The sequence below is a fragment of the Arthrobacter nitrophenolicus genome (assembly GCF_000332815.1).
Classification (GTDB): Bacteria; Actinomycetota; Actinomycetes; order Actinomycetales; family Micrococcaceae; genus Arthrobacter; species Arthrobacter nitrophenolicus.
Genome location: NZ_AOFD01000002.1, coordinates 1 through 115,343, shown reverse-complemented (window position 1 = coordinate 115,343; position 115,343 = coordinate 1). Strand labels below are relative to the sequence as shown.

Annotated in this window: 87 protein-coding genes, 5 tRNA genes, 19 pseudogenes and 1 riboswitch (1 of these 112 running past the window's edge); of the genes and pseudogenes, 67 read left to right on the top strand and 44 right to left on the bottom strand. The window is 66.9% G+C overall.

The window, feature by feature from the left end; genetic code table 11:
- A pseudogene (xylB, locus tag G205_RS01110) lies at positions 1 to 1,280 on the bottom strand (xylulokinase); it reaches 138 nt to the left of the window's first position.
- A gap of 3 nt (positions 1,281 to 1,283) precedes the next feature.
- Positions 1,284 to 2,471: a xylose isomerase gene (gene xylA / locus G205_RS01105; protein WP_009372891.1), complete on the bottom strand. Its 1,188-nt coding sequence runs from the start codon at positions 2,469 to 2,471 to the stop codon at positions 1,284 to 1,286.
- Between the two features lie 182 nt (positions 2,472 to 2,653).
- Between xylA and G205_RS01100 the strand changes: the two genes are divergently transcribed.
- Positions 2,654 to 3,826 carry an ROK family protein gene (locus G205_RS01100; protein WP_009372890.1) on the top strand — a complete coding sequence of 391 codons (1,173 nt, stop codon included), beginning with the start codon at positions 2,654 to 2,656 and terminating at the stop codon, positions 3,824 to 3,826.
- 55 nt (positions 3,827 to 3,881) lie between these two features.
- Here G205_RS01100 and G205_RS01095 read toward each other — a convergent pair.
- A tRNA-Arg gene (locus G205_RS01095) sits at positions 3,882 to 3,954 on the bottom strand.
- Between the two features lie 216 nt (positions 3,955 to 4,170).
- Between G205_RS01095 and G205_RS01090 the strand changes: the two genes are divergently transcribed.
- The 3 genes from G205_RS01090 (at position 4,171) to ettA (ending at position 7,154) form a co-directional block, all read left to right on the top strand.
- Positions 4,171 to 4,731, top strand: a complete 561-nt coding sequence (locus tag G205_RS01090; RefSeq protein ID WP_009372889.1) for a single-stranded DNA-binding protein — start codon at positions 4,171 to 4,173, stop codon at positions 4,729 to 4,731.
- 400 nt (positions 4,732 to 5,131) lie between these two features.
- Entirely contained in the window at positions 5,132 to 5,422 is a 291-nt protein-coding gene (locus tag G205_RS22340) for a DUF6993 domain-containing protein (RefSeq protein ID WP_235046733.1), read from the top strand.
- A gap of 49 nt (positions 5,423 to 5,471) precedes the next feature.
- The gene (gene ettA / locus G205_RS01080) at positions 5,472 to 7,154 is read left to right on the top strand and encodes an energy-dependent translational throttle protein EttA (protein WP_009372887.1); all 1,683 of its coding nucleotides are present in this window, start codon (positions 5,472 to 5,474) and stop codon (positions 7,152 to 7,154) included.
- A gap of 63 nt (positions 7,155 to 7,217) precedes the next feature.
- Here the strand turns inward: ettA and G205_RS01075 are convergent.
- A pseudogene (locus tag G205_RS01075) lies at positions 7,218 to 8,196 on the bottom strand (acyl-CoA thioesterase).
- 63 nt (positions 8,197 to 8,259) lie between these two features.
- Here G205_RS01075 and G205_RS01070 point away from each other — a divergent pair.
- Complete coding sequence (locus G205_RS01070; protein WP_009372884.1) at positions 8,260 to 8,919, top strand: DUF8185 domain-containing protein; 660 nt, start codon at positions 8,260 to 8,262, stop codon at positions 8,917 to 8,919.
- A 16-nt stretch (positions 8,920 to 8,935) separates the two neighbouring features.
- Here the strand turns inward: G205_RS01070 and G205_RS01065 are convergent, their stop codons facing one another.
- Positions 8,936 to 9,388: a globin gene (locus G205_RS01065; protein ID WP_009372883.1), complete on the bottom strand. Its 453-nt coding sequence runs from the start codon at positions 9,386 to 9,388 to the stop codon at positions 8,936 to 8,938.
- Positions 9,372 to 10,076, bottom strand: coding sequence for a mechanosensitive ion channel family protein (locus tag G205_RS01060; protein ID WP_009372882.1), 705 nt, complete (start codon positions 10,074 to 10,076; stop codon positions 9,372 to 9,374). The genes G205_RS01065 and G205_RS01060 overlap by 17 nt, the downstream gene beginning before the upstream one ends.
- Before the next feature lie 65 nt (positions 10,077 to 10,141).
- On the opposite strand from G205_RS01060, the gene G205_RS01055 reads away from it, so the two are divergent.
- Entirely contained in the window at positions 10,142 to 11,128 is a 987-nt protein-coding gene (locus G205_RS01055; RefSeq protein ID WP_009372881.1) for an NAD-dependent epimerase/dehydratase family protein, read from the top strand.
- On the opposite strand, the gene G205_RS01050 is transcribed toward G205_RS01055, so the two are convergent.
- Entirely contained in the window at positions 11,125 to 11,598 is a 474-nt protein-coding gene (locus G205_RS01050) for an OsmC family protein (RefSeq protein ID WP_009372880.1), read from the bottom strand. The genes G205_RS01055 and G205_RS01050 overlap by 4 nt on opposite strands.
- Before the next feature lie 24 nt (positions 11,599 to 11,622).
- A pseudogene (pepN, locus tag G205_RS01045) lies at positions 11,623 to 14,174 on the bottom strand (aminopeptidase N).
- 159 nt (positions 14,175 to 14,333) lie between these two features.
- On the opposite strand from pepN, the pseudogene G205_RS01040 reads away from it, so the two are divergent.
- From G205_RS01040 to G205_RS01030, 3 genes and pseudogenes are all read left to right on the top strand, one after another.
- Positions 14,334 to 15,348: pseudogene (locus G205_RS01040) on the top strand (hypothetical protein).
- 132 nt (positions 15,349 to 15,480) lie between these two features.
- Positions 15,481 to 15,920, top strand: a pseudogene (locus G205_RS01035) (ribose-5-phosphate isomerase).
- Positions 15,920 to 16,873 (top strand): Fpg/Nei family DNA glycosylase, encoded by a 954-nt coding sequence (locus G205_RS01030; protein WP_009372879.1) that lies wholly within the window; start codon positions 15,920 to 15,922, stop codon positions 16,871 to 16,873. Before G205_RS01035 ends, G205_RS01030 begins: the two are co-directional and overlap by 1 nt.
- Before the next feature lie 153 nt (positions 16,874 to 17,026).
- Here G205_RS01030 and G205_RS01025 read toward each other — a convergent pair.
- Positions 17,027 to 17,100: transfer RNA gene (locus G205_RS01025), tRNA-Gly, on the bottom strand.
- 141 nt (positions 17,101 to 17,241) lie between these two features.
- Between G205_RS01025 and G205_RS01020 the strand changes: the two genes are divergently transcribed.
- From G205_RS01020 to G205_RS00995, 6 genes are all read left to right on the top strand, one after another.
- Positions 17,242 to 17,316, top strand: a tRNA-Pro gene (locus G205_RS01020).
- Positions 17,317 to 17,398: 82 nt separating this feature from the next.
- A complete protein-coding gene (gene tig / locus G205_RS01015) occupies positions 17,399 to 18,790 on the top strand; it encodes a trigger factor (RefSeq protein ID WP_009372878.1) in 1,392 nt (463 codons plus the stop codon).
- Between the two features lie 230 nt (positions 18,791 to 19,020).
- On the top strand, positions 19,021 to 19,644 hold the full coding sequence (locus tag G205_RS01010; protein WP_009372877.1) for an ATP-dependent Clp protease proteolytic subunit: 624 nt from the start codon (positions 19,021 to 19,023) through the stop codon (positions 19,642 to 19,644).
- 38 nt (positions 19,645 to 19,682) lie between these two features.
- Positions 19,683 to 20,342: an ATP-dependent Clp protease proteolytic subunit gene (locus G205_RS01005; protein ID WP_009372876.1), complete on the top strand. Its 660-nt coding sequence runs from the start codon at positions 19,683 to 19,685 to the stop codon at positions 20,340 to 20,342.
- Positions 20,343 to 20,519: 177 nt separating this feature from the next.
- The gene (gene clpX, locus G205_RS01000) at positions 20,520 to 21,800 is read left to right on the top strand and encodes an ATP-dependent Clp protease ATP-binding subunit ClpX (protein ID WP_009372875.1); all 1,281 of its coding nucleotides are present in this window, start codon (positions 20,520 to 20,522) and stop codon (positions 21,798 to 21,800) included.
- 74 nt (positions 21,801 to 21,874) lie between these two features.
- The gene (locus G205_RS00995; RefSeq protein ID WP_009372874.1) at positions 21,875 to 22,489 is read left to right on the top strand and encodes a mycothiol-dependent nitroreductase Rv2466c family protein; all 615 of its coding nucleotides are present in this window, start codon (positions 21,875 to 21,877) and stop codon (positions 22,487 to 22,489) included.
- Positions 22,490 to 22,821: 332 nt separating this feature from the next.
- Here G205_RS00995 and valS read toward each other — a convergent pair.
- A pseudogene (gene valS, locus G205_RS00990) lies at positions 22,822 to 25,454 on the bottom strand (valine--tRNA ligase).
- Positions 25,455 to 25,679: 225 nt separating this feature from the next.
- On the opposite strand from valS, the gene G205_RS00985 reads away from it, so the two are divergent.
- The gene (locus G205_RS00985; protein ID WP_035751645.1) at positions 25,680 to 26,438 is read left to right on the top strand and encodes an SDR family oxidoreductase; all 759 of its coding nucleotides are present in this window, start codon (positions 25,680 to 25,682) and stop codon (positions 26,436 to 26,438) included.
- A gap of 21 nt (positions 26,439 to 26,459) precedes the next feature.
- Here G205_RS00985 and G205_RS00980 read toward each other — a convergent pair whose 3' ends face one another.
- Complete coding sequence (locus G205_RS00980; RefSeq protein ID WP_009372872.1) at positions 26,460 to 27,476, bottom strand: endonuclease/exonuclease/phosphatase family protein; 1,017 nt, start codon at positions 27,474 to 27,476, stop codon at positions 26,460 to 26,462.
- A gap of 365 nt (positions 27,477 to 27,841) precedes the next feature.
- Between G205_RS00980 and ileS the strand changes: the two are divergent.
- The 4 genes and pseudogenes from ileS (at position 27,842) to ndk (ending at position 33,478) form a co-directional block, all read left to right on the top strand.
- Positions 27,842 to 31,167 (top strand): annotated as a pseudogene (gene ileS / locus G205_RS23355) (isoleucine--tRNA ligase).
- A 3-nt stretch (positions 31,168 to 31,170) separates the two neighbouring features.
- Positions 31,171 to 32,528, top strand: a pseudogene (locus tag G205_RS00970) (bifunctional folylpolyglutamate synthase/dihydrofolate synthase).
- A gap of 2 nt (positions 32,529 to 32,530) precedes the next feature.
- On the top strand, positions 32,531 to 32,995 hold the full coding sequence (locus G205_RS00965; protein ID WP_009372871.1) for a DUF4233 domain-containing protein: 465 nt from the start codon (positions 32,531 to 32,533) through the stop codon (positions 32,993 to 32,995).
- Positions 32,996 to 33,064: 69 nt separating this feature from the next.
- Positions 33,065 to 33,478, top strand: a complete 414-nt coding sequence (ndk, locus tag G205_RS00960; RefSeq protein WP_009372870.1) for a nucleoside-diphosphate kinase — start codon at positions 33,065 to 33,067, stop codon at positions 33,476 to 33,478.
- A 71-nt stretch (positions 33,479 to 33,549) separates the two neighbouring features.
- Here the strand turns inward: ndk and G205_RS00955 are convergent.
- Positions 33,550 to 34,217: pseudogene (locus G205_RS00955) on the bottom strand (vitamin K epoxide reductase family protein).
- Between the two features lie 436 nt (positions 34,218 to 34,653).
- On the opposite strand from G205_RS00955, the pseudogene G205_RS00950 reads away from it, so the two are divergent.
- From G205_RS00950 to G205_RS00890, 13 genes and pseudogenes are all read left to right on the top strand, one after another.
- Positions 34,654 to 37,987 (top strand): annotated as a pseudogene (locus G205_RS00950) (Rne/Rng family ribonuclease).
- 144 nt (positions 37,988 to 38,131) lie between these two features.
- A riboswitch (TPP riboswitch) is annotated at positions 38,132 to 38,229 on the top strand.
- Between the two features lie 91 nt (positions 38,230 to 38,320).
- Complete coding sequence (thiD, locus tag G205_RS00945) at positions 38,321 to 39,787, top strand: bifunctional hydroxymethylpyrimidine kinase/phosphomethylpyrimidine kinase (RefSeq protein ID WP_009372869.1); 1,467 nt, start codon at positions 38,321 to 38,323, stop codon at positions 39,785 to 39,787.
- Positions 39,788 to 40,049: 262 nt separating this feature from the next.
- Entirely contained in the window at positions 40,050 to 40,358 is a 309-nt protein-coding gene (rplU, locus tag G205_RS00940) for a 50S ribosomal protein L21 (RefSeq protein WP_035751639.1), read from the top strand.
- A gap of 61 nt (positions 40,359 to 40,419) precedes the next feature.
- Positions 40,420 to 40,683 (top strand): 50S ribosomal protein L27, encoded by a 264-nt coding sequence (gene rpmA, locus G205_RS00935; protein ID WP_009372867.1) that lies wholly within the window; start codon positions 40,420 to 40,422, stop codon positions 40,681 to 40,683.
- Between the two features lie 115 nt (positions 40,684 to 40,798).
- Positions 40,799 to 42,384 (top strand): annotated as a pseudogene (gene obgE / locus G205_RS00930) (GTPase ObgE).
- Positions 42,374 to 43,525: a glutamate 5-kinase gene (gene proB, locus G205_RS00925; RefSeq protein WP_009372866.1), complete on the top strand. Its 1,152-nt coding sequence runs from the start codon at positions 42,374 to 42,376 to the stop codon at positions 43,523 to 43,525. The pseudogene obgE and the gene proB overlap by 11 nt, the downstream one beginning before the upstream one ends.
- 26 nt (positions 43,526 to 43,551) lie before the next feature.
- A pseudogene (locus tag G205_RS00920) lies at positions 43,552 to 44,927 on the top strand (glutamate-5-semialdehyde dehydrogenase).
- 80 nt (positions 44,928 to 45,007) lie between these two features.
- Complete coding sequence (locus G205_RS00915) at positions 45,008 to 45,238, top strand: hypothetical protein (protein WP_009372865.1); 231 nt, start codon at positions 45,008 to 45,010, stop codon at positions 45,236 to 45,238.
- Between the two features lie 55 nt (positions 45,239 to 45,293).
- Positions 45,294 to 45,908 (top strand): nicotinate-nucleotide adenylyltransferase, encoded by a 615-nt coding sequence (gene nadD / locus G205_RS00910; protein WP_009356356.1) that lies wholly within the window; start codon positions 45,294 to 45,296, stop codon positions 45,906 to 45,908.
- A gap of 7 nt (positions 45,909 to 45,915) precedes the next feature.
- Positions 45,916 to 47,229 carry a hypothetical protein gene (locus G205_RS00905; RefSeq protein WP_009356355.1) on the top strand — a complete coding sequence of 438 codons (1,314 nt, stop codon included), beginning with the start codon at positions 45,916 to 45,918 and terminating at the stop codon, positions 47,227 to 47,229.
- 38 nt (positions 47,230 to 47,267) lie between these two features.
- Complete coding sequence (gene rsfS, locus G205_RS00900; protein WP_009356354.1) at positions 47,268 to 47,669, top strand: ribosome silencing factor; 402 nt, start codon at positions 47,268 to 47,270, stop codon at positions 47,667 to 47,669.
- A 116-nt stretch (positions 47,670 to 47,785) separates the two neighbouring features.
- A tRNA-Ala gene (locus G205_RS00895) sits at positions 47,786 to 47,858 on the top strand.
- A 208-nt stretch (positions 47,859 to 48,066) separates the two neighbouring features.
- Positions 48,067 to 48,139, top strand: a tRNA-Ala gene (locus G205_RS00890).
- Positions 48,140 to 48,221: 82 nt separating this feature from the next.
- On the opposite strand, the gene G205_RS00885 is transcribed toward G205_RS00890, so the two are convergent.
- Entirely contained in the window at positions 48,222 to 49,544 is a 1,323-nt protein-coding gene (locus tag G205_RS00885; RefSeq protein ID WP_009356353.1) for an SAM-dependent methyltransferase, read from the bottom strand.
- A gap of 116 nt (positions 49,545 to 49,660) precedes the next feature.
- Between G205_RS00885 and G205_RS00880 the strand changes: the two are divergent.
- The 6 genes and pseudogenes from G205_RS00880 to G205_RS00855 all read left to right on the top strand — a co-directional run bounded on the left by G205_RS00880 (position 49,661) and on the right by G205_RS00855 (position 56,583).
- Positions 49,661 to 50,742, top strand: a pseudogene (locus G205_RS00880) (FAD-dependent oxidoreductase).
- 63 nt (positions 50,743 to 50,805) lie between these two features.
- On the top strand, positions 50,806 to 51,972 hold the full coding sequence (locus tag G205_RS00875; RefSeq protein WP_009356352.1) for a class I SAM-dependent methyltransferase: 1,167 nt from the start codon (positions 50,806 to 50,808) through the stop codon (positions 51,970 to 51,972).
- A 185-nt stretch (positions 51,973 to 52,157) separates the two neighbouring features.
- On the top strand, positions 52,158 to 53,360 hold the full coding sequence (locus G205_RS00870; RefSeq protein ID WP_035751671.1) for an ROK family transcriptional regulator: 1,203 nt from the start codon (positions 52,158 to 52,160) through the stop codon (positions 53,358 to 53,360).
- Positions 53,361 to 53,500: 140 nt separating this feature from the next.
- Positions 53,501 to 54,829, top strand: a complete 1,329-nt coding sequence (locus tag G205_RS00865) for an extracellular solute-binding protein (RefSeq protein ID WP_152419487.1) — start codon at positions 53,501 to 53,503, stop codon at positions 54,827 to 54,829.
- A 3-nt stretch (positions 54,830 to 54,832) separates the two neighbouring features.
- Complete coding sequence (locus G205_RS00860; protein WP_009356349.1) at positions 54,833 to 55,714, top strand: carbohydrate ABC transporter permease; 882 nt, start codon at positions 54,833 to 54,835, stop codon at positions 55,712 to 55,714.
- Complete coding sequence (locus G205_RS00855; protein ID WP_009356348.1) at positions 55,711 to 56,583, top strand: carbohydrate ABC transporter permease; 873 nt, start codon at positions 55,711 to 55,713, stop codon at positions 56,581 to 56,583. The genes G205_RS00860 and G205_RS00855 overlap by 4 nt, the downstream gene beginning before the upstream one ends.
- Before the next feature lie 7 nt (positions 56,584 to 56,590).
- Here G205_RS00855 and G205_RS00850 read toward each other — a convergent pair whose 3' ends face one another.
- Entirely contained in the window at positions 56,591 to 56,794 is a 204-nt protein-coding gene (locus G205_RS00850) for a hypothetical protein (RefSeq protein WP_235046732.1), read from the bottom strand.
- A 150-nt stretch (positions 56,795 to 56,944) separates the two neighbouring features.
- On the opposite strand from G205_RS00850, the gene G205_RS00845 reads away from it, so the two are divergent.
- From G205_RS00845 to metE, 8 genes and pseudogenes are all read left to right on the top strand, one after another.
- Complete coding sequence (locus G205_RS00845; RefSeq protein WP_009356346.1) at positions 56,945 to 57,952, top strand: AAA family ATPase; 1,008 nt, start codon at positions 56,945 to 56,947, stop codon at positions 57,950 to 57,952.
- Positions 57,953 to 57,959: 7 nt separating this feature from the next.
- Positions 57,960 to 58,856, top strand: a complete 897-nt coding sequence (locus G205_RS00840) for a DUF58 domain-containing protein (RefSeq protein WP_009356345.1) — start codon at positions 57,960 to 57,962, stop codon at positions 58,854 to 58,856.
- The gene (locus G205_RS00835; protein ID WP_009356344.1) at positions 58,846 to 59,316 is read left to right on the top strand and encodes a hypothetical protein; all 471 of its coding nucleotides are present in this window, start codon (positions 58,846 to 58,848) and stop codon (positions 59,314 to 59,316) included. Before G205_RS00840 ends, G205_RS00835 begins: the two co-directional genes overlap by 11 nt.
- Positions 59,307 to 60,317, top strand: a complete 1,011-nt coding sequence (locus tag G205_RS00830; RefSeq protein ID WP_009356343.1) for a vWA domain-containing protein — start codon at positions 59,307 to 59,309, stop codon at positions 60,315 to 60,317. Before G205_RS00835 ends, G205_RS00830 begins: the two co-directional genes overlap by 10 nt.
- Before the next feature lie 23 nt (positions 60,318 to 60,340).
- Positions 60,341 to 61,312, top strand: a complete 972-nt coding sequence (locus G205_RS00825; protein WP_009356342.1) for a vWA domain-containing protein — start codon at positions 60,341 to 60,343, stop codon at positions 61,310 to 61,312.
- Positions 61,309 to 62,067 carry a hypothetical protein gene (locus tag G205_RS00820; protein ID WP_009356341.1) on the top strand — a complete coding sequence of 253 codons (759 nt, stop codon included), beginning with the start codon at positions 61,309 to 61,311 and terminating at the stop codon, positions 62,065 to 62,067. Before G205_RS00825 ends, G205_RS00820 begins: the two co-directional genes overlap by 4 nt.
- Positions 62,068 to 62,417: 350 nt before the next feature.
- Positions 62,418 to 63,467, top strand: coding sequence for a methylenetetrahydrofolate reductase (locus tag G205_RS00815; RefSeq protein ID WP_009356340.1), 1,050 nt, complete (start codon positions 62,418 to 62,420; stop codon positions 63,465 to 63,467).
- Between the two features lie 45 nt (positions 63,468 to 63,512).
- A pseudogene (metE, locus tag G205_RS00810) lies at positions 63,513 to 65,842 on the top strand (5-methyltetrahydropteroyltriglutamate--homocysteine S-methyltransferase).
- 113 nt (positions 65,843 to 65,955) lie between these two features.
- Here metE and G205_RS00805 read toward each other — a convergent pair.
- Positions 65,956 to 66,462 (bottom strand): DUF2004 domain-containing protein, encoded by a 507-nt coding sequence (locus G205_RS00805; protein ID WP_009356338.1) that lies wholly within the window; start codon positions 66,460 to 66,462, stop codon positions 65,956 to 65,958.
- A 45-nt stretch (positions 66,463 to 66,507) separates the two neighbouring features.
- The gene (locus tag G205_RS00800) at positions 66,508 to 67,425 is read right to left on the bottom strand and encodes a LysR family transcriptional regulator (RefSeq protein WP_035751665.1); all 918 of its coding nucleotides are present in this window, start codon (positions 67,423 to 67,425) and stop codon (positions 66,508 to 66,510) included.
- A 134-nt stretch (positions 67,426 to 67,559) separates the two neighbouring features.
- On the opposite strand from G205_RS00800, the pseudogene G205_RS00795 reads away from it, so the two are divergent.
- The 7 genes and pseudogenes from G205_RS00795 (at position 67,560) to nrdF (ending at position 75,485) form a co-directional block, all read left to right on the top strand.
- A pseudogene (locus G205_RS00795) lies at positions 67,560 to 68,959 on the top strand (NAD(P)/FAD-dependent oxidoreductase).
- Complete coding sequence (locus tag G205_RS00790) at positions 68,956 to 69,687, top strand: DUF1365 domain-containing protein (RefSeq protein WP_035751638.1); 732 nt, start codon at positions 68,956 to 68,958, stop codon at positions 69,685 to 69,687. Before G205_RS00795 ends, G205_RS00790 begins: the two are co-directional and overlap by 4 nt.
- Entirely contained in the window at positions 69,684 to 71,051 is a 1,368-nt protein-coding gene (locus G205_RS00785; protein WP_009356334.1) for a class I SAM-dependent methyltransferase, read from the top strand. Before G205_RS00790 ends, G205_RS00785 begins: the two co-directional genes overlap by 4 nt.
- Before the next feature lie 403 nt (positions 71,052 to 71,454).
- Complete coding sequence (nrdH, locus tag G205_RS00780; protein ID WP_009356333.1) at positions 71,455 to 71,700, top strand: glutaredoxin-like protein NrdH; 246 nt, start codon at positions 71,455 to 71,457, stop codon at positions 71,698 to 71,700.
- Positions 71,701 to 71,809: 109 nt separating this feature from the next.
- Positions 71,810 to 72,280: a class Ib ribonucleoside-diphosphate reductase assembly flavoprotein NrdI gene (gene nrdI / locus G205_RS00775; RefSeq protein WP_009356332.1), complete on the top strand. Its 471-nt coding sequence runs from the start codon at positions 71,810 to 71,812 to the stop codon at positions 72,278 to 72,280.
- A 20-nt stretch (positions 72,281 to 72,300) separates the two neighbouring features.
- Positions 72,301 to 74,421: a class 1b ribonucleoside-diphosphate reductase subunit alpha gene (nrdE, locus tag G205_RS00770; RefSeq protein ID WP_035751636.1), complete on the top strand. Its 2,121-nt coding sequence runs from the start codon at positions 72,301 to 72,303 to the stop codon at positions 74,419 to 74,421.
- Positions 74,422 to 74,511: 90 nt separating this feature from the next.
- Positions 74,512 to 75,485 (top strand): annotated as a pseudogene (gene nrdF, locus G205_RS00765) (class 1b ribonucleoside-diphosphate reductase subunit beta).
- 656 nt (positions 75,486 to 76,141) lie between these two features.
- Here the strand turns inward: nrdF and G205_RS00760 are convergent.
- The 4 genes from G205_RS00760 to G205_RS00745 all read right to left on the bottom strand — a co-directional run bounded on the left by G205_RS00760 (position 76,142) and on the right by G205_RS00745 (position 78,623).
- Entirely contained in the window at positions 76,142 to 76,912 is a 771-nt protein-coding gene (locus G205_RS00760; RefSeq protein ID WP_009356330.1) for an SCO1664 family protein, read from the bottom strand.
- Entirely contained in the window at positions 76,912 to 77,466 is a 555-nt protein-coding gene (locus G205_RS00755; RefSeq protein WP_009356329.1) for a DUF3090 domain-containing protein, read from the bottom strand. Before G205_RS00755 ends, G205_RS00760 begins: the two co-directional genes overlap by 1 nt.
- A 24-nt stretch (positions 77,467 to 77,490) precedes the next feature.
- Entirely contained in the window at positions 77,491 to 78,183 is a 693-nt protein-coding gene (locus G205_RS00750; protein ID WP_009356328.1) for an MSMEG_4193 family putative phosphomutase, read from the bottom strand.
- 77 nt (positions 78,184 to 78,260) lie between these two features.
- Positions 78,261 to 78,623, bottom strand: a complete 363-nt coding sequence (locus tag G205_RS00745) for a UBP-type zinc finger domain-containing protein (protein ID WP_035751635.1) — start codon at positions 78,621 to 78,623, stop codon at positions 78,261 to 78,263.
- Positions 78,624 to 78,776: 153 nt separating this feature from the next.
- On the opposite strand from G205_RS00745, the gene G205_RS00740 reads away from it, so the two are divergent.
- Both G205_RS00740 and G205_RS00735 read left to right on the top strand, forming a co-directional pair.
- On the top strand, positions 78,777 to 80,543 hold the full coding sequence (locus G205_RS00740; protein ID WP_009356326.1) for an NAD(P)/FAD-dependent oxidoreductase: 1,767 nt from the start codon (positions 78,777 to 78,779) through the stop codon (positions 80,541 to 80,543).
- A 114-nt stretch (positions 80,544 to 80,657) separates the two neighbouring features.
- Complete coding sequence (locus tag G205_RS00735; protein ID WP_009356325.1) at positions 80,658 to 81,392, top strand: hypothetical protein; 735 nt, start codon at positions 80,658 to 80,660, stop codon at positions 81,390 to 81,392.
- A 10-nt stretch (positions 81,393 to 81,402) separates the two neighbouring features.
- Here the strand turns inward: G205_RS00735 and G205_RS00730 are convergent, their stop codons facing one another.
- The 11 genes from G205_RS00730 to G205_RS23605 all read right to left on the bottom strand — a co-directional run bounded on the left by G205_RS00730 (position 81,403) and on the right by G205_RS23605 (position 89,362).
- Positions 81,403 to 81,642: a vWA domain-containing protein gene (locus G205_RS00730; protein ID WP_035751634.1), complete on the bottom strand. Its 240-nt coding sequence runs from the start codon at positions 81,640 to 81,642 to the stop codon at positions 81,403 to 81,405.
- Complete coding sequence (locus G205_RS00725; protein ID WP_083874973.1) at positions 81,633 to 83,261, bottom strand: substrate-binding domain-containing protein; 1,629 nt, start codon at positions 83,259 to 83,261, stop codon at positions 81,633 to 81,635. The genes G205_RS00730 and G205_RS00725 overlap by 10 nt, the downstream gene beginning before the upstream one ends.
- A 205-nt stretch (positions 83,262 to 83,466) precedes the next feature.
- Positions 83,467 to 84,987 (bottom strand): glycoside hydrolase family 32 protein, encoded by a 1,521-nt coding sequence (locus G205_RS00720; protein WP_009356324.1) that lies wholly within the window; start codon positions 84,985 to 84,987, stop codon positions 83,467 to 83,469.
- A gap of 11 nt (positions 84,988 to 84,998) precedes the next feature.
- Entirely contained in the window at positions 84,999 to 85,868 is an 870-nt protein-coding gene (locus G205_RS00715; RefSeq protein WP_009356323.1) for a carbohydrate ABC transporter permease, read from the bottom strand.
- 1 nt (position 85,869) lies between these two features.
- A complete protein-coding gene (locus tag G205_RS00710) occupies positions 85,870 to 86,844 on the bottom strand; it encodes a carbohydrate ABC transporter permease (RefSeq protein WP_009356322.1) in 975 nt (324 codons plus the stop codon).
- A 74-nt stretch (positions 86,845 to 86,918) separates the two neighbouring features.
- Entirely contained in the window at positions 86,919 to 87,329 is a 411-nt protein-coding gene (locus G205_RS22325) for an extracellular solute-binding protein (RefSeq protein WP_235046731.1), read from the bottom strand.
- Positions 87,266 to 87,760, bottom strand: a complete 495-nt coding sequence (locus G205_RS22320; protein WP_235046730.1) for a type 2 periplasmic-binding domain-containing protein — start codon at positions 87,758 to 87,760, stop codon at positions 87,266 to 87,268. Before G205_RS22320 ends, G205_RS22325 begins: the two co-directional genes overlap by 64 nt.
- Positions 87,757 to 88,209, bottom strand: coding sequence for an extracellular solute-binding protein (locus G205_RS22315; protein WP_235046729.1), 453 nt, complete (start codon positions 88,207 to 88,209; stop codon positions 87,757 to 87,759). Before G205_RS22315 ends, G205_RS22320 begins: the two co-directional genes overlap by 4 nt.
- 132 nt (positions 88,210 to 88,341) lie before the next feature.
- Positions 88,342 to 88,656 carry a substrate-binding domain-containing protein gene (locus G205_RS23615; protein ID WP_338058355.1) on the bottom strand — a complete coding sequence of 105 codons (315 nt, stop codon included), beginning with the start codon at positions 88,654 to 88,656 and terminating at the stop codon, positions 88,342 to 88,344.
- Positions 88,566 to 89,117, bottom strand: coding sequence for a type 1 periplasmic-binding domain-containing protein (locus G205_RS23610; RefSeq protein ID WP_338058354.1), 552 nt, complete (start codon positions 89,115 to 89,117; stop codon positions 88,566 to 88,568). The genes G205_RS23615 and G205_RS23610 overlap by 91 nt, the downstream gene beginning before the upstream one ends.
- A complete protein-coding gene (locus G205_RS23605) occupies positions 89,114 to 89,362 on the bottom strand; it encodes a LacI family DNA-binding transcriptional regulator (protein WP_338058353.1) in 249 nt (82 codons plus the stop codon). Before G205_RS23605 ends, G205_RS23610 begins: the two co-directional genes overlap by 4 nt.
- Positions 89,363 to 89,471: 109 nt before the next feature.
- Here G205_RS23605 and G205_RS00695 point away from each other — a divergent pair, with 109 nt between their 5' ends.
- On the top strand, positions 89,472 to 90,260 hold the full coding sequence (locus tag G205_RS00695; RefSeq protein WP_152419483.1) for a glycosyltransferase family A protein: 789 nt from the start codon (positions 89,472 to 89,474) through the stop codon (positions 90,258 to 90,260).
- Here G205_RS00695 and G205_RS00690 read toward each other — a convergent pair.
- The 4 genes from G205_RS00690 to G205_RS00675 form a co-directional block, all read right to left on the bottom strand.
- Positions 90,223 to 91,047, bottom strand: a complete 825-nt coding sequence (locus G205_RS00690) for an alpha/beta fold hydrolase (protein ID WP_009356320.1) — start codon at positions 91,045 to 91,047, stop codon at positions 90,223 to 90,225. The two genes, G205_RS00695 and G205_RS00690, sit on opposite strands and share 38 nt — an antisense overlap.
- A gap of 93 nt (positions 91,048 to 91,140) precedes the next feature.
- A complete protein-coding gene (locus G205_RS00685; protein ID WP_009356319.1) occupies positions 91,141 to 92,178 on the bottom strand; it encodes an alpha/beta hydrolase in 1,038 nt (345 codons plus the stop codon).
- A gap of 137 nt (positions 92,179 to 92,315) precedes the next feature.
- Positions 92,316 to 93,215 carry an HNH endonuclease gene (locus G205_RS00680; protein WP_009356318.1) on the bottom strand — a complete coding sequence of 300 codons (900 nt, stop codon included), beginning with the start codon at positions 93,213 to 93,215 and terminating at the stop codon, positions 92,316 to 92,318.
- Between the two features lie 6 nt (positions 93,216 to 93,221).
- Complete coding sequence (locus G205_RS00675) at positions 93,222 to 94,085, bottom strand: universal stress protein (RefSeq protein ID WP_009356317.1); 864 nt, start codon at positions 94,083 to 94,085, stop codon at positions 93,222 to 93,224.
- Between the two features lie 153 nt (positions 94,086 to 94,238).
- Between G205_RS00675 and G205_RS00670 the strand changes: the two are divergent.
- The 3 genes and pseudogenes from G205_RS00670 (at position 94,239) to G205_RS22310 (ending at position 96,505) form a co-directional block, all read left to right on the top strand.
- Positions 94,239 to 95,008 (top strand): annotated as a pseudogene (locus G205_RS00670) (SDR family NAD(P)-dependent oxidoreductase).
- Between the two features lie 70 nt (positions 95,009 to 95,078).
- The gene (locus G205_RS00665; RefSeq protein ID WP_235046728.1) at positions 95,079 to 96,266 is read left to right on the top strand and encodes a DUF5129 domain-containing protein; all 1,188 of its coding nucleotides are present in this window, start codon (positions 95,079 to 95,081) and stop codon (positions 96,264 to 96,266) included.
- A complete protein-coding gene (locus tag G205_RS22310) occupies positions 96,266 to 96,505 on the top strand; it encodes a hypothetical protein (protein WP_235046727.1) in 240 nt (79 codons plus the stop codon). The genes G205_RS00665 and G205_RS22310 overlap by 1 nt, the downstream gene beginning before the upstream one ends.
- A gap of 26 nt (positions 96,506 to 96,531) precedes the next feature.
- On the opposite strand, the gene G205_RS00660 is transcribed toward G205_RS22310, so the two are convergent.
- From G205_RS00660 to G205_RS00645, 4 genes are read right to left on the bottom strand one after another with little or no spacing between them, the layout of a single operon-like run.
- The gene (locus G205_RS00660) at positions 96,532 to 97,698 is read right to left on the bottom strand and encodes an ABC transporter permease (RefSeq protein WP_035751628.1); all 1,167 of its coding nucleotides are present in this window, start codon (positions 97,696 to 97,698) and stop codon (positions 96,532 to 96,534) included.
- A complete protein-coding gene (locus G205_RS00655) occupies positions 97,695 to 98,849 on the bottom strand; it encodes an ABC transporter permease (protein ID WP_009356315.1) in 1,155 nt (384 codons plus the stop codon). The genes G205_RS00660 and G205_RS00655 overlap by 4 nt, the downstream gene beginning before the upstream one ends.
- Before the next feature lie 19 nt (positions 98,850 to 98,868).
- Positions 98,869 to 99,831 (bottom strand): ABC transporter ATP-binding protein, encoded by a 963-nt coding sequence (locus G205_RS00650; RefSeq protein ID WP_009356314.1) that lies wholly within the window; start codon positions 99,829 to 99,831, stop codon positions 98,869 to 98,871.
- A gap of 24 nt (positions 99,832 to 99,855) precedes the next feature.
- A complete protein-coding gene (locus tag G205_RS00645; protein WP_009356313.1) occupies positions 99,856 to 100,125 on the bottom strand; it encodes a YegP family protein in 270 nt (89 codons plus the stop codon).
- Between the two features lie 222 nt (positions 100,126 to 100,347).
- Here G205_RS00645 and G205_RS00640 point away from each other — a divergent pair, with 222 nt between their 5' ends.
- The gene (locus G205_RS00640; protein ID WP_052013975.1) at positions 100,348 to 100,812 is read left to right on the top strand and encodes a DUF1003 domain-containing protein; all 465 of its coding nucleotides are present in this window, start codon (positions 100,348 to 100,350) and stop codon (positions 100,810 to 100,812) included.
- A gap of 33 nt (positions 100,813 to 100,845) precedes the next feature.
- Here the strand turns inward: G205_RS00640 and G205_RS00635 are convergent, their stop codons facing one another.
- From G205_RS00635 to G205_RS00625, 3 genes are all read right to left on the bottom strand, one after another.
- The gene (locus tag G205_RS00635) at positions 100,846 to 101,310 is read right to left on the bottom strand and encodes a GyrI-like domain-containing protein (protein ID WP_009356311.1); all 465 of its coding nucleotides are present in this window, start codon (positions 101,308 to 101,310) and stop codon (positions 100,846 to 100,848) included.
- Positions 101,311 to 101,375: 65 nt separating this feature from the next.
- On the bottom strand, positions 101,376 to 101,795 hold the full coding sequence (locus tag G205_RS00630; protein ID WP_009356310.1) for a DUF5655 domain-containing protein: 420 nt from the start codon (positions 101,793 to 101,795) through the stop codon (positions 101,376 to 101,378).
- Positions 101,770 to 102,063 carry a hypothetical protein gene (locus tag G205_RS00625; RefSeq protein ID WP_009356309.1) on the bottom strand — a complete coding sequence of 98 codons (294 nt, stop codon included), beginning with the start codon at positions 102,061 to 102,063 and terminating at the stop codon, positions 101,770 to 101,772. Before G205_RS00625 ends, G205_RS00630 begins: the two co-directional genes overlap by 26 nt.
- A gap of 318 nt (positions 102,064 to 102,381) precedes the next feature.
- Between G205_RS00625 and G205_RS00620 the strand changes: the two genes are divergently transcribed.
- The 6 genes and pseudogenes from G205_RS00620 to G205_RS00595 all read left to right on the top strand — a co-directional run bounded on the left by G205_RS00620 (position 102,382) and on the right by G205_RS00595 (position 114,162).
- Positions 102,382 to 102,852: a pyridoxamine 5'-phosphate oxidase family protein gene (locus G205_RS00620; RefSeq protein WP_009356308.1), complete on the top strand. Its 471-nt coding sequence runs from the start codon at positions 102,382 to 102,384 to the stop codon at positions 102,850 to 102,852.
- A pseudogene (locus G205_RS00615) lies at positions 102,824 to 104,839 on the top strand (heavy metal translocating P-type ATPase). The gene G205_RS00620 and the pseudogene G205_RS00615 overlap by 29 nt, the downstream one beginning before the upstream one ends.
- Entirely contained in the window at positions 104,836 to 107,409 is a 2,574-nt protein-coding gene (locus G205_RS00610; RefSeq protein ID WP_009356305.1) for a cation-translocating P-type ATPase, read from the top strand. The pseudogene G205_RS00615 and the gene G205_RS00610 overlap by 4 nt, the downstream one beginning before the upstream one ends.
- A gap of 79 nt (positions 107,410 to 107,488) precedes the next feature.
- Positions 107,489 to 109,905: pseudogene (gene ppsA / locus G205_RS00605) on the top strand (phosphoenolpyruvate synthase).
- A 43-nt stretch (positions 109,906 to 109,948) separates the two neighbouring features.
- The gene (locus G205_RS00600) at positions 109,949 to 113,131 is read left to right on the top strand and encodes a beta-phosphoglucomutase family hydrolase (RefSeq protein ID WP_009356304.1); all 3,183 of its coding nucleotides are present in this window, start codon (positions 109,949 to 109,951) and stop codon (positions 113,129 to 113,131) included.
- Entirely contained in the window at positions 113,128 to 114,162 is a 1,035-nt protein-coding gene (locus tag G205_RS00595) for an ATP-dependent 6-phosphofructokinase (RefSeq protein ID WP_009356303.1), read from the top strand. The genes G205_RS00600 and G205_RS00595 overlap by 4 nt, the downstream gene beginning before the upstream one ends.
- A gap of 38 nt (positions 114,163 to 114,200) precedes the next feature.
- Here G205_RS00595 and G205_RS00590 read toward each other — a convergent pair whose 3' ends face one another.
- Together G205_RS00590 and G205_RS00585 are read right to left on the bottom strand one after the other, a co-directional pair.
- Positions 114,201 to 114,443, bottom strand: coding sequence for an acyl carrier protein (locus tag G205_RS00590; RefSeq protein ID WP_009356302.1), 243 nt, complete (start codon positions 114,441 to 114,443; stop codon positions 114,201 to 114,203).
- A partial coding sequence (locus G205_RS00585) for a 2-oxo acid dehydrogenase subunit E2 (protein ID WP_009356301.1) occupies positions 114,440 to 115,343 on the bottom strand: 904 nt, incomplete at its 5' end. The genes G205_RS00590 and G205_RS00585, both read right to left, overlap by 4 nt.

The window sequence follows — 115,343 nt, the reverse complement described above, 5'->3', positions numbered from 1 at the left end:
GTCGGCCACGTATTCGCCCGGCTGCGGCACGGCGACATCAAGTTCCAGCAGCCGCGGTGCCACCTCCTGCACGGCGGCGGACTGGGCGCCGCCGCCCACCAGCAGGATCCGCCGGGCGGCGACCCCCTGGCCCTGCAGCGCGGCAAGCCCGTCGGCCAGTGAGCAGACCACGCCCTCGACGGCCGCACGTGCCATGTTCTCCGGGGTGTAGTTCGCGCGGGTGATGCCGTGCAGCGATCCTGTTGCGTCCGGCAGGTTGGGCGTCCGCTCGCCGTCGAAGTACGGGACCAGGGTCAGGCCCCCCGCTCCGGGCGCCGCCGACAGTGCCAGCCGGTTGAATTCCGGAAGGTCCACTCCCAGCAACGCCGCCGTCGCATCGAAAACGCGCGTGGCGTTCAGGGTGCAGACCAGCGGCAGGTAGTGCCCTGCGGCATCGGCGAAGCGGCCACCAGTCCGGAGGGGTCCGCCGCCGGCGTTTCCGAGACGGCAAAGACCGTGCCGGAGGTGCCCAGCGACATTACGGCGTCACCCAGCCGTGCGCCGGCGCCGAGGGCGGCGGCAGCGTTGTCCCCGGCGCCGGCGGCGACGAGGGCACCCTGCGGAGTCCGGCCTGCCGCTTCGAGCGGGCCGAGCACCCTGGGCAGCACCGGCGTGTGGCCGAGCGAGGCTGCCAGGACCTCCGGCAGGTACCGGCCGTCCGCCGTCGAGTAGTACCCCGTTCCCGACGCGTCGGAACGGTCCGTGGCCAGGGCCTTCAGTCCTTCCCCGCCGCTGCCGGGGCCGTGGCCCATCAGCCGCCAGGAAAGCCAGTCGTGCGGAAGGCAGATGGCAGCCACGCTGGCGGCGTTTTCCGGTTCGTTTTCCGCCAGCCAGTGCAGCTTGGTCAGCGTCAGCGAGGCTACTGGCACTGTGCCGGTCGTTTCTGCCCAGTAGCGGGCGCCTGCGGCAGTGTCGCCGCCGCCCGCCGTCTTGATCAGGTCCGCCGCGGCACCTGCGCTGCGGGTGTCGTTCCAGAGCAGGGCGGGCCGGACTACCTCCCCGCCGCTGTCCAGGCAGACCATGCCGTGCTGCTGGCCTCCCACGGAGACCGCGGCAACGCCGTCGAGCCCGCCGGCCCGGGCGATGGCTTCCTGGAGTGCCGTCCACCAGTGCTCCGGGTGGATTTCCGAACCGTCCGGATGAGCGGCCCGTCCCTGCCGTACCAGCGCTCCGGTGTCCGCGTCGCGGATCACCACCTTGCAGGACTGGGTGGAGCTATCGATGCCTGCTACGAGGGCCATGGCCTAGCGGGAGCCCAGGAGGTGTTCGATGGCGAGCTGGTTCAGCCGGACGAAGGCGAAGGAGCGTTCGGCGGCCTTGTCGGCGTCGAAATCCTCGAACGAGGCTGCGTCCTGGAGCAGGTCCGCGGCGGTTTCGCCCTGGGCAAGGGTGGCTTCGCCGAGTTCGAAGACACCGGAGGCCGCGAGGGCTTCCTGGACCTCGGAGTCTGCGCGGAAGGCGGTGGCACGTTCCTTGAGGAGCAGGTACATCGCCATGTTGGCCTTGGCGGACTCCCAGACGCCGTCGTAGCCGTCGGTGCGGGAGGGCTTGTAGTCGAAGTGCCGGGGGCCGTCGTACTTGGGGCCGCCGTTGGGGAAACCATTTTCGAGCAGGTCCACCGTGAAGAAGGCGCTGGTGAGATCGCCGTGGCCGAAGACCAGGTCCTGGTCGTACTTGATGCTGCGCTGGCCGTTGAGGTCGATGTGGAAGAGCTTGCCGGCCCAGAGGGCCTGGGCGATGCCGTGGGTGAAGTTCAGGCCGGCCATCTGTTCGTGTCCGGTCTCGGGGTTCAGGCCTACGATGTCGCCGTGCTCGAGCTGGGCGATGAACGCCAGTCCGTGGCCGACGGTGGGCAGGAAGATGTCGCCGCGGGGCTCGTTGGGCTTGGGCTCGAGCGCGATGCGGAGGTTGTAGCCCATTTCCTTGATGTAGGCGGCGGCTGTGTCCACGCCTTCCTTCATGCGGTCAAGGGCGGCGGAAAGGTCCTTGGAGCCGTCATATTCGCTGCCTTCGCGTCCGCCCCACATAACGAATGTTTCGGCGCCGAACTCGGCGGCGAGGTCGATGTTGCGCAGCACTTTGGACAGGGCAAAGCGGCGGACGGAGCGGTCGTTGGAGGTGAAGCCGCCGTCCTTGAACACCGGGTGGCTGAACAGGTTGGTGGTGACCATGGGTACCTTCAGGCCGGTTTCTGCGAGGGCTGCCCGGAAGTTCTTCAGGATCAGGTTCCGCTCCGAAGCGGTGGCTTCGAAGGGGATCAGGTCATTGTCATGGAAGGTGATGCCGTAGGCGCCGAGTTCACTGAGGCGGTGGACGGCTTCAACAGGGTCAAGGGCGGCGCGGGTGGCAACGCCGAACGGGTCGGCTCCCGTCCAGCCAACGGTCCAGAGGCCAAAGGTGAACTTGTCTGCGGGGGTGGGGGAGAGGGTCATTGATGCTTCCTTGCATTCGTGCCGCAGCAGTGCGGGCAATTAGTTCATTGCCTAAACTATATGCACCGCCGTAGGCTGGGGTCAAGAGGTCCGGCGCCCCAGCCGGAGAAAAATTCTTTAGGGAGGTTCCATTGGCGACTGCCCCGGCTTTGCCTGCAACTGCGGCCGGCGTGCCCGGAAGCATGGGCGACGTCCGCCGGAGCAATACCGCGCTGGTGCTTGGGGCAGTAGCCAAGGCGCCCGCCGGTGTCCACCCCAGCCGGGCCCAGCTGGCCACTGCCACGGGGCTGACCAAGCGTCCCGTGTCCAGCCTGGTCCTGGACCTCCTGGACGCGGGACTCCTGCGTGAAGCAGGGCAAAGCCAGCAGGGCCGCGGACGGCCCGGCGTCGGCCTTGAACTCAATCCCGCCCGTGGTGTCCTGGGCATGGAGATCAACGTCGACTACATTGCGGCGGGGCTGGTGGACCTGTCCGGAAACCTCCTGGTCCATGAAGTGCGCGAGCAGGACAACCGGTCCGCGGGTACAGGCCCCGTGCTGGCGGCACTGGCAGGCCTGGCCGGCACGGTCCGGGCGGCGGCGGGGGAGCACGGCGTCGAGGTCCTGGGTGGAGGGCTCGCGGTGCCCGGTCTTGTGGATCCGGCGGCGGCACGCATCCTCACCGCGCCAAACCTGGGGTGGGCCAACGTCACGCTGGAGCCCGGCGCGGTGCTGCCGGGCGCGCCCCTGGGCGTGTCACTTTTCAACGAAGCCAACGCAGCAGCCCTGGCCGAGGTACGGCACCGGCCAAAGGAGGGCTCTGACTTCCTGTTTGTTTCGGGCGAAGTGGGTGTCGGCGGCGGGCTGGTCATCGGTTCCGAACTGTTCACGGGCCCGGAGGGACATGCCGGGGAAGTTGGGCACGTGGTGGTGGAACCCGACGGCACCGGCTGCTCCTGCGGGGGAACCGGGTGCCTGGAAACAGTGGCGGGCCAGGACGCGATCCTTGCCGCCGCCGGTATCGCAGCCGATACCCGGACACGGTCTGCGTCGATGGCCCTGCTGGTGCAGGCGCTGCAGGCGGGCGAACCCGCGGCGCTGGCGGCCGTGAACCGTGCCGGCCGCTATCTCGGTGTGGCGCTGGCTTCGACCATGCGGGTGGTGAACATCGGCTCCGTGGTGCTCGGCGGCCACTTCGCCGTCCTCGATCCGTGGCTGCGGGCACCGCTGCTGGCAAGCCTCGGCAGGTACGCCCCCGGCAGGTTTTCCCCGGAGCAGGTGACTCTTTCCGTGGTGGGGGAGTCAGGGGCGCTTCTCGGCGCTGCCGGCAGCGTGGTCCGCTCGCTGATCGACGCGCCACACCTGCTGCAGTCCTGACGCGGCGTTAACGCACGACGCCTCCGGTTCCCCGAACCGAAGGCGTCATCCGGCGTGCCCCAGGAGGGAATCGAACCCCCGACCGGCGGATTAGAAGGCCGCTGCTCTATCCCCTGAGCTACTGAGGCAGGTGCATCCGGAGCTGAACTCCGGCGCCTCGAAAAGTTTACATTGCCGGGACTGCCTGTGGTGCGTGTCCATCCCCGCGTGGCCGACTTCCCCTCTACAGGCGTCGCGAATGCGATGTTGTCCACATAGGAGCTGCGTGCCCTCGTCCCGTCAACGCTCCGGCGGCAAGCTGGTCTTGCCTGCTAGGGCATCACCATTAACGACAGGACGAAGAGATGAGCGACACCATCACGATCCGGGGCTTTGTTGCCACCGAGATCACGAGCGGCACCACGCCGGGAGGAACCGCCACTGCCTCCTTCCGCATAGCTTCCACCACCCGTCGGCGCGACAGGGAAACCGGCGTCTGGTCTGACAGCCACACGAACTGGTTCCTGGTCCAGGGCTACCGGCATCTTGCGGGCAGCATTGGCTGCAGCATCAGGAAGGGCCAGCCCGTCATCGTGGTAGGAAAGCTCAAGATCCGCAGCTGGGAAAGGGACGGCAGGGTCTACTACTCCCACACCATCGACGCCGACTCCGTGGGCCATGACCTCATGTGGGGCACGGCCAACTTCACCCGTTCTTCCACGAAGCCGGCTCTCTCGCTTGTGGAGCACGGGACCCCTACCGGCCCGGCACACACCATCCACCCGGATGGCCCGCTCGACGAACCCGATGATGGCGACGACGACGTGGATGGCGGTGATCCTGCCGCCACCTACGTGGAGGACGGCGACGGCAACCTGGTGCCGCTCAATCTGGAAACAGGGGAGCTCGCCGAATCAGGAGTCTAGCTTTCCCCAATCAACGCGCCCCCCAGGTTCCTGGGCGGGCAGGGTGCCGGCACCCCCCGGCCGCGCCCTGTCCGCTCAGGCTGCAAAACCGGCCAGGTTGCCGTGGCAGAATGACAGCATGCGGCTTACTCCTGACCACCGGCAGATCAACAGGGCCGGCGGCTTCCCAGCTGCTCCCTCAGCATCCTTCTGTTTCCGGACGATGCCGCTTCGTATGCTTGCAAGCGCGGCTCTCCTAATCCTGATGTCGGCCTGTACCCCCGGCTCCACCACTGAACCTGTTGGGTCCGCCACAGGCAAAGAAGAGCCGGCTGCGCAAACTGCTCCCGCCGGGGATAGCGGAGCAGGCGGCCAGGCGCTCGCAGACACGTCGGCCAAGCCCTCAGCCAATCCCGAAACTGTGGCCACCGAAGAGGTCAAGGAGACGGTCACTACCGTGCTGACCCAGCTCGCGGCGGCGGCGCCCAAGCCGGCCACCGCCCAGGTGACCGACGCCCTTACCGGCGCCGGCATTGCACCCGGCGTCCTGCAGGTCTCCCAGAGCCGTACCCCCACCGGCCTGGAGGCTGATGCCATCGAAGCGGCGGTGCTGCAGGGCAAGGATTGCGTCATCGGCCAGGTCAGGGAAGGGACAGTGACGGTCATGGTCCTGCCCGTGCTGGCGAACGGCAAGTGCTTCGTCGGCTCCTGAGTCTGCCGCAAATATGAGTTAAGCCCGCCAACCCACTAGATTTGGAACCATGGCGGAATTTATCTACACAATGACCAAGGCCCGAAAAGCCGTTGGCGAAAAGCTCATTCTTGACGACGTAAGCATGTCGTTCTTCCCTGGCGCCAAGATTGGCGTTGTAGGCCCGAACGGTGCCGGTAAGTCCACCATCCTCAAGATCATGGCCGGACTGGACACCCCCTCGAACGGCGAAGCCCGGCTCAGCCCCGGCTACACCGTGGGTATCCTGCTCCAGGAGCCCCCGCTGAACGAAGAGAAGACCGTCCTGGGCAACGTCCAGGAAGGCGTGGGCGAGATCTACGGCAAGATCCAGCGCTTCAACGAGATTTCCGAGGAAATGGCCAGCCCGGACGCTGACTATGACACCCTCCTCGAGGAGATGGGTAAGCTCCAGGAAGCCATCGATGCCGCCGACGCCTGGGACCTGGATTCCCAGCTCGAACAGGCCATGGACGCCCTCCGCTGCCCGCCTGCCGACGCCGACGTCACCAACCTTTCCGGTGGTGAGCGCCGCCGCGTCGCCCTGTGCAAGCTTCTCCTGCAGAAGCCGGACCTGCTGCTCCTCGACGAGCCCACCAACCACCTGGACGCCGAAAGCGTCCTGTGGCTCGAACAGCACCTCTCCAGCTACCCGGGCGCCGTCCTGGCCGTGACCCACGACCGTTACTTCCTCGACCACGTGGCGGAATGGATCGCCGAGGTGGACCGCGGCCACCTGTACCCCTACGAGGGCAACTACTCCACCTACCTGGAGAAGAAGCGCGCCCGCCTGGAGATCCAGGGCAAGAAGGACGCCAAGCAGGCCAAGCGCCTCGCCGAGGAACTCGAGTGGGTCCGCTCCAACGCGAAGGGCCGGCAGACCAAGTCAAAGGCCCGTTTGGCCCGCTACGAGGAAATGGCCGCCGAGGCTGACCGTACCCGCAAGCTTGACTTCGAAGAGATCCAGATTCCGCCGGGACCCCGCCTGGGCGGCCTGGTGCTGGAGGCCAAGAATCTCCAGAAGGGCTTCGAGGACCGGGTGCTCATCGACGGACTGTCCTTCAGCCTGCCGCGCAACGGCATCGTCGGCGTCATCGGACCCAACGGCGTAGGCAAGACCACCCTGTTCAAGACCATCGTCGGCCTGGAGCCGCTGGACGGCGGCGACCTCAAGATCGGTGACTCCGTCAAGATCTCCTACGCGGACCAGAGCCGCGGCGGCATCGACCCCAACAAGACGCTGTGGGAGGTTGTTTCCGACGGCCTCGACTTCATCCAGGTGGGCCAGGTGGAAATGCCGTCCCGCGCCTACGTGGCCGCCTTCGGCTTCAAGGGCCCGGACCAGCAGAAGAAGGCCGGCGTGCTTTCCGGCGGTGAGCGCAACCGCCTGAACCTCGCGCTGACCCTCAAGCAGGGCGGAAACCTGCTGCTCCTCGACGAGCCCACCAACGACCTCGACGTCGAAACCCTCAGCAGCCTGGAGAACGCGCTGCTCGAGTTCCCCGGCTGCGCCGTCGTCGTATCCCACGACCGCTGGTTCCTGGACCGGGTGGCCACGCACATCCTGGCCTACGAAGGTGACGACGAAAACCCCTCCAAGTGGTATTGGTTCGAGGGCAACTTCGAGTCCTACGAGGAGAACAAGGTGGAACGCCTGGGCCCCGATGCTGCCAAGCCGCACCGTGTGACCCACCGCCGCCTGACCCGCGACTAGGAGTCAAGCGCCAAGGAGGCCGGCACCCGTTGGGTGCCGGCCTCCTGCGTATCGTCGTGCCTGCTACTCCCGGCCGGCTTTGCGGATCTGGTGTTCCAGGACCTTGGACTGGAAAGCCCCCACCACCTTGCTCTTCACATCCGTGGGAACCCGGACCATGCCCTCCTGCGCCACCGAAGCCACGTGCTGGCCGGCCTGGTTAAAGATCTTGCCGGTGGCCAGCCCGCGGGCGCTGCGCACTGGGGGACTCCTGGACGTAGAGCAGCCATTCATCAACGCGGGCGGGCCGGTGCCACCACATGGCGTGGTCGAGGCTGGCAACGTTCATTCCCGGCGTCATCCAGCTCAGGCCGTGCCGGCGCAGGATGGACTCGAGGAGCGTGTAGTCGCTGGCGTAGGCGAGGGCCGCCCGGTGCAGGTTGGCGTTGTCCGGCATGGGCCCGAACGTCTTCATCCACACCGCGTTGCGGGCTTCCCGGGTGCCTTTAGCCGAGATGTACAGCGGCGGATCCACGTGCCGGATATCGAAGGGCCGTTCATAGGCGTAGTGCCGCGCGACGGGATTGTCGAACTTGCCGAGCAGGTCCGCGGTGGAGGGCAAGGACTCGGGGTCCGGGATCCCGGCAGGCATGGCCGACTCGTGCTCGACGCCCTCGTCCTCGCCCTGGAAGGACGCGATCATCGACAGGATGGGCACGCCGTCCTGGTAGGCGTGGACCCGGCGGGCGGAAAAGGAGCGGCCGTCCCGGAGGCGCTGCACCCCGAACGTGATGGGCTTGTTGGCATCGCCCGGCCGCAGGAAGTACCCGTGCATGGAATGGACGAACCGCTCCGGGTCCACGGTGCGGATGGATGCGATCAGCGACTGCGCCAGGACCTGGCCGCCGAACACGCGGTGGTGGGGCTGCTGCTGCGACGGCCCAAGGAAGATGTCCTCGTCCGTCCGGGCTCCCTCCAGCTGGCCAAGGTCAAGCAGTTTGATCAGCGACAACGTGGGGTCACCGTTCGGCGGCGCCAGGAGTCCGGCTTCGGCTTCAGTCATGGTTTGACTCTAGACGGCGCCCCGGCACTGCTCAACCGCGGCCCAGCCGGTAGTGTTCTTGGTGTGTCTGATCTCCTCACCTCGTCCTTCCGCTTCGCTGATCCCCGCGATCTTGCCGACCTGAAGACTTATGCCACGCGCGCCAAAGCGATCGACGACGGCGCCATCCGGCTGCAGGCCGCGGGTTCCGTCCTCGCCGCGTACGTGTGCGTGCTGCGGCCCCGCCTGCTGGGTGAATCCACCCCCACCATCCTGGGGCTGCGCACCATGGCCTTGGCGGCGCCGTCGGAAACGGACGCCACGGTGACGTTGTCGGCTGTGCTGGACCGCCTGGCCAGGGCAGCGGAGGACGACGTCGAGCTGCCGGTTCCGCCCACCACCGTCACCGAGTCCTGGACCGGCGTGGGCGCGCCCCGCAGCGGCTGGGAGCTGCTAGGCCCGCGAAGCGACGCGTCCCTGCGGGAAGCAGCCGAAGCCGGAATCGCCGAAGTGGCCTCCATTGTGCCGGATAAGCCGGGCGCGATGATCGTCAACAACGCGAGGGCAGCCGTGTGGGGCAGGGAACTGGACGATTCGGGGCTGCCTGCGGGGGCAGCCTTCGCCGCCCTCGCCCTGGGTTTCCTCGCGGACGGCGACCAGAAGCTGTACCGCGCCGGCCGCTGGTTCCGGCTCTCCGGCCCCCGCGGACACGTCCTTGCCCGGACCGGAAGCGGGCTGCTCTAGGAGCAGCAGGAACCGCCTACTGGCCGGACGGGCTGTTAATCATGGACAGCGCTGCCCGCTCCATGTAGTCCCACAGGGTGCCTTCATAAAGGGGCGGCAGCTCCAGGGCGTCCACGGCCTTGCGCATGTGGAACAGCCAGCGGTCCTTGGCCTCGGGCGTCACCTTGAACGGCATGTGGCGCATCCGGAGGCGCGGATGGCCGCGCTCCTCCCCGTAGGTGGTGGGACCGCCCCAGTACTGCTCCAGGAACATGAGGAACCGCCGCTTGGCCGGCCCCAGGTCCTCTTCCGGGTACATCGGGCGCAGCAGCGGATCGGTCGCCACGCCGTCGTAAAAGACGTCGATGAGCTTGGCGAACGTGTCGTGGCCGCCCACGGCGTCGTAGAAGTTGTCCGTGTAGCCGGGCTGGCTGAAGGGATCGTTCTGCATCAGCTGGCGCGGCCGCTGGGGCTCAACGGGAATCGTCATGGCTACTCTCCGGCTTTCTGGTTGGTCTTCGTGTTCTCGGCACCGTGGTCCGAGCCCTGGTCGGTGGTGCGTCCGGCTCCTCATGCAGCGGGACGTAGTTTCCCTGCGACCGGTTGCCCACCCGCAGGATTTCACCATTGCGCAGGTACCAGATGGCGCCGTCGTCGGACCGGACGCGGGTGATGCGCAGGCCCATCGACTCAACCACGCCCACCACCTCGCTGGTCTCGATCACGTCGCCGATCCCGTACTGGTCCTCGATGGTGATGAAGATGCCCGCCAGGAAGTCGCGGATCAGCTGCTGGGCGCCGAAACCGATGGCCACACCCAGGATGCCGACGCTGGTGAGCAGCGGGGCGATGTTGATGTCCAGGTTCTGCAGCACGTACATGCCGGTGATGACCACCACCAGCACGCCCACGACGCTGTTCAGCAGGGACCCGATGGTCTCGGCGCGCTGCACGCGCCGTTCATGGTCCAGCGCACGCAGCGCGGGGGCCACCCACTTGAAAGTGCGGTTCTTGAAGAAGTTGCTGCCGGACGCCACCCGCCGCGTGATGCGGGAAATGACGAACGTCGCCACCAGCCACACGGCAACGCCCACGCCGAGGCTGATCACGATCCCCGTGATACTGACGCCGTCCGGATCGGACGCGGCGGACGGCAGGACTGACAACATATTGACCATAGGTGGAAAAACTCCTTGAAGCGCGGCTCTGTTCTCCTTTAACCCTAGCCCCGTAGCGTGGAGCAATGCGCATCCTCATCCTCGGCGGAACCGCCTTCCTGTCAGCAGAAATCGTCCGCCAGGCAGCCGCCGCAGGCCACCGGATTGCCTGCCTGGCGCGGGGAACGGCGGGCCCGCCACCGCCGGGTGCCGAGTGGATCAGGGCGGACCGTTCACTGGGCGCGAAAGCCTATGGCGGCGTGTCGGGGGAGTGGGACGCCGTCATCGACGTCGCCCGGAACCCGGCCTTCGCCCGGGACGCGCTGGCGTGCCTCGCAGACCGGGCGGCGCACTGGACTTTCGTATCCAGCTGCTCCGTCTATGCGGACCACTCGGTCCCCGGGGCAACGGAGGACGCGGCACTCCTGCCGGCACTGGACCCGGGGGTGGAATCCACTGCCGAAAACTACGGCGAATCGAAGGCGGCCATCGAGGACGCCACCCTTGCTGCCGCCGGCGGCAGGGCCCACCTTTGCCGGGCAGGCCTGATCGGCGGCCCCGGCGACGGCTCGGACCGCTACGGCTACTGGCCGGCGCGCCTGGCCAGGGACAACAAACCGGTCCTCGTCCCGGACATCGGCGGGCACCCCACGCAGGTCATCGACGTCCGCGACCTTGCAGGCTGGATTCTGCTGGCCGCGGAACGAGGCACCACCGGTGCTTTGAGCGCGGTGGGGGAGACAGTGCCGTTCGGACAATTCCTCGAGGCGGCGCGGGAGGCTGCCGGCCATCGTGGGCAGACCGTCACGGCTGGCGAAGAATGGCTGGCGCAGCAGGGCGTGGAGTACTGGTCCGGCCCGGACTCGCTGCCGCTGTGGCGTCCACCCGGCCATGACGGCTTCATGGCCCGCAGCAACCAGGCCGCCAAAGCGGCAGGACTGGTCCTGCGGCCCTGGCAGGAAACCCTGGCGGACACCCTGCTCGATGAACGCAGCCGGGGCCTGGACCGGCCACGCAGGGCCGGGCTGGCACCCGCCACGGAAGACCGGCTGGTGGCGAGCCTCGCAGGCTAGGCAACCACCGTGACAGGTTCGTGCTCCACCGGGAAGTTCACGCTCCGGGCAATGAAGCAGACCTGGTTGGCCTCGTGGTGCAGCCGGGCGGCCAACTCCGCCTGGCCGCCGTCGGCAAGCGTGACCCGGGGGCGCAGCGTCACCCGTTCAAACTGGCCGCTGCCGTCCCGGTTCAGCCGGAGCATCCCCGTCGCCTCGTCGCGGTAGTCCGTCACCACCACGCCGTGCTTGACGGCCACATGCAGGTAGGACAGCATGTGGCACTGCGCCAGGGCGGCCAGGAGCAGCTGTTCCGGGTTGTACCGTTCCCGGTCGCCGTGGAACGTCGGGTCGGCGGAACCCTTGAGGACAGGCAGCCCGGGGATAATGATGTCGTGGTCCCGCGAGTAGCCGCGGTAGGACGTGGTCCCGTCACCCAGGTTGCCGGTCCACTGCACCGCCAGTTCGTAGTGGTGTTCGGAAAGGCCCATCATTCACCTCCGGCCAACTTGCGGCTACACATCCGCGGCCCTGGCACGAAGGGCGCGCGCGACGCCGTCGCGGTTTTCCAGCATCATCCGCCGCAGCGCCGCGCTTCCGGACGGCAGGGCTGCGAGGAAGCCGTCCGTTCGGTCGATGGTGGCCTGCGTGGTCAGCAGCGCCGGGTAGAGTCCGACGACGATCTGCTGGGCCAGTGCGTGCGTCCGGCTCTCGACGATGCCCGGCACCGCCTCGAAGTACTTCTCCGCGTACGGTTCCAGAAGCGACCGGTCATGGACGCGCATGAAGCCGCTCACCGCGGACCCCTGCAGTGCGTTGGACAGTTCGCCCTTGACCACGATCGACTCCCACGCCGCCGCCTTCGCTTCGGGAGCGGGGATCGCAGCCTTGGCCAGGGCCGCGGCGTTCTGGCCGCTGGAGGTGTTGTCGCGCTGCAGTTCGGCGTCGATCCCGTCCTGCCCCATCCGGCCGCCGGCCACCAGCGAAGCCACCAGCTCCCAGCGCAGGTCCTGGTCCACGGCCAGTCCCTCCAGCACCGCCGAGCCGTCCAGCAGCCCGGCCACCTTGTCCAACTGCTCCTGGCTGCTGGCGAGCAGGGCAAAGGACTTCACGAACTGCAGCTGCGCGTCGGAACCGCCGGGGACCCCGGACGCCAGCGTCCACAACCGGTCGGCCGCTGCCACGGTGGCCGCTGCGCGGTGTTCCTCCGCCACGTAGAAGTTCAGCGTCGTGGCCAGCTGGCGGAGCTGCACCAGGATCACCGAGGAATCGGACTCGGACGCCACGTTGGCCAGGACCAGCTCCACGTACTTGCGGGCCGGCGTTTCGCCGTCGCGGGCGGCGTCCCACGCGGAATTCCAGACCAGGGTCCGCGGCAGGCTCGCCGCGAAGTCCTTCAGGTGCGCCGTCGCCGTGGCCAGGGATTCCGGGTCCAGCCGCACCTTCGCGTAGGCGAGGTCGTCGTCGTTGACCAGGATCAGGTCCGGCCGGGCCAGGCCCACCAGGCCGGGCACGTCCGTGCGTTCGCCGTCGACGTCCAGCTCCTCGCGGTGCACCCGCTCGAGCTTCCCGGCGGCGTTGAGGTTATAGAAGCCCACGGCGAGGCGGTGGGGACGGATGGTGGGCCACTCCTCCACAGCGGACTGCACGATCGTGAAGGACCGCAGGGTGCCATCGGAATCTGTTTCCAGTTCCGGGCGGAGGGTGTTCACGCCGGCGGTTTCCAGCCATTGCCGGCCCCAATCGTCCAGGTCGCGGCCGCTGGCCTTCTCCAGCTCCACCATCAGGTCGCTCAGTTCGGTGTTCTGCCAGGAATACTTGGCGAAGTACTCCCGCACGCCCGCCATGAACTGCTCCGGCCCCACCCAGGCCACCAGCTGGCGGAGGACGGACGCACCCTTGGCATAGGTGATGCCGTCGAAGTTCACCTCAACGTCCTGCAGGTCATTGATCTCGGCAAAGATCGGGTGGGTGGTGGGCAGCTGGTCCTGCCGGTACGCCCAGGATTTCTCCACCGAGGCGAACGTGGTCCAGGCGCCCGTGAAGGAGGTTGCATCCACCGCAGCCAGGTGGGACATGTACTCAGCGAAGGATTCGTTGAGCCACAGGTCGTTCCACCACCGCATGGTCACCAGGTCGCCGAACCACATGTGGGCCAGCTCGTGCAGGACGGTGATCGCGCGGCGCTCAACCTGCGCTTGGGTGACCTTGCTGCGGAAGACGTAGCCTCCAGGATGGTCACGGCACCCGCGTTCTCCATGGCCCCGGCGTTGAATTCAGGCACGAACAGCTGGTCGTACTTTTCGAAGGGGTAGGGGCAGCCGAACTGTTCCTCGAAGAATGCGAAGCCCTGCCGGGTCAGCTCGAAGATGTTGTCCGCATCCAGGTACTGCATGAGCGACTTCCGGGCAAAGACCCCCAGCGGGATCACCCGGCCGTCGGAACTGGACACTTCGCTGCGGACCGACTGGTACGGGCCGGCGATCAAGGCTGTGACGTAGGAGGACAGCCGGGGCGTGGGGTCGAACGTCCAGACCGAACGGGCCCCGCCGTCGTCGCCGGGCGCTGCGGGGGACGGCTGGGGAGTGGGGGAGTTGGAGATGACATCCCAGTGCGACGGCGCCGTGACGGTGAACGCAAAGGTTGCCTTCAGGTCCGGCTGCTCGAAGACGGCGAACATCCTGCGGGAATCGGGAACCTCGAACTGGGTGTACAGGTAGACCTCGTTGTCCACAGGATCCACGAACCGGTGCAGGCCCTCGCCGGTGTTCATGTAGGGCGCATCCGCCACGACGGTGAGCTCGTTGTGCTCCTGGAGGTCCGGCAGCTGGATGCGCACCCCGTCGGCCACGGCGGCAGGATCGAGGGCCTGGCCGTTCAGGGTGGCACTGTGCACGGTGCGCGTCACGGCGTCGATGAAGGTGGACGATCCTGGCCTTGCCGTGAATTTCACGGTGGTGGTGCTGCCGAAGACCTCCCCGCCCTTTGTCAGGTCCAGGTGGATGTCATAGGAGTCGACCGTGATCAGATCGGCGCGCTCACGGGCTTCGGCGCGGGTCAGGTTCATGCCTGGCAAGTGGACCTCCAGAGAAGTTGCGGCTGCGGAGGTGGGGGTACCCAGCTCCGGCACTGATCATTCTTGCATTGCCCGGCCCGGTACGTTGCCCGCGTCACACCCGCGTGCTGCACAGGCACGGCAACGGCCGGTGCGGAGTAGCGTTAAGGCATGGGTAAGTTCCTGGATTCGGTGGATGCCAAGGCCCTGCGCTTTGCCGTCGGGTTCCCGGTTGTCCTGGCCGGCGCGTTCGTCCTCTGCGCGTTCCTGCTGCGGCGTGACCTTCCCGAGCCGCTTGCCATCCGCTGGACGGACGACGGCGGCGCGGCGTTCGCCCCGTTCGGCGCCTACGTCGGGGTGGGCGCCTGATGATCGTGGTGTTCGGCTGGCTCGTCCTCTGCCAGGCCGTGCCGCTGGGGCGGCCCGTGGTGATGCGGCGGATCATGATGGGCGCCGGGCTTTTCCTCACGCTGTTCATCACCAGTGCCCTCGCTGCCGGCCTTGTTGGCCAGGCAGGACTGGCGGACGCGCGCGAATCGCGGGTGGACCTGACCGTCCTTGCCCTTGGCAGCGGAGCCGCCGTTTCCCTCGGCGTCATCATGGGCTTCGTGTACAAGGCGGACCGGCAGTGGTCCCCGGACGATGACCGGGCGCTCCAGGCCGCCATCGCCACGGAGCTCGATCCGGACCTGACCCGGGACAGCATGCGCCTGTGGTCCATGCCAGGAGTTCCGTCTTCGTCATGATCGGCATCGCCTCACTGTTCCCGGCGGCGCTGATCGCCATCGCCGTGCCGTGGCTTGGCATCCTGCTCGTGGTCCTGGCCTTCTTCGGCGCAGCGTTCCTGTTTGCCCGGATCAAGGCGGACCGCGGCGGCCTGAAAGTCCTGCTGGCCGGCGTGGTGCCGGTGATGGACATCCCGGCAGGCTCCATCACTGCCGCCAGCGCGGCGGACGTCCGGGCGGCAGACTATGGCGGGTGGGGCTACCGGAAGCACGGCGAAACCGCGGCGATGCTGGTCAGCAGCGGACCCGCCGTCGTCGTGCGCAAGGCTGACGGCCAGCGACTGGCCGTCAGCAGCGGCAGCCAGGCTTCCGCGGCCCGGCTCGCCGAGGTCCTGACCCGGGTGGCCGCCAGGGCACGTCGCGCCGGCGGACCGCAGCAGCCCGGTCCGGCGGAGTCCTAGTATCCTTGTCCGTGTCATTCCACCGGCCGGCTCCTCCCGGCCCGGCCGCCAGCGCCGCCAACTGAACGGATTCTGCTCGTGACCTCTACCCCTGCCTTCCCGCGGGTCCACATCGCCACCGACCACGCGGGCATGGAGCTCAGCGCCCACCTGGTTTCCCACCTGACCGCCAAGGGCTACGAAGTGGTGGACCACGGCCCCAAGGTCTACGACGCGCAGGACGACTACCCGTCCTTCTGCATCAACGCGGCCCTCGCGGTGGTGGCGGACCAGCAGGCAGGAGTCCACGCGCTGGGCATCGTGCTGGGCGGCTCCGGCAACGGCGAACAGATCGCCGCCAACAAGGTCAAGGCGTCCGCGCGGCCCTGGCGTGGAACCACTCCACGGCCACCCTGGCCCGCGAGCACAACGACGCCAACGTGGTGGCCGTGGGCGGCCGCCAGCACACCGTGGAGGAAGCCACGGAGCTCATCGAGGCCTTCCTGGCCGAGCCTTTCAGCAACGACGAACGGCACGTCCGCAGGATCGGCAAGATCGCCGCCTACGAGGCCACCGGCGAGGTCATCGAGTAGTGCCTGAGGGGCATTCAGTCCGGCGCCTGGCCCGCCAGTTCGGCGACGTTTTCGCGGGCCGGCGGCTTGCCGTGTCCAGCCCCCAGGGCAGGTTCAGCGGGGGAGCGGCGCTCCTGGACGGCCACACGCTGCTCACCGCCGAAGCCCACGGGAAGCACCTCTTCCTGCACTTCGACAACTCCCTGGTCCTGCACGTCCACCTGGGCCTCTACGGGGCCTGGAGCTTCGGCGGCGACCGCACCTTCACCGGGGCCTCCAGCATCGGAGCGCCCCGCCGGGTGGGGGAGCAGGAAGCCTTTGCGGACGGGGATGACGACGCCGATGCCGCCTATGCCGGGCCGCCAGCCCCGGTGGGCGCGGTCCGGGTCCGGCTCGCCAGCAGCCACGGCTGGGCGGACCTGCGCGGCGCAACAACCTGTGAAACCATCACAGCGGCCGAAGCGGAGGCGGTGCTGGCCAGGCTGGGCCCGGATCCCCTCCGCAACCGGCGCGGCGACGCCGGACGCTTTGCCGCGAACCTGCAGCGCCGCAAGACACCCGTGGCCGCGCTGCTGATGGACCAGAAAATCATTGCCGGCATCGGCAATGTGTACCGGGCCGAGGTGCTGTTCCGCCTGCGCCTGCACCCGTGGCTGCCAGGCTCCGCCGTGCCGGACACCGCCGCGCGCAAGCTGTGGCGCGACGTCGTCGCCCTCATGAACGACGGCGTGGCCGACGGCCGCATCATCACCACGCCGCCAAAATACTGGACCCTCGATGGCACGACGGCCGCCAAAGCCGCCGCCGTCGGCCTGCCGGTCCCGGCCAGGAGCAGCAGCTTCCCCTCCCGGGAGGACGCCCATTTCGTGTACAAGCGGCACGGCCTGCCCTGCCGGGTATGCCGCACCGTCGTGCTGATGGCCGATCTGGCCGGACGCAACCTGTACTGGTGCCCCCAGTGCCAGCAGGAGTAGCGGGGCCTGCCTGCGTCCTTCCCGGGGCACTTTGACACGGACACGCCGGCCGCCGGCGGCGATTTAGGCAACTGCGCCGCAAAAGTGCCCCAGGACGGCCCTGCAATTTTCGGCTTAACGCAAAAGGACCCCCGGTCGGGGATCCTTTTGGTTTGGAGGGGACGACGGGAATCGAACCCGCGTAATCAGTTTGGAAGACTGAGGCTTTACCATTAAGCTACGTCCCCGAAGGAAGATCCATCTGCAACATTAGCAGTTGGAAACTCCGGGCTGGCTGTCCAAGCCGGATATAACTAAACCTAATCCATGGGCTACGTGTCAAATGTGCAAACACGGCGCGTATCACCGTAGACTTGCCTGTGCACTAACGGGGTGTAGCTCAGCTTGGCTAGAGCGCCTGCTTTGGGAGCAGGAAGTCGCAGGTTCAAATCCTGTCACCCCGACTCTGCGGCCCGGACCACACGGCCTGGACAAAAACATTGCGTTTGCAGAAACCCATCCCACAAACCCAGGAGTACTTAGACCGTGAAGAGCGCTGTCGAGAACCTCACCCCCACGCGGGTCAAGCTCAACGTTGAGGTTCCCTTTGAGGAACTGAAGCCCAGCATCGACTCGGCTTACAAGACTGTTGCTTCGCAGATCCAGGTCCCTGGCTTCCGTAAGGGCAAGGTTCCCGCCAAGCTCATCGACCAGCGCGTCGGCCGCGGCTACGTCCTCGAGACCGCCATCAACGAAGGCCTCAACGGCTGGTACCAGGCTGCCGTGCAGGAATCCGGCATCCGCCCGCTGAGCCGTCCCGAGGTTGAAATCACCGAGGTCCCGGACCCCTCCGCCACCGACGGCGGCCTGAAGTTCGCTGCCGAGGTCGACGTCCGTCCCGAGATCGAACTCCCGGACTACGCCGGCATCAAGGTTGAGGTCGCTGCTGCCGAGTCCTCCGAAGAAGACGTGGACAAGGCCCTGGATGAACTGCGCGGCCGCTTCGGCACGCTGAAGTCCGTTGACCGCCCGGCTGCCGACGGTGACTTCCTCACCATCGACATCACCGCCACCATCGACGGCGAAGAGGTTGACTCCGCATCCGGCCTGTCCTACCAGGTTGGCTCCGGCACCATGCTCGAAGGCCTCGATGAGGCAGTCACCGGCCTCAGCGCCGACGAGGACGCCATCTTCAACACCACCCTGGTGGGCGGCGACCACGCCGGCCAGGAGTCCCAGGTCAAGGTTGTGGTCAAGGCCGTCAAGGAGCGCGAGCTGCCTGAGGCCAACGACGACTTCGCCCAGCTGGCGTCCGAGTTCGACACCCTGGCCGAACTCCGCGAGGACCTGGCCAAGCAGGCCGCCGACTCCAAGATCGTTGAGCAGGGCGTCGAGGCCCGCGACAAGGTCCTGGACAAGCTCGTCGAACTCGTCGAGGTGCCGGTTCCGGACTCCGTCGTCGAAGAGCAGCTCGAAGCCCACTTCAAGGAGGGCAACGGCCACGGCGAAGGCGAGCACGACACCGAGGAGCACCGCGAAGAGGTCCGCGCCAACACCGCCCGTGCCTTCCAGAACGAGATCATCCTCGACGCCATCGCCGAGAAGGAAGAAGTCAACGTCAGCCAGAACGAGCTGATCGACTACATCGTCTCCACCGCCAGCCAGTACGGCATGGACCCCAACCAGTTCGCCCAGATCATCGATCAGAGCGGCCAGGTCCCCATGATGGTTTCCGAGGTCCGCCGCCGCAAGGCGCTGGCCGTTGTCCTGGGCCAGGCCGAGGTGACCGACACCGACGGCAAGGCCGTTGACCTCAGCGACTTCGTCCGCCCGGGCGGCGAAGAGGCTCCCGCGGCCGAGGCTGCAGACGCCGAGGCTGTGGAGGCGGAAACCGCCGAGACCGCTTCCGAGGACGACAAGGCCGAGGCAAAGGCCTAGTCTTTCCCGACGCATGAACGGCCCCTGGATCACCGGATCCGGGGGCCGTTCGCGTTCCGCCCGGGTCCCGGCGCATCAGGTTCGCCCAGCGTGCGCCGTCAGCGAACAGCCGTCGGGGCGCGAACAAAATGTCGGTGAAACCGGTTAGTGTCCAAGTAGTGATTTTCAGTGATGTCACCGTCACCAGCGAGAGGTAAGTAAACATGTCACAGCACCCAGAGGCCCCCCGGATGGCGACCGTCGATCCCGCGGCCCAGGACAACTACATTTACAACCGCCTGCTGAAGGAGCGGATCATCTGGCTTGGCTCGGAGGTGCGCGATGACAACGCCAACGCAATCTGCTCCCAGCTGCTCCTGCTGTCCGCCGAAAACCCGGACAAGGACATCTACCTGTACATCAACTCCCCGGGCGGCTCCGTGACGGCCGGCATGGCCATCTACGACACCATGCAGTTCATCCCCAACGACGTCGTCACCGTCGCCACCGGCCTGGCTGCCTCCATGGGACAGTTCCTGCTGTCCTCGGGCACCAAGGGCAAGCGCTACGCCACCCCCAACGCCCGCGTCCTGATGCACCAGCCGTCCGGCGGCATCGGCGGCACCGCGTCGGACATCAAGATCCAGGCGGAACTGATCCTCCACATGAAGAAGGTCATGGCGGAACTGACCGCCGAGCAGACCGGCCAGACCGTGGAAACCATCCTCAAAGACAACGACCGCGACAAGTGGTTCACCGCCACCGAAGCGCTCGAGTACGGCTTCTTCGACAAGATCGCCGCCCACGCCGGCTCCGTCTCCGGCGGCGGCGGAACGTCGAACGGCTCCGGCAGCCAGCCGGCATCCGAGAACTAAACCGGCACCACGAACACTCAGATCAGGAGCAACAGAAAATGAACTACAACTTCGGGTGGTCCGCCGGTAATCTTCCGTCCAGCCGCTACGTCCTGCCCCAGTTCGAGGAGCGCACCCCTTACGGCTTCAAGCGCCAGGACCCCTACACCAAGCTGTTCGAGGACCGCATCATCTTCCTCGGCGTGCAGGTGGACGACGCCTCGGCGGACGACATCATGGCCCAGTTGCTGGTCCTTGAGTCCACCGACCCGGACCGCGACATTACGCTGTACATCAACTCGCCCGGCGGCTCCTTCACCGCCATGACGGCGATCTACGACACCATGCAGTACATCCGCCCGGAAATCCAGACCGTCTGCCTGGGGCAGGCTGCCAGTGCCGCAGCAGTCCTCCTCGCGGCCGGAACCCCGGGCAAGCGCCTGGCCCTCCCGAACGCCCGCGTCCTGATCCACCAGCCCGCCCTTTCCGGCGGCCAGGGCGGACAGGCCTCGGACCTCGAGATCCAGGCCGCTGAAGTCATGCGCATGCGGTCCTGGCTCGAGGACACCCTGGCCCGCCACTCCGGCCGGACGTCCGAGCAGGTCAACAACGATATCGAGCGTGACAAGATCCTCACCGCGGACGAGGCCCAGGCTTACGGCCTGATCGACCAGGTCCTGGACTCACGCAAGATCAAGCCTCAGGCAATTACGAGGTAGCAGTACGTAAAGCGCCGGTGCGGGCCAGTTCATTTGGCCCCACCGGCCTTTTCCTTCCACCCTTGGGAGCCAATGTGACCTAGAGTGGATGTTGTCACAAACCGGTCCTCGCAGGCTGGTGATGATTCCAGCGACCGTGCAAGGCTGCTCGGCAGCAAGATACTAAGGGGTTCACATATGGCTCGGATTGGCGAGAGCACGGATCTGCTGAAGTGCTCTTTCTGCGGAAAGAGCCAGAAGCAGGTGCGCAAGCTCATTGCCGGGCCCGGGGTGTACATCTGCGATGAGTGCATTGAACTGTGCAACGAAATCATCGAAGAGGAACTCGCGGAGGTCGCCGACCTGGGCAGCTTCGAACTGCCCAAGCCCCGCGAAATCTTCGACTTCCTGCAGGAATACGTGATCGGCCAGGAGCCCGCCAAGCGTTCCCTCGCCGTCGCCGTCTACAACCACTACAAGCGCATCCAGGCCGGGCACGCACCCAAGTCCGGGAGCCTGGCCGACGGCGGGCACCACGACGACGTCGAGATCGCCAAGTCCAACATCCTGCTCATCGGCCCCACCGGCTGCGGCAAGACCTACCTGGCCCAGACCCTCGCCCGGCGTCTGAACGTGCCGTTCGCCGTGGCCGACGCCACCGCCCTGACCGAGGCCGGCTACGTGGGCGAGGACGTGGAGAACATCCTCCTCAAGCTCATCCAGGCCGCGGACTACGATGTCAAGAAGGCCGAACAGGGCATCATCTACATCGACGAGATCGACAAAATCTCCCGCAAGAGCGAAAACCCGTCCATCACCCGCGACGTTTCCGGTGAAGGCGTGCAGCAGGCACTCCTGAAGATCCTCGAGGGCACGGTCGCCTCGGTGCCGCCGCAGGGAGGCCGGAAGCACCCGCACCAGGAATTCATCCAGATCGACACCACCAACGTGCTGTTCATCGTGGCCGGTGCCTTCGCCGGCCTAGAGGAGATCATAGGCTCCCGGTCCGGCCGCAAGGGGATCGGGTTTGGTGCACCACTCAACGAAGCCAGCAAGAAGGTGGACTCCTACGGCGAGGTCATGCCCGAGGACCTGCTCAAGTTCGGCCTGATTCCTGAATTCATCGGCCGCCTCCCCGTGATCACCACGGTGTCCAACCTGGACCGCGAGGCATTGATCCAGATCCTCTCCACGCCGAAGAACGCCCTGGTCAAGCAGTACCAGAAGATGTTCCAAATAGATGGCGTGGAACTCGTCTTTGACGACGCCGCGCTGGATGCCATTGCCGACCAGGCGCTGGAACGCGGCACCGGCGCCCGGGGCCTGCGGGCGATCCTGGAGGAAGTCCTGCTGCCGGTCATGTTCGACCTTCCCAGCCGCGAGGACGTGGCCAGCGTGGTCATCACCGCGGACGTCGTGCTGAAGGGTGCCGAACCCACCATGATTCCGCACGCGGCCAAGCGGCGTAAGTCTGCCTGACGCCCGGCCTGATCCGCAACACCTGCCAGCCGTGGCTGCCGCGCGGGCAGCCACCACCACCCGAAGGACCTGCTATGCCTGAAACCGTCAAGAACAAGGCCGACTTCTGGTTCGATCCGCTGTGCCCCTTCGCCTGGATCACGTCCCGGTGGATCGGGGAAGTCGAGGGCGTCCGTGACATCGAAACGGTGTGGCACGTCATGAGCCTCGCCGTGCTCAATGAGGGCCGCGACCTGGAGCCGTCCTACCGGGAATCCATGGACAACGCCTGGGGCTTGGTCCGCGTCATCATCGCCGCCCAGCAGGAGCACGGGCAGGAGACCGTTAAGGCCCTGTACGACGCCATGGGCACCCTGATCCACGACGGCGGCGAAAAGGACCGCGGCCTCGTCATCACCAAGGCGCTGGCGGAATGCGGGCTGCCCGCCTCTTTGGCCGAAGCGGCCTCCACCGACGCCTACGACGCGCAGCTCCGCGCCAGCCACGAGGAAGGCATTTCGCTGGTGGGCCAGGACGTGGGAACCCCCGTGGTGGCCTTCAACGGCACCGCATTCTTTGGCCCCGTCCTGACCCGCATTCCGCGGAGCGAGGAGGCCGGCAGGCTCTGGGACGCCACCACCGTCCTGGCCGGCTACCCGCACTTCTTCGAGCTCAAGCGCAGCCGCACGGAGCGTCCGGAATTCGACTGAACCGTTGGCCTCCCGCAGCGGAAAGGGCCTAGGGAAAACTACTCGTTTGTAGTTCTCCCGGGGCCCTTGCGCATGCCCCCGGCCGGGACAACAATGGTTCTTACCCACTTCGAAAGAAGCGGGACGCAGGAACCGAAGATTCAGTGATATGTATCTGACGCAGCCATCGGCAAAGCCAGATACAAGCTACCAGTGACGTGGTAGGAAGACCTGAAATTTCCCAGGATCCTGCCAGACCATCAAGTCGTCACCAGATGGCCGAAAAGTCGAAGCCCCACCAACGGCAAAACGCTGATGGGGCTTCCCCTTTGTCCGGAATCCGGACCCAGGCCTTAAAACCCGGCCTTAGGCCTTGGCGGCTCATCCGTAACGGCAAGGTCCACGCCGTTGACCGTAAGCTCACCGTCGGCCGCCACCAGGGTGATGTCCCGGGCGTTGGACGCCGCCTTCAGGTCGGACAGGCCGGCCTGCAACTGAGCGGTCAGTGCTTCAGGCGCCGTGATGGTCGCGGACAGCACCTCGGTGCGCTGCTTGACCTTCGCCTCGGACTTGGCCTTGCGGACACCGCTGAGTGCGAGTCCCACCGTGGCCAGCATGGTGGTGTCCCCGCCGGGAACCTCCAGCCCCGCGGGCCATTCGGCGCGGTGGACCGAGCCGTTGCGCCACCAGCTCCACACCTCTTCGGTGGCGAAGGGCAGGAACGGGGCGAACAGCCGCAGCAGGGTGTCCAGGGTGGTGGCCAGGGCCCCCAGCACCGAAGCCTGCTCTGCTTCGCCGGCCGCGCCGTAGGCGCGGTCCTTGATGAGTTCGACGTAGTCGTCCGTGAACTGCCAGAAGAAGCTCTCGGTGATCTGCAGCGCCCGGGCGTAGTCGTAGTTGTTGAACGCCTTGGTGGACTCCCGCACTACCTCGCCGAGCTGGGCCAGTAATGCACGGTCCAGGGGGTTGGTGAGCACGGACAGGTCCGCACGGAGCACCGAGTTTTCCGTGGCCCCGAGGTTGAGGACGAACTTGGAAGCGTTGAGCAGCTTGATGGCCAGGCGGCGGCCGATCTTCATCTGCGCAATCTCGTACGCGGTGTCCGCACCCAGGCGGGCGGAGGCCGCCCAGTAACGGACGGCATCGGAACCGTACTCGTCCAGGACGTCGGTGGGAACCACCACGTTGCCCTTGGACTTGGACATCTTCTTGCGGTCCGGGTCCAGGATCCAGCCGGAGATCGCCGCGTGCTTCCACGGCGCGTTCTTCTGCAGTGCATCGGCACGCACCACCGAGGAGAAGAGCCAGGTCCGGATGATGTCGTGGCCCTGCGGGCGCAGGTCGAACGGGTAGACCTTGGCAAAGAGTTCCTCGTCGCGGCTCCAGCCGCCCACGATCTGCGGAGTCAGCGAGGACGTGGCCCAGGTGTCGAAGATGTCGGCGTCACCGGTGAAGCCGCCCGGCACGTCGCGCTGGGATTCCTCGTATCCCGGGGCGGCGTCTGCCATCGGGTCCACCGGGAGCTGCTCATCCGAGGGAACGATGGGTGCGTCATAGTTCGGGTTGCCGTCACTGTCCAGCGGGTACCAGACGGGGATGGGCACGCCGAAGAAGCGCTGCCGGGAGACCAGCCAGTCGCCGTTGAGCCCCGAGATCCAGTTCTCGTAGCGTGAGCGCATGAAGGAGGGGTGGAAGTCGATCTCGTGGCCGCGCGCAATCAGCCGCTCGCGGCGGTCCTCGTCGCGGCCGCCGTTACGGATGTACCACTGCCGGGAGGTGACAACCTCGAGCGGCTTGTCGCCCTTCTCGTAGAAGTTCACCGGGTGCATGATCTTCTTCGGCTCACCCTCCAGGAGGTCCGCGGCGGCCAGGAGCTCCACCACGCCTTCCTTGGCGCTGAAGACCGTTTTGCCGGCGATCTTTGCGAAGGCCTCACGGCCGGCGTCGGTGGTGATCCACTCCGGGGTTTCCCCGACGATCCGGCCGTCGCGGCCCACGATCGCGCGGGTGGGCAGCTGCAGTTCGCGCCACCAGGTAACGTCCGTCAGGTCGCCGAAGGTGCACACCATGGCGATGCCGGAGCCCTTGTCCGCCTTCGCGAGCGGGTGCGCCTTGACCTCGACCTCGACGCCGAATACGGGGGAGGTCACCTTCTTGCCGAACAGCGGCTGGTACCGTTCGTCGTCGGGGTTGGCCACCAGCGCCGCGCAGGCAGCCAACAGCTCCGGACGGGTGGTCTCGATGTAGATCTTCTCCCCGTCCTCGGTGAAGAAGGGGTAGCGGTAGTAGGCGCTGGGCACTTCGCGGTCTTCGAGTTCGGCCTGCGCCACTGCGGTCCGGAAGGTGATGTCCACAGTGTGGGCGCCTCGGCCATGTAGGCGTCGCCGGCAGCGAGGTTGGCCAGGAAGGCGCGCTGGGAGGCGGCGCGCGAATTGTCGTCGATGGTCCGGTACGTCAGTTTCCAGTCAACCGACAGGCCGAGTGTCTGGAACAGGTTCTCAAAGACCTTCTCGTCCTCGACTGCCAGCTCTTCACACAGTTCGATGAAGTTCCGGCGGGAGACAACGTCGAAGTCCCGCTGGTTCTTGGCCGGCTGGGCCGGCGGGCGGTAGTCCGGGTTGTAGGGGATGGCGGGGTCGCAACGGACGCCGTAGTAGTTCTGCACCCGGCGTTCGGTGGGCAGGCCGTTGTCGTCCCAGCCCATGGGGTAGAAGACGTTCTTGCCGGTCATGCGCTGGTAGCGTGCCAGCACGTCGGTCTGGGTGTAGGAGAACATGTGCCCCACATGCAGCGACCCCGAAGCGGTGGGCGGGGGAGTGTCGATCGAGTAGACCTGTTCCCGGGTGGTGTCGGGGTCGAACTTGTAGGTTCCCTCGGCCAGCCAGCGCTGCGTCAGGGCAGCTTCGAGGCCCTCGAGGGCCGGCTTGTCCGGAACGTTGATGGGGGCGGTGATGGGCGTGTCTGTACCCTGCGTGTCTTCAGCCATTGGGCAATTCTTTCATGCTCCGTTGCTTCGCACAGAACCGCGGGGGAGTAGCATGCCGCCCATGGGTGCCAAAGGAGCCGGCTTCGCCGTAAAACGGATCTACGATCCGCCGGCGGACGACGACGGATACCGGGTCCTGGTGGCTATCTCGCCTCTGACCCGGACTGACCTGAAGCGGTGTTGCCCCGGGCCAGGTTCGTGGCGGCAGGCGGCTAGGGTGGTGCCATGACTGACGATGTGCACAAGAAAGCAGCTTTGGTGACCGGCGCGAGCAGCGGGATCGGGGAAGCCACGGTGCGCGCCCTGGCATCCGGCGGATGGACAGTCTTCGCCGTGGCCCGCCGGGCGGACCGGCTCGAGGCGCTGGCGGCCGAAACCGGGGCAACCGCCATTCCCGCCGATATTTCCGCGGACGACGACGTGTCCCGCTTGCTGAGCCGGGTCACCGAAGCGGGCGGCATCGACACCCTGGTCAACATTGCCGGTGGTGCCAGGGGCGCCGACCGGATCGCGGACGCCAGCACGGAGGACTGGGACTGGATGTACCGGGTGAACGTCCTGGGCACCATGAAACTGACGCGCTCCTTCCTGCCCATGCTGCGCGCCCACGGGGAAGGAACGGTGCTGAACCTCACCTCCACCGCCGGCCTTGCCGCGTACGAAGGCGGCGGAGGCTACAACGCCGCCAAATACGCCCAGCGTGCCATGACCGAGGCGCTGCGGCTGGAAGAAGCCGAACACAACATCCGCGTCATCGAAGTTGCGCCTGGACTGGTCCACACCGAGGAGTTCGCCCTCAACAGGCTCGGGAACCGGCAGGCGGCCGACAAGGTCTACCAGGGAGTGGAGAAGCCCCTGACGGCCGGGGACGTTGCGGACGTCGTCCGGTACGCCGTCAGCGCCCCGCACCACGTCAACCTGGACCAGATCGTCATCCGGCCGGTGGCCCAGGCCTCCAACTACAAGCTCATCCGCAAGGGCTAGCCCGGGGCCGCAGGACCAGGCCTACGACAGCCGGATCTCCAGCACCGCCAGGACGGCAGCGTGGTCCGTGCCCGCAACCGTGCGGACCGAGTAGCCAGACCCCGTGATGTCCGGGCTCGTGACCAGATGGTCCAGCGTCACCCCGGGAAGGTAGTAGCCGCGCATCGGCCAGGTGGGGACCAGCCGGCTTCCGGCGGCTGCGGAAACATCCACCAGCGGCCTCGTCCGGCTGTCCCCCGCCAGCAGGTCCCGGAACTCCCGGTGGTCGAGGGTGGCGTTGAAATCGCCCGCCAGCAGGAGCGGCCCGGCTCCGGCGTCAATCCGGTCCAATGCTGCGAGGTCGCTGCGCCATTGGGCGAGGCCGTCATCGACGGGCGCGAGGGTATGGACGGCGACTACCCGCAGGGCCGCTTCTTGCCCGGCAGCCGACAGGTCGACGCTGACCACGGGCATCCTGAACGGGCTGTCGGGCACCATCCCCACCTCCCGGAGCGACAACGAGGAGAAGACGGCAGCGCCGGCGGCCCTGGCCCTGGGATGCGCCACCTGGTGGGGGAGCAGGCGAGCCAAGCCGGCCGCAGACAACCTGTCCGCCAGTTCCTGGGTGTATTCCGCCACCACCAGCAGGTCCACCTGGTGTTCCTGCACCAGGTCCACGATGCCGGCGGCGTCCGCCTGGCCCAGCCCGGCATTGATGGCCATGGCTTTCACCTCCACCACCGGCTGGCCCGCGTGCGCTGTTTCAGGCGAAGCGGCCGCCGGGGGAAAGAGCCACAGTACCTGGACACCGAGAAGCGCCGCGGCCACCAGCTGCAGCGGCCTGCTGCGCGCGGCAATGGACAGCAGAAGCGCGACGGCGGCCGGCACCGTAAACCAGGGAACAAAGGCCAGCAGTTGGACGGCCATCACAGGCCAGTCAGCGGGAATGGCGCGCAGCAGGCCAATCAGCGCCACGGGAGCGGCGGCGGCTGCCGAGGCCCAGCGGAAGGCCCGGGCGCGACGACGCCGGGCGGGCGGGACCGGGGCCGCGTCAGTCATGCCTCCGATTGTAGGGACTGCCGGCGGGAAGCGGGCGGCTGAATGGAAACCTGCGCCTGATGGATAGTAGAATCGAAACCGGCTATGACCCGGCAATCACCGGTGAGCTTCCGGAAGAACACGCGGACTGGCTTGTCGAACCTGGCATCCCGGCACGCGCCAGTAGAACCGGACGGGTAAGCCCGTCACAGCAGTAATGAGTGGCCGTCGTCGCGTACGTTCCTTCCGGAGCACGCAACGCGGTAAGTGAGGTGGTACCGCGGTGAGCGTGGAGTCCGGCGGACAACACGGAAACCGTCCTCGCATCCTGAACGGAACAGAAGGCGCAAGCCGGCAGTTCGCCAAGCTCAACCCAGGATGTCGACATGACGTATTACCCCAAGGCCTCGGCCAGTACTTCCACCAGCGCGTCGTCCGGCGGCGGTGCCGCTGTGTCCGCCTCCGTGAAGTTCCCGGAGATCGAAGAGCGCATCCTGAAGTACTGGGACCAGGACGGCACCTTCCAGGCCAGCATCGACCAGCGCAGCGCCGACGCCCCCGGCGGTGAACCCGGCAGCAACGAGTTCGTGTTCTACGACGGCCCGCCCTTCGCCAACGGCCTGCCGCACTACGGCCACCTCCTCACCGGCTACGCCAAGGACCTGGTGGGCCGGTACCAGACCCAGCGCGGCAAGCGCGTTGAGCGCCGCTTCGGCTGGGACACCCACGGGCTGCCCGCCGAACTGGAAGCCATGAAGCAGCTGGGCATGACGGACAAGACCCAGATCGAAGCCATGGGCATCGACAAGTTCAATGACGCCTGCCGGGCATCCGTCATGAAATACGCCGACGAATGGCGCAGCTACGTCACCCGCCAGGCACGCTGGGTTGACTTCGATAACGACTACAAAACGCTCAACGTCGAGTACATGGAGTCCGTCCTCTGGGCTTTCAAGCAGCTGCACGAGAAAGGCCTGACCTACAACGGCTACCGCGTGCTTCCCTACTGCTGGAAGGACGAGACGCCGCTGTCCAACCACGAGCTCCGGATGGACGACGACGTCTACAAGAACCGGCAGGACCAGACCGTCACGGTCACGTTCCCCATCACAGCCGGACAGTCGGAGCTGTCGCAGAAGCTTGCCGGCGTGCAGGCGCTCGCCTGGACCACCACGCCCTGGACCCTGCCCACCAACGCCGCGCTCGCCGTCGGGCCTGCCATCTCCTACGCCGTGCTGCCGGCCGGTCCCAACGGCATCAAGGCCGCATCCGCCGATGCGCCCGTCACCGGCAGCTTCCTGCTGGCCGCCGACCTGGTGGGCAGCTATGCCAAGGACCTGGGCTACGACGACTTCGAAGCGGCCCAGGCCGCCGTCGTGTCCACGCACACCGGTGCCGAACTGGAGGGCCTGGCCTACGAGCCGCTGTGGCATGACTTTGCCGACAACGAAAAGTACGGCATGGAGAACGCCTGGCGTTTCCTGGTGGCGGATTACGTCACCACCACCGACGGCACGGGCATCGTGCACCAGGCCCCCGCCTACGGCGAGGACGACCAGAAGGTCTGCGAGGAAGCCGGGATCCCGGTCATCCTCTCCGTGGATGAAGGCGCCAAATTCCTGCCCCTGTTCAAGCACGGCGACCTCCACGACATTGTGGGCCTGCAGGTGTTCGAGGCCAACAAACCCATCACCCAGGTCCTGCGCGCCCAGGGCCGGCTCGTCAAGCAGGCAAGCTACGAGCACAGCTACCCGCACTGCTGGCGGTGCCGCAACCCGCTGATCTACCGCGCCGTCTCCTCCTGGTACGTGGAGGTCACCAAGTTCAAGGACCGGATGTACGAACTGAACCAGGAGATCAACTGGATCCCCGGCAACGTCAAGGACGGCCAGTTCGGCAAGTGGCTGGAAAACGCCCGCGACTGGTCCATCAGCCGGAACCGCTACTGGGGCAGCCCCATCCGGTGTGGCAGTCCAGCGACCCCGAATACCCCCGCACCGACGTCTACGGCTCGCTGGCGGAAATCGAGGCCGACTTCGGCCGGCTGCCGCTGAACCAGGACGGCCAGGTGGACCTGCACCGTCCGTTCATCGACGAACTGACCCGGCCCAACCCGGACGACCCGCGCACGCCCGAAGAAGGCCAGTCCGTGATGCGCCGGGTGGAGGACGTCCTGGACGTCTGGTTCGACTCCGGCTCCATGCCCTACGGCCAGGTGCATTACCCGTTCCAGAACGAAGCCTGGTTCGACTCCCACAACCCGGCAGACTTCATCGTGGAGTACATCGGGCAAACCCGCGGCTGGTTCTACATGCTGCACATCCTTTCGACGGCCCTGTTCGACCGGCCGGCGTTCCGCAACGTCATCAGCCACGGCATCGTGCTCGGCTCCGACGGGCAGAAGATGTCCAAGAGCCTGCGCAACTACCCGGACGTGTCCGAAGTGCTGGACCGCGACGGATCCGACGCCATGCGCTGGTTCCTGATGTCCAGCCCCATCCTGCGCGGCGGCAACCTGATCGTCACCGAGCAGGGCATCCGCGACGGCGTCCGGCAGGTCATCCTGCCGCTCTGGAACGTGTACAGCTTCTTCACGCTCTACACCAATGCCGCCAACGGCGGCGCCGGCTATGACGCGCAGCTGCGCTACGACGGGTACACGGACACCCTGGACCAGTACCTGCTCGCCAACACCGGCGAACTGGTGCGGAACATGACCGGGCAGCTGGACACCTACGACATCTCCGGCGCGTGCGACGAGCTCCGCGGCTACCTGGACATGCTGACCAACTGGTACGTCCGCCGCAGCCGCCAGCGCTTCTTCGACGAGGACCGGGACGCCTTCGACGCCCTGTACACCGCCCTGGAGGCTGTCTCACGTGCGGCGGCGTCGCTGCTGCCGCTGGTGACGGAAGAAATCTGGCGGGGTCTCACCGGCGGCCGCTCCGTGCACCTGGCTGACTGGCCCGACGCCGCACAGTTCCCGGCCAACCCGGACCTGGTCGAGGCCATGGACCGGGTGCAGCAGATCTGCTCCACCGGTTCCTCCCTGCGGAAGGCAGCGAACCTGCGTGTCCGCCTGCCACTCCAGGAACTCACCGTGGTGGCACCCGGGGCCGATGCGCTGGAAGGCTTCGCCGCCGTCCTCGCGGACGAACTCAACCTCCGCTCGGTCCGGCTGCTGGACGCCGCCACTGCCTCCCCCGAGGAGTTCGGCATCCAGCAGAAGCTGGTGGTCAACGCCCGCGCTGCCGGCCCCCGCCTGGGCAAGAACGTCCAGGTGGCCATCAAGGGCTCCAAGTCCGGTGACTGGTCCGTGGATGACGCCGGCGTGGTGACCGCGGGCGGGCTCCAGCTGGAACCCCAGGAGTACACGCTGGAAACCGTCGTGGCGGAATCCGACGGCGGATCGGCCTCCGTGGCGGTGCTTCCGGGCGGCGGCTTCGTGGTCCTCAACACTGAGGTCACCCCGGAGCTCGAAGCCGAAGGCCTGGCACGCGACATGGTCCGCGCCATCCAGCAGGCCCGTAAGGACGCCGGACTCAACGTCAGCGACCGGATCCGCACAACGGTGACGGCTGCCCAAAACGTGGTGGACGCCCTGCTGGCGAACGCGGAGTTGGTCAAAGGTGAAACACTGACCGTGGACCTCGCCGCGGAGCCTGCCGACCTGGCCGAGCCCGCCGTCGCCGTCGAAAAAGTGGAGGCCTAGGACATGACCGATCACTTCTCAGTGGAAAGTGTCTACGCCGAACTGCTCGGCCGGGCACCGGAAAACAAGATGGAACCCCGGCTGGCTCCGCTCTTCCGGGCCATGGAGGTGCTGGGTGAGCCCAACAAGGCGTACCCGATCATTCACGTGACGGGCACCAACGGCAAGACCTCCACCTCCCGCATGATCGAAGCCGTCCTCCGCGCCCACGGGCTGAGCACCGGCCGCTACACCAGCCCGCACCTGTCCAAAGTCACCGAGCGGATCAGCATCGACGGCCATCCGATCCCTGACGAGACGTTCGTCCGGATCTGGGATGAGATCCGTCCCTACCTGCAGATCGTGGACGCGGAACTGGAAGCGGAGGGGCAGCCGCGCCTCACGTACTTCGAGTGCCTCACCATCCTGGCTTCGCCGTCTTCGCGGACCAGCCGGTCAACGTGGCCATTATCGAGGTGGGCCTTGGCGGCATCACCGACGCCACGAACGTGGGCGACGGCCAGGTCTCGGTCATCACCCCGATTTCGCTGGACCACACCGACCTGCTGGGGGACACCCCCGGGGACATCGCCCTGGAAAAGGCCGGCATCATCAAGCCGGGCGGTTACCTGGTGAGCGCAGCGCAGCCGCTGGACGCCGCGCAGGTGCTCCTCGAGAAAGCCAAGGAAGTGGGCGTGCCGTTCCGCTTCGAGGGCGTGGAGTTCGGCGTCGAGTCCCGGACCGTGGCGGTCGGCGGCCAGATGGTCACCATCCAAGGCATCGCCGGCCGGTACCCGGACCTCCTGGTGCCCCTGCACGGTGCCCACCAGGCCCAGAACGCCGCCGTGGCGGTGGCCGCGCTGGAGGCGTTCTTCGGCGGCGAAAAGGAACTCAACTTCGAAGTGCTGCAGGAGGGCTTCGCCGGGGTGACGTCCCCCGGTCGGCTGGAAGTGGTGCGTACCGCGCCCACCATCATCGTCGACGCCGCCCACAACCCGGACGGTATCAAGGCGTCAGCCGCCGCACTGCAGGAGGCCTTCACGTTCACCCGCCTTGTTCCAGTGGTGGGCGTGCTCAAGGAAAAGGACGCCGAGGAGATCCTGCGCGAGCTCAAGGAATCCCTGGGTGGCATTGCCGAGGAATACTGCTTCACGCAGTCGAACTCGCCGCGCGCCGTTCCGGCCGCCGAACTCGCCGAACTTGCCGTTGACCTCGGCTTCGGCGAGGACAACGTGCACATCGCCGAGAAGCTTGACGACGCCCTTGAATGGGCCGTGGAGCGGGCCGAAGCCAATGACGACCTCTCCGGCGGCGTCTTGGTGACCGGTTCCATCACGCTGGTTGCGGAAGCCCGGATCCTGCTCGGAAAGACGGAGGCATAGGAATGGCCAGGCTCACCAAGGCCCAGCGGGAGTGGCGGCCGGGCATGCCCCGGAAGCGCCGCTCCACCAAGGTCATGTTCGCCTCCACGGTGCTGCTCCTGGAAGCATTCGTGATGTTCTTCGCCACCCTGGCGGTCTTTGGCCTGCGACGCGGCGAGTTTCCGCCGGCGCTGATCCTGGGCGTCGGCATCGGCCTGAGCGTGGTCATGGTCCTGGCCTGCGCTGTCCTGACAAAGCCCTGGGGCGTCGGCCTCGGCTGGATCCTGCAGATCGTGCTGGTCCTGACCGGCATCTTCGAACCCGCCATGTTCCTGGTGGGGGCCCTCTTCGCACTGGCTTGGTGGTACGGAATCAGGACCGGCATCCGGCTGGACCGCGAAGCTGCCCAGCGCGAGCGTGAGCAGGCCGAGTGGGAAGCAGCCCACCCGGACCAGGCCGCCGGTCCCGGCCAGCCGCAAACCCCCTAAACCGGCCGGATCCTGCCGGCGGGTCCCCGTAGACTTGTCCCGAAACCCCACCAACGCATTGGAGCAGTTGTGACCACTGAGCGCACCCTCGTCCTGATCAAGCCCGACGGCGTCGCCCGTAACCTCACCGGTGCCATCCTGGCCCGCGTCGAAGCCAAGGGATACACCCTTGCTGAACTGAAGAAGGTGGAAGCCACCCGCGAACTGCTCGAGCAGCACTACGAGGAGCACATTGGCAAGCCGTTCTATGAGCCGCTGGTGGAGTTCATGCTCAGCGGACCCGTGGTGGCGGCCATTTTCGAGGGCCACCGCGTCATCGAGGGCTTCCGCTCGCTGGCCGGCACCACCGATCCCACGACGGCGGCCCCGGGCACCATCCGCGGCGACTTCGGCCGCGACTGGGGCCTGAAGGTCCAGCAGAACCTGGTGCACGGCTCCGACTCCACCGATTCAGCCGAGCGCGAGATCAAGATCTGGTTCTAGGCGGCCTGAACGAAGCAAAGGGAAGGCCGGTGTTCTGACGAACACCGGCCTTCCCTTTGCTGTTACTGCGCCTAGAACCCTGACGTTCCCGCGAACACCTGGATGAACGCGAAGAAGATGCTGGCGGCCACAGCCACGTAGAGCAGGGCCACGATGATCCAGCCGGAATCAGCCACAACGCGTGCGGCGCCGGAGCGGAGCGGGATGATGCCTGCGCTGATATTCCGGATGGTGACCCAGATGAAGAGGGGGATCATGGCGGCCCAGACGATCATGCAGAAGGGGCACAGGATGTGGATGTCGTAGAGCGCCTGCGACCACAGCCACACCACGAAGGCGAAGCCAGGGTGACGCCCGTCTGCAGGCCCACCCAGAACCACCGGGCAAAGGTGGCGCCGGACAGCAGTGCCATGCCAACGGTGATGATGACGGCGAACGCCACGATCCCGATAAACATGTTGGGGAAGCCGAACAGGGAGCTCTGCCAGGTCTTCATCACATCCCCGCAGGAAATCCAAGGATTGACGTCGCACACGGTGGTGTGGTTCGGGTCCTGGAGCACGGCAAGCTTTTCCAGGACCAGGGTCCCGGAGGCCAGCCAGCCGACGGCCCCCGTGATCACCAGCAGCCAGCCGAAAGGCCGGTTGCGGGCCATGAAGGGCACGGCTGCGGAACTGGTGTCCGGGCCGGTGGTCCGGTCCGGGGCTTCGGTGCCGCTGGCGGGGGAGATGCTGGGCATTGGTATGGGGTCCTTTTCGTCCGGTGCTCCTTGCCCGATTGTAACGCCGCGGGCTGGATGCCACTCCCAGGAAAAAGGTCCGCAGCCTCCGCCTCCGCCGTGATTTCGTCCGGATGTGAGAGAATGAACCTGGCTGGAAGCCGATCCACATTCGGACTCCGGTCCGGTGGACTGTTCTCAAGACCGCCAATGATGAGCAGGGCAGGCTTCGAAGGCTGACAGCACTCCCGCGACTCCATTGGACGGCACCTGGTTGTGGCGCGTAGAACAACGGGTTTCAGGACGTCCCCCGGCTCCCACGGGCTGCCGCACCCCAATGCCGGTGCGAACCTGGGAGTATCCACTTGACTTCTGTCAACGCCTGCGGGTTTTGACAATATGTGCCCCAATGGGTGCCGGATGTGGCGGTACGTCAGGGGCAGGAGTGTAGCTGCATATGGAAAACGAGCAAGACTTGGCCGTTAACGGCGAAACGACGGCCACAGAGCCCGCCGTTGCACCCAAGAGGACCCGCCGCAAGGCGGCACCGAAAACCGACGACGGCGGCGCCACTGTCCCGGCCGACGCCGCCACCGCGGAGAATGTCGAGGCTGCGGCGGAGGAAACCAAGGCACCGGCCCGCCGGACCCGTGCACGCAAGAAGGTAGACGCCGCGGAGCCCCTCCCCGTGTTCGCCGGCGACGCCGCAGAGACCGCAGCCGCTTCGGCTGATGCCGCCGAGGGCGCGCCTGCCGCGCCGGAAGCGGAAGAGAAACCCGTCCGCCGCCGTCGGGTTGCCACCCGGAAGGCCGCTGCCCCGGCAGCCGGGGCTGCAGCAGCAGAGCCGGCTGCAGAAGCTGCGCCGGCGGAAACTGTTTCCGCGCAGCCGGAGGCGGCTGCCGGCGGAGCAGAAGACACCGCCGCAGCACCTGCCGCGGAGCAAACACCTGAGGCAGCGCCCGAAGAGGCGCCCGCAGCTGCGGACACCGCCCAGGCGCCGTCGGACGCTGCCGCCGCCAGTGAAGCGCCGCAACAGCCAGTGGCCGGGCAAGCAACCGAGACGGAGGAGCCTGCAAAGGAGGCTGCCAGCCCCTTCGCCTCGCTGTTCCTGGAACCGGCTTCCCCTACTTCCGTACTGTTCCAGGCCCCGGACCTGAGCACTGTCGTGCGCCCGGCTCCGGCCGTCCCCGAGGAAGTGGAAGAGGACGACGCCGAGGACGACGACACCGACGATTCAGCCGGCCGCCGCAGGCGCCGCAGCCGTGGCCGCCGCAGCCGCGGCCGTAGCGAAGACCGCGCCGCGGAGGCTGCCACTGACGGCGATGCCGGCGAAGACGCCGAAGCGGAGGGCGACGAAGGGTCTGCCCTGCTGGAAGAGGGCGTCACCTCCCGCCGGCGGCGCCGGCGGCGCCGCGGCGACCAGGACCTCGAACTGACCGGTGGCGGGGACGACGATCCGCCCAACACGGTGACCCGCGTCCGTGCGCCCCGCGCGGTGAGCGAAGCGCCCGTGAGCAACCGGGTGGCCAGCGTCAAGGGTTCCACCCGCCTTGAAGCGAAGAAGCAGCGCCGGCGTGAGTCCCGCGATACCGGGCGCCGCCGCACGGTGATCACCGAGGCAGAGTTCCTGGCGCGCCGGGAATCCGTGGACCGCCAGATGATCGTCCGCCAGCGCGACGACAGGATCCAGATCGCAGTCCTCGAAGACGGCGTCCTGGCCGAGCACTTCGTCTCCAAGACCCAGCAGGACTCGCTGATCGGCAACGTGTACCTGGGCAAGGTCCAGAATGTGCTGCCGTCCATGGAGGCGGCATTCGTTGACATCGGGCGCGGCCGCAACGCCGTCCTGTACGCCGGTGAAGTCAACTGGGAAGCCGTCAACCTCGAAGGCAAGCAGCGCCGGATCGAGAACGCCCTCAAGTCGGGCGACACCGTCCTGGTCCAGGTGACCAAGGACCCGGTGGGCCACAAGGGCGCACGCCTGACCAGCCAGATCTCGCTGCCCGGCCGCTACCTCGTGTACGTCCCCGGCGGGTCCATGACGGGCATCTCACGCAAACTGCCCGACGTCGAACGCAACCGGCTCAAGCGCATCCTCAAGGACCGCCTCCCGGAGCAGGCCGGCGTGATTGTGCGCACCGCGGCGGAAGGGGCGTCCGAGGAAGAGCTCACCCACGACATCAACCGGCTGCGCGCCCAGTGGGAAGGCATCGAAAGCCAGTCCACCTCCACCAAGGTCCTGGCTCCCGAACTGCTGTACGGCGAACCGGACCTCACCATCAAGGTGGTGCGCGATGTCTTCAACGAGGACTTCTCCAAGCTGATCGTCTCCGGTGAAGAGGCCTGGGACACCATCGAGGCCTATGTCACCTACGTTGCCCCGGACCTGGTGGGCCGCCTCGAGAAGTGGACCAAGGACCAGGACATCTTTGCCGCCTGGCGGATCGACGAGCAGATCCACAAGGCCCTGGAACGGAAGGTCTTCCTCCCGTCCGGCGGTTCCCTGGTAATCGACCGCACCGAAGCCATGACCGTGGTGGACGTCAACACGGGCAAGTTCACGGGCAGCGGCGGCAACCTGGAGGAAACCGTCACCAAGAACAACCTCGAAGCAGCCGAGGAAGTGGTGCGCCAGCTCCGCCTCCGCGACATCGGCGGCATCATCGTCATCGACTTCATCGACATGGTCCTGGAATCCAACCGCGACCTTGTGCTGCGCCGGCTGGTGGAGTGCCTGGGCCGCGACCGCACCAAGCACCAGGTCGCCGAGGTCACGTCCCTGGGCCTGGTCCAGATGACCCGCAAGCGCATGGGCACCGGGCTCCTGGAGGTATTCGGAGAGCAGTGCGAGGCCTGCGCCGGACGCGGTGTCGTCACCCATGACGACCCCGTGGAGCACCGCCGCGCCAACATCGTTGCCGCTGAACACCATGTCCAGCGCACCGACAACCGGCCTGACGCCCGGGCCGAAGGCCACCGGAACGAGGGCCAGCGGACCGACAGCAGCCAGCCCGGGGGACGCCCTGACCGCAAGCGCCGGCGCGGACGCGGCGGCCAGCAGCCCCGAGGCTGCCCCGGCAGCCGCGGTGCATGTCCACACCGTCCATCCGGACCCGGCCGACGCCGAGCGCCACGCCAAAGCTGAAGCCACCCGGCTGGCCCTTGCCAACATCGCGGCGGCCGCGCATGCTGCGCACCTGCATGACGACGAGGTTGCGGCGGCCCGGCAGGCGCAGTCGGGCGCGCAGCCGGCAGCGCCGGCCGTGGAAGAGAAGCACGACGCCGGCACCCCGCCACGTCCTGCGGCTGTCCTGACCTTCGGCGGCGAGAAGGTTGTCCTTCCGTTCGTGGAGCATGCGGAAGAGCAGCAGCCCCGCCCGGCCCTCACCCTGGACAGGCTTGCCGAAGCGTTCGCCCACCTGGGCGAACCGGCACCTGCCGCCGAAACACCGTCGGAAGAGCCGGAAGCCAAGCGGCCCGAGGCCGTTCCGGCGCAGGTGGAGCAGCCGGTTGCCCCCGCGGAAGCGGGGAAGGACTGGTCTGACCACACGGTGGAACAGTCCCGCCAGCGCCGGCCGCGGCGCAACCGCAGCGCCAGCCGCGCCCAGGGTGCCGCCAACGAAACCACCGTGCAGCAGCACGAGAACGTTCCGGCGGCCAGTGCCGGACATACCCATGCTGCAAAGGCCCCGGAACCCGCGGCGTCCTCACCGAAAGGCAAGGACGGCGCGCCCAAGCCCGCCGAAGCGCCCATCATCCTGGGCGTCGGCGTTCCTGCCTCGGAGCTCTAGCCCGGGCAGGGCCAGCCACCGGGAAGTCCCCGTCTCATGGACGATTCCCCTCCGCATTCCGGGGGGAACGGTCCATGAAGCGGGGACTTCCTGCATGCGGGGGCTGTCACTTTTCCCGGGCTCCCATGTCAGCGGCTAGGCTGGGAAACCGACACGGGGTGCCGCGCGAAGGGCCGGCTGAGATCCAGACCCGTTGAACCTGTCCGGCTAGTACCGGCGAAGGGATGTCTTTTGTCTTCGACGCTCTTAATACCCGCGGAAACTTCCCAGCCAGGCGCTGTCCCGGATGCAACCGTCCAGGCCGCGTCCGCCCGGCCGGCGGCAGGCCGGGACGTGCCGCGCGTCCTGTCCATTGCCGGCTCGGACCCGTCAGGCGGCGCCGGGATCCAGGCGGACCTGAAAAGCATCGCGGCACACGGTGGCTACGGCATGGCCGCCATCACCGCGCTGACCGCGCAGAACACCCGCGGCGTGGCGGCAGTCCACCTGCCGCCCGCGTCATTCCTCGCCAGCCAGCTGGACGCCATCAGCGACGACATCACCATCGACGCCGTCAAAATCGGCATGCTGGGCGACGCCGGGGTTATCGCCACAGTGCGGACCTGGCTGGAGAAGGTGCGTCCCGCAGTCATGGTCCTCGATCCGGTGATGGTGGCCACCAGCGGCGACCGGCTGCTCCAGGAATCCGCCGAGGCGGCGCTTCGCGACCTGCTGCCGCTGGCCCACCTCATCACGCCGAACCTGGCCGAACTTGCGATGCTCGTGGGCGAAGAGCCCCAGGATTCCTGGGCCGGGGCCCTTGAACAGGGCCGGAAGCTGGCCGACGCCACCGGAGCAACGGTGCTGGTGAAGGGCGGCCACCTGTCAGGTGCGCAGTGCCCGGACGCCCTGGTCAACACTGCCGGCCTGCTGCGGGCCGAAGTCATCGAGGTGCCGGGGGAGCGGGTGGCCACCAGGAACAGCCACGGAACGGGCTGCTCGCTGTCCTCTGCAATGGCCACGGTGCAGGCGCGGCTGGGGGACTGGGAAGCAGCGCTGCGGGAAGTGAAGCCCTGGCTGGCAGGAGCGCTGGGGGACTCTGCCCGGCTTGAGGTAGGGACCGGGAACGGGCCCGTGCACCACTTCCACCACCTGCGGCCCGTTCCGCAGCCGGGGGCGTTTGAGGCCCTGCTCCGGGCGGAAGCCGAAGCGGACCTGGATGCCATCTACCGCCTGGACTTCATCCGCGGCCTGGTCTCGGGCAGCCTGCCGGAACAGGAATTTGCCTACTACCTGGCCCAGGACGCCATTTACCTCAACGGCTACTCCCGCGTGCTGGCACGGGCAAGCGCCCTGGCACCCACTGAAGCGGAGCAGCTGTTCTGGGCCGGATCCGCGCAGCAGTGCCTGGAGGTTGAGTCCGAGCTGCACCGGTCCTGGTTGAGCACGCGTCCCGTCCGGGCCGAACTCGGCCCCGTGACAAAGTCCTACGTCGACCACCTCACCGCGGCCTCGGCGTCGGGCAGCTACGCGGTGCTTGCCGCGGCTGTCCTGCCGTGCTTCTGGCTGTATGCGGAGGTGGGCAAGACCCTCCACGCACAGTTCCTCGCCGCGGGGGAACCGGCCGGCCACCCCTACGCGGAGTGGCTCCGGACCTACGCTGACGAGGACTTTGCCGCAGCGACCCGCAAGGCAATTGCCATCGTGGACGCGGCCGGACGGGCCGGCTCGGACGGCGAACGGGCCGCCATGGTCACGGCCTTTAAACAGTCCTGCCGCCTGGAAGTGGACTTTTTCGACGCGCCGCGGCTGCACGCCTGAGCCTCCGGGCCCCGTCCCGCCGGTACCATTGTTGGTGCGCGGTCCCGCCGCCCGGCCGGCCTGTGGTTGCTATCACAGCCGGCGCGCCGGAGCCAGCCTCATTTGCGGCCGAAGACGAAATTAGCGTAGTCTAGTTCTTCGGTGCTTACGCCAACACTTGGGTTATGACCCCACGGCGTTGAGGCACAGCGAGAAGCCAGCCTGTTAGAGCCGGTTCCGCACGCAAATTTAGTTAGAAACGTCGAGAGAAGTGAGTTCCCAAGTGGTGTACGCGATTGTCCGCGCAGGCGGCCGCCAAGAGAAGGTTTCCGTCGGAGACTTCGTTACCCTGAACCGCGTCGCCGGTGGGGCTGGCAGCACCATTCAGCTGCCCGCGCTGCTCCTGGTAGACGGTGACAAGGTCACCTCCGCCGCTGCTGACCTGGCCAAGGTGACTGTTACGGCTGAGATCCTCCAGGACCTCCGCGGTCCCAAGGTTGTCATCCAGAAGTTCAAGAACAAGACCGGTTACAAGAAGCGCCAGGGTCACCGCCAGGAACTGACCAAGGTCAAGATCACCGGCATCAAGTAACCACCGGTTACTGTTCAGGTTTTTCAGCAAATTCCCCAGAATTTAGAGGCAGGCATTTCAGATGGCACATAAAAAGGGCGCGAGCTCCACTCGCAACGGCCGCGACTCCAACGCTCAGTACCTCGGCGTCAAGCGCTTCGGCGGCCAGGTAGTTTCCGCCGGCGAGATCATCGTCCGCCAGCGTGGCACCCACTTCCACCCGGGCGCCGGCGTGGGCCGTGGCGGCGACGACACCCTGTTCGCACTGACCCCGGGAGCCGTTGAATTCGGTACCCGCCGCGGTCGCCGCGTCGTCAACATCGTTGCTGCTGCAGCTGCAGAGTAACAACCAGCATTAAAGCGGTGGAGCGGGCCTGATGGCCCGCTCCACTGTTCTTTTAACCGCATTACAATCGTGATGGCGCTTTTGGCGCCGCGAAAACAGCACTGAGGAGATTTACGTGGCCAGCTTTGTAGACCGGGTAGTACTGCACGTATCCGGCGGTAGCGGCGGCCACGGGTGCGTCTCCGTCCACCGCGAGAAGTTCAAGCCCCTCGGCGGGCCCGACGGCGGCAACGGCGGCAACGGCGGGGACGTCATCCTGCGCGTGGACCACCAGACCACCACCCTCCTTGACTACCACCACGCACCGCACCGCCACGCCACCAACGGCGGTCCCGGCATGGGCGACTGGCGCGGCGGCAAGAACGGCGAGACCCTGGTCCTGCCTGTTCCCGACGGCACCGTGGTGAAGTCCAAGGACGGCACCGTCCTGGCGGATCTCGTGGGCGAAGGCGCCGAATTTGTGGCGGCGGCCGGCGGCATCGGCGGCCTGGGCAACGCGGCCCTGTCCTCCCAGAAGCGCCGGGCTCCGGGCTTCGCGCTCCTCGGCATCGAGGGCGAATCCCGGGACATCGTCCTGGAGCTGAAGTCCATTGCGGACATTGCACTGGTCGGCTTCCCTTCAGCGGGCAAGTCCAGCCTGATCGCCGCCATGTCCGCCGCCCGGCCCAAGATTGCCGATTATCCCTTCACCACCCTCATTCCAAACCTTGGCGTGGTGCAGGCAGGCGATGTCCGTTTCACCATCGCCGACGTGCCCGGGCTGATCGAAGGGGCCAGCGAGGGCAAGGGCCTCGGCCACCACTTCCTGCGCCACGTGGAGCGCTGCGCCGCGCTGGTCCATGTCCTTGACTGCGGCACCCTGGAATCGGACCGCGACCCCCTCAGCGACCTCGCCATCATCGAGCCGAGCTTGAGAAGTACGCCGTGGACATGAGCTACGCCGGCCAGGACGGCGAAGTTGTTCCGTTGAATCACCGCCCGCGCCTGGTGGCGCTGAACAAGGTGGACCTGCCGGACGGCAAGGACATGGCCGACTTCGTCCGCCCCGAGCTGGAGTCCCGCGGGTACCGGGTGTTCGAGGTGTCCGCCACCAGCCATGAAGGACTGCGCCAGCTCGGCTTCGCCATGGCGGAGATCGTCCAGGCGGCCCGCGACGCGGTGGCTGCCGCGCCGCCCAAGGTGCAGCCGGCCGTGCTGCGGCCGCGCGCGGTCAACGAAACCGGCTTCCGGATCCGCCGCGAGGAAAAGAACCTGGAGCCGCTGTTCCGGGTCCTGGGCGAGAAGCCCGTGCGCTGGGTCAAGCAGACCGATTTCACCAACGAGGAAGCCATCGGCTACCTCGCCGACCGCCTGGCGAAGCTCGGCGTCGAAACGGAACTGTTCAAGCAGGGCGCCAAGCCCGGCGATACCGTGGTGATCGGCGAGGACGACGGCGTCGTCTTCGACTGGGAGCCCACCATGATGGCGGGTGCCGAGCTCCTGGCGTCCCCGCGCGGAACGGACGTCCGGTTCGCGGACATTGGTGACCGTCCCACCCGCAGCCAGAAGCGCGAAGAGCAGCAGGAGCGCAAGGATGCCAAGGCTGCGGCCCGGGCGGAGCTGGAGGCTGAGCGCAAGGCCGGCATCTGGACCGAGTCCGTGAGCAGCCGCCGCGTGGCCAAGCCCCTTAAGGAAAGCGGACTCGACGCCGATGACTTCTAGGACGGCCGCCGCAGAACCGGAAACCCGGGCCGTGGACAGGAGTGTGCTCGCCAACGCCCGCCGCGTGGTGGTCAAAGTCGGTTCGTCGTCGCTGACCAGCATCAAGGGCGGCATCGCCGAGGAATCACTCATCGCCCTCGCCGATGCCCTGGCCGCCAAGCGCAACGCGGGCACGGAACTGATCCTGGTGTCCTCCGGCGCCATTGCCGCCGGGCTGGCCCCGCTGGGTCTCGCCAAGCGGCCGCGGGACCTGGCAACCCAGCAGGCCGCGGCCAGTGTGGGGCAGGGGCTGCTGATGGCCCGTTACACCCAGGCCTTCGGGGCGCACGGCGTGACGGTCAGCCAGGTGCTGCTTACCGCCGAAGACCTGATGCGCCGGAGCCAGCACACCAACGCCTTCCGGGCCCTTGACCGGCTCCTGAACCTGGGCGTGGTCCCTGTCGTCAACGAGAATGACACCGTCGCCACGCACGAGATCCGGTTCGGCGACAACGACCGGCTCGCCGCCCTGGTGGCGCACCTGGTCCGGGCCGACGCTCTGGTGCTGCTGTCCGACGTCGACTCCCTTTACGACGGCCCGCCGTCGCACGGGGCCAAGCGGATTCCCCTGGTCGAAGGACCCCACGACCTCGAAGGCGTCACCATCGGCAAAGCCGGCAAGGCCGGCGTCGGCACCGGCGGGATGATGACCAAGGTGGAGGCAGCCACCATGGCCGCCGGCTCCGGCATCCACGCCCTGGTCACCTCCACGCCCAACGCGGCCGCCGCCCTGAACGGCGAAGACGTGGGCACCTGGTTCACTGTCAACGGCTCACGCAAACCCGTCCGTCTCCTCTGGCTGGCACACGTCGCCTCCGTGCAGGGCCGCCTGGTCCTGGACGACGGCGCGGTGCGGGCCGTGCGGCACCACCGCACCTCCCTGCTGCCCGCGGGCATCTCGGCGGTACACGGGGATTTTGAAGCCGGCGACGCCGTCGAGATCGCGGGTGCCGACGGCACCGTGGTGGCGCGCGGGCTGGTGAACTACTCGTCCGAGGAACTGCCGCGCATGCTCGGACGGTCCACCCGGGACCTCGGGGAGGAACTGGGCACCGGCTACGACCGCGAAGTTGTTCATGTTGACGACCTGGTTCTGGTCTGAGTCCCCGGCTCGCCTAAACTTGGAACATGACTGAGGCCCTGATTTCCAACACTGCTGACAATTCCGTAGACGCTGCCGCTGCCGGTGCGCAGCCGGGCACGCCTGCAGCAGCGCCGGAATCCGCCTCGGTTCCCCTCTCCGAGGCCGAGGTCCAGGCTGCAGTCCACGCCATCGCCGACCGTTCACGCACCGCCGCCCGCCGGATGGCCATGGCCAACCGTGCCTGGAAGGACCGGGCACTGCGGGCAGTGGGCGCCGCCCTGGAGGAAAACACCCAGGCGATCCTGGCCGCGAACGCCACGGACGTTGCCGCCGGCAAGGCCAACGGCACCTCCGTTGCCATGCTTGACCGCCTGACGCTGACCGAGGCCCGCATCGCCGGCTGGTGGCAGCGCTCGAAAACCTGGCCAACCTGCCCGACCCCGTCGGCAACGTGGTCCGCGGCCAGACCCTGCCCAACGGCCTGCGCCTGCGCCAGGTCAACGTCCCCATGGGCGTGGTGGCAGCCATCTACGAAGCCCGCCCCAACGTCACCGTGGACATCGCCGGCCTGGCCCTCAAGAGCGGCAACGCCGTGATCCTGCGCGGCGGCAGCGCTGCCGAGGCCACCAACGAGGTCCTGGTGCGGGTGCTGCGTGAGGCCCTCGAATCCGTCGGCCTGCCCGCCGACGCCGTGCAGACCGTGGACCAGTACGGACGCGCCGGCGCCAACGTGCTCATGCGGGCCCGCGGCAGGGTGGACGTCCTGATTCCCCGCGGCGGCCGGGACCTCATCCAGACGGTGGTCAACAACTCCGCCGTCCCCGTCATCGAGACGGGGGAGGGCAACGTGCATATCTTCATCGACGAATCCGCCGGCGAAGAGATGGCCGTGGAGATCCTGCTCAACGCCAAGACCCAGCGGCCCAGCGTCTGCAACACCGTTGAAACGCTCCTGGTCCACTCCGGGTCCACTGTACTTCCCGCCGTCGCTGCCGCCCTGAGCAAGGCCGGCGTGCGGCTGCACGCGGATGACCGCATCCGTGCCGCCCTGCCTGCCAACATCGAGGCGGAACCGGCCACGGATGAGGACTGGGGCACCGAGTACATGGACCTGGATCTGGCCGTTGCCATGGTGGACAGCCTCGATGAGGCCGTCAGTCACATCCGCACCTGGTCCACCGGCCACACCGAAGCCATCCTCACCAACAACCTCGCCAACGCCGAACGGTTCATTGCCGAAGTCGATTCGGCAGCGGTCATCGTGAACGCGTCCACGCGGTTCACCGACGGCGGTGAACTGGGGCTGGGGGCCGAGGTGGGCATCTCCACGCAGAAACTGCATGCCCGCGGTCCGATGGGCCTGACCGAGCTCACCACCACCAAGTGGATCGTGCAGGGCGAGGGCCAAGTCCGCGGGTAGCAACGCGGTAACATAGACCAGACGCCAGAAAGCAGCGGACCTTTCCGCTGCCACCAACCTTTGAAACCCTAGGGGAGAAAATGCTGCTCCAGCAGATCGCCATGACCGTCGCCGAAGGCGAAGAACACGAACTCGCGCCGTTGTGGGCTGAGCCGTGGGTCTTCGGCGTGGTCATCTTCGCCATCTTCCTGGTGCTGATGTTCATCACCCTCTCCTACAAGAACCTGGGCAACCGCCACGCTGCGACCGAGGAGCACGCGGATCCGCACCGCCAGCACCCGAACAAGCACGATCACGGGCAGGGCCACTAACATTTCCCGCGTTTTGCGCCACAGCGGCCCCGGCCGCAGGCTGCGCCTGGGCGTGATGGGTGGGACGTTCGACCCCATCCATCACGGCCACCTGGTTGCTGCCAGCGAAGTTGCCGCCGAGTTCGACCTGGACGAGGTGGTTTTCGTCCCCACCGGCCAGCCGTGGCAGAAGTCCCACAAACAGGTCAGCGAGCCCGAGCACCGGTACCTCATGACGGTGATTGCCACGGCCTCGAATCCGCGCTTCACCGTGAGCCGGGTGGACATCGAGCGTCCGGGCCCCACCTACACCATTGACACCCTTCGTGACCTGCGCGCGCAGCGTCCGGATGCGGATCTCTTCTTCATCACCGGGGCGGACGCCCTGGCCCAGATCCTGTCCTGGAAGGACATCGACGAACTGTGGTCGCTGGCCCATTTCGTCGGCGTCACCCGCCCGGGCCACGTGCTGGACGGCATGGGACGGGACGACGTCAGCCTGCTCGAAGTGCCCGCCATGGCCATCTCCTCCACGGACTGCCGGGCCCGGGTCGCGGCGCACGACCCCGTCTGGTACCTGGTGCCGGACGGTGTGGTGCAGTACATCGCCAAGTACGGTCTCTATGCCCAGGTGCCGGCGGACGGGAACCAGCCATCCTCCGAAGCACGTGAACCAGCCAGTACTGAATGAGTTCTCAATGAGCCAGGAACAGCCCCCCATCCGCAGCCGCCGGGAACTCCGGAAGGCCAGGGACGCCCAGCAGGCGTCCGTGTCCACAGGCCCGGAGCAGCTTGCCCCTGCCACTGACCGGCAGCCTGCGGCGCTGCCGGACGCCAAGCGCCCGGCAGGCCCGGGCGCTGATGCGACCCCTCCTGCCGCCGGCGCGCAGGCGGCCGCCGCCAAGACTGCCGACCCGGTTTCCACCCAGCGGTCGTCCCAGATCCGGGCCCGGGACCGCGCAGCATTGCGCACCATCAAAGAGCTGGAAGAAAAAGAAGGCCAGCTCGCCGCCGGTGGTCCGCCCACCCGGCGCCAGCTCCGCCTGCAGCAGCTCAAGGAACAGGCGCTGACCGCCGCCAACCCCATCGTTCCGCCTGCCGCGGGTCCTTCGGCTGCTCCCGCCGAACCTGCCGCCGCGGCGGGCCACAAGCCGCAGCGGGCACAGGATGCCGACTCGCCTGCGGCCAAGACGCCGCCCGCCGCGAAGAACCCGCCCGCCAAGGGAGGACCGGCCGCCGCTGCCCGCTCCGGGGGACCGGAGGGTATGACGGTTGAGCAGGCCCTTGCTGCCAGGGCACTGATCGCGGAGCAGGCCAGGAACCAGATCGCCAAAATGGAGCACATTGCCTCCATGGATCCGGAAGCGGTGGACCCCGACATTCTGGCGGAGCAGATTGCCCTCGCCGAACGAGCCGCCGTCATGAACCGCCGCGCCCTCGCCAAGCAAAAACTTGCCGAGCAGGCAGGCACGCAACCGGTCCCCGCGAAGGACCCGGCCACCAAAGACGCAGCCTCCCAGGAGCGCCCCGGCCCGTCAACAGCCAGCAACCTGGCCATGGTCACACCGCTTGAGTTTGTGCAGGTTCCCGGCATCGACCGCCCGGTGATGAAGCCGCCGGCCACCTCCCACGTACCCGTTGCCACCCGCCCCGGTACAAAGGTCCCGCCTGCCGGCACAAGCAAGCAGCGGCGTCCCGCCAGCCGGCCCAACCAGGCAGCGGCGAACAGTGCATCCGGCCGTTCCCAGGTCATCGCCCGCGCCGAGGCTGCCGCCCGCGCGGCCACCCGTCCCAAGGCTGTTGTCTTCCCGGAAGACCAGTCCGAGGGACTCGCTGATGAACTGCCCAGGGTCCCGGCCAGTTCAGCCTACGGGCTCGACCCCCTGGACGCGGCCACTGCCGGACTGGCCCGGGCAAAGCGGAACCGGGTACTGCAGCTGTGCATCCTGCTTTTCGGCATCGTGGCGCTCATCTCAGGCATCTTCCTGATTATCAGCGGCATCTCCAGCTGACCGGCGAGCCCCCACATTTTTCACCAACAAGGAGTCCCGTGACTGCATCAGATTCATCCATCACCATAGCCCGCACCGCCGCAAAGGCGGCCGCGGACAAGATCGCCCAGGACATCGTGGCACTTGACGTCAGTGAGCGGCTGGCGCTGGCGGACGTGTTCCTCATCGCCTCCGCGCCCAGCGAACGCCAGGTCAACGCCATTGTGGACGGTATCGAGGAAGAGCTGGCCAAGCAGGACCTGCGGCCGGTGCGCCGTGAAGGCCGCTCGGGTGGCCGCTGGGTCCTGCTGGACTACTCCGACATTGTCATCCACGTCCAGCATGAAGAGGACCGGGTGTTCTACGCCCTCGAGCGTCTCTGGAAGGACTGCCCCGTGGTGGACCTCCAGCTCGGTGACGACGCCTCCGCGAAGGCAGCGGCAGCTTCCGAAGGCGAGTAGCTGGCGCACCGGCGCGGCGAATATTCCCGATTTGGAATTTTCGGAATTGCTGTTCTAAGATATTTGAGTTGCTTCGGGGGAGACCCGGAGAAAGCTTGAAAGAGCAGCAACAATCCGGGGCTGTGGCGCAGCTGGTAGCGCACCTGCATGGCATGCAGGGGGTCAGGGGTTCGAGTCCCCTCAGCTCCACCGGACAAATCCGCCGGAATCATCTGATTCCGGCGGATTTTTTGTTTCCCGCCAGGAAGTCGACGGCCTCCGGACCCCATCCACGGGCTGCTCCAGTCGCCCTCCTTATGGGCTGCACGCCGCAGACTTTCCCGATTTGGTGCATCCGCAAAAGTGCATTAAGCTGGTCAGGTTGCTCCGGGGAATTCGACCGGAACGGCAAAAGTACGGGGCTGTGGCGCAGCTGGTAGCGCACCTGCATGGCATGCAGGGGGTCAGGGGTTCGAGTCCCCTCAGCTCCACCCGATTCTCCACCAGGAGAAGGAAAGAGGAACCATCCTTCAAGGATGGTTCCTCTTCTGCTTTAAATCCGGACCCCGCGCGTCAGAGCCAGGCTGTCAGGCGCAGCGGAGGTTCCTCTCCGCCTGGCCGCTGCACCAGGACCTGGTTCACTCCGGTCAGGTTGTTCTCAAAGCCCAGCGCGCTGGAAGCCATGTACAGCCGCCACACCCGGGCCCGGCCCAGGCCGGCCAGCCCGGCCGCCTGGTCCCAGTTCTCCTCCAGCCGCCTGACCCACGCGCGCAGCGTCAAGGCGTAGTGGCGGCGCAGCGCCTCCACGTCCAGGACCTCGAAACCGGCGGACTCCAGGGCCGCAACCATCTCGCCGAGGCTGATCATCTCGCCGTCGGGAAAGACATACCGGGGGATAAACGAATCCGGATCCGGCTTTGTGGGTCCGGCGTTCCAGGAAATGGCGTGGTTGAGCAGCCGGCCGCCGGGCCGCAGCAGCGCAAACAGTGCCGCCGCGTAGCCGGGGGTATGTTCACGCCCCACATGCTCAGACATGCCGATGGAACTGACCGCATCAAACGGCCCGTCCGGTATGTCCCGGTAGTCCTGGACCCGGATGTCCACCTTGTCCGTCAGCCCGGCATCTGCTGCGCGTTTCCGGGCGAGGACCGCCTGTTCCGCCGAAAGCGTTACGCCCACCACGGTGGCCCCGTACTTTCCCGCCGCGTGCAGGGCGAAACTGCCCCAGCCGCAGCCCACGTCCAGCACGCGCATGCCGGGTTTCAGGTCCAGCTTCCGGCAGACAAGGTCCAGCTTCGCTTCCTGTGCCGCGTCCAGCCCCTCCACCAGGCGGGCGCCTGCCGTCGGGCCCCGCATACCCTCAGCATCCCCGGGCCAGACGGCGCACGAGTACACCATTGACGGCCCCAGCACCAGGGCGTAGAAGTCGTTGCCGACGTCGTAGTGGTGTGAAATGGCGGCCGAGTCCCGGCGGCGCGAATGCAGCCTGCCTTTGCGCTGGATCCGGGCCTCCTCGGGTGGCGGCGCCGGATTGGGGCCCAGGGCCCCCAGCCGGATGGCGGTGCGGACCAGGGACCAGAGTTCGGCGGGGGTGGGCGGCCGGAATGGACCGGGCTCGGTGAATTTTCCCACCGAACTCAACGCCGAGAAGGCTTCGAAGACGTCCCCGGGCGCATCGATCTCGCCGGCGACGTAAGCCCTGCTCATCCCCAGCTGCCCGGGCGACCACAGCATCCGGCGCAGGGCCCGCCGGGAACGGAATTCCAGGACGGGTGCCCCCTCCGGGCCGGCTTCGGAACCGTCCCAGGCCTTCAGGCGCAGTGGTATCTGTTCGGTTCCCAACACGATGCCCAATGCCTTGGCCAGTTTTGCTGCCGCACCGTGGTCTCTCCTCATGGTGGCTGCCTTCCCGTACAGCCCGGGCCGCCCCGGGTAACCTTGCCGTGCCCTCCCGGGCCGGTTCCTTGGGCCAACCCTAAAGCCGGAACCCCCCGCCCGACTATCATGGGGGAGTGAATTCTGCCCGCGTCGACGTCGCCGTGATCGGGGCGGGCCAGGCGGGGCTGTCCGCCGCCTACCATCTGCAGCGCCGCGGGCTCCACTACGTGGTGCTCGACGCCGAAGAAGGGCCGGGCGGTGCGTGGCGGCACCGGTGGCGGAGCCTTCGGATGGCCACCGTCAACGGGATCAGCGACCTTCCGGGCATCGCGAAACCCGCCGTCGACCCCTCCGAACCCAGTTCAGAATTCCTGACCCGCTACTTCCGTGATTATGAGGAAGAACTGGGCCTCGCTGTCCGGCGCCCCGTGAAGGTCCGCTCGGTCAGCCGCGAAGATACCGACCCGGCGGGCAGGCTGGCGATTTCCACCTCCGACGGCGAGTGGGCGGCAAAGGCGGTCATCAACGCCACGGGCACCTGGACCCGGCCGTTCTGGCCCATCTACCGGGGCAGTCCACCTTCCGGGGCAGACAGCTGCACGTGGCCGACTACGTTTCCGCCGAGGAGTTTGCCGGCCTGCATGTCATCGTGGTGGGCGGCGGGATCTCCGCCGTCGGACTTCTGGACGAAATCTCGCAGGTGACCTCCACCAGCTGGTTCACCAGGCGGGAACCGGTGTGGCGGGATGCGGAGTTTGACGCCCGGGCGGGACACGACGCGGTGGCGCTCGTGGAGGAGCGGGTCCGCAAGGGTCTGCCGCCGCAGAGCGTGGTGTCGGTGACGGGGCTGATCTGGACGCCAGCACTCCGGGCTGCTTCGGCACGGGGCGCGCTGGACCGGCAACCCATGTTCATGGCCATTGAGCCGGACGGGGTGCGCCTGGCAGACGGGAGTCTCCTGAGGGCCGACGTCATCCTCTGGGCCACCGGATTCCGTGCCGAGCTCGAGCATCTGGCGCCGCTTCACCTGCGCGGGCCCGGCGGTGGAATCGTCATGGACGGAACACGGGTGGCGGCCGAACCGCGCGTGCACCTGGTGGGTTACGGGCCGTCGTCGTCCACCATCGGAGCCAACCGGGCGGGCCGCGCGGCCGTGGCCGCCATCCTGAAGCTGCCAGGAGTAGCTCCCGCCGCGGAAACGGTAACGTGGGGCTGACCCCGTTTTCCGACGTGAAAGCGCGGGCCGGGCATCGGGAACAGCAGAAAGCAGCAGGCATCAGTGGCAACCAACCGTCTTGAGGACGTCTTCCAAGTGCTCCGGCGGCGGCCCGACGTAGAGGCCCCCAACCTCCAGGCGTGGGATGCCACCGACCGGCTGCTGCTGGAGACGGCCCGGGACCACGTCGCCCCGGGCAGCCGGCTGGCGATCATCGGCGACCGGTACGGTGCACTGACCCTCGGCGCGCTGGCGGTGCTGGAACCGGCAGCGGTCCGCGTGCACCAAGACCTGGTCACGGGGGAGCGGGCGCTGCGCCTCAACGCGGCGGACTGGCTGGCTGCAGGGCACGACGCCGGCACAGCCACTGAGCCGGCGTTTGAACAGGTGCCGCTTGGCCCCGCGCTCCTGGCGGACGCGCACGCCGTGCTCCTGCAGTTGCCGAAGACCCTGGCTGAGCTGGAGGAAATTGTGGCCGCGGTGGCCCGGCACGCGCCCGCCGGTGTGACCCTGCTGGCCGGTGGCCGGGTCAAGCACATGTCCCTGGGCATGAATGCTGTCCTGGAAAGATTCTTCGACTCGGTCCAGCCGCAGCTCGCCCGGCAAAAGTCCCGTGTCATCCTTGCCACCGGCACCAAGGCAACCCGGGAGCCGGACCGCTTCCCCGTCGTCGGCCATCTTGCCGAACTGGACCTGGAGGTCGCCGCGCACGGGGCCGTCTTTGCCGGCCCGAAGCTGGACATCGGCACCCGGTTCCTGCTGACGTTCCTGCCGGCCATGAAACCCGCCCGCCACGCTGTTGACCTCGGCTGCGGCACCGGCATCCTCGCTGCCATGTATGCCCGCCACTCACCCGAATCCACCGTCACCGCCACCGACCAGTCGGCCGCTGCCGTGGCCTCCGCCCTGGCCACTGCCCGTGCGAACGGGCTTCAGGACCGCATCCGCGTCCTGCAGGATGACGCGCTCAGCACCATGGAGGCCGGCAGCGCCGACCTGGTGCTGCTGAATCCGCCGTTCCACGTCGGGGCCGGAGTGCATGCCGGCGCCGGGCTGAAAATGATCGAGGCCGCGGGGCGCGTGCTGGCCCCGGACGGTGAACTGTGGACCGTGTACAACCGGCACCTGCCCTACCTCCCGGCGCTGGAGCGCCAGGTGGGACCCACTGCCGTCGAAGGGCAGAACCCCAAGTTCCTGGTGACCCGGAGCATCAAGCGCAAGTTCCAGTAAAGGTACGCAAGGTCCGGTAAATGTATGCGCAAAGTAGGCCGCGCCGCCGTCGCGCCCTATGGGTCTGCGCCTACGCGTAACGTACGATTCAAGCAGCACCACAACCACGTGGCCGAAGAAGTTTAGGGGACACCGTGACCGAGATCCGCCAGGCCTCTCCGAGGCGCGGAACCAACCTGCCCCGGATGGGCGACTTCAACCTCACGGTGATCCTTGATGCCATCCGCAGGTCCTCGGGCGGGCTGAGCCGCGTTGAGCTCGCAGGAATCGTCGGTCTGTCACCGCAGACCATTTCCAATATCTCCCGCCGCCTCCTGGACCAGAACCTCATTGTCGAAGCCGGCAAGGAAGGCAGCGGGCCCGGAAAGCCCCGCACCATCCTCCGCCTCAACCCCCGCGGCATGTACGCCCTGGGCGTCCACCTCGATCCCGCCGTCACAACCTTCGTGGTCCTTGACCTCGTGGGCGCCGTGGTGCGGCACTCGCGGATCAAGACCCCGGGCGGCAACGATCCGTCCGCCGTGATCAGCACCATCGCGGCCGAAATCGGCCAGCTTGTGGAGGACTCAGGGGTAGACCGGGACCGGATTGCCGGCCTCGGGGTCGCGGCACCGGGTCCCATCGACCTGGACAACGGAACTGTGGTGGACCCGCCGCTGCTGCCGGGCTGGGACCGGGTGGAGCTGCGCAATGCGCTCTCGGACGCCACCGGCTACTCGGTCCTCGTGGACAAGGACGTGACAAGTGCCGCTGTCGCCGAAACATGGGCCGGCGGACCCAGCGGCGCGGGCAGCTTCGTGTTCATGTACATGGGTACCGGCATCGGCTGCGGCATAGTGCTCAATGATGAAGTGGTGCGGGGAACGTCCGGCAATGCCGGCGAGATCGGCCATATTGTGGTGGACCCTGACGGGCCCGAGTGCGACTGCGGGCTGCGGGGCTGCGTGAAATCCTCCTGCATCCCCCAGGTCCTCGTGGCGGAAGCCGAGGCTGCCGGCATCCTGGACGGCTCCCGTGCCGGAAACAGCGGCGCCGAGATCCAGCAAAGCTTCGCCAGGCTCTGCGAACTGGCCGACGCCGGCGACCAGCGCGCTGCCGCCATCATCGACAAGTCCGCCGTGCTGGTTGCCCGGGCGGTATCGGTGGTCACCAACACCCTGGACGTCGAACGCGTGGTCTTCGGCGGCCCCTTCTGGAGCGGCATGGCAGAACGTTTCCTGGCGAAGGTTCCGCCGGTGCTGGATGCCAACAGTGCGGCCCGGCTGATCCACCCCATCGAGGTGGTGGGGACCGGCGTGGGGGAGGACGTGGGTGCCATCGGTGCAGCCTCGCTGGTGCTGGAACACACCCTTGCCCCCCGCGCCCAGCGGCTGCTGCTGGAGAGCTGACCCGACGCATTGGACCGGTGCCTTGATTGCGGCATCCCGCCCATCTAGCATGTGCATATTGCCGCGGCTGGGGCCCGCTGACAACGGGGTCCGCAGCTTTAACTGAATGGAGCACCATGCGTCACCGGGCCCTGAAAAACATGTCATTGTTCGCCGCGGCACTGGTTGCGCTGGCGGCCTGCAGTCCCGGTACTCCGGACGAGGGGTCCAAGACCCTGAAAGTGGCGTACCAGAAGACGGATTCCTTCACCGCGCTGGACACGATGTTCCAGTCGGCCAAGGAGGAGTTCGAGGCAGCGAACCAGGGCGTCACCGTTGAGCTGCAGCCCATTCACGGCAACGACGATGACTACGGCACAAAGCTGGCCCTCGCCCTGCGCTCGCCGTCCACCGCGCCCGACGTGTTCTACGAGGACACGTTCAAGGTTCGCTCGGACGTGGACGCGGGCTACCTCCTGAAGCTTGACTCCCACCTTGAGGGGTGGGAGGACTGGGACAAATACGACGACGCCGCCAAGGCAGCCGGCCGCGCGGACGACGGCGGCACGTACGCGGTGCCGCTGGGCACCGATACCCGGGCCATCTGGTACAACAAGAAAGTCTTAGCGGCCGCCGGCATCAGCGAACCCTGGCAACCGCGCAGCTGGCAGGACATCCTCGACGCCGCCCGGAAGATCAAAGCCAACGATCCCTCCGCCATCCCGTTCAACATGTACGCAGGCAAGGGAACCGGCGAGGGCACCGTCATGCAGGGGTTCTACGAACTGCTCTACGGCACCGGATCCAGCCTCTACGACGAGGAATCCAAGAAATGGGTCGTCGGGTCCGCCGGATTCAAGGACTCGCTGGGCTTCCTCAAGACGCTCTATGACGAACAGTTGGCCGTCACCCCCGCGGAGGCACTGGACGCGAACGTCTGGAAGAAGGTGTTCGGCGAATGGTTCCCGGACGGAAAGCTGGGCGCCACCGTGGAAGGCTCCTACGCGCCGTCGTTCTGGCAAAAGGGCGGCAGCTACGAGTGGCCCGGCTACGAGCAGGACATGGGCGTGGCCCCGTTCCCCACCCAGAACGGTGACGCTCCCGGCGCAGTCAGCATGTCCGGCGGCTGGACCCTGGCAGTGGGCGCCGAAACCAAGGAGCCGGACCTGGCGTTCAAGTTCCTGTCGACGGCGCTGAACCAGAAGAACTCCCTGGCGTTCACCGTGGAGAGCTCGCAGATCGCCGTCCGGACAGACGTGGCTGCAGACCCCGGCTACCAGGACGCCAACCCCTTCGTGAAGGACGTCTCAGACCTGGTGAAGGTCACCCGGTACCGGCCGGCCACGTCCGACTACCCCCGGATCTCCGCCGCTGTCCAGGAGGCAACCGAGGCGGTCATCACCGGCAGCCGGACGCCGGAGCAGGCCGCCGCCGACTACGATGCAGCAGTCACGGATATTGTGGGCGGCGACAAGACCGTCCGGAAGTAACCTGTGCTGCTGAGCCACCGGGCCCGGCAGCTGGTCCGCTACCTGCCGGTCCTCCCTGCCGTTTTGCTCCTGCTGGTCTTCCTCGCCGGCCCCGTGCTGTGGGCCTTCCAGGCGTCGCTGACCAATGCCGGACTGACCGGCCGCAGCGCCAGGAATCCCGAATGGGTGGGCCTGGAAAATTACCAGCGGCTGCTCACCGACCCCGTCTTCCCGCTCTCCCTCGGGCTCACGGTCCTGTTCGTGGGAGGATCTGCGGTGCTCGGCCAGAACCTGCTGGGCCTGGCCATCGCCGTACTGATGCGCCGGGCACGGCCGGCCGTCGCATCCCTCGTCGGGACGGCCGTGGTGGCCGCATGGGTGCTGCCCGAGATCGTGGCCGCCTTCGCCGCCTACGCGTACTTCAGCAAGGACGGGACGCTTAACCAGCTGCTCGGGGCCCTGGGCTTCGGCAGGCCGGAGTGGCTGTACGCGTTCCCCATGGTGGCCGTGATGCTGGCCAACGTGTGGCGCGGAACGGCCTTCTCCATGCTCGTGTACAAGGCCGCCCTCAACGACGTTCCCACCGAGGTCACGGAGGCTGCCCAAATGGACGGCGCCCGGGGCTGGCAGCGGCTGCTCTTCATCACACTGCCCATGATCCGGGGCAGCATCGCCACCAACCTGATGCTCATCACCCTGCAGACCCTGGCCGTCTTCACCCTGGTCTGGGTGATGACGGCGGGCGGGCCGGCCAACGCCAGCACCACGCTGCCCATCCTGGCCTACCAGGAGGCTTTCAAGTTCGGCGACATCGGGTACGGGACGGCGGTGGCTTCCGTGCTCATCCTGATCGGCGCGGCGTTCGGCGTCGTGTACATCCGGCTGCTGAAGGAGCCGCGGGCATGACCGCCGCGGCGAGGACGCTGCCGCCCCGTGGGGTGCAGGCGCTGGCACCCCAGCGCAGACGCGGCACCACCCCGGCGGACCTGGCCCTGCTGCTGGTGGGCGCGTGTTTCCTGTTGCCGCTCCTGTGGCTGGTCCTGGGCTCCCTGGACCCGCAGGCCGGACACGAAACCAGGGTGCCGCACCAGCCCGGGTTGGAGAACTTCGCCGCCGTCCTGACCCCGGAACTGCTGCTGCGGCCGCTGTGGAACAGCGTGGTGCTGTCCGCCGGGACAGGGGCCGTCACGCTGGTGGCCGCCGTACTGGCGGCCTATCCGCTGTCCCGTTACCGGTCCCGGTTTGACACGCCGTTCCTATACGCGGTCCTGTTCGGCACCTGCCTGCCCATCACGGCCATCATGGTTCCGGTGTACGGCCTGTTCGTCCAGCTGGAACTGCTGGACTCCATGCCGGCCACCATCTTCTTCATGGCCACCACCACGCTGCCCATGGCCATCTGGATGACCAGGAACTTCATGGACGGCGTGCCGGTGTCCCTGGAGGAGGCCGCCTGGGTGGATGGTGCCTCAAGGATGGCGGCGCTGCGCACCATCGTCCTGCCACTTATGCGCCAGGGCCTCGGCGTCGTCTTTATCTTCGTGTTCATCCAGGCGTGGGGGAACTTCTTCGTCCCGTTCGTGCTGCTCCTGTCCGAAGCGCGGCAGCCCGCCGCGGTGTCCATCTACAGCTTCTTCGGACAGCACGGGGCAGTCGCGTACGGCCAGCTGGCCGCATTCTCGATCCTCTATTCACTGCCGGTCCTGGCCCTGTACATCATTGTGGCAAGGTGGTCCGGCAGTTCCTTCGCCCTCTCCGGAGCGGTGCGGGGCTAGGGCCTGCTTAGTCGATGTCCTCGACCACAACCCCGAAGGGAATGCTGTCGTCGAGGTGGGCCTGGTGGCCGGTGGCTCCGGGGTTGTACGTAACCCGGACCCCGTGGAGCTTGTCTGCTGCGGACTGCATCAGGACAGGCCTTACAGTGCTGACGAACATCTCGTTCTTGTCGGCGAGAAATTCCTTATAACTGGCTGGAAGCTCAATCATGGCAAAAGGATAGACCTGCCGGGCCCTGATGGGGAGGGGTCCCCATTGCCGGATCCGCGGTTCGGGTCTTGGATAGGATGGCGGCGAAGTGCATCTGTTCCAGCCAAGGGCGCAGGGCACGGCCACGAACAGCCACCAGGGGGATAGACAGTGCTTCAAACCAGTGCGTCCGCGAGGATCGAACCGGCGGAGCTGGCACGGGCACAGCAGGTGGCCGCCAGTATTTCCCGGAGCTTTGAAGCCAAGGTGGTGGGCCAGTCCCGGCTGCGGGAGTCACTGCTGGTGGGGCTGCTGACGGGCGGCCACATCCTGCTGGAAAGCGTCCCGGGCCTTGCCAAGACCACCGCGGCGCAGACGGTGGCTGAAGCGGTCAGCGCCGAATTCCGCAGGATCCAGTGCACCCCGGACCTGCTGCCCAGCGACATCGTGGGAACGCAGATTTACGACGCCGCCAAAGGAACCTTCATCACTCAGCTCGGCCCCGTCCACGCCAACATCGTCCTGCTCGACGAAATCAACCGCTCCAGCGCCAAGACCCAGAGCGCCATGCTGGAGGCAATGCAGGAGCGCCAGACCTCGATCGGCGGCCAGGACTACCGGCTGCCGTCACCGTTCCTGGTGCTCGCCACCCAGAACCCCATCGAACAGGAAGGCACCTACCAGCTCCCGGAAGCGCAGATGGACCGGTTCATGCTCAAGGATGTGCTGGACTATCCGTCTCCGGCCGAGGAAGCGGAAATCATCCGGCGGATCGACGCCGGCGTCTACACGCTGGAGCAGGCTCCGGCGGCAGCAGCGTCACTGGATTCCGTGGCTGAAGTGCAGGAGATCGTCCGGCGGATCTACATCGATCCCGCCATCGTCAACTACATCGTGGGGCTGGTCTTCGTCACCCGCAACGCCCACCAGTACATCGACCAGCGGCTGGCCGGCTTCATCGAGTTCGGTGCCAGCCCGCGTGCCAGCATCGCCTTCAGCCAGGCGGCCCGGGCCGTCGCGCTGCTGAACGGCAGGGACCATGTCATACCCGAGGACGTCAAGGCGCTGGCCCACCGGGTGCTGCGCCACCGGCTGATCCTGAACTTCGATGCGGTGGCCGAGCAGGTGCCGGTGGAATCGGTGATCGACGCCGTCGTCGCCGCCGTCCAGACCCCCTGAGGCCGGCATGGCCAGCCTCCTCCTGCGGGTGAAGTCGAAGATGGCAATCTTCGCCCACCGCAAAGCACGCGGCCTGCTCGACGGCGAGTACGGTTCAGTGTTCCGCGGCCGCAGCCTGGACTTTGACGATCTCCGCGCCTACGTGCCCGGAGACGAAGTGCGGGACATTGACTGGAAAGCGTCGGCGCGGCACGGGTCGCCGCTGATCAAACGCTACGTGGCGGTCCGCCGCCAGACGCTCCTGCTGCTCACCGATACCGGACGGAACATGGCCGCCATCTCCCGGACGGGGGAGCCGAAGAAGGACATCGCCGTCATGGCGCTCGGCGTGATGGGCTACCTGGCCCACCGTCATGGCGACGTGGTGGGGCTGGTCAGCGGCGACTCCGTCCGCACCCGCTTCATTCCGGCCAAGGGGGGCGAGGCCCACCTGGAGCGGCTCCTCCGGCAGGTGCATGGCGACGCCGGTGCCGGGGTGGCACCCAGCAGGCTCGAAGACCAGCTGGACCACGTGGCCCGGACCGTGAAGGGGCGGAACCTGCTGTTCGTCGTCGCGGACGAAATCGCCGCCACCCCTGCCATGGCAGGGCTGCTCCGCCGCCTTCGCGCGCAGCATGAAATCCTTTGGCTCACGGTGCGCGACGCGGATCTGGCGCCCAGCCAGCCCGGCCCGGGCGGCGCCGTCGCGGACTTCTACAGTGTTGCCGACTACGTCTTTCTTCCCGCGCACCTGGCCCAATCCGACACCGTGGTGGCCGCGTACACGAAGGGCATTGCCGAGCGGGACGCCGCCCGCAAGGCCATGCTGCGGCAGGCAGGCATCACGGAAGGCGACGTGGCAGGCAGCCAGGGCGTTGTCACCGCGCTGTTCGCGCTCCTGGAAAGGCACCGCCGTGCAGGCTGAACCCGGCTTCTACGGTCCGCTCCAGTACAGCCCGGTATGGATGTGGGCAGGCGTGGCACTCCTGGCAGTGGTGGCAGGCTGGTATGTCTTCGTCTTTGCCGTCACCCGGCATCCGCGGACAACGGCACACCGCCCGCGCGCGGCATCCCTCACCGACCTTCCCGCGCTGAAGGCCGCCTACCTGCAACGCATCGACGACGTGGAACGGGCCGCCGCGGCCGGCCAACGCGGCGTGCGTGCCAGCCACCAGGACCTCAGCCGCCTGCTGCGCAGCTTCGTCCGGGACGCCTCAGGCGTGGACGCACTCCGGATGACCCGCCAGGACCTCGAACGACACCCGCTGCCCGCCGCCGCGTCCGCCGTCGGCGCGTTGTATCCGGGCGAATTCGGGCAGGAACCGCTGCCTCCGGTTTCCACCGCCGCCGCCAAGGCACGGGAGACGGTGAGCACATGGGGCTGATGTTCTGGTGGCTGCTGCCGCTGGCGGTGGTTGCCGCCGCTGCCGTCGGCGTTGCTGCCTTCCGCGCCGGCACCAGGGGCAGTGCCCGACGCCGGCCTGCAGCGCACGCCGACCGCCTCACCCTGCTGCCGGAGTACCAGGCTGCGGTCAGGCGCTACCGGCGGTGGCTGGCTATTGCTGGGCTCGCCTGCGCGTCACTGCTGGTGTCGTCAGCGGTGGCGGCGGCCCGTCCAGTTGACGTCACAACGATTCGGCCCGAGCAGCACAACCGGGACATCATGCTGTGCCTGGACGCATCAGGCTCCATGAGCAGCGCCGACGCGGCGGTGGTGGAGGCCTATGCAGAGCTGGCACGGAAGTTCGACGGTGAACGGATCGGACTGGCCATCTTCGACAGCACGGCCATCCAGGTGTTTCCCCTGACTGATGACTATGACTACGTCCAGGAACAGCTGCAGCAGGCCAGGGACGCGTTCGATGGAAAGCCGGGGAGCTCCGGGTTCCTGGACGGGACCTGGAGCGGCCGCGGCTCGTCCCTGATCGGTGACGGGCTGGCATCGTGCCTGAACAGTTTCCCCTCGCCGGACACCGCCGACGGCGGGGCACCAAGCGCTCCCCAGCGTTCGCGGTCGGTGGTGCTCGCCACGGACAACCTGCTGTCCGGCGAGCCCATCATGACGCTGGCTGAAGCTGCGCAGCTGGCGGCAGGCCGCTCCGTGCGGGTATACGCGCTGAACCCGGCGGACCTCGATTACGGCGCCGGTGCCGGCCAGCCGGGGGCCCAGCTCCGGTCGGCTGCTGAATCCACCAGCGGGGCCTATTACGCGCTGGACAATCCGGACGCCATCGCGGGCATCGTGTCGGCGGTGGAGGAAACGGAGACAGCGGCAATCAAGGGTGCTCCGCGCGCGGTGGTCTCGGATGAGCCGGCGGTGCCCCTGGCGGCTGCCCTCGTGTCCGGGCTGGTCCTGTGCACCGCGTTGTGGCGGTTGCGGATATGACCAGGGTGCGGATTCCCCGAAGGATGCCAACACGTGCCTGGCTGCGCCGGGGCCTGCTGGTGGCGCTCCTGCTCCTGGCGCTGGTACGGCCGGGCGTGTCCGGCGGTACAGCCCAGGCTGCGACGTCGGACCTTAACGTGTTCTTCGTGGTGGATACCACCACCAGCATGGTGGCCGAAGACCACGGAAGCGGGACTCCCCGGATGGACGGCGTGCGGCGGGACATCATGGCCATCGCGGCAGAGCTGCCGGGGGCACGTTTTTCCGTGCTGACCTTTGACACCAAGGGACACGTCCGGATGCCGCTGACCACCGACACCCTTGCCCTGGAAACGATCACGTCCGTCCTCGAGCCCCAGGTCACCGCGTACGCCAAGGGGAGCAGCATCAGCGCGGCCCGGCAGGTGCTCGCTGAACGCCTCGCGGCAGCCCGGGACAGCCACCCTCAACGGCCACGGCTCGTCTTCTACCTGGGCGACGGCGAGCAGACAAGCTCCGCTGCGCCCGAACCGCTGGGTATGGGGAACGGCCTGGTATCCGGGGGAGCGGTGCTCGGTTACGGCACCCCGGCCGGCGGGCGGATGAAGGAGAATACAGGCGTGGCGTCCGACGGCGGCGACCGGGAGTCGCGGTATGTCCAGGACATGGAGGGCAGGGACGCAGTCTCGGTCATTGACGAGGGCAGGCTCCGGGAGATTGCCTCGCAGCTGCAGGTGCCGTATGTGCACCGGGCCGCCGGCGATCCTGCTGCACCGATGCTGCAGCAGGCCCGCCCAGGCACAATGGAGTCCGCCGCGAATGACGCCTCGCTGCCGGGAAGGACAGAGCTGTACTGGGTCCTGGCCGCCGGCGCCTTTGCCCTGGCGCTGGTGGAATTCGGTGTGGTCATTCGGAGGGTCCGCGCCCTGCAGCCCGCCAAGGCGCCCGAACCGGAAACATCGGCGCAGAGCCGCAGGGGCGGGCGCTCCGCCAAAGCCAGGGAGGACGCCCGATGATTCCTTCCGTTCCGGCGCCTTCCGCATCCGGGGACAGGCGAAGCCGGATGCGCCGCCGCCGGCTTCTGCTGTTATGGTCCGCCGTACCCGTGCTGGTTCTGCTCGGTGTCGCCGCAAAATTCCTCAGCCTGAATCTCCTGGCAGGTCAGGCTGCTTCGGCCTTCGAGGCCGGGAACCCTGCAGCCGTTGAAGAGGCAGCGAAAGCACTCGGTCTGGCCAACGTCGTCGAGCCCCATAAGGCGCCGTTCGCGGCGGGCGACGCCAAAGTCCTGGCCGGAGACTACCCTGCCGCCAGGGTCCTCTTCCAGGAAGCGCTGGACGACGTGCCCGCCGGCTCTGCTGACGACTGCGTCATATGGGTGAACCTCAGCCTCGCAATCGAACACATCGGTGACGCCAAGCTGCGGGCGGAGGACCCGGCGTCGGCTGCTGCCCTTTACGCAGAAGCCCTGGATGTGGCGGTGGCTGCGCCGCCGGGATGCTTTTCCGGGGCCAGTGCCCAGGACGCAGGGAAACAGCTGACCGAAGCGGAGCGGCGCCTGACCGAAAAACTGGCCGCCGCCGCGGAGTCCACAGAGGCGCCGGGGGAATCCGAGCCGGAGGACAGCGCCGAGGAACAGCCCTCTCCGCAGAAAAGCCAACTGGAACAGCTTGGGGAGAGCGCCCGGCAGGCGGAACGCGAACGCAATGCTGCCCGCGAGCGGGACGACTACCTGAGGGATACCGGGGATGCGGGGCCCGACCGTCCCTGGTAGCGGTGCAGTGGCCGGCGGGAAAAGCAGCAACCAGGCGAAGAAAATTCCATTTCAGCAATGAAACAAGGCGTAAGACTGCGTCTTAATTCGGAGGCCAACTTGAATGCTCGGGCCCCCGCTCATAGAGTCTTATCCAAGTTACCGCGGTAACGTGTCAGCGATCCTCCGTGCGGGAGGGTGTGGGTGCCCCCATGTGGGCCTGACATTTGCTCACGGACAACTTCATTTCAGGCGTAACAGTCGCGGCTGCGTCCTGTGGAGTTCCCCGTGTGTTCCCCAAACTCAATTCATTGCCGACTGCCGCCACGTTTATGGCAGCAGGCCTCAATGGCCCAAAGCCAAGGACGCAAATGTCACCACCAAGCCTTATTGAGACACATCCGAATCTATCTGACGCCGCTCCCGTAGCGCTGTCCTATGAGCTGTTCCCGCCCCGTTCGCCGGCGGCCGCAGAGACGCTCTGGACTACCATCCGTGAACTCGAAACCACCGAGCCGGACTATGTCTCCGTCACGTATGGTGCCAGCGGATCCAACCGGGACACCGCCGTCGAGCTCATCAACCGGCTCCTGCTCGAAACCACGCTTCGGCCACTGGCCCACCTGACCTGTGTCGGGAACACCCCGCAGGAACTGGCGGGCATCATCGGCCAGCTGCTGGACACCGGCGTGCGCGGCATCCTTGCCTTGCGCGGCGACCTGCCGGCCGACGGCCAGGTTACCGACGGTTCGCTCCGTTATGCCCAGGACCTGATCGAGCTCATCCGCCGGGTCGAGCAGCGCCGTTCGGCACTGCTGTGTGCCGGGAAGATCGCCGTCGGCGTCGCGGCCTACCCTGCGCGCCACCCCGAATCGCCGAGCGAGGAGCACGACGTCGAGGTGCTGCTGGCCAAGCAGCGTTCCGGTGCCGACTTCGCCATCACCCAGGTGTTCTTCCACGCGGACCAGTACGCCGACCTCCTCACCAGGGCACGCCGGGCCGGGGTCACCATCCCGATCATCCCTGGCGTCATGCCGCTCACCAGCCTCCGGCGCCTCAACCGCCTGGGCGAACTGACCGGCGTGGAACCGGCTCCGGAACTGACGGCCAAGCTGGCCGCGGCCGACACCGACCTGGAACGACTCCACATCGGCGTCGACGCCACCGTCGACCTTTCCAACGCAGCCCTGGATGCCGGGGCGCCCGGCATCCACATCTACACCTTCAACGAGCACCAGAGCGCGCTGGAAGTGCTGGACAAGCTCGCCCTGCCGCGGCGCGGCCGTGCCGGCGTCCGCCCGGCCTCCACGGTCCGCCCCCCAGCTCGCCGGCTGACGCAGCACACCCGCCGGCCACGCAGTTTGACGCCGCCCTGGTCCGGCAGCTCCGCGCTGCCCTCTTTTCCCCTGTGCCTTCGATAACCAGTGCCTTTCATGCAGAGCACAACGAATTTTAAGGACTTTGCCATGACTGAAAAGAACACTCCCTTCCCGTCCGCCTCACTCCTGGGCTACCCCCGTATCGGCCGCCGCCGCGAGCTGAAGAAGGCCGTGGAAGCCTACTGGGCCGGCACGATTGACGCCGCCGCCCTCGACGCCGCCGCCAAGGACATCCAGCTGACCATCGCAAAGCGGCTGCAGGTACTCGGCCTGACCGAGGCCGCAGCCGTCCCCGGCACCTTCTCCTACTACGACCAGGTCCTGGACACCACCGCACACCTCGGAGCCGTGCCCGCCCGCTTCGGCAAGCTCCTCAACGCCGAGGGCCAGCTGGACCTCGACGGCTACTTCACCCTGGCCCGCGGCAACAAGGAGCAGCAGCCGCTGGAAATGACCAAGTGGTTCGACACCAACTACCACTACCTGGTTCCCGAACTCGGTCCGGAGACCGAGTTCACCCTGGCTTCCACCGCCAAGGTGGACGAGTTTGCCTACGCGCTGGCCAACGGCATCGAGACCCGCCCCTACATCGTCGGCCCGGTCACCTACCTGCTGCTGTCCAAGGCCTCCGACGACGCCCCGGCCGGGTTCGCGCCGCTGTCCCGCCTCGAGGACATCCTGCCCGTCTATGTCCGGCTGCTTGAGAAGCTCGCTGCCGCCGGTGCCGGCTGGGTCCAGCTCGACGAGCCCGCACTGGTGGTCGACCAGGACACCCCCGCCGCTGAAATTGAAGCAGCCGTGGCACGGGCCTACGAGGTCCTCACCGCTGCCGCCACCCGCCCGCAGATCCTCGTGTCCACCCCGTACGGCACCCTGGACAACCAGCTCGGTACCCTCGCGGCCACCAACATCGACGCCCTGCACATCGACGTCTTCAAGGGCGGCGTTCCGTCCGAGGCAGCCCTGGCGGGCCTGGGCAACAAGACCCTGGTTGCCGGCGTGGTTGACGGACACAACATCTGGCGCAACGACCTCGCCGCGTCGGCCGCGAAACTGGACGCACTGAAGGGCGCTGCCGGCAGGATCGCCGTGTCCACCTCGACCTCGACCCAGCACGTCCCGCACGACGTCGTCGAGGAAACCCAGCTCCCCGAACAGCTCCGCAGCTGGCTCGCGTTCTCCGACCAGAAGGCCGTCGAGGTCAAGACCCTCGCGTCCTACCTGGCGGATCCCGCCTCCGCCAAGGCCGCGATCGACGAGGCAACCGCCGTGATCGCTTCGCGCGCCACCGCCGAAGGCGTGCGCCGTGCCGACGTCCGGGCCCGCACCGAAGCCCTGACCGCCGCCGACTTCACCCGCGCCGAGTACGGGGTCCGGGCCGCGGCCCAGGAGGAAGCGCTGCACCTGCCGCCGCTCCCCACCACCACCATCGGGTCCTTCCCGCAGACGTCCGAGATCCGTTCCGCCCGTGCCCGCAACACCAAAGGCGAGCTGAGCGACGAGCAGTACCAGCAGCTCATGAAGGACGAAATCAAGCGCGTCGTGGACCTGCAGGAAGAACTCGGCTACGACGTCCTGGTGCACGGCGAGCCCGAGCGCAACGACATGGTGCAGTACTTCGCGGAAAACCTCGAAGGCTTCGACGTGACGGTGCACGGCTGGGTCCAGTCCTACGGCTCACGCTGCACCCGCCCGTCCATCCTCTGGGGTGACGTCACCCGCTCGGCCCCGATCACGGTGGAATGGGCGAAGTACGCACAGTCCCTGACCAGCAAGCCGATGAAGGGCATGCTCACCGGCCCGGTCACCGTCCTGGCCTGGTCCTTCGTCCGCGACGACCAGCCGCTGGCCGAGACCGCAAACCAGGTTGGCCTGGCCCTGCGGGACGAGATCGCCGATCTTGAAGCCGCCGGCATCAAGGTCATCCAGGTGGACGAGCCCGCGCTGCGCGAACTCCTGCCTCTGCGCAAGGCCGACCACGCCGACTACCTGAAGTGGTCCGTGGACTCCTTCCGCCTCGCCACCGCGGGCGCCAAAGACGCCACCCAGATCCACACCCACCTCTGCTACTCGGAGTTCGGTGTAATCATCGACGCGATCGACGGCCTCGACGCCGACGTGACCTCCATCGAAGCAGCCCGCTCCCGCATGGAGGTTGTCCACGACCTCGAGTCCCACGGCTTCGGCCGCGGCGTCGGCCCTGGCGTTTACGACATCCACTCGCCCCGCGTGCCGGGAGAGCAGGAAGTCACTGAACTCCTCAGCACCGCCGTCAAGCACGTCCCGTCCCGCCAGCTCTGGGTCAACCCGGACTGCGGCCTGAAGACCCGCGCTACGCCGAGACCGAAGAGTCCCTGCGCAACCTGGTCAAGGCAACCCGGACGGTCCGCGCGGAACTGCTGGAAGCCGCGAAGTAGCTGAATAAGGTTTCGACAAGCTCACCCGTTGAGCTTGTCGTCGCTTTTGTGTCCGGTGGTTGAGCCTGTCGAAACCCCGTCAGGTTTCGACAGGCTCAACCACCGTCGGTGCTTCAGGACTCCCAGAGGATCTCGTCGTCAACAACGCCGTCCTCATCAGCGGAGGCCACTAGGACTTCGTCCGTGAAATGCTCGCCGAGGGTGAAATCCAGAACGAAGTAGCGTTCAGGCTGGCCGGGGTAGATACCCACATGGCCGAGTTTCAACGCCTTGAGGAACACGTCATTGGTGAGCTGGCTGCGTTCCTCCACGCCGAAGACCTTCTGCAGGTGCTCGTCCTTGAGGGCGTTGCAGTGGAAATGCAGGTACTCCCGCGGGCTGGTGCCTTCCTGCTCCAGCTCCTCGGCGATCATGTCCCGGACTTCGTCCACCAGTTCCGGCAGGAACCGCAGGCGGTAGTCCACCTTGCGCAGTGCGGCTTCGTCGAAGTGGTCGTGGGCGGTGATGTTCAGGTCGAGTTCCAGCGGGTGGCCGCGCAGCTCATGCTTGGCGGCGATGGAGTGGTCCCTGCCGTGGTTGAGCTCTATCTCTCCAAAGTGCTGGCTCGCTACCTTGCTCATAGTCTCAACATAGACCCGAACAGCAGTGCATTCCAGCGTTCACGCCTAATTCACCGACGTCCGCATTCCGGCGAGGGTCTCGGCCAGCAGATCGACGAAGAGCTGCACCCGGGCGGTTTTCCTGTCGTTGATCAGCAGTGCGAAGACGTTGCGGGCCAGCCGGATCTCGGGAACATCCAGGACCACCACACCTGCAGGCTTGTTCCGCAGCGCGAGCTCGGGCACCAGTGCCGCGCCCAGCCCGGCGGCGGCCATCTCCAGGCTGGCGTGGAAGTCGTCGCTGTGTGCCACCACCCGGGGATGGAGGTTGCAGCCGGCGAAGAGCCGCTCGATCACCATGGCGTCGCTGGTCCCGGGATGGTGCATGATCCATGGCATTTCGGACAGATGGTCTGCCGCCACCTTCGCGTCCGGCCGGAAACCCCAGCCGGCGGGCAGGACAACCCGGAAATCGTCGTCGCCGATCCATTGCCGGTTGATGGTTGCCGGCCAGGCCACGCCGGTCTGGCCCACCTGGAACACCACGGCCAGATCCAGGTCGCCGCCGGCGCGCAGCCCCTGGATGGTCTGGCCGGGCTCGGCCACGGACACCCTCAGGTCAATGCCCAGGTTCTTCCATGCCGGATTCTTCAGGATCCGCGGCAGGACGTACGTGGCAAGGCTGGGGAAGATGCCGAGCCGGAGTTCCTGGCTGGCGCTGTCCTGGGTCTTGGCGGCGGCGGCCATCAGCGCTTCGATGTCCGTCAGCACCTTGGCGGCGTGCCGGGTCATGACGACGGCGGCCTCCGTGGGCACGACGCTCCGCGCCGACCGCTGGAACAGGACCACCCCGGTGTCCCGCTCGAGGGCGGACATCTGCTGCGATACGGCGGAGGCCGTGTAGCCAAGGGTTGACGCGGCGGCCGCAAACGAGCCCAGCCGCGTGACCTCCATCAGGGTCTTCAGGTGTACCGGATTTACCACCAGCCCACAGTACTGCGCGCAGCAGCTTTCCGCGCGCGGGACCATTCCGGCGTACGCACCCATCCGCGGCGGCGGCGGCACCGAATTGCCCTCTGTATATCCACCCTTGGCAAGTGTTCAGCAGAGGAGCATGAATGTCACCCAACCCAGCAGCGAGTGCAGGCGGACGACGGCGAGTGGCCGTCATCGGCAGCGGCGTCGCCGGACTGACGGCCGCCTACGTCCTGAACAGGCAGGACGACGTGACACTCTTCGAGGCCGATTCGCGGCTGGGCGGGCACGCGCACACGCACGAGATGCCGCAGCCCGACGGCACGTTCCTTGGCGTCGACACCGGGTTCATCGTCCACAACGAACGGACCTACCCCACCCTGCTGCGGTTGTTTGCCGAGCTGGGTGTGGAAACCCAGGATTCCGAGATGAGCATGTCCATCCGCTGCGACGGCTGCGGCCTGGAATATGCCGGTGCCCGCGATGGCGGCCGCGGCATCATCGCCCGCCCCTCCAGCCTGCTCCGCGGCCGCTACCTCCTGATGCTGCTGGAGGTCACCCGCTTCTACCGGAAGGCAAGGGCCCTGCTGAAAACCGCGCCGGTGGCTGCCGTCAGCGGCGGGGACAGCGTTCCCGAACTGACCCTCGGTGATTTCCTTGCCCGCGAGAACTTCAGCCCCTACTTCATTTCCCACTTCATGACCCCTGTGGTCAGCGCTGTCTGGTCCTGCGATCCCACCACCGCGCTGGCGTACCCGGCCCGCTACCTGTTCACCTTCCTCGGGCACCACGGCATGCTGGGCGTCAAGGGCTCGCCGCAGTGGCGGACCGTCACCGGCGGATCCGCCCGGTACGTCGAGAAACTCGCCGCCACTCTTCCGGACGTACGGCTCAACACTCCCGTCAGTGCCATCCGGCGCCGACCCGACGGTGTGGAAATCGCAACGGAAGACGGGCTGGAAGACTTTGACGCCGTCGTGATTGCCACCCACCCGGCCCAGGCGCTCGGGTTCCTGGCCGATGCCACGCCCGAGGAGAAAGAAGCACTGGGCGGCATGCCGTACTCGGTCAACCACACCGTTTTTCACCGGGACCCGGCGGTGCTGCCATCTGCGGACAACGCGAAGGCGTCCTGGAACTACCGGCTCCCGTCCTGCGAGGCCCGGCCGGACAAGGTCCTGGTCAGCTACGACCTCACCCGCCTGCAGCGGCTGGCACCGGCAGACGGACAGCCCTACCTGGTGAGCCTGGGGGAGTCCGAACTGATCGCCGGCGACGCCATACTCGAACGTATGGTCTACGAACATCCTCAGTACACCCCGGAATCGCTGCGTGCACAGGCGGCCATAGCCGCCCTGGGCGACAGCCGGATCGCCTACGCCGGGGCCTACCTGGCTGGGGCTTCCATGAGGACGGCGCGCTGTCCGGTGTCCGTGCCGCCGAAAAGCTGGGCCGCTCCTGGCCTGTCGCCCGGCCGGCGGATGATGAGACGTCCTCGGACGACGGCGAGCGGGAGCTTGCCGCGGCAGCGGAACCTGCATGAGTGCCGACGCAGCCATCTACCGCACGTCCATTTCGCACGTGCGGCGCAGCCCGCTGAAGAACGCCTTCACGTACCGCAGCTACAGCTGGTTCGTCGACGTCGACAGGCTTCCCCGCCTGCCGCGGCTGCTCCGGCCGTTGGCCGTGTTCCGCGCCGGCGACCACCTTGGCGATCCGGATGCGACCATCCGTGCCAACGTTGAGCGCTACCTGCGGACCCAGGGGATAGAGCCCGACGGCGGCGCCATCCACATGCTGACAAGCGCCAGGGTGTTCGGTTACGTCTTCAACCCGCTCACCCTGTTCTGGTGCTACCGGTCCAGCGGGGAGCTCGAATGCGTGGTGGCCGAGGTCCACAACACGTACGGGGAGCGGCACTGCTACCTGCTCCGGACGGACCCGGCCGGCCGGGCCTCCGTCCCGAAGGCCTTCTATGTCTCGCCGTTCAATGACCTTGACGGCCAGTACCGGATGAAACTGCCCGCCCCGGGGGACCGGCTGGCGGTGTCGATTGTCCTGGAACGGGAAGGCCACCGGCCGTTCGTTGCGACCATGGACGGCCGGCGGCATCCGGCCACCCTGCGCAATATCCTGGCCGCCGCGCTCGCCGTGCCGGCCGCGCCGCTGCTCGTATCCGCACTCATTCGGGTGCAGGGCATTACACTCTGGGCAAGACGCCTGCCCGTCGTCGCCCGGCCACAACATACTTCCCAGGAGGCAGTTCAATGACAATGACGGACGATAATGGAACCGCCTTCGCCGGTGGCAATGCCGGCAAGGCCGGCCGGGATGTTCCGGCGGCCTGGACCAGTACCGGCGTTCCGGCGGCGCCGGCCACCATCGACGTGGACGTGTGGCCGGAAGTCGCCCGGCCGCCGTCGGGCGCCAAGGCCGCGGTGGCCGGAAAGGCCGCCGGACTCCTTTTCAAGGGAGCGGTCAAGCGCCTGCCGCTCCGGGTGGAGTACCCGGACGGCACTGTGCTGGGAACAGGCGGGCCGGACGCGCCGGTGATGATGATGGTGCGGCCGGAAGCCTTCGAGGCGCGGATCGGCGACAACGGCCTGATCGGTCTTGGCGAATCCTTCATGGCAGGGGACTGGGAAGCCAGCGACCTCGCGGCCGTGCTTGAGGTTTTCGCCGCCTCCGTGGACACGCTTATTCCGATGCCGCTGCAGAAACTCCGCGCCCTCTACCTTCCGCGCACCCCGCGGCAGGAACGGAACGCCGAACAGAACACGCGCAGCAACATCTCACGGCACTACGACCTCTCCAACGACCTGTTCTCGAACTTCCTCGACGCCACCATGAGCTACTCGTCAGCACTTTTTCCGCTCGGGGCAGGGCGGCTGGAATCTGTGGGCTGGCAGGAACTGGCAGGAGCCCAGCAGGCCAAGATCGACAGGCTGCTGGACAAGGCCGGAGTAGGGAAAGGCACCCGGCTCTTGGAAATCGGGACCGGCTGGGGCGAACTGGCACTGCGTGCAGCAGCCCGCGGCGCCACCGTCTACAGCGTTACCCTCTCCAGCGAACAGCAGGCCCTTGCCCAGGAACGCATTGCCGCCGCCGGCTACGCGGACCGGGTGACCGTGGCGCTGCAGGACTACCGGGCAGTGGAGGGCGAGTACGACGCCGTGGTGTCGGTGGAGATGATCGAGGCCGTGGGCTATGAGTACTGGCCCATCTACTTCCAGACCATCGACCGGGTCCTGGCTCCCGGCGGCAAGGTGGCCATCCAGGCCATCACCATGCCGCACGGCCGGATGCTGGCCACCCGCAACGCCTACACCTGGGTGCACAAGTACATCTTCCCCGGCGGCTTCCTGCCTTCCGTGCGTGCCATTGAGGGTGTGACGCAGCAGCACACCACCCTGAGGGTACGCGAGCGGATGGGCATGGGGGACCATTACGCGGCCACCCTCCGCCTCTGGGAAGAGCGGTTCCTGGAGCGTTCACGCGAGGTTGGCGAACTGGGCTTCGATGCGGTCTTCCAGCGGATGTGGCTGTTCTACCTCTGCTACTCAAGGGCCGGTTTCCAGTCCGGATATCTCGATGTGCAGCAGATCGTGCTGGACCGCCGGGAGGCGCAGCTCTAGCCACCGCACCCTGCCACCGCACCACTACGGCGGCCCGGGCACCCGGGCGGGTCCCGGCGTCGTGCCATTAATCACCACGAGGGGTTCCGAAGGTCACTTCGGAACCCCTTTTTGGTGTTTTCGCCTTCCTCCCCGGAGGCCGCGACACGCCGTCTTTCGCGCGACACGCTGGGCGTTAAATGTGCCTAACTACTCCACAGGGTGTGGATTCCGTCCGCGAAAAAGCCGTGATTCCGGACATTTTGAAGGGCCCTGCCTGTGGATTAACGGTGCATTAAATGACATACTTGTAATACATCATCTTGGGGTTCCAATGAGGCGTCTGCACTACATGTAGTATCGACATACAGCTTGGACGGGGACACCGGGCCAGCGACGATTTCGACAAAAGGGGACAGCGACCATGACCGTAACGGTTTACACCAAGCCTGCTTGTGTTCAGTGCAACGCCACCTACCGTGCGCTCGACAAGAAGGGCATCACCTACCAGAGCGTTGACATCTCCCAGGACGCCGACGCCCTCGAACGCCTGAAGGCCCTGGGCTACATGCAGGCACCCGTTGTGGTCACGGACCAGGACCACTGGTCAGGCTTCCGCCCGGACAAGATCGAAGAACTGGCCCTCTCGGCCGTTTCCTCCGTGGCCTAGGAGCCCTGCTTTTCCTGCCGGCAACAACCAACCAGCCGAGGTGACTCCCACGGCAGCTCCAACAGCACAGCAAGGCCATCCGGCTTCGCAGATCCACGCGGCTCAGCGCGTGGAGGTGTCCCCACCGGCCCGGCTTCCGGATAACCCGGAACCGGTCCGGACAGACAGCCAGCTCATCTATTTTTCCTCGGCATCCGAGAACACCAGCCGCTTTGTCACGAAGCTCGGCCGCGATGTGGCTCGGATCCCGCTCTACTCCAGGGACGCACCCCTTCTTGCCACCCGGCCGTTCGTGCTGGTGGTGCCCACGTATGGCGGCACCGGGGGAGAGGGGTCCGTTCCGAAGCAGGTCATCCGGTTTTTGAACAACCCGCAGAACAGGCAGCTTCTCCGCGGGGTGATCGGGGCCGGCAACACGAATTTCGGTGACAATTACTGCCTGGCCGGCGACATCATCGCCGCCAAGTGCGGGGTACCGCACCTCTACCGCTTCGAATTAATGGGCACGCCAGACGACGTGTCCCGCGTCAACCATGGATTGGACACGTTTTGGACACGACTGTCGCAGACACAGAAGTAACCAGGGCCCAGAAGCCCGAGATGCCGGCCGCCTACAAGGGCCTGGGCTACCACGAGTTGAACGCCATGCTGAACCTGTACGGTCCCAGCGGCGAGATCCAGTTCGAGGCGGACCGCGAGGCCGCCCACCAGTACTTCCTGCAGCACGTTAACAACAACACCGTGTTCTTCCATGACCTGGAGGAAAAGCTCGACTACCTGGTGAAGAACCAGTACTACGAGCGCGAGACGCTGGACCAGTACACGATGAACTTCATCCGTGACCTGTTCAACCGGGCCTACAAGAAGAAGTTCCGCTTCGAGACCTTCCTGGGCGCGTTCAAGTTCTACACCTCCTACACGCTGAAGACGTTCGACGGCAAGCGCTACCTGGAGCGCTACGAGGACCGCGTCTGCATGGTGGCCATGCACCTTGCCCGCGGCAACGAGGAACTTGCCACCCGCCTGGTGGATGAAATCATTGACGGCCGCTTCCAGCCGGCCACCCCCACCTTCCTCAACGCCGGCAAGGCCCAGCGCGGCGAACTCGTCTCCTGCTTCCTGCTGCGCATCGAGGACAACATGGAGTCCATCGCCCGCGGCATCAACTCCGCTCTGCAGCTGTCCAAGCGCGGCGGCGGCGTGGCCCTGTCCCTGACCAACATCCGCGAGCACGGCGCGCCGATCAAGCAGATCGAAAACCAGTCCTCCGGCGTCATCCCCGTGATGAAGCTCCTCGAAGACAGCTTCTCCTACGCCAACCAGCTTGGCGCGCGCCAGGGCGCCGGTGCCGTGTACCTGCACGCCCACCACCCGGACATCTACCGGTTCCTGGACACCAAGCGCGAGAACGCGGACGAGAAGATCCGCATCAAGACCCTCTCGCTGGGCGTCGTCATCCCGGACATCACGTTCGAGCTGGCCAAGAAGAACGAGGACATGTACCTGTTCTCGCCGTACGACGTCGAACGCGTCTACGGCATGCCCTTCTCCGACGTCTCGGTCACCGAGAAGTACTACGAGATGGTGGACGATTCCCGGATCAAGAAGACCAAGATCAGCGCCCGCGAGTTCTTCCAGACCCTCGCCGAGATCCAGTTCGAGTCCGGCTACCCGTACATCATGTTCGAGGACACCGTGAACCGGGCCAACCCGATCGCCGGCAAGATCACCATGAGCAACCTCTGCTCGGAGATCCTGCAGGTCTCCACGCCGTCCCTGTACAACGAGGACCTGACGTACCAGACCGTCGGCAAGGACATCTCCTGCAACCTCGGTTCGATGAACATCGCGAAGACCATGGATTCGCCGGACTTCGGTGCCTCCATTGACACTGCCATCCGCGCGCTGAGCGCAGTGTCGGACATGTCCTACATCAACTCGGTGCCGTCCGTGGCCGAGGGCAATGCGAAGTCCCATGCCATCGGCCTGGGCCAGATGAACCTGCATGGCTACCTGGCGCGCGAGCGGGTCCACTACGGCTCCGAAGAAGGCCTGGACTTCACCAACATCTACTTCTACACGGTGCTGTTCCACGCCCTGCGTGCGTCCAACAGGCTCGCCATCGAGACCGGCCAGAAGTTCGGCGGTTTCGAGAACTCCAAATACGCGAGCGGCGAGTTCTTCGACAAGTACACCGAGCAGGAATGGCTTCCGGAGACTGAGCGTGTGCGCGAGCTGTTCGCCGGCCACCACATCCCCACCCAGGATGACTGGCGCGAGCTGAAGGTCTCCGTCATGGAGCACGGCATCTACAACCAGAACCTGCAGGCTGTTCCGCCCACGGGGTCGATCTCCTACATCAACAACTCGACGTCCTCCATCCACCCGGTGGCCGCCAAGATCGAGATCCGCAAGGAAGGCAAGATCGGCCGCGTCTACTACCCGGCGCCGTACCTGACGAACGACAACCTGGACTACTACCAGGACGCGTACGAGATCGGCTACGAGAAGATCATCGACACCTACGCCGCTGCCACGCAGCACGTGGACCAGGGCCTGTCCCTGACGCTGTTCTTCAAGGACACCGCCACCACCCGCGACATCAACAAGGCGCAGATCTACGCATGGCGCAAGGGCATCAAGACGCTCTACTACATCCGCCTCCGCCAGCTCGCGCTGGAAGGGACCGAGGTGGAGGGTTGCGTCTCCTGCGCACTTTAATCTTCAACTAAATCTTGCCAGTACGACGCGGGCAACCGCCCGCCGTCGTACGCTTTAACTTAGAGAACCACCCAACAATGAGGGGATGACATGACCGAGAAGGTCAAGCTTCTGAGCCACGTCGAGGCCATCAACTGGAACCGCATCCAGGACGACAAGGACGTGGAGGTCTGGAACCGACTCGTCAACAACTTCTGGCTGCCCGAGAAGGTGCCGCTGTCCAATGACGTCCAGTCCTGGAACACGCTGACGCCGGCCGAGCAGCAGCTCACCATGCGCGTCTTCACCGGCCTCACCCTGCTGGACACCATCCAGGGCACCGTCGGTGCCGTCTCCCTCATCCCGGATGCGCTGACCCCGCATGAGGAAGCCGTCTACACGAACATCGCGTTCATGGAGTCTGTGCACGCCAAGAGCTACTCCTCCATCTTCTCCACGCTGGCTTCCACCAAGGAGATTGACGAGGCGTTCCGCTGGTCCACCGAGAACGAGAACCTTCAGAAGAAGGCCCAGATCGTCATGGACTACTACCAGGGCGACGACCCCCTGAAGCGCAAGGTGGCCTCGACGCTGCTGGAGAGCTTCCTGTTCTACTCGGGCTTCTACCTGCCATGTACTGGTCCTCGCGCGCCAAGCTCACGAACACCGCTGACCTGATCCGCCTGATCATCCGCGACGAGGCCGTGCACGGCTACTACATCGGCTACAAGTTCCAGCGCGGACTGGAGACCGTCTCCGAGGAGCGCCGCCAGGAGATCAAGGACTACACGTTCGAGCTGCTCTTCGAACTGTACGAGAACGAGGTCCAGTACACGCACGATCTCTACGACGGCGTGGGCCTGGCCGAGGACGTCAAGAAGTTCCTGCACTACAACGCCAACAAGGCGCTGATGAACCTGGGCTACGAGGCGATGTTCCCGGCCTCCGTCACCGACGTGAACCCGGCCATCCTCTCGGCCTTGTCCCCGAATGCCGACGAGAACCACGACTTCTTCTCCGGGTCCGGCTCCTCCTACGTGATCGGCAAGGCCGTCAACACCGAAGACGAGGACTGGGACTTCTAGCCGAAGAAGATCGGGGGCCATCCGAGCGCTCAAGACGGTTCATCCCGAGAACCGTTAACCCATACTGGAGCGAGAGCACTCCTTGGCCAGGACCCGCGGCCGCCCAAGGCAATTGCCTTGGGCGGCCGTCCCGGTTAAGGGTGCGGCTCGCCCAGCCGCTGCTGCTTTGACGGGGCAGCAGCTCAAAGGCTTTGACATCGTGATGGACTTGTAGAGTTCGCCGGTAGCCGGAGACTGCTTTTTCTTCCTTGCCGGTGGGATGGTGCCTGGTGCTTGCTGGTGGCATGGTGCCTGATGAGCCGTATGTCGCCGGGTTTGGCAGTTGGGATTTTTTCTGCCTCTGTTGGGTGCGCGGGTGCTGGCGTAGACTTGGAGCGCCTGCAGGTAACCATCAGATGACGCCGGGTTGTTCGGGACATGCGAATGTCCGAGCCTTCTCTTAGCGAGATCGCGAAGGTACCTGCAGGTTCTGCGTTTAAGGTAGTTGGGCTGCCTCTCCGGGCGGAACTTCCTGTGCCGGGATGACGTTCCGGTTCCTGCCGACAATGCGTGAATGTACTGGACGTTTGGCTCTTGCGGCGCCCCGCCAGCCCCACACGATAATCGTTCAGGCGTTCATCGCGGCATAGTGTCCGAAGCCTGCAACCCGTTTGTCCTCAGAACAACGGCCAGGGGACCGCAGGCATCTCAGCTCTCGGCGCGGGGAAACGCCCTGCGGACCGCAACCGGGCGCAGCGCGCTCCGAGTGAGGCGACTTCTTCGGCGCTGAGCAGGTTGTCCAGACTTCGGCCCAGCTCACCGCGCAGTCCTTCGATGATGCGATCGATGCCGTCGCGTTCCTCGGCGGTCAACGTTTCTCCCAGCCACCCCCACAGCACCGTGCGCAGCTTGTAGTCCTGGTGGAAGGTGAGCCCGTGGTCCACGCCGTGCCGGTGGCCGTCCGCCATGGCAAGGATATGGTCGCCTTTGCGGTCGGCATTGTTCACGACGACGTCGAACACCGCCATGCGCCGGAGCGCCGGCGTGTCCTCGTGGACGAGGGCGACTCTCCGTCCGCTCCCATCCTGGCCCTCAAGGACGTGTTTCCACCCGTTCCCGGGCACGTCGTCATCCGCCGCAACGAGGTCCACCGCAGCCTGGTCGGGGTCTGACTCCTGCCACAGCTGCACCATTCCTTCGCCCAAAGGACCATCGCGGAGCCAGGTGAATGGCACCACGTTCCAGCCGAGGACCTCGGAAACCAGGTACGCTGCAACCTCCCGGTGGGCCAGGAAGCCGTCGGGAAAGTCCCACAGCGGTTTCTCCCCGGCTATCGGCTTGTAGACGACCGAGGTGCCGCCGATGCTGCCCAGAAAGGTGGCGTTCGACGCCGTCGCGATGCGACCGGTGAGGGTCAGTTCGGCAGTCAGCAGGTGGGGCGCCGGCATCAGGCCTCGGGCAGTGTGCAGACGTGCCCGTCGGGGTCCACGGGGTAGCCGCAGAGCGGGCATGCGGGACGCCCGGCACCCACCACCTCCCGGGTCCGCTTGGCAAAAGCGCGGGCGGTGCCAACGGGCATCCGGACGAGCAGCATCTCGGGTACCTCGCCGCCGTCCCCACCAACCGGTTCGTCGTCGTCATCAGGATCGGCATCCATGATGGGGTACGCCTCTATGACCACCTGCGCCGTCGTAGGGTCCCAGCCCAGGGTCATGGCACCGGTTCGAAATTGCTCCTCGACCGCCTCGAGCTGGTCATTGTCCACGAGCTCGATGGGCGTACCCGTCGGAACACTGAAAGGGTTGCCCTCAAGCGTGATGAGCTGATCGAGGATTTCGTCGATCTTCTCGGCGAGCTGGGCCGACTGCTGCTTCTCAAGGGCGATGCTCACAATTTTCTTACCCGTGCGTACCTGCAGGTAGAACGTGCGCGCCCCGGGAACGCCGATGGTGCCGATGACGACCCGGTCAGGCCAGGCAAACTCGTGAACAAGTGTGGGCATGTCAGTATCTTAGGCACATGAGGTCTACTGCGCCGTGTGCCCTGCACCGCCGCCCACCGGCGCATCGTTGGTTTTGATGCCCTTCGACAGCCACGACAGATCCCCGGCGTCGGTGTTCGTCGCAAGGACGCTGGGCCGAAGGGCACCGTAGTGGACGATCGATACGGAGGCGGGACCCACGTTAATGCGCTGGAACAGATCGAGGTGCATTCCGAGCGCATCGGCCAGGATCGATTTGATGATGTCGCCGTGACTCACGGCCGCCCACACGGCTCCCGGGCCATATTCGGCTTCGAAGGCTGCGTCGTGGCGTCGGATTGCCGCTACCGACCGGGCCTGCATCGCGGCCATGGATTCACCGCCGGGAAAAACGACGGCGGATGGTTGCGACTGCACAGCCGCCCACAGGTCTTCGGTGGCGAGATCACTGAGCATCCGGCCCTGCCACTGGCCGTAATCGCATTCGGTGAGATCGGGCTCGTCCAGTGCAGAAGGATTACCAGCCTGGCGCTCCAGGATGAACTGTGCGGTCTGCTGGCAACGCTCGAGGGGGCTGGAGACCACGCCGGCCAAGGGCACCACCGCGAGCCGGTCTCCGGTGAAAGCTGCCTGCCCGCACCCGATCTGGTCCAAACTGACGCCGGCCGCCCGGCCCGCCAGCAGTCCGGCGGCATTGGCTGTGGTGCGGCCGTGCCGCACGAGGATAACTGTCGCCATCCATCCAGCCTAACCAGCATTGTTCGCCGGATCCTGCCTGCGCGGTTGATTCGGCGCGGTTGATTCGGCTCCGGCGGTCAGCGGTGGATGTGCTCCCGCCAGTCTGCCGGCACCTTGCCTGCCGGTCCGGGGGAGGGCTGCTCCGGCGGTCTGGACTGCGGGTCCGGAAGCCGCGGTCCGCGGAAAAACTTCTTCGTGGGAAGTTCGTAGAACCAGTCCTCCCCGGGTTCAAAGGACCTCATGACCGGGTGGCCGTCTGCACGCGCATGGGCGCTGGCATGCTGGGCGGGGGACGAATCGCAGCATCCGATATGGCCGCATTGGGCGCACCGGCGCAGATGCAGCCACCATCCCGGGCCGTCACCGCTGAGGCACTCCACACACCCTGTTCCACTGGGCGCGGCGGCGAGGCTGATCCCGGGAATATGGCGATCTTCCATGACGCCTCATTCTGGCAGAATCTCCTCGCCCTCGGAACGGCAGGAGCGGCGAAGGTACCCGCAATTCCCAGGGTAGGGCTACCTCTTGTCCGTTGTGTCCCGCCGCGAGTATCGTGATCGCCACCGAACCCTTGATCCGGAAAGACGGCGGCCATGGACGACTCGGTTCCGATCATGCTGATTGCCACCCCGGACCCGGCCTCCCGGCGCATCCTCGAAGATGAGCTACGCCGACGGTACGGCGCCGACTATGAAGTGGTGGCCTGCGCCGGCCACTCCCACGGGCGGGCAGTGCTTGAAGGGCTCCGGCACTGGAACCGCCAGGTGGCCCTCATCCTCGGATGCTATGGCCCGGCTGACCGTGGCGGACTCGATTTCCTGCGCCGTGCCTACGGTTTCCATCCGGCCGCCAAACGCGGTGTGGTGGTGACATGGGGTGACTTCGCCAGCGCCCCCACTGTCTTCCAGGCGATCGCGCAGGGATATGCCGAACTACTGATCATCCGGCCCGAACGGCCGCGCGACGAAGAGTTCCACGGGGCCATCACCGACGCCCTTGACGACTGGCACCTGGCCCAGGGTGTCGGGTTCGAGGCGGTCCGGCTGATCGGCCAGGTAGGCGACGAGAGGACCCACGTGCTGCGCGACTCCTTGAGTCGAAACCACATCCCCGTGGGCTTCCACCCGGTCGGATCAGAGACGGCGCAACGGACGCTGGAGAACCTGGGCCTGCGCGACCCGGTGCTGCCGGTCATGGTGCTGCAGTTCACCGCCGCCCCCATTGTCCTCGAGAACCCCAGCGACCTTGAGATCGCCGAAGCCTTTGGGGTGACGCGGCCACCACCGGCGGACAAGATTTTTGATGTTGTGGTGGTAGGAGCCGGTCCGTCCGGTCTCGCCACCGCCGTCTACGCCTCCTCGGAGGGCCTCTCCACCATGGTGGTGGAGGGGGAGGCCGTGGGCGGCCAGGCCGGCACCAGTTCGTTGATCCGCAACTACCCCGGCTTCTCCCGCGGCGTCAGCGGAGCCCACCTGGCCTTCCGCTCATTCCACCAGGCCTGGACCCTGGGCACGGACTTCCTCTTCCTGCGGAAAGTGGAGAAGCTCAGTGTTGATGGAGCCCTGTACCGGGTATCGATTTCCGACGGCACCGTGGTGCGGTGCCGCACCGTAGTGGTGGCCGCCGGCGTGGACTACCGCCGCCTCGGCATACCCCAGCTTGAAAACCTGGTGGGGAGGGGAGTCTTCTACGGGGCAACGGTCTCCGAGGCGCCGTCGATGACCGGCAAACACGTCTGCGTTGTGGGCGGCGGCAACTCGGCCGGGCAGGCCGTCCTGCACCTTGCGAAATACGCGAAGAAGGTGACGCTGCTGGTGCGCGGACCCACCCTGTCGGCCAGCATGTCCGAGTACCTCATCTCCCAGCTTGAGGCCACCCGGAACGTGGCCATCCGGTACGGGACAGCGATCGTGGGGGTCCGCGACCAGGACGGATTCCTTGCCAGCCTCAAAGTGGCCACGAGCGGTGCCGGCGGCGCAACGTCAACCGAGGAGATCGAAGCGGGCGGCCTGTTCGTGCTGATCGGATCGATGCCGCGGACGTCCTGGTTGCCCGACACCGTGGAACGGGACCAGGCCGGCTTTCTCCGGACGGGCACCAGCCTGGATGACAGCAAGGCTGGGGCCACAAGGCCGGACCGGCAGCCCCTGGCCCTGGAAACGAGCATGCCCGGCGTTTTCGCGATCGGTGACGTGCGTGCCGGTTCCATCAAGAGAGTGGCTACCGCAGTGGGGGACGGGGCCACCGTGGTCTCGATGCTCCATGCCTACCTGGCCGGGCACCCCCTCCCCGCCCCGCCGGCCGCACCAGGTGTCGCAGCCGCACCCGAGGAGCACTCCGGTGACGTCCGCTACAAGTGACGCCGCACCGGTAATTGCGCCGATGCGGTGGCTGCTCTACATCGCCGCATTCCTCGTGTTTCTTGCCGGCCTGGTGCTGTTCGTGTTTCCGCTCCGGACTGCGGAATGGTTCGCATGGACAGTCAATCCGCCCATGACCGCCGTGTTCCTCGGTGCGGCATACTGGTCGGCCGCCGGCCTGGAGGTGGCGGGCGCCGCTCAGCAACCTGGGAGTCGGCGAGGCTGGCAGTCTGGCCCGTATTCGTCTTCACCACGCTGACCCTGGGGGTCACGCTGATCCACCTCGACCGCTTCCACCTCTCGCCCGGCAACGGCATCCTTGCCCAGGGAGCCACCTGGGCGTGGCTGGCCATCTACGCCATCGTGCCCGTGGCGATGGTGGTGATCAGCTGGGTGCAGATCCGGTCCCGGCGTCCGGCCCCGGCGTCCGTGACGGCGGCACGGCCGGTGCTGCCCCCTGCGCTGCGGTTGCTCCTGGTGGTCATCGCCGGGGTGCTGGTGCTCTATGGCGTGGCGCTCCTGGCGGTACCCGCGGCTGCTGCGGCGTGGTGGCCGTGGACATTGTCCGAGCTCACTGCGAGGGCCGTGGGAGCGTGGCTGGTGGGCCTGGGCTGGTCCGCCGCGCAGGGCCAGTTCAGCAGCGATGTCCGCACCGTCCGCCCCGTGGCGCTCACCTCCGTCGCCTTCGTCATCCTGCAGGCGCTCGCCCTGCTGCGGCACGGCGACGCCCTCACATGGACCGGCGCGCCGGCCGTCGGCTTCGTCACCGTCCTGGTCGCCATCGGAGTAGCCGGGGCATGGGCGCTCGCCTTATCCCTTTCGCCGGCAGCCCGGGCCGGAAGCGCATGAGGACCGGAGCCTAGAAACTGGTCACCAGTTCGCCGAGCACCTCTTCGAGCCGGTTCGGATCCGTGGCGTCGTAGTAGTGGGCGCCGCTTGCCTTCGCGATCTGGAGGAGGGTGGGGACGTCGGCGTCGGGCCCGTAGGCAAGGGTGAAGACGAGCACCGGCGTCGAATGGTTCTGGTGGCTTAGCTGCTCGCTCACCCCGCCCAGGTCGCCCGGATGCCTGGTGTCATTCTTGCCGTCGCTCAGGAGCACGATGGTGTTGATGAAATCATCTTGTATCCCTTGGCCTGCTCCCCGGCGAAGCGGCTCACGGCCTCGAAAAGTGGCGTGGCCTCCACGGCTTTCAGCTCAGTGAGCTTGGCGATGAGGTCCGCTTTGTTGGACTTGAGCGGAGCCACGGGGGTCACGATGCCCGGCTGCAGCGGGCCGTCGCCCTCATGGGAGAAGGCGGCCAGTCCAATCTCATCCTCGCCCGTGAAATGGTCCAGCGCCTTAACGACGGCGTCCTTGGCCCGCTGCAGCTTGTTCGCTCCCGGATCCTGCACCATGGATTCCGAAATATCCACCAAAAACAAAGCCCTGGCCCGCTTGCGGACGTCGGGGAAGCTGCCTTGCATGGCCGCCAGGGTCTCCGCCTTTGGCAGCGGCAGCGGCTGGAGCGTCTGGGCGTAGCGTCCGGTGCCTGCCACCCCCGGATCAAGCTCGCCCTGGATGGACCGGTAACCGGACGCCTTGACAACGTTCTGGCCCTGTTCCGTCAATGCAAAGGCGAGGAAGTCCTGGGCCGCGGACCGTTGCAGGCTGTCCACCCAGTCTCCGCCAAGGACCACTGCAGGGTTGTCCGCCACGTGCACGCCGTCGCTGGGGTAGATCGCGCGGAGCGGCTCCTTGGGGGCGGGTCCCGCTTGCTTCGTTGTCCCGTCCTCGCTGACCACACCGCGGTTGTAGTCCCAGACGGATTTTTCATCGACGATCACCGCGGAGAGGAATTCCGCGACGTTCCCGGCGTCGTCCGCCTCCCTGGCGTGCCACAGGAAATGTTCCGGGGTAGCCATGTAATGGCTGGTGCCCAGTTCCACGGCACGCACCTTGTCCACCAGGGAGGATGCCTTGAGGTCCATGGCGTCGAGGCCACCCACGCTGCCGCCGGCCGCGCCGTAGGAAGCAGCAAGGGCCATCAGGCCCGCCGTCGAGACCAGCGGACTGGCCTTGCCGAACTTGAACTTCCCCCACTCGCCGTGGCCCAGGCGCTCCCAGACGTCCTGCTCACCGGCCATCTTGAAGACGTCGGACCACGACGGCGCCTGGTCGTCCCAGCCAAGGGCGGAGGCCATCGTCTCCGGCATGGCCACGACGATGGCGCTGCGGGCAATGCTGGTTCCCTCCCCAGGGACAGTATTTCCGCCGCCTTGCCTGGCGATCTGCAACCAGGCGGATGAGTCCGGCAGCCAGACGGCGGGCCTGTCGCCGGCCGGAACTCCGGGGAACTGTGCAGCCACCTTGCCGGCAGCGGCCCCCGATTTTTCCTGGGTCACTTCCGGCGTCACGCACTTGCCGTCCACATTGCGCGGTTTTGCCGTGTACTCGGCCGCCAAGGCACGCGCCATGTCGGCGTTCTCCAGCGACGTCAGGATGTTCAGCGCAATGCAGGGTGAGGACCCGGCGACGGCGGGAGGACTGTCCTGCGCGAGAGGCTCGTTGGGTGAGGGCGGGCTGCCATTCCCCGCGGATGGGCCGTCCGTTGAATCCGGGAAGATCAGCGCCCGCAGCACGAACGCGCCGCCAACGATGAGAAGCGCCACGGTGGCCGCCGCGGCGATCCACACCCAGCGGGGATAGCTCGGGTCAGTTGCTGCGTGTCGACGGCCCATGCTCGTTTCCTTTGAAATCCACCGGGCTTCCCCGGCGTGAATGCAAATTATGAAACTTGCCCGCGGCACTTCCACCGCGGCGCGCCTAGCCCCCTGCACCTGGATACGCCCTTTGAGGATAACCCCCGCCGGGGCTAACTGAGTGTCCGGATCCACATTTTTGAATCAATCTTGCGGGTTCCGTACCCATCCAGGGCCTCAGCGGTCAATGCCCGACGACGTCGAGCGCCACGAGTTGCGCGCCCTCACCTTCCGCGAAGATCGCCATCCCGGTGCTCGCCTCGGTGGGGAACACAAGGTCCGTGATGGTGGCAAGCCCGTCCTGGGCGAAGACTTCCACCGAGCACCGGTCGAGGTACACGCGCAGGCGCAGCCGGCCGTCCTGCAGCGGCACGGCCACGGCCTCCACCGACGGGAATGCTTCGTGGAACCCGGTCATCCCTGACTCCCGCCGGTCCAGGCGCAGCACGCCCTGACGGGTGTCGTAGGTGAGGACAGTCCGCCCGGCGTCGCCTGCATGGAGGACCAGGCCCACTGCCGTGGCACTGCCCGGATGGAATTCGGCGTCGATGCGCGCTGCCGCCGCGGAAGCGGGAAGCTCCACCACCCCCGGCGGCACAGCCCGCGGACCCAGCCGGAAGCCCTGGGCGTCCGGCTCGCCGGAGTAACCGATGGCTTCCTGCCGAAGCACCACCCTGCCGTCCAGGCGGGTGAGCGTGACCTCCCGCGGCAGCGACATGGCACTGCGCCACTCTCCGGTGGGCGTGGAACCGGCGTAGTCCCAGTTGTTCATCCAGCCGATCATGATCCGGCGGCCGTCCGGCATGTTGCTGAACGAGACCGCTGCGTAGTAGTCCCGTCCCCAGTCCAGCCAGCCGTACTCGCGCATCCGCGAGCCGTCCTCCTGGAGCCCCTCGGTGACGGTCGATCCGGACCGGAACGCCACGCCGTCGAACTCTCCCACGAAGTACTGTCCCGCGGAACCGCCGGCGATACCTCCCGGGTTGATGTTCACGACGAGGACCCACCGGGTGTCCCGGGGATTCCCGTCCACCGGCAGTTCGAACAGGTCCGGGCATTCCCACACCCCGCCGGTGGCGTTGGCCGGGCCAAAAGTGCTCAGGTACTCCCAGGACTTCAGGTCCGCGGACCTATAGAGGACTACCTGCCGCTGCACCGCTTCGACGGCGACCATCACCCAGTAACTTTCGCCGCCGCCGTCGTACCAAAAGACTTTTGGATCCCGGAAGTCGGCCGAGGCGCGGTCCAGGACCGGGTTGCCCTGGTGCTTGGTCCAGGTCCGGCCCTCGTCCAGGCTGTAGGCGAGGGACTGCGCCTGCCGGCCGGCCAGCGGCGAGGCGTGGCTGTAGGCACTGGTGTAGATGGCAACCAGCGGAGGATTGGCCGCCGTGCCGAGGCCGCTGGTGTTGTGCTCGTCGAACACCGCCGAACCGGAGAAGATGGCTTCCTGCTCATCGCACGGGATGGCCACCGGCTGCTCCTCCCAATGAAGCAGGTCCGGGGAGGTGGCGTGGCCCCAGGACATGTTGCCCCAGTCTGCGCCGAAGGGGTTGTGCTGGTAGAAGAGGTGGTACGTGCCGTTGAGGTACACCAGCCCGTTAGGGTCATTGAGCCAATTGCGCTCGGCGGTGTAATGGAACGCGGGCCGGAACTGGTCGGTGAGGGACGCTGCCGGTGCGCCGGCCGCCGTCGATAGTGTTGCCATGGTTCAGCCCTTCACGCCGCTGGAGGCGATGCTGTTGACGAATGAACGCTGGAAGGCGATGAAGAGGACCACCACCGGACGGTGATCAGGGAGGCGTACGCCATCACCTCGCCCCAGGAGACGTTCAGCTGGAAGAAGTACTGGATGCCGATCATCACGGGCCGCAGTTCCTCGGACTGGACCACCATCAGCGGCCAGAGGTAGGAGTTCCACGCCGGCAGGAAGGTCAGGATCGCCACCGTGGCCGTTGCGGGTCCGGACAGCGGCATGACCACCTGGCGGTAGATCTTGAACCAGCCCGCCCCGTCGATCCGCGCGGCTTCGTCCAGTTCCTTGGGGATGGACTCGAAGTACTGGTGGAACAGGTAGATGGAGAAGGCGTTGGCGATGAACGGGATGATCTGCACCTGGTATGTGTCCAGCCAGCCTTTGGAGAACTCAAGGCTGAAGCCGTTCAGCTCGAAGTAGGGGAGCTGGTTGACCCACCACACCAGCGGCAGCGCCAGGGTCTGGAACGGGACGATCAGGGTGGCCAGGATCGCGGTGAACACGATCTTCTTGCCGCGGACCTGCATGCGGGACAGGGCGAAGGCGCAGAGGCTGTTGACGAAGATGCCCAGGATCACGGTGACGGCGGAGACGCCCACCGAGTTGAGCAGGAACCGCGCCGCGGGGACACGGTCAAAGACCGCTGCGTAGTTGTCGAAGGAGATGTTGCCCACCGGAAGGAACGCTGCCAGCGAGGACATGTCACCGAAGATCTGCTGGTCCGGCTTGAGCGAGGACACCAGCATGAAGACGATGGGGAACGCGGCCACGACGGCGAAGAGGATCCGCACCAGCATGGTGCCCGCGCTCTTGAGGAGCAGTTGGTTTTTCATGTCAGTCTTTCTCCCGGGTGAGGTGGCGCTGCACCGCCGAGACGATCAGCACGAGGACGAAGAACACCAGCGAGATGGCGGAGGCGTAGGAGGTCTCCTGCTGCCGGTAACCGGACTGGACGGCCTCATAAATGATGGTGGTGGTTGAATCCATGGGCCCGCCCTGGGTCATCACGCTGATCTGGTCGAAGAGGCCGAGGGCCTGGATGGTGATGGTGACCAGGACCAGGCTGCGGGTGTGGAACAGGCCCGGCCAGGTGACGTAGCGGAACTGCTGCCACCTGCTGGTGCCGTCCAGCTGCGACGCTTCGTACAGCTCACCGGAGATGCCCTGCAGCCCGGCCAGCCAAATGATCATGTGGAAGCCGGCGGCCTGCCAGATGGACAGGATGATGATGGCGGGCATCGCGGTATTCGGATCCCCGAGCCAGTCCGGCCCGTCGATCAGGCCGAAGCTGACGGCGGAGAGGATCTCGTTGATCAGGCCGTCCTTGCGGTACATGAACAGCCACAGCAGCGAGACCACCACCATGGAGGTGACCACGGGCAGGAAGTACACGGTGCGGAAGAAGTTCACGCCGCGGAACTTTTTGTTGATCAGCAGCGCCATCACCAGGGCCAGGCCGGACTGCACCGGAACGATGACCACGGTGAAGTAGGCAACGTTGAGCAGCGCCCGGTAGAACGTGGGGTCCGAAAAGAGCCTGGCGAAGTTGTCCAGGCCCACGAATTCGACCGGACGCGGCGAGATGAGCCGGGCGTTCGTGAAGGCCAGCCCGAAGCCGAGGATGGCCGGGATGAAGATGAAGGTCAGGAGCAGCAGCGCCGCAGGGGCGATCATGCCCCAGCCGCTGAGCTGCTCGCGGCGGAAGCCGGGCCGGCGGTGGGCCCTGCGGGCCTTTCCGTCAGTGTTCGACGGCGGCAGTGCGGCTTCAGGGGCGGCAGGACGCGGGCGGGTGGGAAGGTCAGTTGCCATGGGGGTCTCCGTAGGTCCGGCTGCCGGCGGCTGGGGCGCAGATATGGCGCCACAGCCCGCCGGACATGCTCCGGCTAGTTCTTGTAGCCGCCGTTGGACTTGATGTTGGCGTCGATCGCCTTCACGGCGTTGTCCAGCGTGGACTTGGCGTCGGCCCCGTTCAGGATGTCCTGGACGGCCTTGCCGTATTCGGTGGCAATGAAGGGGTAGGCGGGCGTCTCCGGACGCATCACGGCGTACTCGCGGGAGAAGTCCATGAAGATCCGGTTTGCGCCGCCCTCGGCAAAGCTGGGGATCTGTGCGGCCGCCTCTTCGCTGGCCGGGATGGCGCCGGTGGCCTTCGCCACCGCGGCGATGTTCTCCGGCTTCAGCGAGTAGGAGAGGTAGTCCATGGCGGCCTCGGCGTTGCTGCAGCCGCTGGTCACGCCCCACTGCCAGGAGGCGCCGCCGATCTTGGGGCCCTCGCCCAGGTCCACCGGCGGCATGACCACCAGGTCGTCGCCGAGTGCGGCCTTGGCTTTGTCAGCGGCCCACGAACCGTGTACACGATGGCACTCTTGTTGTTCAGGAAGTCCTGGGTGGAATCCTTGCCGCTCTTCTTGGCCATGAAGCCCTGGTCGGCCAGCCCACGGAACCACTCGGCCCACTGCACGGCCTTGTCGCCGTTGAGCTCGCCCTCGGCGCTCTGGAAGCCATCCCTGTTGACGAGGTCGCCACCGAAGGACTGCAGGAAGGGGGAGTAGGCGTAGGGGAGCCATTCACCGGTGCCGGCGGTGCCCAGGTCCAGCGGGTGTTCCCACTTGCCCAGCGCCTTGAGCTTGGTCAGGGCTTCCTGGAACTCTTCCTTGGTCCAGGGCTGCTCCATGGTGGCCACGCGGACGCCGGCAGCCTTCAGGTCCGAGGCCCGGGCCATCATGCGAGGGCGACGTCGTAGTAGCCCACGGCGTAGGGCTTTCCGTCCCACTCGGCCACGGTGCTGGGAAGCTGGCTCGAAAGGTCCGCGTCCAGTTCCAGGGGTGCCAGGTAGCCGGCCCAGGCCCAGTTGGGCACGTTGGGGCCGTCGATGTCCACGATGCAGGGCAGGTTGCCCGCTGCTGCCGCGGAAACCACGGAATCGTTGTAGGAGTCCTGCGGGAACGCCTGGACCTTGATCTTTACCTTGTCCTGGCTGCTGTTGTAGGAGTCGACGATCTTCTGGACCGCGGCCAGTTCGTCCGGATTGCCGGCGTTGTGGGTCCACAGGGCAATCTCGCCGGAACCCTCGGACGAGGAGGAGGCACTGCCCTTGCCGCAGCCGGCGAGGGTGGCGGTGAGGGCTGCGGCAGCTATGCTGGTCGCCAGGATCTTGGTGAACTTCGTGTTCATGGGTCAGTCTTTCTGCTTGGACAGCGGGGATTGATGAGGGTCCTGCAGGGAACGCGGCCGCTGCAACGGCTGCGTTCCCGTTTTGTTGGGGATTGTTTTGGTGCGGCCGCCGCTTTGGCGGCCCGGGGAGGGTCAGCCCCGGGGAGGGGCGACAGAATCCCGCACCACGAGCGGGCAGCTGCTGGACTCGTGGGCGCGGGGAGTTCGGGGATTCTCAAGTTCGGCAAGCAGCTGGAGGACAGCCCACCGGCCCATCTCGTAGTGGGGGAGCGCCACGGTGGACAGCCCCGGCCACAGGCCGTCGGCGATGAGTTCAAGGTTGTCGACGCCGACCACCGACAGGTCGGCAGGGATTGTCAGGCCCAGGTGGCCGGCGGCCTGGTAGGCGCCCATCGCCATCTGGTCGTTGAAGCAGAACAGCGCTGTGGGCCGGTCCGCTCGGGACAGCAGGCGGAACGCAGCCTCCCGGCCTCCTGCTGTACTGGGATGGGCGGACACCAGTTGGCCGGGCCCCAGCCGAGTCCATGGCGTTCCAGCCCGGCCCGGAAGCCGGCCAGCCGTCCATGGGCGGCGGGAATATCGTCCTCGTTGTTGATCATGCCGATCCTGCGGTGGCCTGCCTCCACCAGGAGTCCGGCGGCCGATTCACCGGCACCGAACTCGTCCGGCACCACCGAGGAAAGCTCCGGATTGTCCGTGGTGGCATCCAGGACGATGGTGGGCATGCCCTGGAGCTCTTCGGGGACGGACACCAGCTGGTTGTACATGCGGGCGTAGATGATCCCGTCCACCTGGTGCTGTTTCAGGGCCCGTATCTCGTGCTTTTCAAGTTCATTGTCGAGTCCGGAGTTCACCACCATCAGCAGGTGCCCGTGCTCCGAGGCGGCATCCTGGGCGCCCTGGATCATGGCGCCTGCGAAAGGAGTGGTGGTGATCTCGTCGCTGACCAGGCCGAGGATCTGGGAGCGCTGGTTCCGCAGCCCGCTGGCCAGGCGGTTGGGGGCGTAGCGAGGTCGCCGGCTACGGCCTTGATGTGCTCCACTGTGCGGGCGTTGACCCGGGAGCTGTGCGTTTCGCTCAGGGCATGGGACACCGTGGTCACAGAGACGCCGGCTGCCTTCGCCACGTCCCGGATGTTCACCTTCGTCGCCATCGACTATTCCTTTGCAAAACGTTTTGTATGTTGCCTGCATCACTATATGCAAAACGTTTTGCATCCGTCAAGGGGCAAGTTTCAGATGATCCGCGGGTACGCTCCCGCTATGGAGGTACACACGGTCTCGGTAGTCATCCCTACCCGCAACGATGGTGCACAGCTGAGGACCTGCCTTGCCCTGCTCGCCAGGCAGACCAGGCCTGCTGACGAGATCATCGTGGTGGACAATGCGAGCAGCGACGACACTGCTGCGATCTGCGCGGCAGCGGGGGTGAAGCGGATAACCGTGGACCTTCCGGGCATTCCGGCTACGGCTGCCGCCGGTTTTGATGCGGCCACAGGATCAATCATTGCCCGGCTGGACACCGACTCCCGTCCGCCGCGGGACTGGCTGGAACACGCGGAGCGGATCCTCCGGGCGGCCGCACCGCTCACCGCCGTCACGGGACCCGGCGATTTCTACGGCGGGAATGCACTGGTCCGCTGGGCCGGCCGGCACGTATTCCTCGGCGCATACTTCACGGTGATCGGCTTCCTCCTGGGACATCCGCCGGTATACGGGTCAAATTTCGCCCTGCGCCGGGAGCTTTGGGAAGGAATCAGCTCCTCGGTTGTCCGGGACAATGCCCTGGTCCACGACGACCTGGACATCTCCTACCGGCTGCGGCCGGCCATGGGCGTCCTGTACGACCCCACCCTGAAAGTTGGCGTGTCAGCACGCCCTTTTGCCAGCTGGGCATCATTCCGGCGCCGCATCGTCACGTCTGTGGTGACCTTCCGCGTTGAATTCCGGCATGAGCCGCCACTGCGCCGCCGCCTCGACAGGTTCCGGAGGCGCCGCGGGCACCGTAGTCCTGCTACGCCGGCTCGTCCGCCTTGGCATAGAGGGCGATAAGGTCGCGGCTGAACTGGTGCGGGGACGTTTCGCACGGGCTGTGCCCTCCGCGGTAGACGCCGATCCGGGCTCTGATTGCCTGGGCAAACAGGCGGTGCAGCCGGAGCGGCCAGAGGTCATGTTCGCCGACGGCGACGAACTTGGGCAGGGACGCCTCCGCCAGCGTCTCGCGGAGGTCCGGCGCATCCTGCATCAGTGTGTAGATATCCCGCACCGACTGCCGGCGGGTGAAACGGAACCGGAAGTTGACGAACCTTCGCCGCCCCTTCGGTACATGGACAAACCTGCCGCTGCGGATACTCCAGATCAGCAGCGCGGCGCCGATCCTGCCATTCACCCAGCTGCTGAAACGGCCGATGCGGCTGACGCCCCGGAAGCTCTGGCCGGGTTCAGGCGGGCAACTCTGCAGCGTGAGGGACCTGAACAGCTCCGGCCGCTGTGCGTAGGCCAACTGGGCAATGATGGCAGCGAAGGAATACGCCACAACGTGGGCCGGGCTGGCTGCTGCGGTTTCCAGGACGGCCACCAGGTCATCAACGAACAGCTGGTAGTCGTAGTGCTTCCTGGGCGGCATGAGATTTTCCGGGCCGGCGGCCGCCGACTCATACTGCCCGGCCAGGTCGTAGCTCAACACGAAGTAGCCGGCGTCGGCGAGGTCGGGCATCATGAGCAGGAAATCTTCTTTGGAACCCGTCGCGCCCGGAACCATCACAATGGCCGGATTGTCCGGATTCCCCATGGTCAATGCCGCCAGGCTGCCGCTGGGGACTTTGATGGTGCGGCTCACGGAGCCTTTGGGGGGTATCGACCAATCAACGTCACCCAGTTCCGCATCCCTGAGGGCTGCAGCATCCACCCGGCTGAGCCGAACTCCCCGGGATCAACCCCGTCCTGTCCCTTGCCCGGATCCGCCATGTTCCCACGATAGCCCCGGCTGCTCCGCTTGGTCAGTGCCCGGCTGCGGCGACCAGGCAACCCGCCGGACAAATGCATGGAGGCGCCGGTAGACCTCCTGGGATTCCGGATAGCGGTAATCCTGCTGCCAGGTGTGCTCTGTATTTGCGCTGGACCAGGCGTAAATGAGCGTTTCCACCGGCACGGCGTGGTGCTGAAGCCGTTCGATGAAATTGAGGTTTGCGCGGTAGAAGAAGTCACGCTCCGAAGTTGTGACAAACACGGGCGGGTGGCCCGGGCCGAGCCACTCGATCGGCGACACAACGGCGGCCGCGTCCTGGAGGTGTTCAATGGCCCGGCGGGATCCGGGGAATCGTCGGGACCGGCCGGCGGGAGGACCCGCCGCGGGCAGGAGCATCCGGACAAAGTTGAGGCTGAGGACAAAACTGCGCTCGAAGAACACGGAGAAGTCCACCGCGCTGCAGTGCTGCACCAGGCCCTTGAGCTGCGTGCCGGAAAAAGCCGGCTCCAGGGCGTAGTGGGCAGCCAGCTCGGGCCGAAGGCTTACTGCCGTGAGCAGGGCTGAGATGTGCCCGCCGGCGGAGTCGCCGCCCAGGATGAGGCGCTCCGGGTCCCCGCCGTAGTCCCGGATATGTGCGGCCACCCATGCCAGCGCCGCATTCGCGTCCTCAAGCACGTGCCCCATATGGAAGCGGGGTGCCTGGCGGTAGTTGACGTTAACCACCACCATCCCGCCCAGCACCTGGCTGGCGCAGTATTTGGTAACCGCTGCCTTGTCCCCGGACGTCCATCCTCCACCATGGAAATAGACGTAGACGGGAAGCAGTTCCCCATTGGCGGCCGGCCGCTGAAGGGCCGGGGGAGTCCCCCCAAGGGGGGTCAGGACATCGAGTCGGTGGCTGGGCAGGCCGTCGCCGGCATAGTCGATGTCGTGGGCGTACGCGACTTCGGTGATGGGGTCGGTGTTGAACCATGCCCGCTCGCGTTCACTCACGGCCCGCATCAGAAGCCGCCATGTCCACACAGGCACGCGGCGCAAGACTCCCCGCGCGCTTCTGGCGAAGGAAAATGCGCTGCCGGACTGGGCGGCCACCGCGGTCATCCTCCCATTTTACCGGCACGCGCGGAGTCCGTGTGTTGTCAGTCCTGGCGCCCTTCGAGGAGGCGCCGGGCGTTCTCCTGGGCCTCCAGGGCCTGCTCGGTCACCACTTCGCCCCGCAGATGCCCGGCTGCGGAGAGGATGGTCCGAAGTTCCTGGACGGTGCGCGGTGTGCTGACGCCCCGGTGCGCCATGGCGTGGCAGTTGGCGCATAGCGGAACAAGGTCCGTTATGGGATCCAGTTCGTAGCTGGCCTCGAGTTGGGCTGCCGGCACCGTATGGTGCACGTGGATGAAGCCGTTTCCAATCTCGCCGTAGGACGCTTCAAAGGAGAAGCCGCACGCTGCGCAGGCCGTTCCATGGAACGCCAGGCAGACGCGGCGGGCATCGGCGTCGCGCTCGTAGCGGTTCGCGCCAACAGTGGCGGCTGCCTCAGGCGGATAGGCGCCCGGAACGACGTCGAAAGGGTCCACTGCCGCCGGCCCCTGCTGCCGCCAGAGCCGCCGAAGACCGGACTCCGCCGGCGGTGGGACGGACAGGAGCGTGGAATCTGCGGCGTCCCCCCAAGGGATGTCCGGGACTTCCGCGGCCAAGGTGTCCGAAGGAATCTGCTCCCCCAGGGGCAGCAGGACGTCGAAGGCCACGCCCACCGCCCCGCCAGGGGCGGCGCCTTCCGTGCCACCTCCTGCCTCAGCGGTTCCGCAGACCACAACGCCGTGCCCGATCAGGCCGCTGCCCGCGCCGCTGCTTCCGTGGAAAAGCAGCCACGCCTCGGTACCGGGCCGGAGTATCCGGCCCGGGCCGACATCCCAGCGGTCAAGGATGCGTCCTGATGTGAGGACCTGTTCGACGGCGGCACGGTAGTTCCAGCGGTTCCAGTGGCTGGCGCTCCACACCAGGACGACCGCAGCCGGGCCCATGCCGCGCTCACGTCCCGCCATGCGCGCTCACTCCGCCCGTCCGCGGCGGGAAATGAGGACCGGGCCCCGTGCGTGGTGCAGCACCGCGTGTGCAGTTGAGCCGATCGTCTCCCGAAAGAAACCGCGCCCCTCCGTTCCCACCACCAGCATCCTGGCCTGCGCAGAGGCCATCAGGATGGCATGCGGTATTGACGTGTCAGCCAGGACCGCGCCGTCCACCGGGACACCGGGTGCCAGCGCCCGTGCGCGGGCCAGGGCGCTTTGAAGGACTTTGTCGGCCGCCGCCTCCGCGACAACAGCCTCGGACGGATCCGGCTGCCGGTACCCCGCCGGCATGTGCCGGACATGGACCACCATGAGCCCCGCGCGTGACACCGACGCCATGGCACAGGCATCTTCAAGGGCCGCGGGGGACCCTGAACCGTCGACTGCCACCACCACCGGCCCCGCAGGGTGGATATCGGACCTGATGACGGCAACGGGGCAGCCGGCTGTGGCGGCGAGTTCCAGGCTCACCGATCCCACCAGCAGGCCGAGGAAACCGCCCAGGCCCCGGCTGCCGACGGCAACCATTGCCTGGCCTTCAGAGATTTGGGCCAAGTACGATGCCGGCAGCCCGTGCAGCAGCGTTCCCTTAACGTCCAGTCCGGGTACGGCCGCCCCCGCTTCGGCTACACCTTCCTCAAGGATTGCCTCTGACGAGCGCTCCAGCCCGCTGTCAGCAACACCGGGGACCGGGCCAAGGTTCCTGGTCAGCAGGGGCCAGATGGAGCAGTGCACCACGTGCAGGGGACAGCCGCGCAGGTCCGCCTGGTGCGCTGCCCAGTGGACCGCTGCGACAGCTTCAGGCGAGCCGTCGTAACCGGCAACGATGGACCCGTTCTCCTGCATCGCTCCCTCATTCCTGGTCCGGGGGACCTTCGGCACTGGAAGGGCCTCCAGGGAAGTTCCATCCTGATGTGGTGGGGCACTGCCTACCCGCCTATCTAAGCAAGCACCACAAGCCGGGGGAAGCAACAACGCTGACGATCCGAGGAGCATCTCATGTCCGTGTGGCAGGAAAACATCACCCCTGGCAGGTTCGAGGGCCAGACCGTCATCGTGACCGGGGCTGCCTCCGGCATCGGACTGGCGACTGCGCTGCGGGTTGCACGGGAAGGCGGCCGGGTCATCGCCAGTGACCTCAGCAGCGAAGGCCTGGACAAGCTCACAGCCGGTCATGGCGACCTTGCCCTTGTGCCGGTACCGGGAGACATCAGCTTGGAGGACGTGGTCCAGCGTGTGGTGGCGGCCGCCGGCGGACGGGTGGACGCACTCGCCAACGTGGCAGGCATCATGGACAGCTTCCAGCCGGTGCATGAGCTCGACGACGAAACATGGCACCGGGTCCTGGACGTCAACCTGACCTCCATGATGCGCCTGATGCGGGCAGTGGTGCCGTTGATGCTTGATGCGGGCTCCGGTCCATCGTCAACGTCTCGTCCGAAGCCGGTTTACGGGGATCCGCGGCAGGTGCCGCGTACACCGTGAGCAAGCATGCCGTCATCGGGCTCACCCGGAGTTCCGCCGTCATGTACGGGCGCCGTGGAATCCGGGTAAACGCGGTGGCGCCCGGCGGCACCAGGACGGACATCCACGCCGAATTCAAGTCCCAGCTTGCCGCCGAAGTCCTGGGACCCTTCATGCAGGTGAACGTCCCGCCTATCGCTGAGGCCGGGGAACTGGCTGCCGGGATCACATTCCTGCTCAGCCGGGACGGTTCAAACATCAACGGCGTAGTGCTCGCCTCGGACAACGGGTGGAACGCCATTTAGGCCGCCTCCCGTGGAAACCGCTCTTTACGGGAGCCGGAAGGCAGGAGGTCCGGTGCGAAGGATCATAGGCATGGCTTTCGCCCTGGTCGCACTGCTGCTGGGCTTCACTGCCGCTGCTGCGGCTGGTCCGCCGGTGTCCGTCCAGGTTGAGGACAGGGCAGGGGTCCTGGACCGGAGCACGCTGCTTCCGGCCTTGGAGGGTATTGAGTTCCATGAGCCCACCCGCGTGGTGGTTTACACCTACAACGGCAGGGCAGAGGACAACCTGAACGAGGAAGTCCTGAGGTTCGCCCGGACCGAACACCCGGAGTGGATCAGCGCTGACGGGCAGAAGTGGGCCGACGGACTGTTTATCTTCGCCCTGGATCCGGTGGGCCGCCATGTTGGCACCTACATGGGTGAAGACCGCAAAGTGTCCCTCGAGCAGCGCAGCGACATCCAGGACGCGGCCAGGGATCTCCTGCGTGACGCCCAGTGGACGGACGGAACCATTGCCGGGGTCCGGCGCGCGGCAGAACTCATCAACCAGCCGTGGTACCAGTCCATGGCCTTCCTGGTTACCGCGTGGGTGACGGCGGGAACGGCGGCGCTGGGGGCGGGTGCCTGGCTCATTGTGCGTGCAGTCACCAGGTCCGCCAGCCGGAAGGAAATAGAACGCGGGGACCAAAGCTACGCCAACGTCAGCATGGACCTTGAGGTGACGGAACTGAACGCGGCCACCATCCCGGCGTCGTCCCGGTACGGAAGCCAGGTGCTGGAGAAGCACCGCACCTTCCTCAACCGCTACAACCTGGCCAGCGGACTCGCCAACAGGGTGCATGCCTTGTCCAACGGGGCGCTGGGCATACGCAGGAATCTCAAGCTCGCCCGTGAATACGCGGACGCGGCCTCGGAACTGGATGCCCTGGACGACGTCATTGCGGACAGCAATGCGCTCCTGAACCGCGGCAGCACGTGGCAGACGGCCTGGGACCGGCAGCTGGCACCCTTCCGCAGCGACCTGGCGGGGCTGGAGCAACTCCTCACCAGGCGGCACGCGCAGGGGGAGTCGGCAACGGCAGCCGCGCTCCGGTCCTTCCGCGACCAGAGCCTGCGGGACATTGAACGGTGGACCGCGGACCTGGCAGAGGAAAGGATCAGCCCGGAAAAGCGCTGGACCGCCTCTATGAGGCCCGGACCAAGCTCGCCGGCCTGCTGGAGAACCACGCTGCGACCGTCATCGACGGCTATGCGAAAAACGGACGCGAAGCCGAGCTGATGCGCAAGGAGATGGCGGCGGCACAGGAGGGCCTCGACCACAAACGGCGGAGCTATGAGCCGAGCATCCTGGGCACTGTCTACCCGTCATACCAGTTCTTCTCCGTTGCCACCTTCAACTCTGGGTTCAACACGGGAGTCAGCAGCGTCAGCTCGGCCCGCGGCGGGGACGGCAGCACCACCGGGTACGGGGGCAGCGGCGGGAGCTTCTCCGGGTCCGGCAGCTCGTCCAGCTTCTGAGGGCCGCGCGGCGCATGGGACTGCGGCTACAGGGCCCGGCCCAGGCTCCGCTGCAGAAGGTAGGACCCGAGGGCCAACAGCCCCAGCGCCATGGCCGCGAGAACGCCCAGCTGCGGAAGGATGTCCGCCAGGGAGCCGTTATGCCGCTGGATGTCCGCGAAAGCGTCATAGGCCCAGCGGTGCGGCGTCAGCCGGGACACTGCCTGCAGAGTCTCCGAAAAGAACTCCGGCGGCACCATGGAACCGCCCAGGCCTGCCAGCACCAAACCTGCCCCTACCCCTACGCCTGCCGCGGCGGCGTCGTTATCCATCACGGAACCGATCACCATTGCCGCCGCTGCCGATACGGCGCAGAAGACAACCAGGACCAGTCCGGCGGGCAGCGGGTTGCCCCAGTCGACGCCGAACAGCAACGCCGTCCCGGCCATGATGTAGCCGCCCTGGACCGCAGCGATTCCGAAGCGTCCCAGGGCCTGGCCGGCGAGCGCCTGCCAGCTTGCGACGGGCGCTGCCATGACGCGCGCAACGACTCCCAGGCGCCTGGATTTGATGAGGGTGGCGGCACCCGTGAGGGAACTCAGGAAGACAAACAGCAGGAGCTGCTGTGCGGCTCCAAGGTCGAACCGGCCCAGGCCCTGGAACTCCCGCGAGACGTCGCCGGTGTCAACCAGTTCAACCCGCGGCTGTTCCACCGTTTCCCGCGCCTGGGCGAGCGCCGCTGCAGCTTCTGCGGTTCCAACCCCCGCGGACTCCAGGAGGGATTGCTGCCGCCGCTCCGTGCTGACGGCCTGGATGGAAGCCCGGACCTCCTGGAGGACGGCCTGGGCGGCCGACTGCGAGGCGGTCACCACTTCGAGGTCCGCCGGGCGGCCGGCCGCGAAGTCGGCGGCATCGCCGTCGCTGATGAAGATCCCGACGTCGGTCCTGCCGCGGCTCAGCTGGTCCCGCACCGTCGCGGCTCCTGCAGCGGACACCTGGACGCCGTCCTCCGCCAGTTGCTCCGACAGGGCCTTCGCCAGTTCCGTGTCCGCCCCGCCGGACAGCGCCACCCGCGACTGGCCGCTGTTGGCGCCAAACTGCGAGCCGAGCAGCAGGATCAGGAGGAGGGGAAAGATGAAGACAAAGAAAATATTGGACCTGTCCCGCAGGAAGAGTCGCACCTCCACGGCAGCAATCCCAAGGATGCTCCTCATGCCCGCACCCCCCGGTCCGGTACCAGCCGGGAGGCCAGGGTTGCCGCGGCGGCGAACCCCAGCATGATGGTGACGGGGACGGCAACTTCCGCCACCCCGCCGCCGCCGGCCGTGATGCCCAGCCCGCGGATGAAGGCGGCAATGGGGTTCAGGTCCATCAGGGTGGCAAGGAAGCCGGAGGCCTCGATGGGGAAGAAGGCCCCGCCGGCTATCCCCAGCAGCATGGCGAGGATGGACTGGACGATGTTCGCCTGCTCCGCGGTCCGCACCAGGCGGGCAACAATGAAGGTGAGGCTCGTCGCGGCTGCCCCCACCGCCAGGACGAGGAGTGCCACCGCCGCCGGCGAGCCGAAGGAGACGCCGAAGAGCGCGCTGCCCGCAGTCAGCAGGATGGTGGTGGCCACGACACCGAGAATGAAGCCCACCAGGGCCTTGGCGGTGATGATGGTCCCCGGGGCAACAGGGGTGGACTGCAGCCTGGCCAGCGTGCCTTCCTCCCGCTCGGCAAGCAGTCCCAGGACACCGAAGCCAACGGTGAACAGCAGGAACAGCCCGGTCTGCCCCGCCACCAGCGTTCCCTTGAGGGAGAGCTGTTCGGCGGATGCCTTGCCTTCGGACAGCGTCAGGGCCGGAATGCCGGCGGCGGCCTGCTGCGCGAGTCCGCCGAGGGCTTCGTGGGGGAGCCCGGCGATGCCCCCTGCTTCAGCGGTCACGGTTCCCGCCGTGAACTGTTCCAGGAGTCCGTCCACGACAGAGATCAGGACGTTGGTTTCGAGCCCGGCCGAGTCCCCTTCAATGACCTGGACGGTGACGGCCTGCCCGGACGTCACTGCGGCAGTGAAATTGGCCGGGAGGATGACGCCGAGGTCCGCTCCCGTGTCCTTGGTCTCGCGGCTGACATCGGCGGCGGCGACCCTGCGGACGGTGACGTCCATGACGGGCAGTGAGCCGACGGCGTCCAGCAGCGCGCCTCCAAGCTGGCCGCTGTCCTCGGAGCTTGCGACGACGACGGCCGGCTTCAGTTCCACGCTTTCGGTGTCGAAGCCGCCGAAGGACAGGTTCAGTACAGCCATCAGGGCCAGGGGTACCAGGAGGGAGAATATGAAAACGGATTTGTCCCGGACCCGCTGCCGGAGGTCGTTGCCGACCATTGTCCACAATCCGCGCACGTCAGTCCCGGAGGGCTCTGCCCGTGAGGTGGAGGAACACGGATTCCAGGTCGGGGCGGACGATCTCCACAGAGGTCAGCGTCATTCCCGCCCGGCCCGCTGCCGCCACGATGGGGGCCAGGAGGCCGGGGCCATTGTGGACGGTCAGGATCAGACCGGATGCTCCGCCGTCGACCTGCTGCACCCCCGGCAGCAGGCGAAGGGCGGCTGCAGCGGCACTGGTGTTGCCGCTGCCATGCAGGTCGATGCGGTCGGCGCCGCCCGTCAGTTCCACCAGCTGGCCCCTGGTGCCTTCGGCCTGGATCCTGCCTTCGTCAATGATCGCGATCCTGTCGCAGAGGCGCTCCGCCTCTTCCATGTAGTGCGTGGTGTAGAGGACGGCCATCCCCTCCGTGGCAAGCCCCTCCACCGATTCCAGGATGGAATTCCGTGACTGCGGGTCCACCCCCACGGTGGGCTCATCCAGGATCAACAGGGTGGGCCGGTGCAGCAGGCCGATCCCGATATTCAGCCGGCGCTTCATTCCGCCGGAGAACTTCTTGGTCTGCTCGCCGGCCCGGTCGGCAAGCCCGATGAGGTTCAGGACCTCCGCGATCCGATCCTTCAGCCCCTGCCCGCGCAGGCCCTGAAGCCGTCCAAAGAACAGCAGGTTTTCCGTAGCCGTCAGGTCCGGATAGATCGCAAGTTCCTGGGGCACCAGGCCGATGTTTCCCTTGGCGCGGGTGTTCGCGGGGGTCATGGCCGACCCGGCTAGTTCGATGGCTCCGGACTCTGCAGGGATGAGCCCGGCCACCATGGAAATGATGGTGGTCTTGCCGGCACCGTTGGGGCCGAGGAGTCCATAGGTTTCGCCGGCCTGGATGTGGAAGGAGACGTCATCCACAACGGTGCGGCCGCCATAACGCTTGACCAGGCCCTTGACACCCAGGACCTGGGCCTTTTGTGTTTGAACGTCAGCCGTCATGGCGTCACTGCCTCTCCCGGACTCCTAGGCGGCACCGAGGGAACCTGCCTTGCCGGTACGGAGTGGACGGACCTGGGGGCCGCGCCGCGGCGGCCTGGCCCGGGCAAGGCCGGCAGGAGCGAGGTCGGTGATCAAACCGGTGCCGGCGCATTCACGGACATCCTCGATGGCAGCAGCGGCGTGGTACTTGTCCGGGTACTGTCCGGACACTGCCAGGACGCTGCCGTCCGGCGCCACCAGCCTGAACCTGATGCGCGAATCCTCATCGGCAAACAGTTCGAACGTTCCCGCCATAAGCTTTCTCCCTCAATAGTCCTGTCTCCAGCCGCTGCGGAGCACGTGGGCAACCGGCATCCCGGTGCAGCCCGGACACAGCACCCCAGCCTTGGTGCATCCTTGGGCCTCCCTTTACCGTGCCAGAGGGCAGGACCAGGCATTAGGGACCAAAGTCCCGTATTGACCATTCACTGGGGTAACCGGGAGCGCCTGCTGCCGGACGCCACATACTCTGGGTTCATGAGCGAGCGTAAGAGCACTTGGCATGTGCGGCACAAGGAGAGCTTGAGCCGGGGTGAGCGGGCGGCGGACATCCTTCGCAACGGGATGGGCAGCTGGACGTTTGTGGGAATCTTCGTCGCGTTCATGGTCGCGTGGGCCGTCATCAACTCCTATGCCCTTGCGGCGGACGCCTGGGACCCTTATCCCTACATCCTCCTCAACCTCTTCCTCTCCATGCTGGCCGGGCTCCAGGGCGCCATCCTGCTGATCGCGGCCAAACGGCAGGATGCGATCGCCGCGGCAATGGCCCGCCACGATTACGAAACGGACGTGCAGTCCGAGTCTGAAATCGAACGGCTGACGGCCATCAACAATGAGCAACTGGAGTTGCTGAACGAGCTGCGGTCCATGCTGCTGCGCGCCGAAGCCCTCGCGGGCAGGGACGACGGCGGCCCCGGCCGCGCCACGGGCGCCGGCACATAGAACACGGCTGCTGCCGCTGGACGTGGCTGGCGGCTACGCTGTCGGCCAGACCACCTTCGTCTGCCATTTGGCAGGATCCGGTTCCTGCTCCGGATCACTCAGGTAGTACTCCCACATGCTGTCGGACGGCGTGAGGCCCTCGGCCTGCATCTGTTGCTGGATGGCGCCGTAGGTTTCGCCGAGGGTGTCGTAAGGTCCGGTGTGGATGGCTTCGAAGGCGTCGCCCCCGGGCAGCACCGACGTCTGCACTCCATCTGTTCCGGTGAAGTGGCCGGCGATGGGGAAACCCGCTTCGACATCGACAGTGTCGCTGGGCATGCCGTGGTACCTGGCGAACGGAGGGCCGGCGGGGAAGACACCCTGTTTCTGCGTCGCTGCCATGATGGCGCCGAAGGCACGGCCGAAAAACTCGGTCAGCGAGGTCATGGGGACCCGTTCACGGATGACGGCGACCGGCTGTTCCGCGGCGTGGATTTTCCTGGGCTGTGGATCGTTCATGGCACCAGCGTCCGCTTCCGGAGGCTGGCGGGACAGGGCATAAAGCCCCTAAACCGCAACCGGCCTTATGCGGCCGACGCGTAGGCCTCGCGCATCCACTCCTGCACCTCGCCGTCGAGGACGCTGGTGTCCGGAAGCTCCAGGTGGTGCATCCAGACAGCGGGGGAGGGATGGGCCACCTCCTTGAAGCGTGGCGATCCGTCCTCCCGCGGCAGGGGAAGCGAAAGGACCAGCGGAATATTCGAGGTGACATACATGCCCGGGCGCCACAGGTATGCGAAGCTGCGGCGCCGGCGGAACGCGATCTGGCTCTTGCTGACACGGATATCCATCGGCCCCAGGCTGGCGGCCATCCGTTCCGCCGCCTCGTAGATTGCCTGGGCTGCGGGTGCCCCTTCCAGGAAGCGGGCAACGGTCCAGGCATTGCCGTCCGGGTCCGTGTGCCCGAAGCCTTTGCCCCTATTTCGCGGCGTCGGCAAGGTCATCCGCCCATTTGGCCGCCCGGCTTTCCTCACCCGTGAGCAGTGGCCCTTCCGTGCCCTTGACGTAGAACGCCATGGGACCGCCGATAATGCTGGCGCCGGCCCCCTCGAGGGCGCGCGTGATCTTCCTGCCCGCGTCTCCGTGGATGAACAGCTTGAGCCGGGTATCGAACGCAGCCGCCTTCACCCCGGCCAGTCCGCGGGCGGCCAGGTCTCCGAGTGCCCGGACGATCGCCGGCGTGGGCCGCCAGCCGTTGATCGGACTACCCACGACGAGCAGGTCGCCGGCCTGGATGCTCCCGGGCTCGAATCCGTCGACGGGTACAGCCCTGGCACCGGTGCCGAGTCCGGAAGCAACGGCCTCGGCAATCGCTTGGTGTTTCCGTAGCCGGAGTCGTACAGGATGACAGCCTTCATATCGTCGTGTCCTTTGCGGTGGTGCCGAAGATCGGGATTGTCTCCCAAGAAACGTACAAAGGACGCAGACGGTGGGGCAGGGCCGAAAGTCACAAGGGGCATCGGGAAATTCAGCCGGAGCTCAGGCCTAAATGCCCTAGTTCGCCTGCGGGGGGACGGGTACCTTCGGCGTATGCATAACGACCCTCCGCAGCCTGCCACCGAAGTCCTCCGCCCAGGCGAATGCTGGGACCTCCTGCGCGTTGTTTCGGTGGGCCACCTGGCAGTGATGGTGGACGACCATCCGGAAATCTTTCCGGTGAACTATAAGGTGGACGACGAATTCCTCGTGTTCCGGACCGGCGAGGGGACCAAGCTTCGAAGTGCCGGCGGCCATTCCGCCGTCGCACTGGAAGCCGATGGATTCGACGCCTCCACCCGGACAGCCTGGAGCGTCCTGGTCAAAGGCCACGCCGTTGTCCTGGAGCCATCCCCGGAGCTGCTGACCGGCGTCGGGCTGACGCTTTTCCCGTGGCAGGCCGGGCAGAAAGACCATTTCGTCCGCGTCGTTCCGGCATCCGTCACGGGACGCCGGTTTGGCGTAACGTCGCCACTGACCTGGTGGAACCAGCTCGATGTTGCCCCGCGGGCGGCCGGTGGATGAAGCGGCCGGCAGGTCCGGTTGACGCCGCGGTCACTACCCGGCTGACCGGGCACATGGACGCCGGCACTGACCGGGGAAGCCGTGCCGGCAGACTTCTCCGGCAATATCCCCTGGTGGCGCTGACCTCCCTCATGATCCTGGCCACCGTGCTCCTGCCGCAGTTCGGCCTCGAAGAGCCGGTCCGGCTGCTCGCTTCGGTCTACGCCGCCGCCGTTGTGCTCGTCAGGTCCGTGTCCATGATCCGGACGCTGCGGAAGGGCCGCTGGGGCATTGATCTTCTGGCGCTGATGGCCGTGGCCAGTACTGTCGCCGTGGGCGAGTACCTCGCCGCGCTGGTGGTGATCCTCATGCTTGCCAGCGGTGAGGGGCTTGAAGACTTCGCCCACGGCAGGGCAGTACGGGAGCTGAGGTCGCTGCTGGACCGCGCGCCCCGGTTTGCGCACCGTGAGATGGCCGGACCAGTCCTGGACGACGTACCCGTCGACGCGGTGGTGCGCGGGGATGTGCTGGTGGTGCGTCCGTCCGAACTGGTGCCGGTGGACGGGGAGCTCCTGTCGGACTCGGCCACCCTGGACGAATCGTCGCTGACGGGGGAGAGCCTGCCGGTGGAGCGGCACCGCGGGGAACTGCTGCTCAGCGGGTCAGTCAACGGCGAGGCGGCCATCAGGATGCGCGCGACCGCCACTGCTGCCGATTCCCAGTACAGCCGGATCATCGCCCTGGTGGAGGAAGCATCCGCCAGCAGGGCACCGGTGGTCCGGCTGGCGGACCGTTATGCGGTGCCCTTCACCGTCCTCGCCCTCGCCATGGCCGGAACCGCCTGGCTGCTGTCCGGGGACCCCGTCCGGTTCGCCCAGGTCCTGGTGGTGGCGACACCCTGCCCGCTCCTCATAGCCGCACCGGTGGCATTCCTTGCGGGCACCAGCCAGGCTGCCCGCAAGGGCATCATCATCAAGAACACCAGCACCCTGGAACAGCTGGCCAGGGCGCGGACCGCCGTCTTTGACAAGACCGGAACCCTCACGTCCGGCCGGCCGGTGCTGGACAGGGTGGAGCTGGCTTCCGGACCTGGGCAGGGCAACGGCGAAGGTTCCGCCGCCGGGCGGCTGCTCCAGCTGGCTGCATCTGCCGAACAGTTCTCGTCCCACGTCCTGGCCTCATCCGTCATCGAAGCCGCTGCCGCGCGGAATCTTCGGCTCCTCCCGGTGGCGCAGGCAACGGAACATGCCACGCAGGGTGTGGAAGCAGTGTGCGGGGGCGAACGGGTAGTGGTAGGCAAAGCAGGCCTCGTCGGCGCTGCGGCAAGCGGGTTCCGGGCAGCCGCCCTGCAAAGCGGCCAACTGGCCGTCTATGTCGCCGTCAATGGCGCCTATGCAGGCGCCCTCATCATGAAGGACCCGCTGCGCGCCGACGCAATGGACACGCTCGCCACGCTCCACCGGCTGGGCATCCGGCACACCATGCTGCTTACCGGCGACGCCCACGCGACTGCGGCCCATATCGCCAGGGAGGCGGGCATCCGGCACGTCAAAGCTGAATGCCTGCCTGCTGACAAGGTGAGCGAGGTGGCTGCGATCGCCGAACGCCCGGTGCTCATGGTGGGCGACGGGGTCAACGACGCCCCCGTCCTGGCCGCTGCCGATGTCGGGGTCGCCATGGGAGCAAAAGGTGCGACGGCGGCGAGCGAGTCCGCCGACGTCGTGGTCATGCTGGACGACCTCTCCAAGGTGGCCCTGGCAGTAGCCATCGGCAAGCGCACCCTCGCTGTGGCGCTGACCAGCATCTGGACCGGAATAGGTGCCAGCATCGCGTTGATGGCGGTAGCATGACGGGTTACATCCCCGCGGTCACCGGGGCCCTCCTCCAGGAACTCGTCGACCTGGCCACGATCGTGAACGGATTGCGGGCGCTTCACGGGGCAGACCGCCTTCCGGGCATGACCTCCAGCCCTGCCGGGGCCACCAGCGGGGAGGCGGAGTACATGTGAGGACGGCGGAGGGCCTGACCTCCAGGCAGGCGGCGGAGCTTCTCCAGCGGACAGGACCCAACCTCCTTCCGGCGGAAAAGCCCGTTCCCCAATGGCGGAAACTCTGGGGCGAGATGACCCACTTCTTTGCCCTGATGCTGTGGTGCGCCGCTGTGCTTGCCTACGTCGCCGACATGCCGCAGCTGGCAGTGGCGATTGTCGTCGTCGTCATCGTCAACGGCGTCTTCGCCCACATCCAGCAGGAACGTGCCCAGCACGCAGCCGCCAGGCTCCGCGGGCTGCTGCCCGCGGACGTGGTGGTGCGGCGGGACGGACGGGTCCGCACGGTCCACGCGAGCGAACTCGTGGCCGGCGACGTGGTGCTCCTGGCCGCAGGCGACCGCGTTCCGGCCGACGCCGTCCTGGCCACGGCATCAGCCTGCGCGGTGGACGAGTCCATGCTGACCGGCGAGAGCGAGCTGGTGCCCAAGAAGGCGGGCGATGCCGCATGGGGTGGAACCTTCCTGGTCAACGGGGAAGGCGAAGCGGTTGTGACGGCAACCGGTGCCCGCACCCGGCTGGCCGGGATCGCTGCGCTCACAAGCCAGGCCGCGCCTCCCCCCACCCCGCTGTCCCTCGAGCTGCGCCGGATAGTCCGGGTCATCGCCGGTGTGGCCCTGGCAATTGCCGCACTCTTCTTCATGACCTCGCTGCTGGTGGGCTTCCAGTGGCGGGACGCCTTCCTCTTCGCCATCGGCGTGGCCGTGGCCCTCGTCCCCGAAGGGCTGCTGCCCACTGTCACCCTTTCACTGGCCATGGGTGCGCAGCGCATGGCATCCCGCAAGGCGCTGGTGCGCAACCTGGAGGCCGTGGAGACCCTGGGATCCACCACCTTCATCTGCACCGACAAAACCGGCACGCTGACCCAAAACAGGATGAACGCCGTGGAAGTCCTCACGACGGCGGGCCGCGTCCAGGTGGCGGGCGAGGGCTACCAGCCTGAAGCGGCGGTGCAGGGGGAAGGGACCGGCCGGGCGGCTGAGGCAGCGCTCGCGGCGCTCGCCGCATCCCAGGGCGGCGCAGAGTTCCGCGACGGGCAATGGCGGGTACAAGGGGATCCGATGGAAGCAGCCATCGATGCACTTGCCCGCAGGCTGACCGGACGGACGGCGGAGCGGCAAACACCCCTGCGCCGCATTGCCTTTGACCCCGCGCGCCGCCGGGAAACGGCGGTTGTCGGAACGGACGCGTACTGCAAAGGCGCCCCGGAAGCCGTGTTTCCCTTGTGCCGCGACGTGCCGGCGCTCCTGCGGGACGAGGTGCAGGGCATGGCATCACGGGGCCTGCGGGTGATCGCAGTCGCACGACGCCGGCTGGACGCCGATGATCCTCCTGCCGCGGCCGGCAGGTGGCAGTCGTGCCCCGCGGAGCTCATCGAGCGGCGCATGGATCTCCTGGGACTGATCGGCCTGCATGATCCGCCCAGGCCCGACGTGGCCGACGTGATCCGGACGGCGCGCCGGGCAGGACTCAAACTGGCAATGATCACCGGCGACCATCCTGAAACTGCCGCCGCCATCGCCCGCGAAATCGGCCTGATCGGGACTCCGGAGGTTGTGCTGGAGGGCGCCGGCCTCCCGGAGGACGAACAGATGCTCGGTGCACTGCTGGACCGGGACGGGGTGGTGGTGAGCAGGGTGTCCCCGGAGCAGAAACTCCGTGTGGCCCGGGCCCTGCAGTCCAGGGGCCACGTTGTTGCCATGACGGGAGACGGCGTCAACGACGGGCCGGCGCTCCGCGAAGCCGATATCGGCGTCGCCATGGGCCTGACCGGCACCGATGTGGCCCGCGAAGCCGCAGACCTGGTCCTCCTCGACGACCATTTCGCCACCATCGTGGCCGCCATCGAGCAAGGCCGCGCCACCTATTCCAACATCCACCGTTTCCTCACGTACCACCTCACGGACAACGTGGCCGAGCTGACCCCTTTCGTCATCTGGGCGCTCTCCGGCGGACAGTTTCCGCTTGCCCTCGGCGTGCTCCAGATCCTGGCCCTGGACATCGGCACCGACCTGCTTCCCGCGCTGGCACTGGGGGCTGAGCCTCCGGGCAAGCATGTCCTGGCCCGGCCGCCGGAGCGGCGGCACCTGATGGACAGGCAGCTCATGATCCGGGTTTTCTGCGTGCTGGGGCCCGTGGAAGCGGCGGTGGAAATGGCGGCGTTCTCCGCCGTGCTGTTTGGCGGCGGCTGGATCCGCGGCGAAGCCCCGGAGGCGGGGCTCCTGATGGCAGCCTCCGGGGCCGCCTTCACCGCCGTCGTCCTTGGCCAGCTCGCCAACGCCTATGCGTGCCGGAGCGCGACGGCGGCGCCGTGGCGCCTGGGCTGGGGCACCAACAGGCTCCTGGCCTGGGCCGTCCTGGCCGAACTGGCCGTCCTCGCCGCCTGCCTGTACATTCCCCAGGCCGCTGCGCTGCTGGGGCACGCCCCGCCGCCACCTGCCGGCGTCCTCCTTGCTGCCCTGGCAATTCCTGCGGTCCTTGCCGCCGACTGGGCCTACAAGGCCATCCGGGGCCGGATGCGGGCGGCATAGCCGAGGCCGCCTGTGGCCGCCCGTGCCCGCGGGACCAAAGCCTCTGCCCGCACTCTTCAGCCAGGCACAAAATCGAGGAATGAAAGCTGCCGCGGCACCATCCGTCAACAATGCCCGTGTGATGTGGATCGGGGAGACGGGCATCGGGGACATCGCCTCCGTTGGGGGGAAGAATGCCTCGCTGGGGGAGCTCAGCCGGTCCCTGCGGTCGGCCGGCGTCAGCGTTCCGGAAGGGTTTGCGACCACTGCTTCGGCGTACCGGGCGTTCCTGGAAGCCAACGCCCTGGTGCCGCGGATCAAGGAACTCGTTGCGGACTACCGCAGCGGACAGTCAACGCTCCGGCAGGCAGGCGCCGCCATTCGGGAGCTTTTCCTGGCAGCGACCTTCCCCGAGGACACGGCGGCCGATATCCGCGAACACTACCGGGCGCTCTGCCGCCGGGCGGGGGAGCAGCAGGTGCCGGTGGCCGTCCGCAGCAGCGCCACGGCTGAAGACCTGCCCGATGCCAGTTTCGCCGGCCAGCAGGAGACGTTCCTGAACGTGGCGGGGGAGCGGGCGGTCCTGGACGCCTGCCGCCGCTGCTACGCCTCGCTGTTCACCGACAGGGCCATCACCTACCGCGAGATCAAGGGGTTTGACCACCTCGATGTTGCCCTGTCCGTGGGCGTCCAGCGGATGGTGCGGTCCGACGTCGGTGCTTCCGGAGTGATGTTCTCGATCGACACCGAGTCGGGTTTTCCCGGCGCCGTCCTCATCAGTGCCGCGTGGGGACTCGGGGAAACCGTGGTGCAGGGAACCGTCAACCCGGACAAGTACCAGGTGTTCAAGCCCCTGCTCGCCAATGCTTCGCTGAACCCCGTCATTGAACGGCACGTGGGGGCAAAAGAACGGAAAATGGTTTACAGCCATGGCGGCGACGCCCGCACGAAAATGGTGGAAACCACCCCGCATGAACGCAGGTCCCTGGTGTTGTCGGACCCGGAAGTTGTCCTCCTTGCACGGTGGGCCGCGGCCGTTGAGGACCACTACGGCGCCCGATGGACATGGAGTGGGCAAAGGACGGCATCACCGGCGAACTGTTCATGGTGCAGGCGCGGCCGGAAACCGTGCAGGCCCAAAAGACGGGCTCAACCTTCCGGACGTACCGTCTTCGGCAGCAGGGCAGGCTCCTGACCGCCGGGGCCGCAATCGGGGACTCCATTGCCCGGGGTCCTGCCTGCGTCATCCGTGACGCAAAGGACATTGAAGACTTCGTGGACGGTTCGGTCCTGGTGACCCGGATGACCGATCCGGACTGGGTGCCGGTGATGAAGCGGGCGGCAGGAATCGTCACCGACCATGGAGGACCCACCAGCCACGCCGCGATCGTCAGCCGCGAACTGGGGGTGCCGGCCGTCGTCGGCACACGGAACGCAACGGACGTCCTTGCCAACGGCGCAGCGGTGACCTTGTCCTGTGCCGAAGGCGAAGAAGGGCACGTCTATGAGGGGCTGCTGGACTTCGCCGTGGAGGAAGTGGACATGGCCACCCTTCCCGCCACCCGGACGGCTGTGATGGTCAATATTGGCAGCCCTGCCGCCGCATTCAAGTGGTGGCGCCTGCCGGCCGCGGGCGTCGGCCTCGCGCGGATGGAATTCATCATCAACAACCTGATCCGCATCCACCCCATGGCACTGGTCCATCCCGAGCGTGTCGCCGATCCGGAGGCCGCCGCGCTGATCGAAGACCTGACCCGGGGCTACCCGGACCGCCGGGAGTATTTCATGGATGTCCTGGCCACCGGGATCGCGAAAATCGCGGCGCCCTTCTACCCCAAGCCCGTTATTGTCCGCCTCAGCGACTTCAAAACCAACGAATACAGCCACCTCATCGGAGGCGGGGCCTTCGAACAACCCGAAGAGAACCCGATGCTCGGCTTCCGCGGAGCCTCTCGCTACTATAGCGAACAGTACCGGGAGGGGTTCGCGCTGGAATGCGAAGCCCTCAAGCGGGTCCGGGAACACATCGGCTTTTCCAACGTGATCGTCATGGTCCCGTTCTGCCGGACGGTGGGGGAAGCTGACCTCGTGATCAAGGCCATGGCGGACCATGGGCTGGTCCGCGGCGAAGCGGGGCTCGAGCTGTACATGATGTGTGAAATACCGGCCAACGTGGTGCTGGCCAGCGCCTTCGCGCGGCGTTTCGACGGCTTCTCCATTGGTTCGAACGACCTTACGCAGCTGGTCCTGGGAGTGGACCGTGATTCCGAGCAGCTCGCCGCGCTCTTCGACGAGCGGGATCCGGCGGTCACCACCATGATTGCCGAGGCCATCGGCAAGGCCCACGCCGCCGGGATCAAAATCGGCATCTGCGGCCAAGGCCCCAGCAACCACCCCGACCTCGCCGAATTCCTGGTGGACCAGGGCATCGACTCCATCTCGCTGAACCCCGACACGTACCTGCGCACCATCCCCATCATCGCGGCTGCCGAACAGCGGCCGGGCAAACAGGCCTAAAGGCACTGGAAGCGGCGGCGCCTTCACTGGTACTGATGAAGCCATGACCACGTCGCCGACCGCTGCTGCTGCGAAGCCGCCCTTCGACGCCGTGATCTTCGACCTGGACGGCGTGGTCACGAACACCGCATCCATGCACCGCGCCGCCTGGAAGGACGCATTCGACCAGATCCTGCAGGACCCCCGGATCCCGCCGACTGCAAACCGGGCCCCGATGACCAAGGCCGACTACCTGAACTTCATCGACGGCCTTCCCCGCGAGGATGGCGTCCTGAAGTTCCTCGCCGCCAGGGGGGTGGAGATAGACCGCGGGACGCAGGCCGACGAGCCGGGGGCATGGACAGCGGTTGGCCTTGGTGCCCTGAAGAACCGCCTGTTCCTGGAAAGCCTGAAACGCGGCGGGATCCAGGCCTACCCGGGAACGCTGCAGCTCCTGCAGCGGCTCTCCGGCGCCGGGGTGCCGGCCGCCCTTGTCACGTCCAGCCGCAACGCCTCGGCGATCCTGGAGTCAGCAGGACTTACCCGCTATTTCAGCGTGGTGGTGGACGGCAACCTGGCCGCAAGCCTCGAGCTGCAGGGAAAGCCCGCCCCGGACACCTTCCTCGCGGCAGCGTCCCGGCTCGGAGTCCTCCCGTCCCGCTCGGTCGTCATCGAGGATGCCGGCGCGGGCGTGCAGGCTGCCCGCCGCGGCGGCTTCGGACTGGTGGTGGGAATTGACCGCAACGGGACCCGGCGCGAGCTGGAAGCGGCTGGCGCCGCCGTCGTGCTCAACGACGTCGCTGAACTGGACCTGGGACTGGTTGCCGGTGATCCCTGGCAGCTTGTCTATGAGGGGTCCGATCTGGGACACGAAGGGCACCGGGAGGCGCTCACGACCCTGGGGAACGGCTATCTGGCAGTCCGGGGCGCGGCCCCCGAGGGCGGGCCCTTTAGCTACCCGGGCATGTACCTGGCAGGGGTCTATAACCGGGTCTCGGCCGTGGTGGCAGGCGAAGAGCTGCTGGAAGAGCACATGGTGAACGGGCCCAACTGCCTTCCCCTGGACCTGCGCCCGGCCGGCGGAACCTGGTGGTCCGAAGGAGGGCTGGTTGTCCTCCGGGAGCGCAGGACACTGGACCTCCGCGCTGCCGTCCTGGAGCGGCGGCTCCTGCTCGAAGCGGCGGACCGGCGCCGCCTGGAGGTGGTCCAAACCCGGTTCGTGTCCATGGCCGACCCGCACCTGCTGGGCCTCGCCACGAGCATCACCCCGCTGGGCTGGAGCGGAACCCTTGATGTGCGTACCGGCATCAACACCGCAGTGAGGAATGCGAACATCAGGGACCCCTCGTCCGGACAGGGGATCCACCTCAGGGACAGGACCGGTCCCGGACCGGACCGCACGGATCCGGCGGACAGCACGGCTGTGGTGCAGGTGGAGACCACACAAAGCCTGGTCCGGATCGCGGCTGCCTTCCGCGTCGTTGTCCCCGGCGAGGCCGGGGCAGGCGGACGCGGCCGGAAGGGAGGCCTGCACTTCCAGTCCTTCACGCTTGCCCTCAAGGAGGGAACGACGGCGGAGGTCGCCAAGACGGTGGCGGTGGTGACGTCGCGCGACCACGCGATTTCCAGTCCCGAGTCGGAGGCAAAGGCGGTGCTGGAGCGGGCCGGCAGTGACTTCGATGCCCTGCTCTACGCCCACCGGGAGGCGTGGCGGCGGGAACTGCGTCCCTTCCTGGTGGAGATCGACGCCCCCGTACAGGTCCGGCTGGTCCTCAACCTCCATATCTTCCACCTCCTGCAGACACTGACCCACCACACCGCCGAGCTGGACGCCGGGGTCACCGCCCGCGGGCTTCATGGCGAGGGATACCGCGGGCATGTCTTCTGGGACGAGCTGTTCGTGCTGCCCCTGCTGACGTCGCGGACGCCCCACGTGGCCCGTGCCCTGATCGATTACCGGTGGCGCAGGCTTCCAGCAGCCCGCCAGGCCGCCCGCGCCCTGGGGCTCCGGGGCGCCAAGTTCCCCTGGCAGAGCGGCAGCGACGGGAAGGAGGAAACGCCAAAGTGGCTGTACAACGAAAAGTCCGGGCGGTGGGTGAAGGACCACTCCCACATGCAGCTGCATGCGGGCCTCGCCGTCGCCTTCAACGCCTGGCAGTACTACCAGGCAACCGGTGACACCGCATGGCTCTTCGAACGGGGCGCCGAGTTGCTGATCGAAGTGGCCCGGTTTTTTGTGTCCCTGGCGCAAGACGACCAGGACACGGGCCGGTACCACCTGCGGGGCGTAGTGGGGCCGGACGAGTACCACACCGGCTACCCGGGAAACCCCGGGCCCGGCCTGGACGACAACGCCTACACCAATGTCATGGCGGCCTGGGTCTGCGTGCAGGCTTCCGAGCTTGTGGCCTCGGCGCACGGAAACGACCTTGCCGAGCTCCTGGAGCGGCTCGACGTGGCGGACGGGGAACCTGACGTCTGGGCCCGTGTGGGCAGGGCCATGTACGTTCCGTTAGGCCCCGACGGCGTGATCAGCCAGTTCGAAGGCTACGAACAGCTGCAGGAACTCGACTGGGAACACTACCGGGAGGCGTACGACAGCATAGAGCGGCTCGACCTCATACTCGAGGCAGAAGGCGACGAAACCAACCGGTACAAGCTCGCAAAGCAGGCCGACGTCCTGATGCTGCCGTACCTGCTGGGGCATGAGGGCCTTGTCACGTTCCTCAACGAGCTCGGCTACGCGTACACGATGGAACAGCTGCACCGGACCATCGAGTACTACCTGGCCAGGACTGCGCACGGTTCGACACTGAGCCGCGTTGCCCACGCATCCGTCCTTGCCGGCCTGGACGCCGACCGCGCCTGGGACAGCTACCGTGAGGCGCTGGACGCCGACCTTGACGACACGCAGCACGGCACCACCCGGGCCGGCATCCATCTGGGAGCCATGGCCGGCACCATCGACGTCATCCAGCGCAGCTTTGCCGGTTTGCGCATGAGCGGCGACACCATGGTGTTCGCCCCCAACCTGCCCGCAGGGCTCAACGCGGTTGCCTTCCAGGTCCGGTACCGGGGACATCTCCTGACCGTGCGCCTCGGGGACGGCCGCATCAGCGTCGCCTCCGCGCCCGGGAACGCCATGCCCATCAAAGTGCGGGTTGCCGGAAGGGACATGACGCTTGCCGCCGGCCAGGCGAGGGACTTCGCCGCACCCCGGCAAATCAAGGGACCGGCCGGCCCATGAACCTTCCACAACGGCTGGGTGTCCTGACCAGCGGAGGTGACTGCCCGGGGGTGAACGCGGTGATCCGGGGCGCTGTGCTGGGCGGCACCGTTGCGCACGGTTACGAATTCGTGGGCTTCCGGGACGGCTGGCGGGGAGTCCTGGAAGACGACCTGCTGCCGCTGCCCCGGCGGGCAGTGCGCGGCATCTCGGGGCTGGGCGGAACCATCCTGGGAACATCACGCACCAACCCGCTGTCGGAGGGCGGGGTGGAAGCGGTCCGTGGCAGCATGCGCCGCCACCGGCTGGAGGGGCTGATCGCCATCGGTGGCGAGGGTACGCTGGCGGCCGGCAAGGCCCTCTCCGACCAGGGCGTCAACGTCGTCGGCGTGCCGAAGTCGATTGACAATGATCTGGGCGCCACGGACTACACGTTCGGGTTCGATTCGGCCGTGCAGACGGCCACCGAGGCAATCGACAGGCTGCGGACCACCGGTGAATCGCACCACCGCTGCATGATCGCCGAGGTCATGGGCCGGAACGCCGGCTGGATTGCACTGCACGCCGGGATGGCGTCCGGCGCCCATGCCATCCTGATCCCTGAACACCGGGTGGCATTGAAGCAGGTGGCCGCCTGGGTCACCTCCGCCCGTGACCGCGGGCGGGCTCCGCTGGTGGTGGTGGCCGAGGCATTTACGCCGGAGGGGCAGGATGCGCCGTACGCGCCCCGCGGCCTGGATACATTTGGACGGCCGCGGCTCGGCGGGATCGGGCTTGCCCTTGAACGGGAGCTGCAACAGCTGACGGGGATTGAAACCCGCGCCACCGTCCTCGGCCACATCCAGCGCGGCGGCGAACCGACAGCCTTCGACCGCGTCCTGGCAACCCGGCTTGGAATGGCCGCGGTGGGGGCAGCAGCTGCGGGTCGCTGGGGGACGATGGTGTCCCTGCGCGGCACGGAGATCGTCAACGTGGGGCTGGAGCAGGCCCTGGGAGCGTTGAAGGTGGTTCCCGAGGCGCGCTACCGGGAGGCGGCCGTGCTGTTCGGCTGACTGGCTCCGCCTTGCTTGCTTCGGCCGGGTGTGCCCAGCTACCCGTGGGCGGCGACGTATTCCACCAGGCCCCCCACGGTGGCCACGGCGGGATAGTCCCGCTCGGGGATGTCCACTCCCGTGGATCCGGCGATGGTTTCCACCAGGCGGAGGAAATCGAGGGAATCCAGCTCCAGGTCCTGGCGCAGCCTTGCGCCGTCGGCCAGGTCCCCGGGTTCGACGTCGGGCGCCACCTGGCCGATGGCCGCCTGCACTGCCGTTCGGGCGTCCTGCTGGTTCATAGCTCCTCCGGGGTTTGCAACAGTTCGTCGATGCGGGACAGGAAACGGCCGCCACGCAGCCCGTTGCTGACCCTGTGGTCCGCGGACAGGGTTGCAGTGGCGGCGTGGCGGATGCCGAGCATGCCGTGATGGGCCCAGGGCTGCTCCATGACCCTGCCGAAGCCAACCATGGCCACCTGCGGCGGATAGATGACCCCGTAGACGCTCTCCACGCCGAGGTCCCCCAGGTTTGTGACAGTGATGGTCGGATCTGCCATCTCGGCCCGCTGCAGCCGGCCGGCCCGGGCCCGGTCAACGAGGTCCCGCAACTGCTCCATGAGTTCGTCAAGCGTCAGGGCGTCCGCATCATGCAGGGCAGGCGCCACGAGCCCGCCATTGCGCAGGGCCACCGCAACTCCCAGGTGCACGGCAGTGCCGGGGTGGAATGAGCCGTCCGTGAAGAAGCCATTCATTTCCGGCACCTCCTTCGCCGCCAGCGCGGTGGCCTTGAGCAGCAATGCTGACGGAACCAGGCGCGAGGCGACCGGCCGCCCGCCGTTGGCCGACGCCATCCATGCCATCCCAGCTTCCAGGTCCAGGGTCGTGGCGAGGTAGTAGTGCGGGATTTCCTTCTTGGAACGGGACATCAGCGCGCCCACCGCCTGCCGGAGGCTTTCCGCCTTCCCGCCCGCGGCCTCCTTCCGGCCCCGCCGTGCGCCCGTCCCGGCGCCGGCAGGTGCCGCCGCCACTGGACGTTCCGGCGTCGGGACCGGCGGCTCAACCCGGGATCCGGCGGCTGCTTCGCGGCGCACATCCGCCTCGGTCACCGCTCCCTCCGGCCCGGTTCCGGACAGGCCCTGCAGGTTCACGCCGAACTGTTCCGCCAGCCGGCGCGCCAGCGGCGAGGAGCGCACCCGGCCG

Bases quoted from the DNA above. Each gene is read 5' to 3' on its own strand.
- xylA (WP_009372891.1), bottom strand. From the start codon at position 2,471: ATGACCCTCTCCCCCACCCCCGCAGACAAGTTCACCTTTGGCCTCTGG.
- G205_RS01100 (WP_009372890.1), top strand. From the start codon at position 2,654: ATGGGCGACGTCCGCCGGAGCAATACCGCGCTGGTGCTTGGGGCAGTA.
- G205_RS01090 (WP_009372889.1), top strand. From the start codon at position 4,171: ATGAGCGACACCATCACGATCCGGGGCTTTGTTGCCACCGAGATCACG.
- ettA (WP_009372887.1), top strand. From the start codon at position 5,472: ATGGCGGAATTTATCTACACAATGACCAAGGCCCGAAAAGCCGTTGGC.
- G205_RS01065 (WP_009372883.1), bottom strand. From the start codon at position 9,388: ATGACGATTCCCGTTGAGCCCCAGCGGCCGCGCCAGCTGATGCAGAAC.
- G205_RS01060 (WP_009372882.1), bottom strand. From the start codon at position 10,076: ATGGTCAATATGTTGTCAGTCCTGCCGTCCGCCGCGTCCGATCCGGAC.
- G205_RS01055 (WP_009372881.1), top strand. From the start codon at position 10,142: ATGCGCATCCTCATCCTCGGCGGAACCGCCTTCCTGTCAGCAGAAATC.
- G205_RS01050 (WP_009372880.1), bottom strand. From the start codon at position 11,598: ATGGGCCTTTCCGAACACCACTACGAACTGGCGGTGCAGTGGACCGGC.
- G205_RS01010 (WP_009372877.1), top strand. From the start codon at position 19,021: ATGGCGACCGTCGATCCCGCGGCCCAGGACAACTACATTTACAACCGC.
- G205_RS01005 (WP_009372876.1), top strand. From the start codon at position 19,683: ATGAACTACAACTTCGGGTGGTCCGCCGGTAATCTTCCGTCCAGCCGC.
- clpX (WP_009372875.1), top strand. From the start codon at position 20,520: ATGGCTCGGATTGGCGAGAGCACGGATCTGCTGAAGTGCTCTTTCTGC.
- G205_RS00995 (WP_009372874.1), top strand. From the start codon at position 21,875: ATGCCTGAAACCGTCAAGAACAAGGCCGACTTCTGGTTCGATCCGCTG.
- G205_RS00985 (WP_035751645.1), top strand. From the start codon at position 25,680: ATGACTGACGATGTGCACAAGAAAGCAGCTTTGGTGACCGGCGCGAGC.
- G205_RS00980 (WP_009372872.1), bottom strand. From the start codon at position 27,476: ATGACTGACGCGGCCCCGGTCCCGCCCGCCCGGCGTCGTCGCGCCCGG.
- G205_RS00965 (WP_009372871.1), top strand. From the start codon at position 32,531: ATGGCCAGGCTCACCAAGGCCCAGCGGGAGTGGCGGCCGGGCATGCCC.
- rpmA (WP_009372867.1), top strand. From the start codon at position 40,420: ATGGCACATAAAAAGGGCGCGAGCTCCACTCGCAACGGCCGCGACTCC.
- proB (WP_009372866.1), top strand. From the start codon at position 42,374: ATGACTTCTAGGACGGCCGCCGCAGAACCGGAAACCCGGGCCGTGGAC.
- G205_RS00915 (WP_009372865.1), top strand. From the start codon at position 45,008: ATGCTGCTCCAGCAGATCGCCATGACCGTCGCCGAAGGCGAAGAACAC.
- nadD (WP_009356356.1), top strand. From the start codon at position 45,294: ATGGGTGGGACGTTCGACCCCATCCATCACGGCCACCTGGTTGCTGCC.
- G205_RS00905 (WP_009356355.1), top strand. From the start codon at position 45,916: ATGAGCCAGGAACAGCCCCCCATCCGCAGCCGCCGGGAACTCCGGAAG.
- G205_RS00885 (WP_009356353.1), bottom strand. From the start codon at position 49,544: ATGAGGAGAGACCACGGTGCGGCAGCAAAACTGGCCAAGGCATTGGGC.
- G205_RS00870 (WP_035751671.1), top strand. From the start codon at position 52,158: ATGGGCGACTTCAACCTCACGGTGATCCTTGATGCCATCCGCAGGTCC.
- G205_RS00865 (WP_152419487.1), top strand. From the start codon at position 53,501: ATGTCATTGTTCGCCGCGGCACTGGTTGCGCTGGCGGCCTGCAGTCCC.
- G205_RS00855 (WP_009356348.1), top strand. From the start codon at position 55,711: ATGACCGCCGCGGCGAGGACGCTGCCGCCCCGTGGGGTGCAGGCGCTG.
- G205_RS00850 (WP_235046732.1), bottom strand. From the start codon at position 56,794: ATGATTGAGCTTCCAGCCAGTTATAAGGAATTTCTCGCCGACAAGAAC.
- G205_RS00840 (WP_009356345.1), top strand. From the start codon at position 57,960: ATGGCCAGCCTCCTCCTGCGGGTGAAGTCGAAGATGGCAATCTTCGCC.
- G205_RS00830 (WP_009356343.1), top strand. From the start codon at position 59,307: ATGGGGCTGATGTTCTGGTGGCTGCTGCCGCTGGCGGTGGTTGCCGCC.
- G205_RS00825 (WP_009356342.1), top strand. From the start codon at position 60,341: ATGCCAACACGTGCCTGGCTGCGCCGGGGCCTGCTGGTGGCGCTCCTG.
- G205_RS00820 (WP_009356341.1), top strand. From the start codon at position 61,309: ATGATTCCTTCCGTTCCGGCGCCTTCCGCATCCGGGGACAGGCGAAGC.
- G205_RS00815 (WP_009356340.1), top strand. From the start codon at position 62,418: ATGTCACCACCAAGCCTTATTGAGACACATCCGAATCTATCTGACGCC.
- G205_RS00805 (WP_009356338.1), bottom strand. From the start codon at position 66,462: ATGAGCAAGGTAGCGAGCCAGCACTTTGGAGAGATAGAGCTCAACCAC.
- G205_RS00790 (WP_035751638.1), top strand. From the start codon at position 68,956: ATGAGTGCCGACGCAGCCATCTACCGCACGTCCATTTCGCACGTGCGG.
- G205_RS00785 (WP_009356334.1), top strand. From the start codon at position 69,684: ATGACAATGACGGACGATAATGGAACCGCCTTCGCCGGTGGCAATGCC.
- nrdH (WP_009356333.1), top strand. From the start codon at position 71,455: ATGACCGTAACGGTTTACACCAAGCCTGCTTGTGTTCAGTGCAACGCC.
- nrdE (WP_035751636.1), top strand. From the start codon at position 72,301: ATGCCGGCCGCCTACAAGGGCCTGGGCTACCACGAGTTGAACGCCATG.
- G205_RS00760 (WP_009356330.1), bottom strand. From the start codon at position 76,912: ATGCCGGCGCCCCACCTGCTGACTGCCGAACTGACCCTCACCGGTCGC.
- G205_RS00755 (WP_009356329.1), bottom strand. From the start codon at position 77,466: ATGCCCACACTTGTTCACGAGTTTGCCTGGCCTGACCGGGTCGTCATC.
- G205_RS00750 (WP_009356328.1), bottom strand. From the start codon at position 78,183: ATGGCGACAGTTATCCTCGTGCGGCACGGCCGCACCACAGCCAATGCC.
- G205_RS00745 (WP_035751635.1), bottom strand. From the start codon at position 78,623: ATGGAAGATCGCCATATTCCCGGGATCAGCCTCGCCGCCGCGCCCAGT.
- G205_RS00740 (WP_009356326.1), top strand. From the start codon at position 78,777: ATGGACGACTCGGTTCCGATCATGCTGATTGCCACCCCGGACCCGGCC.
- G205_RS00735 (WP_009356325.1), top strand. From the start codon at position 80,658: ATGGACAGTCAATCCGCCCATGACCGCCGTGTTCCTCGGTGCGGCATA.
- G205_RS00725 (WP_083874973.1), bottom strand. From the start codon at position 83,261: ATGGGCCGTCGACACGCAGCAACTGACCCGAGCTATCCCCGCTGGGTG.
- G205_RS00720 (WP_009356324.1), bottom strand. From the start codon at position 84,987: ATGGCAACACTATCGACGGCGGCCGGCGCACCGGCAGCGTCCCTCACC.
- G205_RS00715 (WP_009356323.1), bottom strand. From the start codon at position 85,868: ATGAAAAACCAACTGCTCCTCAAGAGCGCGGGCACCATGCTGGTGCGG.
- G205_RS00710 (WP_009356322.1), bottom strand. From the start codon at position 86,844: ATGGCAACTGACCTTCCCACCCGCCCGCGTCCTGCCGCCCCTGAAGCC.
- G205_RS22325 (WP_235046731.1), bottom strand. From the start codon at position 87,329: ATGCCGCCGGTGGACCTGGGCGAGGGCCCCAAGATCGGCGGCGCCTCC.
- G205_RS22320 (WP_235046730.1), bottom strand. From the start codon at position 87,760: ATGATGGCCCGGGCCTCGGACCTGAAGGCTGCCGGCGTCCGCGTGGCC.
- G205_RS22315 (WP_235046729.1), bottom strand. From the start codon at position 88,209: ATGAACACGAAGTTCACCAAGATCCTGGCGACCAGCATAGCTGCCGCA.
- G205_RS23610 (WP_338058354.1), bottom strand. From the start codon at position 89,117: ATGATCCAGGGCGCCCAGGATGCCGCCTCGGAGCACGGGCACCTGCTG.
- G205_RS23605 (WP_338058353.1), bottom strand. From the start codon at position 89,362: ATGGCGACGAAGGTGAACATCCGGGACGTGGCGAAGGCAGCCGGCGTC.
- G205_RS00695 (WP_152419483.1), top strand. From the start codon at position 89,472: ATGGAGGTACACACGGTCTCGGTAGTCATCCCTACCCGCAACGATGGT.
- G205_RS00685 (WP_009356319.1), bottom strand. From the start codon at position 92,178: ATGCGGGCCGTGAGTGAACGCGAGCGGGCATGGTTCAACACCGACCCC.
- G205_RS00680 (WP_009356318.1), bottom strand. From the start codon at position 93,215: ATGGCGGGACGTGAGCGCGGCATGGGCCCGGCTGCGGTCGTCCTGGTG.
- G205_RS00675 (WP_009356317.1), bottom strand. From the start codon at position 94,085: ATGCAGGAGAACGGGTCCATCGTTGCCGGTTACGACGGCTCGCCTGAA.
- G205_RS00665 (WP_235046728.1), top strand. From the start codon at position 95,079: ATGGCTTTCGCCCTGGTCGCACTGCTGCTGGGCTTCACTGCCGCTGCT.
- G205_RS22310 (WP_235046727.1), top strand. From the start codon at position 96,266: ATGCGCAAGGAGATGGCGGCGGCACAGGAGGGCCTCGACCACAAACGG.
- G205_RS00660 (WP_035751628.1), bottom strand. From the start codon at position 97,698: ATGAGGAGCATCCTTGGGATTGCTGCCGTGGAGGTGCGACTCTTCCTG.
- G205_RS00655 (WP_009356315.1), bottom strand. From the start codon at position 98,849: ATGGTCGGCAACGACCTCCGGCAGCGGGTCCGGGACAAATCCGTTTTC.
- G205_RS00650 (WP_009356314.1), bottom strand. From the start codon at position 99,831: ATGACGGCTGACGTTCAAACACAAAAGGCCCAGGTCCTGGGTGTCAAG.
- G205_RS00645 (WP_009356313.1), bottom strand. From the start codon at position 100,125: ATGGCGGGAACGTTCGAACTGTTTGCCGATGAGGATTCGCGCATCAGG.
- G205_RS00640 (WP_052013975.1), top strand. From the start codon at position 100,348: ATGAGCGAGCGTAAGAGCACTTGGCATGTGCGGCACAAGGAGAGCTTG.
- G205_RS00635 (WP_009356311.1), bottom strand. From the start codon at position 101,310: ATGAACGATCCACAGCCCAGGAAAATCCACGCCGCGGAACAGCCGGTC.
- G205_RS00630 (WP_009356310.1), bottom strand. From the start codon at position 101,795: ATGACCTTGCCGACGCCGCGAAATAGGGGCAAAGGCTTCGGGCACACG.
- G205_RS00620 (WP_009356308.1), top strand. From the start codon at position 102,382: ATGCATAACGACCCTCCGCAGCCTGCCACCGAAGTCCTCCGCCCAGGC.
- G205_RS00600 (WP_009356304.1), top strand. From the start codon at position 109,949: ATGACCACGTCGCCGACCGCTGCTGCTGCGAAGCCGCCCTTCGACGCC.
- G205_RS00595 (WP_009356303.1), top strand. From the start codon at position 113,128: ATGAACCTTCCACAACGGCTGGGTGTCCTGACCAGCGGAGGTGACTGC.
- G205_RS00590 (WP_009356302.1), bottom strand. From the start codon at position 114,443: ATGAACCAGCAGGACGCCCGAACGGCAGTGCAGGCGGCCATCGGCCAG.